Annotated in this window: 95 protein-coding genes and 1 pseudogene (2 of these 96 only partly in view); 58 read left to right on the forward strand and 38 right to left on the reverse strand. The window is 47.8% G+C overall.

The genetic code is table 11. The annotated features are described in order from the left end of the window. The 4 genes from L4174_RS07895 to L4174_RS07910 all read right to left on the reverse strand — a co-directional run. A protein-coding gene (locus L4174_RS07895; RefSeq protein ID WP_248140149.1) for a DNA-J related domain-containing protein crosses the window boundary here: on the reverse strand, nt 1-485 show its 5' portion. 133 nt of this gene lie to the left of the window's left edge; only the first 485 of its 618 coding nucleotides appear in the window; the start codon lies at nt 483-485; the stop codon falls past the left edge of the window. A 228-nt stretch (nt 486-713) separates the two neighbouring features. Then, the gene (locus tag L4174_RS07900) at nt 714-2,336 is read right to left on the reverse strand and encodes a glycoside hydrolase family 19 protein (protein ID WP_248140151.1); all 1,623 of its coding nucleotides are present in this window, start codon (nt 2,334-2,336) and stop codon (nt 714-716) included. 258 nt (nt 2,337-2,594) lie between these two features. Continuing rightward, on the reverse strand, nt 2,595-3,080 hold the full coding sequence (locus tag L4174_RS07905; RefSeq protein WP_248140153.1) for a YajQ family cyclic di-GMP-binding protein: 486 nt from the start codon (nt 3,078-3,080) through the stop codon (nt 2,595-2,597). An 81-nt stretch (nt 3,081-3,161) separates the two neighbouring features. Continuing rightward, nucleotides 3,162-4,214, reverse strand: coding sequence for a 3-deoxy-7-phosphoheptulonate synthase (locus L4174_RS07910; RefSeq protein WP_248140155.1), 1,053 nt, complete (start codon nt 4,212-4,214; stop codon nt 3,162-3,164). 247 nt (nt 4,215-4,461) lie between these two features. On the opposite strand from L4174_RS07910, the gene L4174_RS07915 reads away from it, so the two are divergent. Then, nucleotides 4,462-5,331, forward strand: coding sequence for a putative PEP-binding protein (locus L4174_RS07915; RefSeq protein WP_248140157.1), 870 nt, complete (start codon nt 4,462-4,464; stop codon nt 5,329-5,331). 59 nt (nt 5,332-5,390) lie between these two features. Here L4174_RS07915 and L4174_RS07920 read toward each other — a convergent pair whose 3' ends face one another. Continuing rightward, the gene (locus L4174_RS07920) at nt 5,391-6,860 is read right to left on the reverse strand and encodes a YdiU family protein (protein WP_248140159.1); all 1,470 of its coding nucleotides are present in this window, start codon (nt 6,858-6,860) and stop codon (nt 5,391-5,393) included. A 171-nt stretch (nt 6,861-7,031) separates the two neighbouring features. Beyond that, on the reverse strand, nt 7,032-8,375 hold the full coding sequence (locus L4174_RS07925; protein WP_248140161.1) for a hypothetical protein: 1,344 nt from the start codon (nt 8,373-8,375) through the stop codon (nt 7,032-7,034). A gap of 276 nt (nt 8,376-8,651) precedes the next feature. Between L4174_RS07925 and L4174_RS07930 the strand changes: the two genes are divergently transcribed. Both L4174_RS07930 and L4174_RS07935 read left to right on the forward strand, forming a co-directional pair. After that, nucleotides 8,652-9,491 (forward strand): S1 RNA-binding domain-containing protein, encoded by an 840-nt coding sequence (locus L4174_RS07930; protein ID WP_248140163.1) that lies wholly within the window; start codon nt 8,652-8,654, stop codon nt 9,489-9,491. Nucleotides 9,492-9,748: 257 nt separating this feature from the next. Beyond that, entirely contained in the window at nt 9,749-11,365 is a 1,617-nt protein-coding gene (locus tag L4174_RS07935; protein WP_248140165.1) for an ABC transporter substrate-binding protein, read from the forward strand. 76 nt (nt 11,366-11,441) lie between these two features. Here the strand turns inward: L4174_RS07935 and moeB are convergent, their stop codons facing one another. Together moeB and moeA are read right to left on the reverse strand one after the other, a co-directional pair. After that, a complete protein-coding gene (moeB, locus tag L4174_RS07940) occupies nt 11,442-12,197 on the reverse strand; it encodes a molybdopterin-synthase adenylyltransferase MoeB (RefSeq protein ID WP_248140168.1) in 756 nt (251 codons plus the stop codon). A gap of 24 nt (nt 12,198-12,221) precedes the next feature. Continuing rightward, nucleotides 12,222-13,457 carry a molybdopterin molybdotransferase MoeA gene (moeA, locus tag L4174_RS07945; protein ID WP_248140170.1) on the reverse strand — a complete coding sequence of 412 codons (1,236 nt, stop codon included), beginning with the start codon at nt 13,455-13,457 and terminating at the stop codon, nt 12,222-12,224. Between the two features lie 183 nt (nt 13,458-13,640). On the opposite strand from moeA, the gene folE reads away from it, so the two are divergent. The 8 genes from folE to L4174_RS07985 all read left to right on the forward strand — a co-directional run bounded on the left by folE (nt 13,641) and on the right by L4174_RS07985 (nt 25,843). Next, the gene (gene folE, locus L4174_RS07950; RefSeq protein ID WP_248140171.1) at nt 13,641-14,294 is read left to right on the forward strand and encodes a GTP cyclohydrolase I FolE; all 654 of its coding nucleotides are present in this window, start codon (nt 13,641-13,643) and stop codon (nt 14,292-14,294) included. Nucleotides 14,295-14,631: 337 nt separating this feature from the next. Then, a complete protein-coding gene (locus L4174_RS07955) occupies nt 14,632-16,407 on the forward strand; it encodes a murein L,D-transpeptidase (protein ID WP_248140173.1) in 1,776 nt (591 codons plus the stop codon). A 154-nt stretch (nt 16,408-16,561) separates the two neighbouring features. Beyond that, nucleotides 16,562-17,971 carry an FAD-dependent oxidoreductase gene (locus L4174_RS07960; protein ID WP_248140177.1) on the forward strand — a complete coding sequence of 470 codons (1,410 nt, stop codon included), beginning with the start codon at nt 16,562-16,564 and terminating at the stop codon, nt 17,969-17,971. A 408-nt stretch (nt 17,972-18,379) separates the two neighbouring features. Then, nucleotides 18,380-19,777: a peptide MFS transporter gene (locus tag L4174_RS07965; protein ID WP_248140180.1), complete on the forward strand. Its 1,398-nt coding sequence runs from the start codon at nt 18,380-18,382 to the stop codon at nt 19,775-19,777. 591 nt (nt 19,778-20,368) lie between these two features. After that, a complete protein-coding gene (locus L4174_RS07970) occupies nt 20,369-21,394 on the forward strand; it encodes a hypothetical protein (RefSeq protein ID WP_248140183.1) in 1,026 nt (341 codons plus the stop codon). Between the two features lie 104 nt (nt 21,395-21,498). Further along, nucleotides 21,499-21,948 carry a GNAT family N-acetyltransferase gene (locus tag L4174_RS07975; protein ID WP_248140186.1) on the forward strand — a complete coding sequence of 150 codons (450 nt, stop codon included), beginning with the start codon at nt 21,499-21,501 and terminating at the stop codon, nt 21,946-21,948. A gap of 810 nt (nt 21,949-22,758) precedes the next feature. Next, complete coding sequence (locus L4174_RS07980; protein WP_254589129.1) at nt 22,759-22,992, forward strand: hypothetical protein; 234 nt, start codon at nt 22,759-22,761, stop codon at nt 22,990-22,992. 94 nt (nt 22,993-23,086) lie between these two features. Then, a complete protein-coding gene (locus L4174_RS07985; RefSeq protein WP_248140193.1) occupies nt 23,087-25,843 on the forward strand; it encodes an immune inhibitor A domain-containing protein in 2,757 nt (918 codons plus the stop codon). A 63-nt stretch (nt 25,844-25,906) separates the two neighbouring features. Here the strand turns inward: L4174_RS07985 and L4174_RS07990 are convergent, their stop codons facing one another. Further along, nucleotides 25,907-27,229: an oligosaccharide flippase family protein gene (locus L4174_RS07990; protein WP_248140197.1), complete on the reverse strand. Its 1,323-nt coding sequence runs from the start codon at nt 27,227-27,229 to the stop codon at nt 25,907-25,909. Nucleotides 27,230-27,564: 335 nt separating this feature from the next. On the opposite strand from L4174_RS07990, the gene L4174_RS07995 reads away from it, so the two are divergent. Together L4174_RS07995 and L4174_RS08000 are read left to right on the forward strand one after the other, a co-directional pair. Next, complete coding sequence (locus tag L4174_RS07995) at nt 27,565-28,434, forward strand: LysR family transcriptional regulator (protein ID WP_248140198.1); 870 nt, start codon at nt 27,565-27,567, stop codon at nt 28,432-28,434. A 99-nt stretch (nt 28,435-28,533) separates the two neighbouring features. Beyond that, nucleotides 28,534-29,166 (forward strand): NAD(P)H-dependent oxidoreductase, encoded by a 633-nt coding sequence (locus L4174_RS08000; RefSeq protein WP_248140201.1) that lies wholly within the window; start codon nt 28,534-28,536, stop codon nt 29,164-29,166. Between the two features lie 86 nt (nt 29,167-29,252). On the opposite strand, the gene phnR is transcribed toward L4174_RS08000, so the two are convergent. The 4 genes from phnR to L4174_RS08020 form a co-directional block, all read right to left on the reverse strand. After that, nucleotides 29,253-29,951: a phosphonate utilization transcriptional regulator PhnR gene (gene phnR, locus L4174_RS08005; RefSeq protein WP_248140203.1), complete on the reverse strand. Its 699-nt coding sequence runs from the start codon at nt 29,949-29,951 to the stop codon at nt 29,253-29,255. Nucleotides 29,952-30,041: 90 nt separating this feature from the next. Then, nucleotides 30,042-31,727: a putative 2-aminoethylphosphonate ABC transporter permease subunit gene (locus L4174_RS08010; RefSeq protein ID WP_248141641.1), complete on the reverse strand. Its 1,686-nt coding sequence runs from the start codon at nt 31,725-31,727 to the stop codon at nt 30,042-30,044. 58 nt (nt 31,728-31,785) lie between these two features. Continuing rightward, the gene (locus L4174_RS08015; protein ID WP_256549379.1) at nt 31,786-32,862 is read right to left on the reverse strand and encodes a putative 2-aminoethylphosphonate ABC transporter ATP-binding protein; all 1,077 of its coding nucleotides are present in this window, start codon (nt 32,860-32,862) and stop codon (nt 31,786-31,788) included. 167 nt (nt 32,863-33,029) lie between these two features. Beyond that, nucleotides 33,030-34,043, reverse strand: coding sequence for a putative 2-aminoethylphosphonate ABC transporter substrate-binding protein (locus L4174_RS08020; protein ID WP_248140205.1), 1,014 nt, complete (start codon nt 34,041-34,043; stop codon nt 33,030-33,032). A gap of 263 nt (nt 34,044-34,306) precedes the next feature. Here L4174_RS08020 and phnW point away from each other — a divergent pair, with 263 nt between their 5' ends. The 4 genes from phnW to L4174_RS08040 all read left to right on the forward strand — a co-directional run bounded on the left by phnW (nt 34,307) and on the right by L4174_RS08040 (nt 38,745). Continuing rightward, the gene (gene phnW, locus L4174_RS08025) at nt 34,307-35,443 is read left to right on the forward strand and encodes a 2-aminoethylphosphonate--pyruvate transaminase (protein ID WP_248140207.1); all 1,137 of its coding nucleotides are present in this window, start codon (nt 34,307-34,309) and stop codon (nt 35,441-35,443) included. Then, nucleotides 35,440-36,828, forward strand: a complete 1,389-nt coding sequence (locus tag L4174_RS08030) for an aspartate aminotransferase family protein (protein ID WP_248140209.1) — start codon at nt 35,440-35,442, stop codon at nt 36,826-36,828. The genes phnW and L4174_RS08030 overlap by 4 nt, the downstream gene beginning before the upstream one ends. Nucleotides 36,829-36,869: 41 nt before the next feature. Continuing rightward, nucleotides 36,870-37,682 carry a phosphonoacetaldehyde hydrolase gene (phnX, locus tag L4174_RS08035; RefSeq protein WP_248140211.1) on the forward strand — a complete coding sequence of 271 codons (813 nt, stop codon included), beginning with the start codon at nt 36,870-36,872 and terminating at the stop codon, nt 37,680-37,682. A 658-nt stretch (nt 37,683-38,340) separates the two neighbouring features. Then, complete coding sequence (locus L4174_RS08040) at nt 38,341-38,745, forward strand: hypothetical protein (protein ID WP_248140213.1); 405 nt, start codon at nt 38,341-38,343, stop codon at nt 38,743-38,745. A gap of 148 nt (nt 38,746-38,893) precedes the next feature. On the opposite strand, the gene L4174_RS08045 is transcribed toward L4174_RS08040, so the two are convergent. Then, nucleotides 38,894-39,412, reverse strand: a complete 519-nt coding sequence (locus L4174_RS08045; RefSeq protein WP_254589130.1) for a cell division inhibitor SulA — start codon at nt 39,410-39,412, stop codon at nt 38,894-38,896. A gap of 297 nt (nt 39,413-39,709) precedes the next feature. On the opposite strand from L4174_RS08045, the gene L4174_RS08050 reads away from it, so the two are divergent. The 3 genes from L4174_RS08050 (at nt 39,710) to L4174_RS08060 (ending at nt 41,465) form a co-directional block, all read left to right on the forward strand. Further along, on the forward strand, nt 39,710-40,096 hold the full coding sequence (locus tag L4174_RS08050; protein WP_248140217.1) for a spore gernimation protein: 387 nt from the start codon (nt 39,710-39,712) through the stop codon (nt 40,094-40,096). Between the two features lie 243 nt (nt 40,097-40,339). Beyond that, nucleotides 40,340-40,633 (forward strand): hypothetical protein, encoded by a 294-nt coding sequence (locus L4174_RS08055; protein ID WP_248140219.1) that lies wholly within the window; start codon nt 40,340-40,342, stop codon nt 40,631-40,633. 184 nt (nt 40,634-40,817) lie between these two features. After that, complete coding sequence (locus L4174_RS08060) at nt 40,818-41,465, forward strand: thiopurine S-methyltransferase (RefSeq protein WP_248140220.1); 648 nt, start codon at nt 40,818-40,820, stop codon at nt 41,463-41,465. A gap of 53 nt (nt 41,466-41,518) precedes the next feature. Here the strand turns inward: L4174_RS08060 and L4174_RS08065 are convergent, their stop codons facing one another. After that, nucleotides 41,519-41,917: a DUF3179 domain-containing (seleno)protein gene (locus tag L4174_RS08065; RefSeq protein WP_248140222.1), complete on the reverse strand. Its 399-nt coding sequence runs from the start codon at nt 41,915-41,917 to the stop codon at nt 41,519-41,521. A gap of 124 nt (nt 41,918-42,041) precedes the next feature. On the opposite strand from L4174_RS08065, the gene acnA reads away from it, so the two are divergent. After that, complete coding sequence (gene acnA, locus L4174_RS08070) at nt 42,042-44,708, forward strand: aconitate hydratase AcnA (RefSeq protein WP_248140226.1); 2,667 nt, start codon at nt 42,042-42,044, stop codon at nt 44,706-44,708. Between the two features lie 162 nt (nt 44,709-44,870). After that, nucleotides 44,871-45,272: a hypothetical protein gene (locus L4174_RS08075; protein WP_248140228.1), complete on the forward strand. Its 402-nt coding sequence runs from the start codon at nt 44,871-44,873 to the stop codon at nt 45,270-45,272. Between the two features lie 61 nt (nt 45,273-45,333). On the opposite strand, the gene L4174_RS08080 is transcribed toward L4174_RS08075, so the two are convergent. From L4174_RS08080 to sbcB, 6 genes are all read right to left on the reverse strand, one after another. After that, nucleotides 45,334-46,242 carry a DMT family transporter gene (locus tag L4174_RS08080; protein ID WP_248140230.1) on the reverse strand — a complete coding sequence of 303 codons (909 nt, stop codon included), beginning with the start codon at nt 46,240-46,242 and terminating at the stop codon, nt 45,334-45,336. A 172-nt stretch (nt 46,243-46,414) separates the two neighbouring features. Beyond that, nucleotides 46,415-47,302 carry a cytidine deaminase gene (gene cdd / locus L4174_RS08085; protein ID WP_248140232.1) on the reverse strand — a complete coding sequence of 296 codons (888 nt, stop codon included), beginning with the start codon at nt 47,300-47,302 and terminating at the stop codon, nt 46,415-46,417. A gap of 242 nt (nt 47,303-47,544) precedes the next feature. Then, the gene (locus L4174_RS08090; RefSeq protein WP_248140234.1) at nt 47,545-48,222 is read right to left on the reverse strand and encodes a CidB/LrgB family autolysis modulator; all 678 of its coding nucleotides are present in this window, start codon (nt 48,220-48,222) and stop codon (nt 47,545-47,547) included. After that, a complete protein-coding gene (locus L4174_RS08095) occupies nt 48,222-48,599 on the reverse strand; it encodes a CidA/LrgA family protein (protein WP_330959483.1) in 378 nt (125 codons plus the stop codon). The genes L4174_RS08090 and L4174_RS08095 overlap by 1 nt, the downstream gene beginning before the upstream one ends. Nucleotides 48,600-48,662: 63 nt before the next feature. After that, nucleotides 48,663-49,205, reverse strand: coding sequence for a hypothetical protein (locus L4174_RS08100; RefSeq protein ID WP_248140238.1), 543 nt, complete (start codon nt 49,203-49,205; stop codon nt 48,663-48,665). A 305-nt stretch (nt 49,206-49,510) separates the two neighbouring features. Next, a complete protein-coding gene (gene sbcB / locus L4174_RS08105; protein WP_248140240.1) occupies nt 49,511-50,932 on the reverse strand; it encodes an exodeoxyribonuclease I in 1,422 nt (473 codons plus the stop codon). A 608-nt stretch (nt 50,933-51,540) separates the two neighbouring features. Here sbcB and L4174_RS08110 point away from each other — a divergent pair. The 5 genes and pseudogenes from L4174_RS08110 (at nt 51,541) to L4174_RS08130 (ending at nt 56,932) form a co-directional block, all read left to right on the forward strand. Further along, complete coding sequence (locus tag L4174_RS08110; RefSeq protein ID WP_248140242.1) at nt 51,541-51,828, forward strand: helix-turn-helix domain-containing protein; 288 nt, start codon at nt 51,541-51,543, stop codon at nt 51,826-51,828. A gap of 466 nt (nt 51,829-52,294) precedes the next feature. Then, a complete protein-coding gene (locus L4174_RS08115; protein WP_248140244.1) occupies nt 52,295-54,037 on the forward strand; it encodes an ATP-dependent endonuclease in 1,743 nt (580 codons plus the stop codon). A gap of 291 nt (nt 54,038-54,328) precedes the next feature. Continuing rightward, a complete protein-coding gene (locus L4174_RS08120; RefSeq protein WP_248140246.1) occupies nt 54,329-54,589 on the forward strand; it encodes a hypothetical protein in 261 nt (86 codons plus the stop codon). Between the two features lie 169 nt (nt 54,590-54,758). After that, nucleotides 54,759-55,787 carry a CHAT domain-containing protein gene (locus tag L4174_RS08125; protein ID WP_248140248.1) on the forward strand — a complete coding sequence of 343 codons (1,029 nt, stop codon included), beginning with the start codon at nt 54,759-54,761 and terminating at the stop codon, nt 55,785-55,787. A gap of 540 nt (nt 55,788-56,327) precedes the next feature. Continuing rightward, nucleotides 56,328-56,932: pseudogene (locus L4174_RS08130) on the forward strand (class I SAM-dependent methyltransferase). A 127-nt stretch (nt 56,933-57,059) separates the two neighbouring features. Here the strand turns inward: L4174_RS08130 and L4174_RS08135 are convergent. Both L4174_RS08135 and L4174_RS08140 read right to left on the reverse strand, forming a co-directional pair. Beyond that, nucleotides 57,060-57,374, reverse strand: a complete 315-nt coding sequence (locus tag L4174_RS08135; RefSeq protein WP_248140250.1) for a hypothetical protein — start codon at nt 57,372-57,374, stop codon at nt 57,060-57,062. A gap of 57 nt (nt 57,375-57,431) precedes the next feature. After that, on the reverse strand, nt 57,432-58,847 hold the full coding sequence (locus L4174_RS08140; RefSeq protein WP_248140252.1) for a tyrosinase family protein: 1,416 nt from the start codon (nt 58,845-58,847) through the stop codon (nt 57,432-57,434). An 87-nt stretch (nt 58,848-58,934) separates the two neighbouring features. Between L4174_RS08140 and L4174_RS08145 the strand changes: the two genes are divergently transcribed. Continuing rightward, nucleotides 58,935-59,096 carry a hypothetical protein gene (locus tag L4174_RS08145; RefSeq protein ID WP_248140254.1) on the forward strand — a complete coding sequence of 54 codons (162 nt, stop codon included), beginning with the start codon at nt 58,935-58,937 and terminating at the stop codon, nt 59,094-59,096. A gap of 85 nt (nt 59,097-59,181) precedes the next feature. Here the strand turns inward: L4174_RS08145 and L4174_RS08150 are convergent, their stop codons facing one another. Continuing rightward, nucleotides 59,182-59,391 (reverse strand): cold-shock protein, encoded by a 210-nt coding sequence (locus L4174_RS08150; RefSeq protein WP_036752693.1) that lies wholly within the window; start codon nt 59,389-59,391, stop codon nt 59,182-59,184. Between the two features lie 402 nt (nt 59,392-59,793). Beyond that, entirely contained in the window at nt 59,794-60,003 is a 210-nt protein-coding gene (locus L4174_RS08155; protein WP_036752690.1) for a cold-shock protein, read from the reverse strand. Between the two features lie 468 nt (nt 60,004-60,471). Between L4174_RS08155 and L4174_RS08160 the strand changes: the two genes are divergently transcribed. Then, entirely contained in the window at nt 60,472-60,786 is a 315-nt protein-coding gene (locus L4174_RS08160) for a DUF496 family protein (RefSeq protein WP_248140256.1), read from the forward strand. A 138-nt stretch (nt 60,787-60,924) separates the two neighbouring features. Here the strand turns inward: L4174_RS08160 and L4174_RS08165 are convergent, their stop codons facing one another. From L4174_RS08165 to L4174_RS08185, 5 genes are all read right to left on the reverse strand, one after another. Then, a complete protein-coding gene (locus tag L4174_RS08165) occupies nt 60,925-61,518 on the reverse strand; it encodes an FMN-dependent NADH-azoreductase (protein WP_248140258.1) in 594 nt (197 codons plus the stop codon). 369 nt (nt 61,519-61,887) lie between these two features. Next, nucleotides 61,888-63,324, reverse strand: a complete 1,437-nt coding sequence (gene rsmF, locus L4174_RS08170; RefSeq protein ID WP_248140260.1) for a 16S rRNA (cytosine(1407)-C(5))-methyltransferase RsmF — start codon at nt 63,322-63,324, stop codon at nt 61,888-61,890. A gap of 141 nt (nt 63,325-63,465) precedes the next feature. After that, nucleotides 63,466-66,129: a PqiB family protein gene (locus L4174_RS08175; protein WP_248140263.1), complete on the reverse strand. Its 2,664-nt coding sequence runs from the start codon at nt 66,127-66,129 to the stop codon at nt 63,466-63,468. Next, nucleotides 66,116-67,306, reverse strand: a complete 1,191-nt coding sequence (locus tag L4174_RS08180) for a paraquat-inducible protein A (RefSeq protein WP_248140265.1) — start codon at nt 67,304-67,306, stop codon at nt 66,116-66,118. Before L4174_RS08180 ends, L4174_RS08175 begins: the two co-directional genes overlap by 14 nt. 53 nt (nt 67,307-67,359) lie before the next feature. Next, nucleotides 67,360-69,192 (reverse strand): ABC transporter ATP-binding protein, encoded by a 1,833-nt coding sequence (locus tag L4174_RS08185; RefSeq protein ID WP_248140267.1) that lies wholly within the window; start codon nt 69,190-69,192, stop codon nt 67,360-67,362. Between the two features lie 84 nt (nt 69,193-69,276). Here L4174_RS08185 and L4174_RS08190 point away from each other — a divergent pair, with 84 nt between their 5' ends. The 4 genes from L4174_RS08190 (at nt 69,277) to L4174_RS08205 (ending at nt 73,420) form a co-directional block, all read left to right on the forward strand. After that, nucleotides 69,277-69,735, forward strand: coding sequence for a GAF domain-containing protein (locus L4174_RS08190; protein WP_248140268.1), 459 nt, complete (start codon nt 69,277-69,279; stop codon nt 69,733-69,735). 111 nt (nt 69,736-69,846) lie between these two features. Next, nucleotides 69,847-70,485, forward strand: coding sequence for an RNA chaperone ProQ (gene proQ, locus L4174_RS08195; protein ID WP_248140271.1), 639 nt, complete (start codon nt 69,847-69,849; stop codon nt 70,483-70,485). A 17-nt stretch (nt 70,486-70,502) separates the two neighbouring features. Beyond that, nucleotides 70,503-72,506, forward strand: a complete 2,004-nt coding sequence (prc, locus tag L4174_RS08200) for a carboxy terminal-processing peptidase (RefSeq protein WP_248140273.1) — start codon at nt 70,503-70,505, stop codon at nt 72,504-72,506. A 248-nt stretch (nt 72,507-72,754) separates the two neighbouring features. After that, complete coding sequence (locus tag L4174_RS08205; protein WP_248140275.1) at nt 72,755-73,420, forward strand: lipocalin family protein; 666 nt, start codon at nt 72,755-72,757, stop codon at nt 73,418-73,420. A 72-nt stretch (nt 73,421-73,492) separates the two neighbouring features. Here L4174_RS08205 and pncB read toward each other — a convergent pair whose 3' ends face one another. Continuing rightward, nucleotides 73,493-74,689, reverse strand: coding sequence for a nicotinate phosphoribosyltransferase (gene pncB / locus L4174_RS08210; RefSeq protein WP_371929385.1), 1,197 nt, complete (start codon nt 74,687-74,689; stop codon nt 73,493-73,495). Nucleotides 74,690-75,149: 460 nt separating this feature from the next. Between pncB and pepN the strand changes: the two genes are divergently transcribed. The 10 genes from pepN to rmf all read left to right on the forward strand — a co-directional run bounded on the left by pepN (nt 75,150) and on the right by rmf (nt 92,863). Next, entirely contained in the window at nt 75,150-77,774 is a 2,625-nt protein-coding gene (pepN, locus tag L4174_RS08215) for an aminopeptidase N (RefSeq protein WP_248140279.1), read from the forward strand. Between the two features lie 73 nt (nt 77,775-77,847). Beyond that, nucleotides 77,848-78,069 carry a DUF2835 domain-containing protein gene (locus L4174_RS08220; protein ID WP_248140281.1) on the forward strand — a complete coding sequence of 74 codons (222 nt, stop codon included), beginning with the start codon at nt 77,848-77,850 and terminating at the stop codon, nt 78,067-78,069. Between the two features lie 419 nt (nt 78,070-78,488). Continuing rightward, a complete protein-coding gene (locus tag L4174_RS08225) occupies nt 78,489-83,318 on the forward strand; it encodes an NAD-glutamate dehydrogenase (RefSeq protein WP_248140283.1) in 4,830 nt (1,609 codons plus the stop codon). Between the two features lie 45 nt (nt 83,319-83,363). Continuing rightward, nucleotides 83,364-84,383, forward strand: coding sequence for a quinone-dependent dihydroorotate dehydrogenase (gene pyrD / locus L4174_RS08230; RefSeq protein ID WP_248140285.1), 1,020 nt, complete (start codon nt 83,364-83,366; stop codon nt 84,381-84,383). A 235-nt stretch (nt 84,384-84,618) separates the two neighbouring features. Next, nucleotides 84,619-85,161: a cell division protein ZapC gene (locus tag L4174_RS08235; RefSeq protein WP_371929402.1), complete on the forward strand. Its 543-nt coding sequence runs from the start codon at nt 84,619-84,621 to the stop codon at nt 85,159-85,161. 996 nt (nt 85,162-86,157) lie between these two features. Further along, nucleotides 86,158-88,302, forward strand: a complete 2,145-nt coding sequence (rlmKL, locus tag L4174_RS08240) for a bifunctional 23S rRNA (guanine(2069)-N(7))-methyltransferase RlmK/23S rRNA (guanine(2445)-N(2))-methyltransferase RlmL (protein WP_248140289.1) — start codon at nt 86,158-86,160, stop codon at nt 88,300-88,302. Between the two features lie 32 nt (nt 88,303-88,334). Continuing rightward, a complete protein-coding gene (locus L4174_RS08245; RefSeq protein WP_248140291.1) occupies nt 88,335-88,583 on the forward strand; it encodes a glutaredoxin family protein in 249 nt (82 codons plus the stop codon). Continuing rightward, nucleotides 88,570-90,498: an ABC transporter ATP-binding protein gene (locus L4174_RS08250; protein WP_254589131.1), complete on the forward strand. Its 1,929-nt coding sequence runs from the start codon at nt 88,570-88,572 to the stop codon at nt 90,496-90,498. Before L4174_RS08245 ends, L4174_RS08250 begins: the two co-directional genes overlap by 14 nt. Further along, a complete protein-coding gene (locus L4174_RS08255) occupies nt 90,498-92,522 on the forward strand; it encodes a DUF3466 family protein (RefSeq protein WP_248140295.1) in 2,025 nt (674 codons plus the stop codon). Before L4174_RS08250 ends, L4174_RS08255 begins: the two co-directional genes overlap by 1 nt. Nucleotides 92,523-92,689: 167 nt before the next feature. Beyond that, nucleotides 92,690-92,863, forward strand: a complete 174-nt coding sequence (rmf, locus tag L4174_RS08260; protein ID WP_248140297.1) for a ribosome modulation factor — start codon at nt 92,690-92,692, stop codon at nt 92,861-92,863. A gap of 133 nt (nt 92,864-92,996) precedes the next feature. Here the strand turns inward: rmf and fabA are convergent, their stop codons facing one another. Beyond that, nucleotides 92,997-93,512 carry a bifunctional 3-hydroxydecanoyl-ACP dehydratase/trans-2-decenoyl-ACP isomerase gene (gene fabA / locus L4174_RS08265; RefSeq protein WP_036751972.1) on the reverse strand — a complete coding sequence of 172 codons (516 nt, stop codon included), beginning with the start codon at nt 93,510-93,512 and terminating at the stop codon, nt 92,997-92,999. Between the two features lie 69 nt (nt 93,513-93,581). After that, complete coding sequence (locus L4174_RS08270) at nt 93,582-95,291, reverse strand: Lon protease family protein (RefSeq protein WP_248140299.1); 1,710 nt, start codon at nt 95,289-95,291, stop codon at nt 93,582-93,584. 238 nt (nt 95,292-95,529) lie between these two features. On the opposite strand from L4174_RS08270, the gene matP reads away from it, so the two are divergent. Next, nucleotides 95,530-95,982, forward strand: coding sequence for a macrodomain Ter protein MatP (gene matP / locus L4174_RS08275; protein WP_248140301.1), 453 nt, complete (start codon nt 95,530-95,532; stop codon nt 95,980-95,982). Nucleotides 95,983-96,028: 46 nt separating this feature from the next. Beyond that, nucleotides 96,029-96,337, forward strand: coding sequence for a DUF3634 family protein (locus L4174_RS08280; protein WP_248140303.1), 309 nt, complete (start codon nt 96,029-96,031; stop codon nt 96,335-96,337). 106 nt (nt 96,338-96,443) lie between these two features. On the opposite strand, the gene L4174_RS08285 is transcribed toward L4174_RS08280, so the two are convergent. Further along, nucleotides 96,444-96,848 (reverse strand): response regulator, encoded by a 405-nt coding sequence (locus tag L4174_RS08285; protein WP_248140305.1) that lies wholly within the window; start codon nt 96,846-96,848, stop codon nt 96,444-96,446. A 353-nt stretch (nt 96,849-97,201) separates the two neighbouring features. Here L4174_RS08285 and L4174_RS08290 point away from each other — a divergent pair, with 353 nt between their 5' ends. Next, entirely contained in the window at nt 97,202-99,919 is a 2,718-nt protein-coding gene (locus L4174_RS08290) for a DEAD/DEAH box helicase (RefSeq protein WP_248141642.1), read from the forward strand. Between the two features lie 269 nt (nt 99,920-100,188). Here the strand turns inward: L4174_RS08290 and L4174_RS08295 are convergent, their stop codons facing one another. From L4174_RS08295 to L4174_RS08305, 3 genes are all read right to left on the reverse strand, one after another. After that, nucleotides 100,189-100,365 carry a helix-turn-helix domain-containing protein gene (locus L4174_RS08295; protein ID WP_248140306.1) on the reverse strand — a complete coding sequence of 59 codons (177 nt, stop codon included), beginning with the start codon at nt 100,363-100,365 and terminating at the stop codon, nt 100,189-100,191. A 365-nt stretch (nt 100,366-100,730) separates the two neighbouring features. Beyond that, complete coding sequence (locus tag L4174_RS08300) at nt 100,731-102,818, reverse strand: ATP-binding protein (RefSeq protein WP_248140308.1); 2,088 nt, start codon at nt 102,816-102,818, stop codon at nt 100,731-100,733. A 5-nt stretch (nt 102,819-102,823) separates the two neighbouring features. Continuing rightward, entirely contained in the window at nt 102,824-103,993 is a 1,170-nt protein-coding gene (locus L4174_RS08305) for an FIST signal transduction protein (protein WP_248140310.1), read from the reverse strand. A 154-nt stretch (nt 103,994-104,147) separates the two neighbouring features. Between L4174_RS08305 and L4174_RS08310 the strand changes: the two genes are divergently transcribed. Continuing rightward, complete coding sequence (locus L4174_RS08310) at nt 104,148-104,837, forward strand: SDR family NAD(P)-dependent oxidoreductase (RefSeq protein WP_248140312.1); 690 nt, start codon at nt 104,148-104,150, stop codon at nt 104,835-104,837. Between the two features lie 77 nt (nt 104,838-104,914). Here L4174_RS08310 and L4174_RS08315 read toward each other — a convergent pair whose 3' ends face one another. Further along, nucleotides 104,915-105,346, reverse strand: coding sequence for a hypothetical protein (locus tag L4174_RS08315; RefSeq protein ID WP_248140315.1), 432 nt, complete (start codon nt 105,344-105,346; stop codon nt 104,915-104,917). 273 nt (nt 105,347-105,619) lie between these two features. On the opposite strand from L4174_RS08315, the gene ccoN reads away from it, so the two are divergent. The 11 genes from ccoN to L4174_RS08370 form a co-directional block, all read left to right on the forward strand. Continuing rightward, nucleotides 105,620-107,047: a cytochrome-c oxidase, cbb3-type subunit I gene (gene ccoN / locus L4174_RS08320; protein WP_248140317.1), complete on the forward strand. Its 1,428-nt coding sequence runs from the start codon at nt 105,620-105,622 to the stop codon at nt 107,045-107,047. Nucleotides 107,048-107,059: 12 nt separating this feature from the next. Continuing rightward, nucleotides 107,060-107,668, forward strand: a complete 609-nt coding sequence (gene ccoO / locus L4174_RS08325; protein WP_036751999.1) for a cytochrome-c oxidase, cbb3-type subunit II — start codon at nt 107,060-107,062, stop codon at nt 107,666-107,668. Between the two features lie 9 nt (nt 107,669-107,677). Further along, on the forward strand, nt 107,678-107,854 hold the full coding sequence (locus tag L4174_RS08330) for a CcoQ/FixQ family Cbb3-type cytochrome c oxidase assembly chaperone (protein ID WP_248140319.1): 177 nt from the start codon (nt 107,678-107,680) through the stop codon (nt 107,852-107,854). A gap of 2 nt (nt 107,855-107,856) precedes the next feature. Continuing rightward, nucleotides 107,857-108,834 (forward strand): cytochrome-c oxidase, cbb3-type subunit III, encoded by a 978-nt coding sequence (gene ccoP, locus L4174_RS08335; RefSeq protein WP_248140320.1) that lies wholly within the window; start codon nt 107,857-107,859, stop codon nt 108,832-108,834. A gap of 121 nt (nt 108,835-108,955) precedes the next feature. Next, a complete protein-coding gene (locus L4174_RS08340; protein WP_248140321.1) occupies nt 108,956-109,447 on the forward strand; it encodes a FixH family protein in 492 nt (163 codons plus the stop codon). Further along, nucleotides 109,444-111,822: a heavy metal translocating P-type ATPase gene (locus L4174_RS08345; protein WP_248140322.1), complete on the forward strand. Its 2,379-nt coding sequence runs from the start codon at nt 109,444-109,446 to the stop codon at nt 111,820-111,822. Before L4174_RS08340 ends, L4174_RS08345 begins: the two co-directional genes overlap by 4 nt. Next, nucleotides 111,815-112,012 carry a cbb3-type cytochrome oxidase assembly protein CcoS gene (gene ccoS / locus L4174_RS08350; RefSeq protein WP_248140323.1) on the forward strand — a complete coding sequence of 66 codons (198 nt, stop codon included), beginning with the start codon at nt 111,815-111,817 and terminating at the stop codon, nt 112,010-112,012. Before L4174_RS08345 ends, ccoS begins: the two co-directional genes overlap by 8 nt. After that, entirely contained in the window at nt 112,009-112,686 is a 678-nt protein-coding gene (locus L4174_RS08355; protein WP_248140324.1) for a sulfite exporter TauE/SafE family protein, read from the forward strand. Before ccoS ends, L4174_RS08355 begins: the two co-directional genes overlap by 4 nt. 75 nt (nt 112,687-112,761) lie before the next feature. Further along, the gene (locus tag L4174_RS08360; RefSeq protein ID WP_248140325.1) at nt 112,762-113,511 is read left to right on the forward strand and encodes an FNR family transcription factor; all 750 of its coding nucleotides are present in this window, start codon (nt 112,762-112,764) and stop codon (nt 113,509-113,511) included. Nucleotides 113,512-113,676: 165 nt separating this feature from the next. Next, a complete protein-coding gene (uspE, locus tag L4174_RS08365) occupies nt 113,677-114,627 on the forward strand; it encodes a universal stress protein UspE (RefSeq protein ID WP_248140326.1) in 951 nt (316 codons plus the stop codon). Nucleotides 114,628-115,275: 648 nt separating this feature from the next. After that, on the forward strand, nt 115,276-115,343 hold the beginning of the coding sequence (locus L4174_RS08370; protein WP_248140327.1) for a hypothetical protein. It continues 640 nt past the right edge of the window; 68 of the gene's 708 nt are visible here — the first part of the coding sequence; its start codon is at nt 115,276-115,278; its stop codon lies beyond the right edge, outside the window.

Genomic DNA, 115,343 nt, shown 5'->3' on the forward strand with positions numbered 1-115,343 from the left:
CTGGCTTCCGCAGTCAGTTCAAGTATGGCCAGATCCTGCTGCCAGGAAGCATTGGTTGTCACACTGAGGGTTCCAATATGCTTTTGGTACTGTTTCCAGAACGAAGACAGAAGTTCGCGGATTGCATTGGCGTCTGCTTCGTAGTTTTGCCAGTCCAGATAATACTCTCTCAGCGGATCGGCTGCATCGACCTGCTGATGACCTGAATTGGCCATGAGCTTGATGTCCATGGCCTGTGCCTGCAGCCATTGCTCAGGCAGCAGCATATCCTGAAGCTGGTAGAGAGCATTCATCAACAGGAAGTTACGTTTGAATAAATCCTGCTCGGGAACGTCGTCCAGCGTGTTGATCAGGCCTTGTTGCTTCAGCGCATCTGCCATCGTGTGGACCATCCAGCCATCATGTTGCTTTTCCAGTAAACCTAAAATTGACCAGATGAGTGGGTTTTCCGGCTGATCGTCAGAAGGGCGCTCGGGCAGTGTCATTCGGTATTTCCGTCAGTGATATAAACGAGTGAGATGTGTCGAACTGTCAGCGGGACGGTCAGACTCTTGCACTCTAGCAAAGCCGGCAGCCAGACCCAAAAAAATCAGTGGCTTGGTCACAGATAGGGGAATCGGTGTCACAGCATGACGATTTTCATTGCATGGAATTGAAAAAGCCGGGCTTTTCAGCACCGGCTTGTGGAGATCAGACGGATGGAAGTGTGAGTCTTATTCGACGGTTACACCATAATATTTTTGCACACACTTGGTATAGTCACCTTTTTTCAGCGTGGTGTGTGCTGTCTGGTAACCTGATTCAATCCGGCAGGCAAAGCTGCTGCCACCCGGGTTATCCGGGTAGTAACTCCAGTCATTTTCCCAGTACAGGCCAAATGTATTGTCACCTGTTTTCTTGAACGGTTTCATACCGGCGCAGCCTAACTGCTCATCAGCAGGAACGGGAACACCCAGTGCAGCAGCATGACCCCGGTAGTACTGAATACGGTTCACGGACTGCGGCTTTTCTGTTTCCAGCGTACATTCAATGCCGCCGTTGATGATCATGGTTGTGACACCAAAGCCCGGGACACGTTTTTCGGCAATGTCTGTCGCGGTTGGCTGCCAGGTGCCGTCAATGACATGCAGCATTGATGGTTTTGGCGGTTGCGGGTAAACAAAGAAGAATACTGCGGAAGCCAGATTCAGCCAGCTGTTGGCGACACGATCCGGATCCTGAAGCAGCACGTTCACATCATTGAAGATGAAGTCAGAAAACGGACCGTAGTTATAGTGATATGACAGCTGTTTTGCGCCGCGGCCAAAGTATTTCACATAACTGCCGTCAGGATTTTTACCGCAAGGCCACTGTTCTGTCTGCCAGTTCGTCGCTGCACATTCGCTGTTGTAACCACAGGAGTTTGCATCATCAGAACAGCCGGCTTCGCGGACAAAGTACAACCCCTGGCGCCATTCTTCATAGGGTGAATGCGGGTTGTGTGCACCGGTTTCCTGAGTGAAGTGAGCAAACATGACCGCCAGTGACTTCGCACAGATTGCATCAGACTGAGCAGCACGCTCATCCGTATAAGTGGCGCAGAAACCTTTAAATTTGGCGACGGCTTTCAGGAAATTGGTGTAGGTGTAGGCTGTGTTGCGTTCCGGAAACAGTTGATCCCATTTCTGTTCATTGATCAGGGACTCAACACGTTTAACATTGTCAGGGTTGGTGGAAGCACCGGGAACGACGGCTTCAACAACGGCATTATCGCGGGTGCTGATTGATTCGAACACCTTGGCAAATTCAGGAGAGCTGGTCAGTTCGGCTTCACGGGCATCCAGATAGGTTTTGCTCATGATGTAACTGCCATCCGGGTTTTGCCCGATGATGCCGTTGGATGGTGTGGGATCTGGGGCTGGATCTGGATCCGGTCCTGGACCCGGATCCGGGTTGTTGTCAACGCTGACCCATTCCCAGACGCCGGTACCCGGTGTTGCATCCGGCGCTTCGCCCTGGGTCCACCATTTGGCTTTATAGATTTGTCCGTTGTAGGAAACATGATCGCCGCCGACATAGGTCGCGTTGTTTGAATATGCAGGGTAGGACGCGACAGTCGTACTTGTTGTCAGCAGGGTGTTCACCTGTTTCCAGGCATCTCCCAGATGAGCATCGGGTGTTTCATTCTCCGTTGTCCTGAGCGCTTCATAGGTGACGCCCTGATAAATTACCTGTTCTCCGGCCTGATACACGCCGTTTACGCTATAGTTTGCAGTTGCAAACACACTGGCAGAGAAGAGCGCACCGCTGACCAGTAAGGTCCTGAGCGCCCACTGAGGGGACAGTTTTTGTTTCATGATTGGTTCCTTTCGTGCAGTAAAAAAACCGGCAGTCAGACCGGAAAAATAGACTGCGTTCAAGGTATCGATTATCAAGATTTTGTCCTGATGGGAAATGACAATTTGCGATTGGATTCAAGGGGAAATCATGCAGCAGCGGTGCTGTTGCCGGGAAGTTGTGATATTGAGCTAAAACTTAATTGTTGTTGAGTAAAAAGTCGGATCGTTCCGGAACCAATCAGGAAGGCTGGGAACCTTCCTGAAGGCTGGCTTAGATTAATCGCGGAAATTATCAAACTGGAATGGTTTATCCAGTTCTTCCGAATTGCGAACCAGTGCCATCGCGGCTTGTAAATCATCCCTTTTCTTGCCGGTGACACGTACTTTGTCGCCCTGGATGGATGCCTGTACTTTAATTTTTGAATCTTTGATCATTTTCACCAGTTGCTTGGCGACTGGTGTATCAATGCCTTGTTTGAACATGGCTTCCTGCGAGAAGGTTCTTCCTGAATGCACAATATCCTTGGTTTCCATGGCACGGGCATCTACACCACGTTTAGCCAGGTTTGCACGAAGGATGTCGCGCATTTGCAGAACCTGGAATTCAGCTTCGGCTGAAATTTTGACAATCTCTTTATTCAGGCTGAATGAAGCTTCAACATTGCGAAAGTCAAAACGGGTATCCAGATCTCGGTTACTGTTATCCACCGCATTTTTCAGTTCAACGGTGTCGACTTCAGAAATGATATCAAAAGAAGGCATGGTTTAATTCCTGCTCATCAGTGTTAATGGGCGTTTTTATATCATAAAACGCTGACTTAAAGGTAGTTGCGCTTGGCTGAATTAGCGATTTTGCACAGCAGCAGCCAGCATTTGAATCATGTCGACAGTATCTTCCCAGCTGATACAGGGGTCAGTGACAGACTGACCATATGTCAGGCCATCTTCCAGCCCTTGCTCCAGTGACTGGTTGCCTTCAACAATAAAGCTTTCAGCCATAATTCCGGCAATATGACGGCTGCCGTTTTTCAGTTGCTGGCAGATATCTGCGGCAACGTCTAACTGTCGCTTGTGTTGTTTCTGGCAGTTGCCATGGCTGAAATCAACAATCAGCCGGGTAGGCAGATCATAGTCTGCAAGCGCATCACAGGCCGCCTGAATGTCTTCTGCATGGTAATTAGGCATTTTTCCGCCACGCAGAATGATATGACCATACGGATTACCGGCTGTCTTATAGATAGTCATTTCCCCGTTTTTGGCCGGGGAACAGAAAACATGCGGTACCCGGGTGGCGCGAATCGCATCAATCGCGATTTTTACATTGCCGTCCGTGCCGTTTTTAAAACCAACCGGACAGGATAAGGCTGATGCCATTTCACGGTGGATTTGTGATTCAGTGGTGCGGGCACCAATGGCACCCCAGCTGATCAGATCGGCAATGTACTGTCCGGTGATCATATCCAGGAATTCAGTCGCGGTAGGCATTCCCATTTGGTTGATGTCGAGCAGCAGCTTTCGGGCTTTGTACAAGCCAGCCACTAAGTCCAGACTACCATCCAGATGGGGATCAGAAACCAGACCTTTCCAGCCCACGACGGTACGCGGCTTTTCAAAGTAAGTTCGCATGACAATACAGAGTTTATCTTTGTATTGTGTTTTCAGCTCAAGCAGACGACGGGCATAATCCAGCGCAGCTTCTGTATCATGCACAGAGCACGGACCGACAATGACAAGTAAGCGATCGTCCTGACCGGTCAGGATGTCTTCAATTTCTTTTCGGGAGCGGTCGACGTGTTCGGCGATGGCATCTGAGATTGGGTGAGCAGCTTCAACTTCGTCAGGAGAAGGCATCCGCCCTAAACTGACAGTACGAAGTTCATCGGTTTTTCTTGGCATAATCCGCCTGCTTTCAGGTATAACATTGTGACGCGTAAAGATAGCTCAAATGACCGCAGGAATAAACCAAACGTTTCATTTCACTTGCTTTTATCGCGTGTGTTTGTACGAGTTTGAGTAAATGAAAATTATTCATGTTGCCGGAAAATGATGTGATGGCATGAAAAGGGATGATGTTGCTGGTTGTTGGCATCACAATGATTAAATATAGCAAGGCTGGTGGAGAAGGATGAAGGAGAGTCGGGACATGGAGATGTCAAAAGAGGTTTTAGCCGGTTTGTCGGATCAGAAGATGGTGACACGTTGTTCGCAGATGGATGCGACAAGGGAGCAGATGGCTCAGCTGGAGTTCATCGCGATGGATGCTTGTATGGCTGACATCGGTCTTCATTTGTCTGCATTCGGTCAGTCAGATGCTGTATGTGAGATGTCTGCTGTTGAGACGGAACGGTTTGAAAAACTGGTACAGGTGTTGTCGGACTTCGCCCAGAAGCGGATCGCGGCAGGGCACGCCAGACCCGTTTTCAAAATTATATTCAGTGGTGCAGAAGCGGGTGATCCTGTGGGTCACATTGATGGGCAGGAAGCAAATCCGCTGATGGGTGTCCGCGGTGTGTCGCGGTATCTCCGTCCTGAGTGGGCGAAGTTATTTACACTGCAGTGCGAGCTTATCAAGCGCCTGCGTCTGGTCACGGGTGATTTGCCGCTGGCGATCGTGATTCCGTTTGTCCGGACATATAGTGATGCTGCGTCCGTACATGACTTACTCGCGGAGCAAGGACTGTTCAGGGGAAAAGCCGGGCTGCAGGTACATTTCATGTGCGATTTACCGGCAAATGCCTTGATGGCCGATAAATTTCTGCACTACTTTGATGGCATGGTGATCAACCTGGATCATCTGGCGCAATTTTCGCTGGCGATAGATCCGGGGAATACAGCACTGGATTATGCTTCTTACAATAACGACGCGGTGATATTTCTGGCTCAGCGAGCTTTAAAGATGAGCCGGGATGCGGGCAAGCCTTGTGAATTTACTGGCCGGGCGGTCAAAAATTCTGAACCCGTTCGTCGCTGGCTGATTGAGCAGGATGTGAGTCGGGTGATCTGCGGAGACTGATTCGTTGAAACATCAAAAAGGAGCCTTGAACCGGCTCCTTTTTTGATTGGATCCAAATGTCAGGATGAGCAGCTGATTTCCAGCGTTTTTCCCCATTCTGGTGGCTTGGCTGCGAATTGTTCGAATGCCGGATGCTCATCAAAAGGTCGGGCAAGTACGGTCAGTAAATTTTCTATCATGCCGTAGTCTCCTTTTTCAGCCTGCTCGATCGCCGTTTGGGCCAGATAGTTCCGCAGGATGAATTTCGGGTTGTGCATGTGCATGAGTGCAAGGCGTTCTTCGTCGCTTTGCTGTTCCAGCGTCAGGCGTTTGGCATAGAAGCTGAGCCATGTCTGAAGCGGCGCAGTATCACGGATGATTTCAGAAAACAGATGGCTGCTATCAGCCAACTGACTGGCTGGGATCGAAGTTAGTATCCGGAAAAACAGTGTGTAGTCCACGGCCTGAGTTGCCAAAAGATCGAACATCTGGCTGAACAGTGCGCTGTCTTCGTCATGCCGCTCCATGATCCCCAGCTTGTTTCTCATTCGGATGCTGTATTCCTGTTGCAGCCGGGTTTGATAACTGTGCAGAGCGGTGTCAATGGCTTCTTTATCCAGCAGAGGCGTCAGGGCATAACCCAGTGCCGACAGATTCCAGAGCGCAATTGAAGGCTGCTGATTAAAGGCGTAGCGTCCGGTGTAATCGGAATGATTGCAGATAAAACCCGGCTGGTAGTCATCCAGAAAACCATAAGGGCCATAATCAAAGGTCAGTCCAAGCACAGACATGTTGTCTGTATTCATCACCCCGTGAGCGAAGCCAACGGCCTGCCAGTCCGCAATCAGCACAGCGGTCAGATCGACAATGCGCTGGAACATGGCCGCGTACGGGGAAGGGTGATCACGAAGATCTGAAAAGTGCTGTTTGATCAGATAATCCGCCAGTAATTTCAGATCCTCATGGCGCTGGGTGTAAAACAGATATTCAAAGTGTCCGAACCGCAGGTGGCTGTCGGCGACCCGGATCAGGGTCGCGCCTTGTTCTGCTTTTTCACGGTAAACCGGGGTGTCGCTGACCAGAACGGCCAGTGCATGGGTCGTCTGGATGCCCAGACCTTTCATCGCGGCACTGGCCAGATATTCACGGATGCTTGATCGCAGAACAGCCCGTCCGTCTCCCATGCGAGAGTAAGGGGTTTGTCCCGAACCTTTCAGATGAATGTCCCATTTCTTTCCTGCTGACGTCAGTACTTCACCCATCAACAGGCCACGGCCGTCTCCCAGGTCCGGATTGTACTGGCCGAACTGATGTCCGGTGTATTTCATGGCAATGGGTTCAAAGCCCGGTAATTCATCATTCCCTGTGAAAATGTCGGCAAAGTACGGCGTGCCTGCTTCAGCCGGATCCAGTTCAAGCAAATCGCAAATCACAGGATTGACGCTGACCAGAGAAGGATTATCCAAGGGTTGCGGGGTAATGCGTGTCCCAAAATGGCTGGGTAATTCACTGTAGGTATTGTTAAAAATCAGTTCGGTCAGTTTACGCATGCTTGGTGCCATAAAATAAGGGACGGGTGGACTGCCAGTAAGGGTAACAACTTGCCGTGAGTAAACAAGGGACAAAAAGTAGGGCTAATTGAAGCAGATGGCGGGCCTCCTCTGAATTAAGCATAGAAGAGGCCAACCGGACTGTCAGTGGTGAGACCGATTGAGCCGGGATTAGTCAATTGCTTCGATATCAACAATCTTCGAACGGTTCATGATAATTTTCCAGCGCTGAATTTTGGGTTCCTGATCTTCATCGCTTTCACAGGTAATCAGGTTGATCAGATGACGTTTTTCAACTGATTCTCTGGCAACCTGACCATCCCGCATGACATAGATTTTTTGCGAGCCCTTTTCCATCAATGTCGACAGAAATCGCAGATCAAACAGAATGGATTCTTTTGTCTGCTCATAACCTGTCAGAAACTTGGTTGTCGACATCCTTGTGGTGCTTTTGTAATGCAGGATCGTTTCTTCTTTGGCTGAAACCTTATGTTTGCGTGCTTTTCTGACATTATCTTCCAGATCGTCAAACCGCATGTACTCGAGCCACTCAAGCTGTCTGCCAATCAGTTTGTTACTGTTACTGTCGGAAAACTGTTTCCGCCATTTGGGTTTACCTTTTCGGACCCAGCGCCAGAGCGCCTGTTTGAGGTCGTCTTTAAAGACTTCACGGGCCGCATAAATCACGGAAAGGACCAGGATGAAAGAGGCAGTAATGTCCCCGAGTACACCGCGGGCCTCAATCAGCATGATGGTGACAAAGATCATCACAAAACCGGCGGCAAATCCGGTCACCACTTTTTTGGTCGTGTTGCCGAGAACGGTGGTGTTCTCTTTCATAGTCACCGGATATTCAATCAGACGGCGCAGCAGCCGCATTTTGTTCGACATCCGCGTTGGATCGGCAGCAGCACGCTCAGAATTGTAGTTGTTCGTCAGGCGATGCTCAGATTCCGCATCGCAGAAATCCAGAAACAGGCTTTTGATTTCACCATAGTTTTCTGTCCGGGGCAGGTGGGCGACCAGCGAAAGAAAGCGCTGCTCAGTAAACCAGGATAGGTAGTTATCAATGTTCTGGTAGTATTTCAGCAGTTCTTCATCGGTTGGCACATTCCTGCGCAGCCGTTTCAGAATCCCGCCGGAAATGCTGGCGACTTCTTCCAGTTCTTCTGTGGTCCGCTCTACTTTTTCATCAAGAAGTTGGTGAACAGTTTCTTCCAGGGCGACGGCATACTGGTAAGCAAATAAACTCAGACTTAAACGGTACTGGCCCGAAGACAGGTTGCCACGGCTGGCGAGGCGGCTGTGAACCAGAGGCAGATGATGAACATCACTGAAGTAAGTCCGCTTGCCGTGAATGACATTATGATAGAACTCATCTTCAGACATGATGTTGGCGTTCAGGCCAAGCTCACCGGGAATGAAAAGAAAAACATCAAGCTGACGGTTTTTGGCCTCATGAATGACATGAGACAGTTTCAGGTTATGGCCATCTTTCTTTTCAACGGTGATCACTTTACAGATTTTCCTCGCAATTGGGTCGGTTCAGGTAATTTTAGTTGATGCCGCCGTTAAATAGCACCACTTGACAATAGCTTATGGCACGACAGCATGTTTTTTGTTCAGAAAGTCTGTTTTTGGTCAGGCAGTCTGAATCAACATCACGTATAATGCGCGTTTCAAAATAGCGTGCTTTCTCCGGTGCCGCATCAGCTTTGTGTCAGAAGTTGTATGAGCAGGAGAATGAGGCGGACATTCGCCGGATTATTTTACCCTGAGAGTGACATATTTATGATTAAAATTGGTCAGTACAACACGCTGGAAGTCGTGAAAGTTGTAGATTTTGGCGTGTTTCTGGATGGTGGTGAGGATTTCGGCAATATTTTACTGCCTAAATCGTCCGTTCCTGAAGGTACAGCTCTGGGAGATAACCTGGAAGTGTTCATCTACTTTGATTCGGAAGATGACATTATTGCGACCACGAAACAGCCGCTGGCCCAGGTCGGTGATTTCGCACATCTGAAAGTTGTAGGGATTTCCGGTGTTGGTGCATTTGTTGACTGGGGGCTGGAAAAAGACTTGCTGGTTCCGTTCAGCGAACAGCGTCGCCGCCTGGAAGCCGGCCAGATGATTATGGTCCGGGTCTATACAGACAAAGCATCCGGTAGAATTGTCGGTTCGATGAAATTTAATCGTTTTCTGGATAAAACACCGCATCATTATCAGGTCGGTGATGAAGTTCAGGTGGTAATCGCTGAAGTTTCTGAGCTTGGATATAAAGCGGTAATCGAAGGCGAGCACTGGGGGCTGCTGTTCAAAACGGAATCCTTCGGCAAACTCTTTGTCGGAAAGCGTCTGAAGGCATTTATCAAAGAAATTCGCCCGGACGGCAAAATTAATTTATCCCTTCAGAAAGCGGGTAAAGCCAAGGTTGACGATATTGCAGATAAGATCCTGACGGAACTGGCGCGCCAGGGTGGTTTTATGCCGCTGAGTGATAAATCGTCTCCGGAAGAGATTTTTAAAGTTTTCCGCACCAGTAAGGCAACGTTTAAGAAAGCCATTGGGGGACTTTATAAGAAAGGTGTCCTCCTGATAGAAAATGACGGTATCCGTCTCAACGATAATTGAAAAGACTGTAACTCTGAGATAAGCCGGTGATAGACACCGGCTTTTTTGTGACTTCTGCTATTCCCTCTTTTTCATAATCAGCGTATGTTTATGTCAATTCGGTGTTGCTGACGTTTCGATTTCTTGAACGTTGAGCGACCCCTGTCGTGAACCCCGAAGAGTTCAGTGGTAAGGAACACCATTGACCGTCATATTTGTCAGGCTCCCATCCAAGGTTCTTTTCAACCTGACAACACAACATGTGACAAGGAATAAATATGCAAGGAATGAAAATGAAAGCACTGGCAGCAGGCATCGCATTGATGTTTTCTGGTGCCACTTTTGCAGCTGATGTTCCGGCTGGCGTAGCTTTAGCGAAGAAACAGGAAATTATCTGGGGCGTTGGGACTGAGGTTCCGACACTGGATCCGACGATGACCACAGATGATTCCAGCAGCAAAATTATCAGTGATCTGTTTGATGGCTTAGTTTCAGAAGATACTCAAGGTAATTTAATTCCTGCACTGGCAACCCATTGGGAAACTTCGGCAGACGGGAAAACCGTGACCTTTTATTTGCGTGACGGGGTTCAATGGTCGAATGGTGAACCACTCACGGCTTATGATGTGGAATACAGTTTCAAACGTAATGCCGATCCAGCTTCAGCTGCGCCTTATTCATGGTATCTGGCCACAGCGAATATTCTGAATGCTGCTGAAGTTACCGACGGTAAAAAAGACAAAGATACTTTAGGTGTAAAAGCACTGGATGCAAAAACGGTTCAGTTTACGCTGACTCAGCCAACGCCATACTTTGTGATTATGCTGTCTCATCCATCGACTTTCCCTGTGTATCGTAAAGCGATTGAGAAGTATGGTGACAGCTGGACACGTCCGGAACATATGGTGAGCTCGGGCGCTTATACACTGACGAACTGGGTTGTGAATGAGCGGATTGATCTGGTCCGTAACCCGAAATACTGGAATGATGCAAAGACCGTCATCAATAAAGCATCATATCTGGCGATTGAAAATGATACTGCTGAGTACAACCGTTATCGTACTGGCGAAATTGATATTACTTCGACTTTCCCGCTGGAACAGTATAAGCAAATCAAGAAAGATCGTCCGGATGAATTAGTGACAATGCCGTCTCTGGCAACTTATTACTATCTGTTCAATTTGGATCAAAAGCCATTTGATGATGTCCGTGTTCGTAAGGCGCTGGCTTATGCGATCGATCGTGATGTCGTCACGAAGATTATTCTGGGTCAGGGCCAGATTCCGGCCTTTGGTGTGACTCCGCCAGCCGTCGCCGGTTTTGATGCGCCAAATCTGCCTTGGGCGAATTTGACGCAAAAAGAACGGAACCAAAAAGCTCGTGAACTGTTGAAAGAGGCGGGTTATACCAAAGACAATCCACTGAAGTTTGAGCTGGTGTACAACACCAACGAAGCGCATAAGAAACTGGCATTGGCGATGATGTCAATGTGGAAGCAAAGCCTGCCTGTAGAAGTGGATCTGGCGAATCAGGAATGGAAAACTTTCCTGCAGAAGCTCTCTCAGAAAGACTTCAGCCTGGCTCGTTATGCGTGGGTTGGCGATTACAATGAAGCCTCAACCTTCCTGTCTTACTTTGAAAGTAAGGGGATGAACTATTCAGACTGGGCGAATAAGGCTTATGATAAGGCGATGTCGAATGCCTTAGCTGCGAAGACTGATGCAGAACGTAAAAAGTACTACCAGGAAGCTGAGCGGATTTTTTCAGAGGATATGCCTGCGATTCCCGTGTACTTCTATACGAAAACTGTCATTAAGTCGCCGAAAGTGGGCGGATATTCAACCACGAACGCTTCTGCATACCGTTATACCCGTGATCTTTATATGATGAAGTAATCATGTAAGGAGAGACGTATAAAAAGAGCCTGGCATGCCAGGCTCTTTGTGTTTCATGATCAGCATCACTCAGGAATTAAGCTGATGCACTGCATACGGGACAGGAGGGCTGCTTCATGAGCTTCATTTCCTGCCAGTGCATGGTCATGGCATCCAGCAACAGAATTTTTCCAGTTAACGGCGTTCCCATGGCTGCGATCACTTTAATGGTTTCCATGGCCTGGACCGCCCCGATGATCCCCACCAGCGGTGACATCACACCCGCTTCAACACAAGTCAGGTTTTGTTCGCCAAATAAACTGCTCAGGCAGGCGTAGCAGGGCTGATCGTCCTGATACGTAAAAACGCTGACCTGACCTTCCATGCGAATTGCGGCCCCGGACACTAAAGGGGTTTTGGTCTGATGACATAAACGGTTCAGTTGATTGCGGGTCGGCAGGTTGTCGCTGCAGTCCAGCACCAGCGTGTGCGCTTCGATCAGAGACAGCAGAGATGCATCATCCAGGCGTTCGGCAATGGTGTGAATCTGGCTGTGCGGGTTAAGCTGTTCAAGTGCCAGTTTCGCCGATTCAACTTTGAGCATGCCGACATTTGCATCATGATGCAGTACCTGACGCTGCAGGTTAGACAGTTCGACTTTGTCATCATCAATCAGCGTGACTTGTCCGGCACCGGCCGCGACCAGATACTGGCTGGCTGCACATCCGAGGCCACCAGCACCCAAAATCAGAATTTTTGCCGCTTTCAGTGCTTCCTGACCCTCAAAATCAAACTGGCGCAGTATGATCTGGCGGTTATAGCGCAGCATTTCCTGATCAGATAATTCTTCCATTCCGGACTCCTGCTCGTCGTTTACTTAATACAGCGTGGCGTTAAATGGCTCGATCGTCACGATCTCACCCGGCTGCACTTTGCCGCGTTCCTGTTCAAGAATCACGAGGCAGTTGGCCTGATGCATTGAGCTGAATGCACCGGAGCCCTGATTCCCTGTCGTGGCGACCTCAATCTGGCCTTGCTCATTCACATGATAGATGCCGCGCTGGAAGTCGGTCCGTCCCGGGCGTTTCTTAAATACTGTGCCGGCAATAGCTGGCAGTCGCTGAGGCGGCTGATACTGGCTGTGACCAGACAGCTGAGCCAGCATCGGCTGAACGATCTGATAAAACGTCAGCATCGCTGACACTGGATTTCCCGGAAGCCCGCAGAACCAGGTGCTTTTGATTTTTCCGAACGCAAAAGGTTTGCCCGGTTTCATGGCGATCTTCCAGAAACCGATTTCGCCCTGTTGGGTCAGGATGTCTTTGGTATAGTCAGCTTCTCCGACACTGACGCCCCCGGAAGTGATCAGGACATCCGTATTGCTGGTGGCTTTTGTAAACGCGGCATTTAACTGAGCCGGATCATCCGGAATAATACCTAAATCCAAGACATCGCAACCCAGTTTTTCCAGCAGGGCACGAATACCGTAACGGTTGCTGTCGTAGATCTGACCGGCAGCCAGGGGCTCACCCAACGGGCGCAGTTCATCACCGGTCGAAAAGAAAGCGACTTTCGGGCGTTCGAAAACAGGGATGTTTGCAACGCCGAGTGAGGCGATTAACGGCAGCTCGCGTGCTGTGATGCGGGTGCCTTGCGCTACCACGACCTCACCGAGTTTGATGTCATCACCAACCGGGCGAACATTGTCACCAGCTTTCGGTTGAATCAGGAAGCGGATTTGATCGCCGTTGGCTTCTGTTTCTTCCTGCATGATGACAGTATCCGTTCCTGCCGGGAGCTCTGCGCCCGTCATGATACGAATGCATTGTCCGGGCTGACAGGTGCCATCGAACGGTGTACCTGCAAAAGACTGACCACTCAGAGTGAGGGTATCTGTACTGTCTAAATCAGCACGTTTCAGGGCATATCCGTCCATTGCAGAGTTTGCAAACGGCGGCACGTTCACTGGCGATTTAAGATCGGTTGCCAATACATGTCCGAGTGTTTCTGACAGTGGCAATGTATTGGTTTTGCTGATTGGTTTCACGACAGCCAGCATTTTTTCAATTGCAGTTTCTACTGGCATCAGACCAGGTGCGTCACAAGAACCCATTTGCTAATCCTTCAAGCGTTATTCTTAATTGCTGACTATTATGACAAAAAATTCTCGGTTGAACGAATTACCTCAGCAAATACGAGGTGTAATTGTTAGCAAATACAGGTATCCTTCGGGCTCAGTGTTTACTGGCAAGGCAGAACAGGCTTGAACATCAGCCTGGGCCAGTTGGAGGAGAGAATGACAGCATTAAGCGAATCAGCATTGAAAGTCCGTCAGGCGCTTGAGTCTCGTGGACTGGAAACCCCGATGACAAACAAAGTTGTCGACAGTGCCGAGAAAAAAGAGCGCATCGAATATCATGTCCGCGAAATTCTTGAGTTGATGTCTCTGGATTTAACCGATGACAGCCTCATGGATACGCCAAAGCGTATTGCCAAGATGTATGTGGACGAAATCTTCTCTGGGCTGGATTATGCCAATTTCCCGAAAATCACAGTCATCGATAACAAAATGAACTGTGATGAGCTGGTGCGGGTGAAAGATATTACGATGACCAGTACCTGCGAACACCACCTTGTCACGATCGACGGTAAGGCGACCGTTGCTTATATTCCGCGCGGAAAGATCATCGGTTTATCCAAGATCAACCGGATCGTTCGGTTCTTTGCGCAGCGCCCGCAAGTTCAGGAGCGACTGACGCAACAAATTCTTGTGGCTCTGCAAACGTTGCTGGAAAGTGATGATGTTGCGGTCAGAATTGATGCCACACACTACTGTGTGAAGGCGCGTGGTGTGATGGATCAGACCAGTGAAACCACGACAACTGCTTTGGGTGGTATTTTTAAACGCAACCCGGCAACCCGCGCTGAATTCCTGCATGGATTGCGTTAATCATTCTCAAAATTTTTCAAGATGATACATAGGAAAGCCAATGTAAGCGATGCTTATGTTGGCTTTTTTTATGGTACCCACTTCCACATCTGCAATACAAAATTACTAAATTTACACCAAAAACAACGTGAAAATCGTCAATGATTGTTTGAGCGGGTTCATGATGATGCCTGCTGCGTGAACTTCAGTGATTATCAAAATTTGAACACTTCCCGATTGTGCATTTGCATAAACTTTAACTAAGCAAAGACAAAAAAATTTGGTCTCCAGTGGAAATTTTATCGCGTTGTCATGGATGAAATACACAGCGTAGAGCAGATGTTGAGGTTGTCTGATTATGGGTGGATTAAAAAGTTACAGGGTGACACATAAGCCGGTTTTTCAGGGCGAATGGTTGACTGAAGTGCTGAAGCTTGGTTCAGCCGGAGTCTTGACGGTCAGTCTGATGATCTCGCCAATGGTGGTTGCAGAAGAGGGGGGAAGCCAGTTGCTTCCGGCCTCCGGAGCGATGGTGTCTGCGACTCTGACGGTGCCAAAGTTAGGACGACAGGGTCTGGATTCAGTGCCGCTGACCAGTACCCGGGTGATTTGTCCTTCACAATCCGATCAGCTTTGCTTTCCCGAACAGCTGCAAAAGTTCTATGCCAGCCAGGATTTTATGCCAGCCTGGCAGGATACAGCCGTTGTGGATGAATTTATGCAGCAACTGATGGTGCTGGCAGAAACGCAGCGAGTGCCGGGGTTACCTTTACGCATCAATGAGTTGAATCAACTCCGTGATAAGCGCGATCAGCGTGGTTTCGATTTGCTGGCGACTGACACTCTGTTTGTGTATCAGGCGATGATTCATCAAATACAACGTGACCCCAGTACTCTGTACCGGCCTGCGGACCTTACGCTGTCGATGAAAGAGCTTCAGGATGCTTCAAGCGTGAGCGGACCAGTCACACTCAGTTCAATCAAACGATTACGTCCGGTTGACTCAAACTTTTCAAGTCTGGTTTCTCAGATCAATCAGCTGGAACAGTTAGCGCCTCACGGCGTTTATCTGACCGGCCGGCCAGCGGTTCAGTATGGTGCACCCATCCCGCGTGGTGAAAAGCTGATCAAAATGCTGAATGTTTTCGGTGATCTGTCTGATCAGGATTATTCAAATCTGATCTCCGCTGAAGCCGGCAGTGTAGCAATCCGGGAGGCTGCAGTCGTGAACACTGGCGTGGTGCATGCAGCCATTCGTCACTTTCAGCAGCGCCATGGTTTAAACGATGATGGGGTTATCGGGCCGGAAACAGCCCGGAATATGGCGCGGTCATATCAGCAGGTTGCTCAGCTGCTGGCGCTGAATATGCAGAGAAACCGGGTTATTCGCCGCGATAATCACGGGGAGATCCTGCAGGTGAATATTCCGGAATTTATGTTGAGAATTCTGGATGACAATGACGTTTTGTTTGAATCGAAAGTCATCGTCGGGCGCAGTGAACGACCGACTTACCTGTTTTCTTCAGCCATTAATCATATGGTTGTGAATCCAACCTGGAATGTCCCTGAAACCATAAAAGAAGAGGATGTCATTCCGAAATTGAAACAGTCGCTGAATTACCTTGCGAACCATAACATGCGGATCGTTTCGCGCAGAAATGCCAGTGAATCGATTGATCCCAGCCAGATTGACTGGAGTACAGTGTCAGCCAAGAGCTTTCCATACGAGTTTCAGCAAGGCGCCGGGCCCAACAATGCTTTAGGGCAGGTGAAGTTTATGATGCCGAACAGTTACTCGATCTACTTGCATGACACACCTTCCAAGCGATTGTTTAATAAAAGCAAACGTAATTTCAGCTCCGGATGTGTGCGGGTTGAGCGGGCGCACGATCTGGCACATTTTCTGCTGGAGCGGCAACATTCGGGTCAGAGTGCCAGCTATGAAAAACTGCTGAAAAAGCGTACGACAGCAACCATTAACCTGAGAAAAACGCTGGCTGTTGACTTTATTTACCGCACGGCATGGCTGGATGAAAAAGGCCAATTGCAAATCCGGGATGATATTTACGGCTATGATGACGATACATCAGTACCCGCTGAGCATGATTACATTGCGATGAGCCGTTTCCGCTGAGCCGGAGATACTGATTTCTTTATGTGCCCTATCTCATACAGGGCACATGTCGTTTCAATGAATTTTCTGTGTCAGGGCGGCAGATACACTTGAGCCATACATGTCAGGTTGCGTAGAGTATAGATTGTTTTGGTCTATACCAATTGGTGATGTGATGCAATCGAATCAGCACAGTTCGTTTTGGTTTCAGGAAGCTATAGCGCGTGAATCAAACGCTACCGTTCAGGCATTGGAACAGGATATCCATGCAGACGTATGTATTGTCGGTGGCGGGTTTACCGGATTGTGGACAGCAATCCAACTCAAACAGAAACAGCCATCCCTCAATATTGCTGTGATAGAGAAAGATCTGTGCGGCAGCGGTGCTTCGGGAAGAAATGGCGGCTGTATGCTGACCTGGTCGACAAAATTTCTGAGCCTGAAAAAGTTGTATGGTGAAGCAGAGGCGAAGCGTCTGGTGAAAGCATCGGAGCAGGCCATTGATGAGATTGAGGCATTCTGTCAAGAATTTCAGATTGACGCTCAGCTGAGACGGCATGGCACATTATACACCGCCTCAAACGCTGCACAGTTGGGTGGACTGGACTCTGTACTGAATGAGCTGAAACGACACAGTATCAGTTCATGGCAACCCTGGACAAAGGAAAAAGTACAGGCTGAATCCGGTTCAGCGCTGCATCAGGAAGGGCATTTTTCTGAGGCCGCTGCCAGTGTTCAGCCCGGGCTTTTGGTCAGGGGACTTAAGCGTGTCGCTGAAGAGACAGGGGTTGCCATATATGAAAGGACGCCGATGACCGGCATAGAAAAAAAACAGCAGCCTGTCTGTATCACGACGCCCAAGGGAAGGATCCGGGCCGGAAAAGTGGTGTTAGCACTGAATGCCTGGATGCCGTCGTTATTTCCGGAATTTAAAAATAGTGTCGTTCTGGTTTCGTCAGACATGATGATCACCAAGCCGATCCCTGAAAAGCTGGCGAAAACAGGACTCAAAGACGGAAAAACCGTGATCGATGGACGGACATTTGTTCACTACTATCGCACGACACCGGAAGGCAGACTGATGCTGGGCAAAGGCGGCAATTACTTTTCGTTCGCAAACCGGATGTCAAAGGTGTTTGACGAACCCAGCCGTTATCAACAGATATTAAATGCTGCTTTTCATCGTTTTTTTCCTTCGCTCCCGCTTGAGCTGATTGATTCAACCTGGACTGGGGCGTCAGATCGTTCGGCAACCGGGATGCCATTCTTTGGCCGCTTAAAAGAGAATCCGGACATTGTTTATGGCTTGGGATATTCCGGAAATGGTGTCGCGCAAAGCTGGATGGGAGGGCAGATTCTTGCTTCACTTGTTCTTGGCGAAAACAACACCTGGACACGCTCAGGTCTTGTCTCGGGTCCGTTAGCAAGCTTCCCGCCCGAACCCCTGCGCTGGTTTGGCGCTTTGATCATCAGAAATGCGATTCGCAGAAAAGAAAAGGCGGAAGATCATCATCGCCGGCCACGCTGGCTGGACTGTCAGCTGGCTAAGCTCGCAAGTTCAGCAGGAAAAGCTGATAAAGGATAATGGTGTCATCTTTTTCAAAAGCAGGTATATCAACCTGCTTTTTTTATTCGTCACCTTGCAACTTGATGCTCAATCCGGTTGCTACTGAGTTGATTGTTTTCCATTCACCCGGCCCGTTCAAAGTGTAACAATCATTAATAATCAAAAAAATAAGCATTAAAACCCAAAAATAGTTAATAGTGTGGGTTTTAATTCTGTGATATTGATTATTTTGTGGAATTAAACACCAATTCATTAGTTAAAAGTAAAATTTCAAATTTGGGTGTAAAAAACACTTCCTTATAAATCAATAACTTATGTTGTTCGTATTTTGTTCTGTTTCTGTTAAAATTTGCAGTGATTTAGTTTGTAATTTATAAAATGGGCCGGATATATGGATACATAACTACCTCAACGAAGAGAATAATTATGAGCAACAAAGGAAATGGGACCCTGATGGGGCACCCTAAAGGTTTGTTCCTGCTGTTTGGTACTGAGCTTTGGGAGCGTTTTTCGTATTACGCGATGCGCGCCATTCTTGTACTTTATCTGACAGATAAAACAGTCAGTGGTGGCCTGGGATGGTCTACTGAGGATGCCCTCAGTCTCTATGGTATTTACACCGGTCTGGTGTATATCGCACCGTTGATCGGTGGTTGGGTAGCGGATAATTTCTTAGGTCAGCGCCGATCGATCATTATTGGTGGTGTGTTGATGGCGTTAGGCCAGTTTACGCTAGCTCTCCCGCATTCTATGGTTGGCCAAAGTGCCACAATGGCTTTTTATCTGGGGCTGGCGCTGCTGATCGTTGGTAATGGTTTTTTCAAACCAAACATCTCAACTATGGTTGGCGATCTGTATCAAGAGGGCGATCATCGCCGCGATGGTGCTTTTACGATTTTCTATATGGGGATTAACCTGGGTGCACTACTGGCTGGTATCATCGCCGGAGCGGCAACATCAGCTTACGGCTGGAAAGCCGGCTTCGTCGCTGCTGGTATCGGTATGGTTCTCAGCCTGATCATTCAGATGGTATTTGCAGAAAAACTGCTGGGCGATATTGGTAAGGTTCCTGCAGCAAAACGTGCTGCTGCGATGTCTTCATCAGGTAAAAAACAACCTCTGACGCGTAAAGAAATTGACCGTCTGAAAGTCATTATGATCATGGGTCTGTTCGTTGTCGTCTTCTGGGCCGGCTTTGAGCAAGCGGGTGGTCTGATGAACATTTACACGCAGGAATATGCAGACCGTATGATTGGCAGTTTTGAAGTGCCAACAGCCTGGTTCCAGTCTCTGAACCCATTCTTTATCATTACCATGGCGCCGCTTCTGGCTTCCCTGTGGGTGAAAATGGGTCCTAAAGAGCCGAGTTCGCCGATTAAATTTGCGATTGCTCTTTTCCTGCTGGCCATTGGTTTTGTATGTATGGTTGGTGCTGTATTGCAGCAGGGCGGTGACTTGTCTGCGAAGACGTCCATGCTGTGGATTGTTGCAGCCTACTTCTTCCACACGATGGGTGAGCTGTGCCTTTCTCCGATTGGCCTGTCAATGATTACAAAGCTGGCTCCGCTGCGTCTGGCCTCTCTGATGATGGGCGTCTGGTTTGGCTTTAACGCTGTGGCCAACTATGTTGCCGGTATGATTGGTGCGCATGTTGGTGAGTCCGGCCCTCTGGCAATCTTCGGCGGTATCGCAGTAACTGCTGCAGCTTCTGGTCTGATTCTGGTGGTGTGCTCAAATCAGCTGATTCGCTGGATGCATGGCGCAGAAGGGAAAGCCGCGAAAACGGTTGACGTTTCTCCGAATGCGAAACCTGCAGAAGCTTAATCATTCTTCATGATGTATTTGAAACGGGAGCCTGTTGCTCCCGTTTTTTTATGGTTTGAATCTTCTGAAATCCTCTCTGATTTGCGACTTACTTCTCATTTGTATTCGATTTCATTCACGTTGGTGATATGCGCAGATGGACATAGAATCGAATCGTCTGAAAAATAACCTTTATTCATCAATGTTCGCTCACTTTGGCGAAGTTCAGCGTTTGGGGAAAGGTCTATGAAGAAGTCGTTTTTATCGTTACTGGTATCGGCTGTCATATTGTCGGGATGTGGCGGTTCAGGTGGTTCCGATTCAGATGAAACGATAACCGTGAAAGTGGTTGACGGATACTTGTCGAATGCGGAAGTCTGCGTCGACAGAAACATGAACTTTATCTGCGATGCAGGTGAGGTTTTATCGAAAAGAACGGACGCGAATGGTGAAGTCAAAATTCAGACAAGTGATCAGAAGTATCCACTGATTGCCCGGATTATCGCGGGAGAAACTTCAGACAGCGATCATTCCGGTTATGTCTGGCAGAATGCTGAATTACTGGCTGGCGCCGGCGAAGTTTTGCTGACACCGTTTTCGACGCTGGCCCAGATGAATCAGCAGACTCTTGACGAATTCGCCGCCAGCCTGAATCTGGATCCGGCGCTGTTGAAAAATGACTATGTTGCGTTAAAAGCCTCGAACCCTGAAGCTAAAAAAATTCATTTGTACGCCCGGGCGATGACCAAAATGCTGGGTGAAACGCTGGCATGGAATCAGCCGGAAACTCAGAAAATACAAATCCAGGCCTTAAAATCTCATATCCAGACGCTGGAAAACAATAATGTGGATTTTGATACGGTCACTCTGGTCGTTAATAAAAAAGGAGAGGTGACGCAAACGGAGCGGGTGAAAGGTTTGAAACCTTTTCTTGAAAGGGGTGAGCCAGTTTTCCTTGAGTTTCCAAATATAGGTGTCAGGATTCCTCATCAATTAATGTTTGAAGCGGGAAAAATCACGAGCAGCAGCATTGGCTTTATCGCAGATGATACTTCTTATCGTGTGTCAGGCATGACGATGACTGTGGATTCAAAACCGGCAGTGACCGCAAAGTTCCTTTATCTTTCCAACGACTTTGCTGTGGGGAATTTGTTCTACGATGCTTCAAAAAAACTCCTGGCGGTTTGGCAAACAAAGGCAACTTTCCAGGAAGCCGGCACGCAATTGACAGCAGATGATTTCATTGGCAAGCGGTGGTATCACTTAAGAGATCTTGCTGAGTTTCAAAATGATGTTCCGCCGATACCAGCGCTGACCCAACTGACCTTCATCACAGGCACGACGGTCATGGTGAAACCATTTGGCGAAGCAGAATTTCAGGCGAGCTGGAGTTTTGAATCAAAGATGACGACGCCTGCGCCTGATAAGCCGGCACTGCCGTACCAGACTATTAATATTCAGTTTGGCGATGCGCCGCAAAATCCGAAACTGGGGAATGAAACTCAGATGGTGATGTCGAGCTATTTGGCGAGAGATGAAGTCATTTTGCTCGATCAGGAGCATGAGAAAGCCCCTTTGACCGTCATCCTGACCTCAAATGAAGCCCTGGCGGAAGCGATGTATAAAAACTGGAAGTAATCATTTCATTGAATTGACTATGACGAACGGGTGAGAACTGCGGTAGGGTATTGGAGATTTGATACTTTACCTACCGGGTTCTCACTTTTTTCAGACAGGACAGCATGATGATTGAACCTCAGCTTAATATTCGCCCGGCACAACCTTCTGATGGACAAGGATTGAGCCGGCTCTTGGTGCAGCTTGGCTACGCGGTTGAGCCGAAGCGGATTGAACGGATGATTTATGTTGCCGATTCAGATCTTGAAACGATTGTGATAGCAGAAATTGAAGGTCAGCCGGTGGGGCTGATTTCAGTGATTTATTTTGATTATTTTCCCACAGCAGAGCGCTATGCGCGTGTGACTGCACTGGTTGTGGATGATGATTCCAGAAATCAGGGTATTGGCTCAGAATTATTGGCATACGCCAGGCAGAGTGCCGCAGAGCAGGGATGTGCTTGCCTGGAAGTGACCAGTGCTGAATCTCGTGAAGTCGCTTGTCAGTTTTATGAAGATGCCGGTTTCCAGCGTACCGGCTTTAAATTTATCATGCCTGTCATGAAAACAGACTGATGGTGCTGCTTCTGTAATCGCCATCATTAATATTGTTGAGACGCTCTATTTTCAGCTACCTTTGAATGACACCTGTGAATTGACTTTGTTTCATTGCACAGGCTGCTTCGAAATCACGACCTTTCATTTATCTTTTCCTCAGAGCGGCCGCTTCATATTTATGTCGGTGTGCTTCCTCGTTTAGCCAGTAAAGGCAGCCGGATAATGACGAATAATACGGTTTCATTTGCGCAGAGCGGTATTTTTTGTGAATTAACCATGAAATAATTATGGTAATTCATGGCTTCTCTTATTCTGAACCATCATTTTATTCTCTATTGATAGTCGAGTTAATTATTTTTATTGGGTGTTTCACGAATATTCATCTGTTTCAGCTTCATAAATACTGATAGAAGCATTTTTTCGACTCACTTCAAAAAAATCCTCAAAAATAAATAAACACAATCTCGGAATTTTTATTCACTCTTGTGTGGCTATGTTTGGCTTTTCCGCTTATATCAATATAAAGATGAGACAGAAGTGAACCTTATCAAAAGGCAGAGTGCGCTGTTTTGGTCTTTAATCAAAAGAGGTAGGGCTGAGTATTTATTCTTATTTTCTGATTAAATAGCTGATAAAGATATGATTTCTGTTTTATAGATAGTTAACTTTTTATGTTGAAAGTGTGATTTTCAGCCCTTCATGCTGTTTTGACAGCTTGCTGAACAAAATCGTTGCATATATTTTGTTACACATTGTTTACAAAGAGGAGGGTGAGTAGTGAAACGTGCATGTTTATTCATCGCTTTGTGGTTATTTCCTGGTGTGGCTATGGCTCAGGTTCAGGCTGATGACGAAAGGTTAATCCGTTCACTGGAAGAACAAGGGATCATTTGTGAAGGTCTGACTTATGCCGAAAAGCAAGAGGCACTCAGGATTTATCTGAATAGAAAAGCCATTTTGAAAGATAAAAAACAGAAAGATAAAAAGCAGACAGAAAAAGACACAACAAATTCTTCAGATTCATCAGATATGGCACAAAGGAAATGTATTTCTCCTGAGTAATCTCTGATTTAACTGCGTTGTTAACAGCCGGGTACTTTTTGCTCGGCTGGGGTTTTGACAACTTCACGATGGAAAATATAAATAAGGACAGTAAATGAAACACATGAAGAAAACATTGTTGGCTTCAGCAATGTTCACTTTGTTCAGTGGCAGTGGATATGCGCAAACACCTGTGGACATGGGTGTTGTGAACGAAGATAAATTAATTGAAATGCTGGTCAGAAATGGGGTTGTTGATGCTGGGGCATCTGAAGAACAAAAACGCCATGCTCTGGATCAGTACCTTGAAAATAAGATTCGCTCAGGATTTAAAGGCGACGCTCAGTTTGGCAAACAGGCACTGGAAAAACGTGCAAAAGTACTGAAAACGATCCAGAAAAATAAAGGCATGCAACGTGCAAATATTTTTGCATTGGATGTCAGCCAAAAACGTACGGATAAAGTACTTGCGCTGTTGATCGACTTCCCGGATCTGCCGTGGAATGACAATAAGCTGACGAAAGAACATACAGAAATGCTGTATGACAGCTATGAAGCTGCTCACTATCAGGATCTGCTGTTCTCGGGCACAGGTTATACCGGTCCGAACGGCGAGAACTTCATCTCAATGCGCCAGTACTATGAGCAGGAATCTGGCGATACCTACTCTGTGATGGGTCAGGCAGCCGGTTGGTATCATGCATCGAAAAATGCTGCATTTTACGGTGGTAACTCACCGACGACTGACAATGATATGAACGCTCAGGAGCTGGTCCGTGAAGCACTGAACCAGCTGGCACAGGATCCAAATATCAATCTGGCGGATTACGACGTCGAAGACCGCTATGACTATGATGGTGATGGTAACTATCGCGAGCCTGATGGCGTGATCGATCACCTGATGGTCTTCCATTCATCTGTCGGTGAAGAAGCCGGTGGTGGTGTCCTGGGTAAAGATGCAATCTGGTCTCACCGTTTTAACCTGGGTCAGCCTCATATTCTGGCAGGGACGAAGAGTAATGTCCCTGAGCGTTTTAACGGTCAGTACGCAGCTTTCGACTACACCATTCAGCCAATCGATGCAGCCGCGGGTGTGTGTGCGCACGAGTATGGTCACGATCTTGGCCTGCCTGATGAGTACGACACGCAATATACCGGTAAAGGTGAGCCTGTTTCCTACTGGTCAATCATGTCTTCGGGCAGCTGGGCCGGTAAAATTGGCGGCACGCAGCCAACAGCATTCAGTTCTTGGTCGAAGCAGTTCCTGCAACAGTCGATCGGTGGTCACTGGGTAAATGATCAGCAGGTTTCTCTGAGCGATCTGGAGAATTCACCACGTGAATTCACACTGTTCCAGACAACAGATACCAAACTGCCGAACATGGTGAAGGTGACACTGCCGAACAAACGCATTGAAACCCTGAAACCATTTGAAGGCCAGTACTCTTTCCATTCCGGCAAAGGCGATGATCTGAAGAACAGCATGAGTCGTAAACTGGTTATTCCTGCGGGTACCAAAGTTACGCTGAAGTTCAAAACCTGGTATCAGATTGAGAAAGACTATGACTTCGCGCGCGTGTTGATCAATGGTCAACAAATCAGCGGTAACATTACCTCAATGGACGACCCGTATAAGACTGGTTTAGTGCCTGCGATTGGTGGTGATTCCAATGGCTGGATTGACGCTGAGTTTGACCTGAGCCAGTGGGCTGGTCAGGAAGTTACCCTGGGCTTCGACTATGTCACTGACGGTGGTCTGGCCATGGAAGGTATGTACCTGGACAACCTGGTTCTGGATGTTGATGGTGCAGTGACAGCCATTGATGATGGTGAGTCGGGTTCTACCTTTGCCTTCAACGGTTACAAACTGTCTGATGGTTACCACGATGCTGCGCACTATTACCTGCTGCAATGGCGTAGCCACACTGGTGTCGACGAAGGTCTGGCAAACATCAAACGTATGGGTCAGATCATGACATTCGAACCAGGTCTGGTCGTTTGGTATGTGGATGAGTCTCTGACTGATAACTGGGTTGGTAAACACCCGGGTGAAGGTTGGTTGGGTGTTGTCGATGCAGACCAGAATGCACTGGTTTGGGCGAACTCTGGCCAGGCTGCACAAACCCGATTCCAGGTTCGTGATGCGGCATTCTCGCTGAATGATCAAACACCGCTGCGTCTGGTCGACAGCACAGGCGATGTACTGGAAGATACCAGCCTGATTGGTAATGCAAACTTCTCTGATGCAGAAGATTACACTTCACCAACAGTACCGGATGCAGGTCGTAAGCTGACTGAGTTTGGTCTGATGATCGATGTGGTACAGCAAGGTCAGAACAATGAGTTTGGTGTTGTGCGTCTGTCTAAAGTCGGTTCTCAGAACGAAGCGCCAACAGCGAGTTTTGAGCTGAAAGTAGATGGTCTGTCTGTTTCTGCGAAGAACCTGAGTGTTGATACAGACGGTGAAATCATCAGCCACCAGTGGGATTTCGGTAACGGTAAATACAGCAACGAAGCTGCGCCAAGCTGGCAGTATCAGCAGGCGGGAACTTATACCGTAAGCCTGACCGTGACTGACGATAAAGGTGCGACGGATACTTACAGCTATTCTGTCACTGTTGAAGTGCCCAATGCACTGCCGGAAGCCAGCGCAAGTTACTTCCATGTTGGTCGCTGGGTAACCATGTGGTCAACCAGTACTGACAGCGATGGCCGCATTGTTGACACAGAGTGGACGCTGCCAAACGGTAAGATCAAACGTGGTCGCTTCTTCACCACTATCTTCCCAAGCTACGGCGATCATGAAGTGACGCTGAAAGTGATGGATAACGATGGCGGTGTAACGAAGAAAGTGATTCAGGTTCACCTGTAATTCATGATTCACTGAATTCCTGTAATGTTGAGCGCAGCCGAAAGGTTGCGCTCTTTTTTTATGTCAGTGCTGTGTACTTGTTTCTTTCTCAATCGGTTGCTGACGCAGAGAAAAAGCAAAGGTGTACCAGGTTGTTGCTGCAGCCAGACTCATCGCCAGGCACGTTGCGATTGCCGCACCCTGCATCCCCATTGCCGGAATCAGCCAAAAGTTCGCAGAAATATCCGCAATCAGGGTCAGGATCCCAATGATAACAATGTTGCGGCCATAGTGACTGTACTGTAACCAGGTTGATGCAAATCCGCTGAATCCCCAGATCGCGTAGGCTGCAATCAGCCAGTACAGTGTCTGCTCCGCTTGCTGAAAATCATTCCCGAAGAAAGATAATAACCAGCCTCCAAAATAAAGCTCACCGGACGCCAGTACGAGAACCGACAGCGTGATGATTTTCTGGGCCCGCCAAAACAAGGCTTTGGCCTGTTCCGGGTCGTTATCCATTGTTCGTCCGATCAGCGGCAGAAAAATACCGGCAATGGTCACCTGAGCGACGGGTAATAAATGCGCTGTGGTGGTCGCCGCAGCAAAGTGGCCCACTGAATTTTCATCCGCAAGGATTTCCAGCATGAAAAGGTCTATCTGGTTTAAAGCCATGGTGATGAGCATGGTCAGCATCATTGGGACGGACCAGCTCAGCAGCTGCCGTTTTTCTGCGAGAGGTGGAATCGCCTGGGTTGAGTCGATCAATCCCAGCGTCTGGATTTTACGCCATTGCCAGAAGGTAATGCCGGCCACTGCAATCCCTCCGGATAAAATCACCTGCCATAATTCCACCTGGCTGATGGAGATCATCAGGAAGGCAACAGTACCTGCTTTGATCAGGGGTAAGCCGATCCGCCACGGGAGGTTTGATAACGCCAGCATTTTGGCTGACTGCAATACCCGGCTGAATAATGCGCCGCATGCTATCAGCGGGATGACGAAAGAAATCAGCATCAGCGGATGATGCTCCGAGAGATCAGTTTTGCCCAAATGCAATACTCCGGCCAGATAGGTTGCGGCAATGAGCAACACAGAGAGTAATAAAGCGATGCCTGTGTAAAAGCGAAGGAAAGACAGCACGTAGCCCCGGTTTTGATTCTCAATGGCTGCTGCGAGAATGCGGGGGGCAATTCTGTCACCCCCCAACAAAATGATGACACTCGATAACACCGCAAAAGCATAAGCCACTTTGTAGTCACCGTATTGGTGAGCCGGTAATGCATGGCTGAGTGTCAGATTAAACAGATAATCAGCGATAAAACCCAAGACCAGGCTCGACAGCATGATCACAAAACCTGATCGCAGATAGCCGGAGAGGGCACCCGTTTTTTCAGAAAGTGAGTCCATTCAAATGTTTCCGGAGAAGTGATTGAAAATTATAAAATGAAGTTTAAACCCAGATCGCCCGGAGATGCAGGAATCAAAGTGCTTTGATTGACGCCAGTTCAAGGAAAACTGCTTTGTGCTCTGCATTTTGAGGGCACGAGAGGCGTCTTCGGCTGGAGGAATCAAAAGAGACCGCGAAAGAGTTGCCGAGAACTGACAAAGGATGACCCGGCTGACCAGACACCTGCCAGCGGATATGAATTCAGGCATTTAAAATGTCATCCAATACAAACTGTTAAGTCCGCCTGAATATGTCAATATAAGGCGAGTTTGCAGACAACCGGCAGGAGAAACGCGTGAGTAAAGTAACGATTGAGCAATGGAAGATGTTTGTGGCCGTCGTTGAGGAAGGTGGTTTTGCGCAAGCCGGTGAAAAGTTATTTAAAACACAACCGACGGTCAGCCATGCCATCCGTAAGATGGAACAGAGCCTTGAAAAGTCGTTGTTTGAAGTCAAAGGCCGCAAGGCGATGCTCACGCCTTTTGGCAACAGTTTACTGCCACAGGCGAAACAGCTGGTTCAGCAGTCCCTGATGCTGGAAAGACTGGCGGGCAGTTATCAGGACAAAATTATTCGTGAAGTGTCCGTGGCGATAGATACGCTATATCCCAGTGAGGCCTGGCAGAAAGCCGTTCTGGCTTGTCACGCCCATTTTCCTGAGGTCAATCTCAGGCTGTACGAAACCTGTTTGTCCCGTGCATCAGAACTGCTGGAGGACGGGACGGTGCAGCTTGCCATGACGAGTAAACTGCCGTCGAATACGCTGTCGCAAAAGGTCATGGTCATCCGAAAAGCTGCCGTGGTCAGTTGCCATCATCCGTTAGCCCACGCCAGTGCCTTATCGGTAGATGATCTGATCGGTCATTGCCAGATCGTGGTGATGGACGGCGGGATAAGAAACAATACCAGTACCGGCTGGTTGGGCAGTCAGCAACGCGTGACGGTTTCCCACTTCCATGCAGCAAAATCGGCAGTTGAAGCCGGGCTGGGGTATGCATGGTTGCCGGAATGGATGCTGGCCGGAACAGATGCAGAAGGTTGGGTCAGACTACCGCTGAGCAGCGGGGCGGAGCGTGAAATTCAGTTGCAGCTGGGGTATTTCCCTCAGTTTGAAAATGATGCTGTGATTCAGTTTCTGTGTAAGCAACTGTGTCAAATCAGTTGATAACATCTATAGATAAACCAGAAATCATTCATTATTTTTTATCGCTGTCTTTGCGTACCTTTGTCATCACAAAGTCGATATCAATCACACGCAGAGGGAATGATGAATCTTATCCAAGACCTGAACTGGCGATATGCCGTCCGCCGTTTTTCTGATCAGAAAGTCCAGCCTGAGTTGATCGGGCAACTGTTAGAAGCTGCAAGACTGAGTGCATCTTCGTACGGACTGCAGCCTTATCGTCTGCTGGTCATAGAATCTGAAGCAATCAGAGAAGCTTTATTACCCCATTCCATGGGGCAGGATAAAGTGCTGCACAGCTCTCATCTGATTGTATTTGCTGCACAAACGGCTCCGGCGAATGAGCTGGTTGACCGTTATGCTCTGCGAGTATCGGATGCCCGACAGGTGCCGTTGTCCGATCTGGCTCCCATGGTGAATGCGTTTAAAGGTGCACTGGCTTCACAGACGGAACAAGAGCGCCTGGCGTGGGCGCACCAGCAGGCCAATATTGCCCTGGGCCAGTTTCTGGCTGCCGCCGCGGTACTGAAGGTTGATGCCTGCCCGATGGGTGGTTTTGACGCCAAAGGATACGATGAAGTCTTAGGGCTGACCGGAAAAGGGCTGACAACCTCTGTGATTTGCCCGATCGGCTACCGGCATCCGGATGACGCGACTGCCCATCAGCCCAAAGTCAGAGTTCCTGCTGAAATATTCGCGCATTGGGTGAGATAAATGTTCAGGTTACTGAGTATTGAGCCCGCGAAATGCGGGCTTTTTATTTTCCGTGAGGTTCTGAGGTGAATCGCCGGAGGGCGAAGTTAAATGGTCGCCGTCGATTCAATTAAGATGGCATCATGGCGCCAGTATTCGAGATCGCAGTCAATCAGGTTGCCATGCTGGTCGTAGTTGATTCGCTCAACGAACATGGCCGGGGTCCCGGACGTTGCACGCAGATGATGGGCGGTATCTGCCATCAGAGATGTCGATCGGACCCTGAATCGGGTTTTCGAATAAAGCACCCCGTACTGCTCGCGATACGTTGTGGTGAGCGAGTCGGTAATATTGTGCTTAAACAGATCCGGAAAATGGGTCGGCGAAATAAAGTTTGTCACTACAACGACAGGCCGTTCATCCAGAAAGCGCAGCCGGTCGATCCGGTAAACTTCGGTTAATGGCTCGACATTTAATAATGAGGCCGCCCTTCGACTGGCCGGCACTCTTTTCGCCGATAACAGCTCAGAGCGAGGTTTCCGCCCTTGTGCTTTTGCCATCGCCGGGAAGTCGGTGGTGTAGGTTGGGTCGTAGCGTAAAGGGTCGGGTGAGACAAACCAGCCGCGGCGATCTTCACGGTAAAGTTTGCCTTCGGCTTCCAGTAAAGCCAGTGATTCACGCAGCGTGACACGCGTAGTACTGAAAGACTCCGCCAGCTTACGCTCAGCGGGCAGCTTGTGTCCGCTGCTGAGCAGTCCGGCATCAATCTGTTCGTTGATGGCTTCCATGATTTTTAAATATTGCACTGTTTCTGTCCTGTTACCGGCTGCAAAGAGGCTCAGCCGGTTCGCTATGATATAAGGCTAATCACGTGTCGTCATTAGCATAAAGAACGTTCAGCGTTTCCGCCATGCCTGGGTGTACTGATCACTGAGGCGATTTGCCGCGACATGAAGGAGTTTCACGCCCGCCGCGGTGATCAGAATCATGACAGCCATCGCTGCTGCGGGTCCGGTTTGTCCGGCATCATCCATATTCAGTACCGAGACGGATGCGGGCATCGTGTCGGTTGCATACAGAAACACAATGGCAGACGTTGTGGTCATGGCATTCATAAAGAGATAAGCGGCAATCTCCAGAATTGCGGGCATACAGACCGGCACCGTGACCTTCAGAAAGGTTTTGAACTGAGGGACATTCAACGAGGCTGAAATGGCTTCTATCTCAGCCGGTAATTGTTTCAGGGCCGTGATTGCTGTCATATGGCCCACAGTGTAGTAGTGAGTTACGGTATTCACGATCAAGATGGTGAGGGTGCCGTATAGCCAGGAAAGCGGATTATCACTCTGATTAAAAAAGAAAATATAACCCAAGCCCAAGACCATGCCCGGTACGGCCATGGGCAGAATCGCCAGCATTTGCATCAGGTTCCGTAACGGAGCGAAGCTGCGGCCTTTTTCAATACAGTAAGCTGAAGTGAAAATCACCAGCGTCCCCGTTACCGCGACACCAGCTGCCAGTTTGAGTGAGTTGAAATATGGGGCCCACCCATAAGTACTGAACTCGGCAAAGTTGTAGTTGTTGAGACTCAGCGTGGTGTTCCAGGGCCAGAATGTGACCAGGGAGCCATAGACCGCCATGCCGATGACAGTCAGCACAGCAATGGCAATCAGGGAACAAAACAACAGGCAAAGGTTGTCGCGAATCGGGTTAGGTTCGGGCTGGTACGCCACTGAGCGGGCATCAAACAGGTTTTGCTGTTTTTTCTGTACCCAGCGATCACCCAGAAATGCCAGCAGTGCGGGCAAGAGCAAGACGACAGAAGTTACTGCACCCATGGCAAAGTTTTGCTGACCAACCACCTGTTTGAAGATGTCTGTTGCCAGCACGTTGTACTGCCCGCCGATCACTTTGGGGACGCCAAAGTCACAGACCACCAGAGTAAACACAACGATCAGGGCACTGATCAGTCCGTATTTTGCGCCTGGCAGGGTGACCAGAAAGAACGTGCGAACCGGAGACGTGTTCAGTGCTTTGGCTGCTTCATAGAGTCTTGCATCTGAGGTTTTAAGTGACGTTGTCACAACCATCAGTGCATGCGGAAAGGTCCAGAAAATCAGGCCGATGGCAATCCCAATCGGGCCGTAAATGCTTTGTCCCATCAGCAGTTCCTTGGCGATGCCCTGATTGCCAAAGAGATAAATCAGACTGATTGCAGGTAACAGAGACGGCGCCAGAATCGGTGCAGAACCAATCACAGTAAAGATGCCTTTGAATGGCATACAACTGCGGGTCAGGGCATAAGCGTAACCAAAGGCCAGCACACCGACAAATCCTGTCACGACCACGCCAATCAGAATCGTGTTTTGCAAGGACAGCCATAAGGAAGGCGAAGCAAAATATGCTGCAAAGTTTGTCAGACCGACAAATTCACCATCGGCATTCTGGACACTTTTTTGCAGCATGGCCAGTAAAGGGGCGACGATAAAAATGCCCATCAGGCCAGCAAAGAGCACCAGCAGGGCACCCAGCGTCAGATTATCGCGGCCGAGACTGTGCCGGAAACGGGAAACTGATTGCATCAGACCGGATGAATTCACATCCTGCTGTCGGGTCAGTTGAGTCATGGGAATATCCTGTTTATCGGTTCTGACGGTAAATCTGGGTGTGTTTTTCAGCAATGTGCAGATGCAGATAGTGGCCCCGGCTCAGGCCCAGATTCCGGATTTCACGGATCGGCACATCGACTTTAATCATCGGAAGCTGATGGGCGCCCTGAAGCTGGCAGTCGGCCCGCATGAAGGTGCCCTGAAATTCGAGATCTTCAACCCGAACCAGCAGGCTGCTTTCACTTTGCTCGCCGGGCGGCAGAAAATGTAAATCTTCCGGACGCAGTCCCAGTTCGACCTGCTCTCCGCGTCTGAAATCAGCCACTGGCAGCGGCAACAGAGACTCACCAATCCGCATCTGATGTTCGCTGACTACGGAGGCTGGCAGGAAATTCATCTGTCCGACGAACTCCGCTACAAAACGGGATGCCGGGTGCTGATAAATTTCCTGCGGCGTGCCGACCTGTTCAATGCAGCCGTGGTTCATGACCACAATACGATCGGCCATGGCCAGTGCCTCTTCCTGATCATGCGTCACCATAATGGTGGTGATCCCCAGCTGGCGCTGCAGGCGACGGATTTCTTCACGCAGATGCGCGCGCACCTTGGCATCCAGAGCCGAGAGGGGTTCATCAAGCAGTAATAATCCCGGTGATAATGATAAGGCACGAGCCAGCGCAACCCGCTGTTGTTGTCCGCCGGAAAGCTGGTTGGGGTATTTGAGTCCGGCATCGGGCAGCGCAATGGTTTCCAGCCAGCGGGAGACAATGGCGTCGACTTCAGACAATGATTTTCCCTGATTCCGTAATCCAAGGCTCAGGTTCTCGCTCACGGTCAGGTTCGGGAATAATGCATAGGACTGGAAAACAATGCCGAAATCGCGTTTTTCCGGCGGCAGAAAAGTAATGTCATGTCCTGCCTGTTCTATGGTGCCTGAACTTGCCAGATCCAGCCCGGCAATGGCACGAAGCAGTGTGGTTTTACCGCAGCCGGATGGCCCCAGAAAACAAATGAATTCGCCTTGATTGATGGTTAACGAGATGTTTTTCAGGGCGGTAAACTGACCAAACTGTTTACCGACTTGTGAGATTTTCAGGTAAGTTTCCATAGCTAAACTAATTCTCTATTTGGTATATACCAAACTTAGTCCGGGTGGATGACACTTCAATGACAGAAGCTTGACGATCAGAAGACAGCGGTTGACGGTTTTTCGGGATTTGAGAAAGCAAAAGGCAACCCGGACAGGTTGCCTTGGAGGATGTCTGATCTCAGAGATTACGAGCGAGGTTCAGACTTCGCGTCGAATTTATCAGACCAGGTCTTCAGCACGTCTTCACGGCTGACTGCCATTTTGGAGAAGTCCATTTTCACCATGGCCTGCTGAACATTCGGGTAGTTTTTCACGGGTTTGTTCACGTCTTTGCGACCCACAACCGGGTAGAACTCGTTGTACAGCGTGTTGGCTTCTTTCGACAGAGACCAGTCGACCAGACGCTTCGCCGCATCAGACTGTGTATTGACCAGACCCACCGCTTCAGCTTCCCAGCCCACACCACCTTTTGGCAGGATGATATCAATTGGCGCACCCTGTGATTTCAGCTTGGCGCCGCGAATGGCCATTGAAATACCGATAGCCACTTCACCCATGCCTGCCTGAACGCAAGGTTTTGAACCTGAATGCGTGTAGTGTGCAATGTTTTGATCCAGTCTGGTCATGTAATCCCAGCCTTTCTGGTCACCCATAGATTGCAACCAGGCAGAAACCTGCATGTAACCTGTACCGGAAGATGCCGGGTTAGGCATTGCAATATGACCTTTGTATTCCGGCTTCAGCAGATCTTCCCAGGAAGATGGTTTGCTCAGGCCAAGCTGCTTGGCCACTTTCTCGTTGAAGCAAACCGCATTGAAAAATGCGTCGTTACCAAACCAGGCTGGGTTTGCTTGCGGGTCGATCAGGTTGGCATGAATTTTATTCAGACCTTTTGGCTGATAAGGTTTCAGCACGCCTTCTTCTTTCAGCAGTGCCATGGAAGAACCGGCCAGTCCCCACACAACATCTGCACGCGGGTTACCTTTTTCTGCCAGCAGCTTGGCGGTCATGATGCCGGTTGAATCGCGAACCCATTTGATTTTGATATCCGGGTTGGCTTTTTCAAAACCGTTTTTGAATTTCGCCAGCATGTCCGTTTCAAAGGCTGTGTAAACCGTCAGTTCCTGAGCGGCAAATGCCTGAGAAGCGCTCAAAGCCATCAGGGCAGTCAGTGGGGCAACAAGCCATGTCTTTTTCATAAATCCATCCTAAACGTTGATTTGGTATGTACCAGATTTGCTCGACACGAAAGATGCTAGGTGGCCTTTGTGACAGTTCAATGATTGAACGATGTCAGTTTGATGAGCGCGATGTGATCGTGATCCAGCGCAAATTCAGAGAGAAAATCGTCGAACATCCTCAAGATGAAACTTTTGTGAAGAGTCCGGACCACGCGTTTACAGCATCAACGATGCGCCGCTATAGTGACTTCAAATCTGGTCTAGTCCAAAGAGATAAAGCAATGGCAAATTCCGAGAATCAATATCTTCTTCTTACACCGGGGCCGCTAACCACGACCCGGACTGTCCGTGAAGCAATGCTCCAGGATTGGTGCACCTGGGATGATGACTATAACGTGGGTGTCGTGCAGCATATTCGCCAGCAGCTGGTTGATCTTGCAACTTCACGCAGCGGATATACCAGCGTTCTCATGCAGGGCAGCGGGACGGCTTCGGTAGAGGCGACACTGGGCTCGGTGATCCCGGCAGATGGCAAACTGCTGGTCATTAATAATGGTGCTTATGGTGCCCGTATTGCGCAGATTGCAGAGTATCTGAAAATTGAGCATATCAACTGGTCGCTTGGGGAAGTGAACCCGCCTGATCTTGCTGAGTTGGAGCGTCTGTTACGGGAAGACACCGGGATCACTCATGTCGCCATGGTGCATTGTGAAACCACGACCGGGATGCTGAATCCCCTTGAAGCAGTTGCCCAGCGTGTGAAAGCTGCGGGGAAAGTGATGATCCTGGATGCGATGTCCAGCTTTGGCGGGATTCCGATGGATATCGGTGAACTGGGCATTGATTTTCTGATCAGCTCTGCCAACAAGTGTATTCAGGGGGTACCGGGCTTTGGTTTCGTGATTGCCCGTCGTGCGCTGCTGGCGGAATGTCAGGGGCGGGCGCGTTCATTGTCGCTGGATCTGTATGATCAGTGGCAGTGCATGGAAGTTAACCACGGTAAATGGCGATTCACGTCACCGACGCATACCGTCAGGGCGTTTGCGCAGGCGTTAACGGAGCTGGAACAAGAAGGCGGAGTTGCGGCCCGGTATCAGCGTTATTACACCAATCAGACTCTGCTGGTCGCCGGAATGCAGAAGCTCGGTTTTTCCTGCTTGCTGGATCAAGCTTTGCACTCGCCGATCATCACTTCATTTTATTCTCCGGTCTCGCCGGCTTATGGATTCAGACGCTTCTACGACAGCCTGAAATCCAAAGGATTCGTGATCTATCCGGGTAAGGTATCGGATGCCGACTGTTTCCGGATCGGTAACATTGGCGATGTCCATCCTGCTGATATTGAGCGCCTGCTGAAAGCGATAGCGACTTCGATGTACTGGACGACAGAATCCGTTGAGCCGGGAGTTCAGGCATGAAGACTCAGGCACCGTCACTGAGCCAGCGTGCGCTGGCCTGTGAAGGGGATACGAATCGTTCACCTTCTCGTGAGCGATGGACAGCCCGTCTTTCTGATGCAGTAACTCAGTCGCTGCTTGAGGAAGACAGCCGTTACTTCCTGCATCAGGCCATGTCGACGCCGTGTCTGGATGCACTGGAAAGTGCTGATGGTCTTTACCTGACGGATGTTGCCGGAAAACGGTATATGGATTTCCATGGCAATAATGTTCATCAGCTGGGGCACGGACATCCTGAAGTCCTGGCTGCCATCCAGAAACAGCTGGCGACTTTACCTTTTGCACCCCGCCGTTTTACACATCAGACCGCAGTGGATTGTGCAAAGGCACTGACCGAAATTGCGGGCGGTGAACTGAACCGGGTGCTGTTTGCGCCTGGCGGAACATCCGTGATTGGTATGGCCCTCAAACTGGCGCGTTATATCACCGGCAATTATAAAGTGGTGTCGCTGTGGGATTCCTTTCATGGTGCCTCGATGGATGCAATTTCTGTTGGCGGGGAAGCCTGTTTTCGTGAAGGTATGGGGCCGTTGATGGCTGGTGTGGAGCGGATACCGCCGCCGGTGAGCTATCGTGGCGCTTTGCCGTCTCAGGATGGCTCAGATCTCCATTATGCAGACTATCTGGAATATGTAATTGAGAAAGAAGGCGGTGTGGGTGCTTTCATCGCAGAAGCTGTGCGCAATACCGATGTACAGGTTCCGAGCCGAGCCTACTGGCAGCGGGTGCGGGAAATCTGCGACCGGCATCATGTCATGCTGATTATCGACGATATTCCAAACGGCATGGGCCGGACCGGACACTGGTTTACGCATCAGGCGTTTGGGATCGAGCCGGATATTCTTTGTATCGGGAAAGGACTGGGCGGTGGTGTGGTGCCGATGGCAGCCATGCTGACCCGGAACCGATATAACCAGGCCGCCCAGATTTCTCTGGGGCATTACACCCATGAAAAAAGCCCGATAGGCTGCGCTGCTGCGCTGGCCACCATTGGCGTGATTGCACAGCAAGAGTTACTGAAGAAAGTACAGGCAGATGCAGCTTATCTGTATGAAAGGCTGCATGCGATGAAAGCACGTCTGCCAATCATTGGCGATGTACGGGGTATCGGATTGCTGTGGGGGGTTGAACTGGTGGAAGACCGAACCACGAAGGCGCGTGCTTTTGCTGCTGCAGAGCAGGTGATGTATCGCTGCCTTGAGCTGGGGCTGAGCTTCAAGGTGTCACAGGGTAACGTTTTGCAGCTCAGTCCACCGCTGACCATCTTGCGGGAAGATCTGGCTCAGGCTCTGGACTGGGTCGAACAGGCAATTTCGGAAGCTTGCCAACAACATTATCCAATTTAACCGGCTGACATGAATCAGCTGATCATCAGACGAGAAAGATCATGACAAAACAAATTCAAGCCGTCATTTTTGACTGGGCAGGCACAGTGGTTGATTTTGGATCCTTTGCGCCGACCACTATTTTTGTTGAAGCTTTTCAGCGCGAGTACGATTTTGAGATCTCGCTGGCTGAAGCCCGTGTGCCTATGGGCTTAGGAAAATGGGATCACATCAAGGCCGTCGGCGAATTACCTGAAGTCGCCGCGCGCTGGCAAGATCGGTTCGGGCGGGCGATGAATACAGAGGATATCGATAAAATCTATCATACCTTTATGCCGCTTCAGGTGGCGAAAGTAGCAGAGCATGCAGATTTGATTCCGGGGACGCTGGACGTAGTCGCTGCGCTGAAAGCACAGAAGATTCAGATTGGTTCCTGCTCCGGGTATCCGCGAGTCGTGATGAATGAGCTGTTACCGGCGGCTGCGGCCAGAGGTTTTGAACCCGACTGTGTGGTTGCTACCGATGATCTGACAGCAGGCGGGCGGCCGGGACCATTTATGGCACTCCAGAATGTCATTTCTCTGGGAATTGGCGATGTCGCATGCTGCGTCAAAGTGGATGACTCTGTACCGGGCATTGAAGAAGGCCATCATGCGGGCATGTGGACAGTGGCACTGCTGCTGTCTGGAAATGAAGCGGGTTTAACTGAAGCGGAATTCATGCGTGCATCAGATTCAGAATTAGATTTTGCCAGAGAAAAAGCGAGAAAAGCTTTTCAATGTAGTAATGCACATTATCAAATAGACACCATTGCTGATTTACCAGCGGTTATTATGGATATAAATCAGCGTCTGGCTGCAGGCGAGCGACCTTAATTCTTTTTTCGCTACTTACTTCTGAAATATTGCCAAACTTTTCTCTGTTTATTTTCGGTATCGATGGCAGGAAAGTTTGGCTTTATTCGTCTGGTTGCACTTATTTTGTTTCTTGAATTTTCAGGTGTGCTCGCTCGTTTTGAGTGCAAGTGCCCGATATCTTTACACATATCCTTATTACAAGCTTTTCACGCTGAATCATTTCGTATAACCAATATGAATTCAATTTATTGAAATTTATGATATTTTTTGTTTCTCGTTGATGGTTCCGGCTTGTGTCGAATCATTTGGCGCAGAATTTGCTAACATCTCCGTTCAGCAAACACAGCAATCTAAATGGAGATGAATGGATGTATCGGTTATCAAAGAGTATGCTTTTTGTTGCTTTTCCGTAAATGTTCACGGCAAATCATAGGAAATATAAAAATTACAATCCGTAGCGAATTGTTTATTTTGCGTACAGGGTATGTTAATCAAGTGTTTTTCCAGTATTTTTTATTTGATGCAAAGCAAGAAAAAACACGATCGCGCGCAAAAAAATGAAGCGCTAAAAAAGTAAGCCCCGGATGAAGGCATTATAGTGTCCGCTTAATATAGCATTCGTCCAATTTACTTTAGCTTGCACAAAAATGCTGTTGAATTCTTGTGAAGGATAGTTATGAAATCATCAGTTGAAGCTCACCAAGCGAAAGAGATTGTATTTGATTACACCTCCTTCCTGTCTGTGTTGTGTCATCACAGGCCAACGCTGTGGGATGCATTTAAAGTGATGTTGCCTGCATTGGAGTTTTCCTGGGGGAGAACGACAGGTTCACAAGTCAGTAAAACCGAGCGACTGACCAATCAGGCGCTGAAGGTGCTGTCGACAAACACCAGTGATGTGAACAACCTGATCAGGTTACTGAGACTGGCGCGTCTGGAGCAGATTTTCGAGCTGGATGTTTGCCTGCCTTATTCGTTAGATAAAGAGCAATTGGCATTGATTCAGGAAAAAGCCGAGTGTGATATCCGCGAAGTCGGAAACAACGGCGAGCAACTGCATATCCGCTTAGCGCAACCCTGAGTATCGGTAATGCGCCGGCTCACGCTTTCTCGGTGGCATGCTGTTCCTAAGGAAAGGAAACGGTGCTCACATATGACCAAACTAAAACGCCAGTGCTGCAAAGTACTGGCGTTTTAACATGGTGGCTTTCCATCTGTTATCGTTGCGTTCAATGCAGCAACTGACCAGGCTGGTGGTTTCGGTTGATAATAAAAGCCATTGCATCGCCATGAATTGCTGCGTCATGAATGGTTTGGTTGCAATATTCCAGAATGTTGCCGCTTGCAATGACAGCACTGCAATTTCCCATATGCAGGGCTTTTGCCATGAGCGCTTGAGTTGACTGCCCGATTTTCTTTTTTAACAGCAAGACTTTATTCACATCTATCCCTGCGCTTTTCATCAGATTACGATCCAATAACGCATCTTCACCAATAAACATGATCCAGCGATTTTGTTCACTGGCTTGCTTGAGTAAACGCAGCAGGTAGGCCAGTTGCGCCATTTCCTGATCGCAAAAACTGACTTCAATCGGATACTGGACACGGTTGGAACTCAGGGTAGAAGAGTGAGACACAAAAGTGGATTTATACACCTGAGAAGCAGTCACTGATTGGAAGCTGTCTAAATGAGCAGTCATGAGAGTTCCATCCTTTGTTAAATGCGCTGATAGTGTGTATTTATACATGCTGTATGTCTATACAGTAGTTTTGAACAGTACCGGATGCAAGCTTTTTTTTCGATGTTGCTTCACAATTTCTGACGGTCTGGCCTGGGTGCTGATTGAGGTGTTTCGGTTTAACTTGTTGTTATTTATTGTTTTTATTATCAGTGGGGAATGGGGGTGGAATTGCTCGAATACCTTGTGACGGAAATCAAAGATGACCGGGAAAAAGTCGGCTTTCAGCGTTTATACAGTATCTTATACAGTACTTTGTACAGTAGACTGAGCGCCGGTCAATGTTGTGAAAGAGAAGAGAACAAGATGAAAATGAAGCGAGGGACAGCACTGTGGCTGCCTGCCATGCTACTTGTGTCTGCAAATCTGTTCATTCAGGGCTGCAGTGAACCACTGAATATCACAGCAACTCCGGTCAGAGATGTGGAACGCATCGAGGTGAAAGAAAAAGCACTGGATGTCTATTGCCCGCGGGGGATCTGCAAATTTGAGCTGAAGGCCAATCAGAAAGCAGAACTGACGATCAATATGTTTTATGACACCGAACAGCCTTTTACCAAAATTGAAGGGGTGAGTGTGACCGGTGAATCAGGCAACAGTATGACAATGGATGGTCAGCATCAGTTTAAAATGGCTGTGAAACCGCAAAAAGAGCCAATTACAGTGCAGGTTGTTGATTATTATCGGTCGTGAAGCCGGGGATGTCTGGTGAAGGTGATCGCTGTGGCACTCCACAGAGATGTCATTAATTTCATACAAAAGTGAACAAAGGGTTATGGAATCTTTGGGACTTGATGTGCTTTTTGATTGATTCATTACGAATATGCTCAATGATGTCTGATTTGTGTTAGCAATAGCCAAAATCATGCTCGGATGTCTTGATTTCAGGCCTATTGAACAGTAGTATCCGCACCTCTTTTTTGTGAGGTGGTGAAGATGAGCAGATTTGAGTGCCTTGAGAGAATTGTCGAAGAATACCGCAAGAAGGTTCGTGACTCAGAATTTAATAAGCAGAACGACAGTGAAGTTGCGAAAGTCCTGGTTTTACTTGTAGGAAATTCAATGTTCAGCCTGGCAGATGAATTTGCAGAGTGGGTTAACCGTGGTGGCGATCGCAGCTATGGCGGTAAGTTTTTTGTGTCAAAGCAACTGATGACTTTGCTTGAGCCGGTGACTTTCCGTGGTGTGACTGTCCGTCGTGACTCCATTAAGTTGTTCCGCGTCGGTTGATACCAGACTCGCACACAGACAATCAGTCATCACGATTTGGTGATTGTGAAAAAGGATGCTCAGGCGTCCTTTTTTTGTACCCTCGTTTTGTACCCTCGGCTGAATCGAATCTGGCTGGATCTCCTGTCAGAAATATGGTCTGATACCGCCCAGTTGTAACAATCAGTACTGAGAGAAGTCGCCAATGGATGCAGAATTCTGGCATAACCGCTGGGCCGAGAACCGGATTGGTTTTCACCTGAACGAGACCAACCCTGTTTTACCACTGTATTGGCCGCGCCTGGAACTGAACCGGGAAGATGCCGTGTTTGTACCGATGTGCGGGAAATCTCTGGATCTGAGCTGGCTGGCTGAACAGCACAATCAGGTGATTGGGGTTGAGCTGAGTGAAATTGCGGTTCGTGCATATTTTTCAGAGCATCTGTATTTGCCAACGGTAACGATGCTTGGGAATGGGCACACGCTGTACGAGTTTGATGAAGTCAGTATTTATTGTGGTGACTATTTTACGGCGCCTGTCACGCCGGTGGATGCTGCGTACGACCGTGCTGCGCTCATTGCGATGCCAGAAGAAATGCGCCAGATGTATGTTCAGCGATTGCTTTCTGTGGTTAAACCTGGTGGAAAAATTATGCTGGTCACCCTGGATTATGTTCAGGAGGAGATGGCAGGGCCGCCATTCAGCGTATCTGCTGATGCTGTGAAATCACTGTTTCATGGTTGTGAGATTGTTCACCTTGGCCGTCAGGATGCAGACGAATCGCACCCGCGTATTCAGCAGGGACTCAGCCGCTTTGCGGAAGAGGTCTGGTTCATTCAGACACCTGCCTGATCCGAACACAGAAAAGCAGCGCCCGGCGCTGCTTTTTCATATCAAACATGATGTTATAAACGGTTGACGTCTGTCTGAGGAAAGAAATCAGACCAAATAATCCAGTAGGCACCGGCTTTGACGGTTTCGACACGGGCAAGCTTGCCGGATTCGGTTTCACCGAAGAAGTTGATGTCCTGAATGTCTTTCCCCGTGCGGTTGTAGAAAACTCCCAGGCTTTCATCGGTTTCATCAAAGTGCAGGACAATGTCCTGTGCACCAATCACCACATTGTTCGGAGCTTGATGCTGACGGACAAAGCGCTCCGTGTAAGCGACATAATCCTCACCGACACTCAGTCCCCATATTTTTTCTTTACTGGGTAATCGCGTGTCTTTGTATTCAACCGTCGGGAATGTTGGTTCGTCATAATAGGCCTGATAGGAAATGGCGAGTTTGAAAATGAACGCCATGATGGGGTCATGTTTGATGAGATCAAGATGATTGCGCGGAGGATGCAAGCTGTATTACTAACCAGACATCGTTGTCATTCTTCCTATCCCGTCTATAGTCACTGTAAAAAGACGGAGGTGAGTAATGAAAGCAGCAAACCGGGTCGACAGTTTTCATAGTAAGCAGACACTGGAAGTTGATGGAAAGCGCTATCAGTATTTCAGTCTGGCGGCGCTGAGTCCTCTCGGAGATGTGGATCGTTTGCCGTATTCGCTCAAAGTGCTGCTTGAGAACCTACTGCGATTTGAAGACGGTGACACGGTCACGAAAGATGATATTGAAGCCGTTATTGCATGGCTGGAAAACAAAGCTTCTGACCGGGAAATTCAGTATCGTCCGGCCCGTGTTCTCATGCAGGATTTTACCGGTGTCCCTGCGGTCGTGGATCTGGCTGCAATGCGGGATGCCATGGCCAAAGCCGGTAAAGATCCGGAACAGATTAATCCCCAGTCTGCCGTTGATTTAGTCATCGACCATTCGGTTATGGTTGATGCCTATGCTTCTGAGCAAGCTTTTTCTCAGAATGTTGCACTGGAAATGCAGCGAAATCATGAGCGTTATCAGTTCCTTCGCTGGGGGCAGCAGGCGTTTTCTGATTTTCGTGTTGTGCCTCCCGGCACCGGAATCTGCCACCAGGTCAATCTGGAATATCTGGGGCAGACCGTCTGGCAGGAAGACGATTCTCTGTTTCCGGATACGCTGGTCGGAACGGACTCGCACACCACGATGATTAACGGTCTGGGCGTGCTGGGCTGGGGTGTCGGCGGGATTGAAGCGGAGGCTGCAATGCTGGGGCAGCCCATTTCCATGCTGATCCCTGAAGTGATTGGCTTTCGGCTCAGCGGCCAGCTCAATCCGGGGGTGACGGCGACGGATCTGGTGCTGACTGTCACCGACATGCTGCGTAAAAAAGGTGTTGTGGGTAAGTTTGTTGAATTTTACGGACCTGGCCTCGATGGCTTGCCGCTGGCCGATCGCGCGACAATTGCGAACATGGCACCCGAATATGGTGCAACCTGTGGTTTCTTCCCGGTTGATCAGGAAACGCTGAACTATCTGCGTTTATCTGGCCGCGACGAGCACCTGATCAGTAAAGTCGAGGCATATACTAAAGCCAATGGTTTGTGGCGTGATTCTGGTCATCCCGAGCCGGATTATACGGATACCCTGACGCTGGACTTAGCGGATGTGGTTTCCAGCCTGGCCGGTCCGAAACGTCCGCAGGATCGTGTTGCACTTCCTGACATGGATTCCGCCATGACGGATCTGCTGTCACTGAACGGGTTACAGCCTGAGCTGACGGTTCCGGTAAATACGGAGCGTGAGGCTTTTTCGCTGAAACATGGCGATGTTGTGATTGCTGCAATTACCTCCTGCACCAATACTTCCAATCCCAGCGTGATGATGGCGGCCGGTCTGCTGGCCAAAAAAGCGGTTCAAAAAGGTCTGAAACGCAAACCCTGGGTAAAGAGCTCGCTGGCGCCCGGTTCGAAAGTCGTGACCCGGTATCTCGCTGCGTCTGGTTTGCAGCCTTATCTGGACGAACTGGGATTTCAGCTGGTGGGATATGGCTGCACAACCTGTATCGGTAACTCAGGCCCATTGCTGGCACCGATTGAAACCGCGATACAGGATAATCACCTGACGGTTTCCTCAGTCCTGTCCGGAAACCGAAACTTTGAGGGGCGGGTGCATCCGCTGGTGAAAGCCAACTGGCTGGCTTCTCCGCCACTGGTCGTGGCCTTTGCGCTGGCAGGGACGACCCGCATCGATATGACGGACATGCCGCTGGGCGAGGATTTGAATGGCGACCCGGTGTTTCTGCAAGATGTGTGGCCATCGCAGGAAGAGCTAGCCACAGTCATGAAATCGGTCACGAATCACCTGTTCAGGCAGGAATATGCCGACATCTTCTCCGGAGATGAACACTGGCAGCAGATTCAGGTGGATTCGGGGAAAACGTATCCGTGGCAATCAGATTCAACCTATGTCCGGCTGCCGCCATTCTTTGAAACGATTACTCAGCCGGTTCAGCCGCTGGAAGATATTCACAACGCGGCGATTCTGGCGGTATTTGGTGACTCGATCACCACTGACCACATATCTCCGGCCGGAAGTATTCAACCCGACAGTCCCGCGGGTCAGTATCTGCAGGCGCAGGGCATTCGTCCTGCAGATTTTAATTCTTATGGTTCCCGGCGCGGGAATCATGAGGTGATGATGCGGGGAACCTTTGCCAACATCCGTATCAAAAACCGGATGCTGGGGGGACAGGAAGGCGGGAACACGCTTTTTCAGCCTACTGGTGAAACCATGCCGATTTACGATGCCGCCATGCAATATCAGGCGAAGGATGTACCGTTGGTCATTTTCGCCGGGAAAGAATATGGGACGGGCTCCAGCCGTGACTGGGCCGCAAAAGGAACGCGCTTGCTGGGTGTCAAAGCCGTCCTGGCCGAAAGTTTTGAAAGGATTCATCGCTCGAATCTGGTGGGCATGGGGGTGATTCCGGTTGAATTACCTGTCGGCTTGCTCGACACACTGAACCTGACCGGCACGGAGCAGGTGAGTCTCAAAGGGATTGATGCACTGTCTCCGGGAGCAGCGCTTTCCCTTGAAGTGGTGAACACGCAGGGAGAGGTTCAGTGTTATCCGGTTCGCGCCCGGGTGGATACACAGACAGAAATGGCGTATCTGAAAGCCGGCGGTATCCTGCATTACGTATTGAGAAACCTGATCGATGCAGATTGATTGACGAAGTAAGCTGATGAGTAATTGACAGATTCTATGTCAATTATTTGTCATAAGTATGGTGACAGGTTCGTATTGTTGAGAAATTACAGATAAAGTAGAACAACAGTATTCAAAATAGCTCTGTAAATCAGAGTGCTTTCAAAATAAACGGACAGTAACATGAAGAAGTCTTTGATTGGTTTGTTATTGTGCGGACTGTCTGCGTCCGCTGTTGCATCACAATCTGCGGGTATTTTTCTGGGGTCACCGATGAGTGGCGTGCAGTATAAGCAGAATGATCTGCGTTTCTCTTTGGGTTTAGACGATTTTGGCGTGGCCGTCGATAAAACCTTTAACCTGGGAGCGCTGACCCAAAACCCGCAGCTCAACATGGGTTATACCTTTGTCGGGGCGCAGTTCGTTGATGATCACCACGATAAGTTTGGTATCCGTTCTGGTGTTGGTCTGGAAATCCCGGTTAACCAGTTTGAATTGTATGGTGAAGTCGGTCCGACGCTCTACATGGTTGAAGATGTCGATGTGGAGCTTGAAGCCGCAATGGGCGTCCGGGTACGTTTCTGATTGACGGTTGAACCGATTCAAAAGAAAAAAGCTGGCTTATATGCCAGCTTTTTTGATCCGGTCAGGATGCATTCCTGATGGTTGCGGATTGCAGCATCGGTTTGCGTCTTTCCCACTGAGTGACGAAGGCAACTGAGGCAATAATAATGGTTGCCCCTAACCACAGACGTCCCGGCGGTACCCAGCCAAATACCATAAATCCGGCCAGGACATTCAGAGGCAGTTTGGCGTGATCAAACGGCTGGACGAATGAAGCGTCAGCAACAGCGTAAGCTTTGGCAATGGCCCAGTTGGCCAGCGCAGTGAAAACACCGGCTCCCAGCAGAAGTAACCAGGTTTCCCGGCCTTCAGGCATGGTGAAATCCGGCACGGCCAGAAACAGGTTAAAGGGGGTAATCAGCAGCAACAGGTAAACGACCATGGTGCTCGGGGAGTCATGGTGAGACATCTTCTTCACCATTAATGAATAGCTTGCCCAGAAAAATGCCGCACCCACCGGCAATAATGATGCCCAGTTAAAATTGTCGGACCAGGGCTCCAGAATGATCATTGCGCCACAAAACCCAGCCAGCGTCGCAACCCAGCGGACAAAGCCGACTTTTTCTTTCAGCAGTAAACCTGAACCGACGGTGGCAAAAAGGGGAGACGTCATCAGTAATGCAATGCCCTGCCAGATGGGCACCGGATATGCGAGTGCCCAGAGCCACAGCTGAATACCAATCACAGACAGGAAAACCCGGAAACAGTGCATGCCAAAATGTTGGGTTTTCAGCGACTGACGCAGCCCGATACTGTACAGCCAGGGCAGCATGACAATCAGCGCGATAAAGTACTGGATCAGACCGACAGTTGTTGAAGGCAAGTGAAAAACTACACTCAGGTACTGCGCCATGCTGTTGACCACAGCAAAGGCTGATCCTGCGGTTAACATCCAGCAGGCACCCTGAATTGGATTGTGTCGATGCGTCATAAGTATTGTTCAAGTCAAAAATAATCTGAAATCATACTCTGATGACTGCATAGCACCAAATATTTATTCATAAAAAAAGCCGACAAAACAAGCGGCTTTGACGGCTACAAGGAAAGTTGTAAGGGAATGAATTGCTGAATCCGTTTCAGTCAGTTTCCCTGTTTTTATCGGGTCAGATTGCTGCGTATGACAGCTGGATATCCGGGTGAAAGCTTTCCAGCGTGTTTTGTGTATCAGCCAGCAGACTGACTAAAGAGCTCTTCTGCTCAACCAATGCGGCTTCAGCAATGTCTGACAGCGAATAATTCGCCATATTCATATCGATCATCGCCACCTGTAAGGGCGGAAGACTTGGGTTGAATGCTGCGTTTTCGGCATACATGCCTGTGAAGACCCGGCCATCTTTGGCTTTCAGCGCGACACCGGCAAAGTTTTTACTGTAAGGCGCGTGAGACTTATCTGCAGCCTGACAAGCGGCCTGAAGGAGTGCATCGTCTGAATCCAGGCTCAGACCTTTTGAATGGTCTGACAACAGCAAATCGGTGATGCCCAAATCAGCAGGCCCGAAGGATTCCGGTAAGTACGTCTGCAATGCTTTTGGTGTGCGCTCAGGTAACTGAACCATGAGGCTTTGTGCCGTACTGAGTTCATTCATAAACTGGCGGCAGTGGCCGCAAGGCGAGTAATTTACGGTGATATCAGTGATACCCGTTTCGCCTTTCAGCCACGCGTGACTGATGGCCGATTGTTCCGCATGGACCGTCTGAGACATCGACGTCCCTTCAAACTCCATATTTGCACCAAAGTAAAGTCTGCCGGAGTTGCCGCGTGCAATCGCGCCGACATAGAAATTCGACAGGCTGGCAATGGAATAGGCAGCAGCAACTTTCAGCAGCTGAATACGCAGGTCTGCATCTGACAGCTGAGTCACAGTCATCAGGTGTTCAAATTCTTCTTTGCTCAGAGTGGCGTCAAAGCCTGGAGCAGTCATGACAGGCTTCAGCGCCTGTGACAGTTCGAGCGGGAGTTGGCCTAAAGCGTCCATAACTTCAGCGCGCATAGTGATTCTCCTATGTGAATTCACTAAAGCATTCTAGAGCAGTCAAGAATAATTATTGTGATCATAGTCACTATTGATCCTGAGTTATTTCATTCTTATTGCATTTTAGTGAGTGTTATCACAGGTTTTGTGAGAAATGTGTCTGAATTTCAATGCAGTAAAGATCGCATAAGTGTGCATCTTTCCTGTGGGAGCAGATGCACACAGCGTTTGTGATACTTCTTCCGGGAATGTGTAAAGAATTATTGAAAAACAGATAACAGCAACGGATAGATGACCGGGGCGAGCACTGCCGTAATCACACCACACAAGACCAGAGCCAGAGAGCTGAATGCGCCGTCTTTGTAGTTTTCCTCGGCAGCTTTGGCCGTTCCTAACGCATGCGCCACAGTCCCCATGCTTAAGCCTTTTGCCATCGGATGGGTGATGCGGGCAAGTTTGAACAGCGGGTAACCTAAAACGGCGCCAAAGACACCTGCGATCAGTACCATGACCGCGGCCAGTGAAGGAACTCCGCCAATCTGCTGAGCCACGGCCATGGCGATGGGGGTTGTGACCGATTTTGGCAAAATACTGGCGGTCAGCTGTAAATCGGCGCCCAGTGCCAGCGCGATTGCTGTGCCGGCCAGCATGGACAGAACGCTGCCGCACACACATGCCGTCACAATCACTTTCCAGCGGCTGCGGATTTGAGGCAACTGTTCATATAGCGGGAATGCCAGTGCAACCACTGCAGGTTCCAGCAGATAATGAATCCAGCGGTTGTCTGCAAAGTAGGTTTCATAAGGCACGTTGAGGACCAGCAGCAGCGGAATAATGACCACCAGACAGATCAGCAGCGGGTTGAGCACCGGATGCTGAAAACGCTTCGACAACAGACGGGCCAGCCAGAATACAATCAGAGTGACGAACAACCACATCAGTCCGACTCCTTACGCTGTACATACCAGCCCACAAACAATAGGACAATCAGACTGCTGCCGAGGGTGCTGAGCAGCACGGGCAGGGCGTTGGTCTGAAGCAGATCCAGATAATTCATGAGTCCGACTCCGACAGGGACGAACAGAATTGCCATATGGCGGATAAACAGATGACATCCGGGCTTGGCCCAGTTCGGTGGAAGCAGTCCGGCAGAAAGTGCCGCAAAAAGAAACAACATGCCAAGAATGCTGCCCGGAATGGGGATCTGTGTGAGAGATTGGAATCCTTTCCCGGCCATCAGAAAAATGGCAATGATTGCAAATGAACGCAAGTAGCTCATATACACGAGGATGAAGATGAATGGTGTCGCAATCATACAAAAAAGGTGGGATCTAAACCACAATTCTTTGAGGCCTGCACTTGATCCAACACAAACGGCTTACATATTCGACACGATCACCATAGCCACACCTGCCGCTGCCAGCAAAATGACAGACAACTTATGCATCAGGCTGTGCCTGACAATATGTTCAGTCGCCGAGACTTTCGGGCGACTTGTTTTCACGGCATTTTGGGGAGGATGCCGTGGCGGTTTGGGAGGTAAAGCCGTTGGTTGGTGAAAGCGGTGGATATGACGGCAGGTTTCTTTAGGTAAGGGGACCCGGAAACCATAATGAGGCAGCACTTCAACCGGGATTGCCATCATGCCATTCACCGTGAGCTTACGCCTGACGGAATTAAAGACAGAGGCCAGATCAATCTGCTGGACTTGTGAGAGTGAATCCTGAGGCAGAAAGGTTTTATCAGACAGGACTTTATGGCTGATGACTTCCCCCGCAAAATAACACAAGGTTTCCAGAAGACGTGATTCGTGCAGGGTCAGGGCTGTCTCTGACTTATCCGGCCAGACAAGCAGCCGCAGATCCGGTTCGAAATCGACCCGGTTAAACCGGTAACAGCGGGTGAGGGATTCAGTTGCCATAACAATCTCTTCTGCCAAACTATTGCCCGAACAGACTCCTTAACCAGTCTGGCAATATACACCATGGGAGAACCAGCGGGGCTGAGCCGTCATCGCATTCCTGTGTTCCGTGACAGACAACACCAGCTGCAGGTCGTCGCGACCTTTTTTAAGTGTTAATGCCCTTCACATGAAGTTCAAACTTCAGGGGATGAAAAGTGTCTGAAAAAAGAAACCCCGGGCGAAGAGACGTCCGGGGTCTTGAAAATAGCGGAGAAGATCAGACGCTTACCTTAATGAGCTGCGTCTGCTACCGTGCAGAGTCTTTACACCAGACTGCCCACGTATTCGTACACAGATTTCAGAATTTTCATCTTCCGCTCGTCACTCTGGTGCTCCATCGCGATTGCTTCCAGGTTTTGCATGTAGGCTGGCAGCTTCGATTCGAAGTAATCCTGACAATGGTACTTCCATTGCTGCTGTTCCTGATGATCCAGGGTCAGCGGGAAGTTTCGCGCCCGGTAACGGAACAGCAGCGGCTTCATCCGCTTGTCATCGACTTGCAACGCCAGCTTGCCTAACTCTTCCGGGGCGGTTTCACGAATAATGTCCATCGCTGATTTGTCTGCCGCCGAGAAGAACCCGCTGTACAACTGGGTATCAACATTGTCGCTCGGTGCAAACTCTCTGTCCTGACTGAACACTGTGAGCAGTTTTTCACGGATCTGCGGTTGTGCCTTCAGCGCTTTCAGGTTGACCAGACATTGCTCCCGGTCGATTCCCAGGCGGTCTGCATCGTCAGCCGTCAGTGTTTTTGCAGGCGCCAGCACAGGGCACTTATTGATATGTACCAGTTTCAGCGGCACCGGCAGCTCATCCGGGCCTAAATCAGCACGTTTGGTGTACAGACGCTCGCGCAGGCTGTCGGCATCCAGCTCAAACAACGGCGCCGGGTCCATCGCCAGATTTACACAGATGACGGCATTCTTGTTATCCGGATGCCACGCCATGGGCACAATCCAGCTGGTGTTGCCGCATTCAGAGCCGAACATGCCTGAAATATGAACCAGCGGTGTCATCTCCGCGATATCAATGAGTTCCTGTAACTTGCGTTTATGGCGCAAGTTGAACAGATAACTGAACAACTTTGGCTGGCTGGTTTTCACTTTCTTCGCCAGTTCAATCGTCGCGTAAACGTCCGCCATGGCATCGTGCGCATTGCTGTGTTCAATGCCGTTCGCGACAGACAGATCTTCCAGCTTAAAACTCGGGAAGCCGTCTTCATTGGTCGGCCAGTTCAGACCGTCCGGACGCAGCGCATAGCAGGTACGCATGATATCCAGCATATCCCAGCGCGAGTTGCCGCTCTGCCAGCTCCAGGCATAAGGATCGTAGAAGTTGCGGTACAGGGTATAGCGCGTGACTTCATCATCAAACCGCACATTGTTATAGCCAATCACACAGGTATTCGGCTTAGATAACTCTGCATGGATGCGGGCAATGAACTCGTGTTCCGGCAGACCTTTTTCCATGGCTTCCTGCGGTGTGATACCGGTAATCAGACAGGCTTCCGGAGAAGGCAGGTAATCGCTGGGCGGCTGGCAGTAAATCACCAGCGGCTCACCAATCACATTCAAATCCATGTCGGTTCTCACCCCGGCAAACTGGCAGGGCCTGTCTGTCGCCGGGCTGGCACCGAACGTTTCGTAGTCCAACCAAAACAATGTTGGCATATTTGTATCATTCATCGTTGTTTCCTGAAGCCGCTGAATTCATCGTAACTGTTTGTTCTCTCAGAGGCTTTTCTGTGCTGTGCAGTTTCTCTGCACAGTCGTTCATTCCAGAGCAATCTCGGATTGGGTTTGCATTTGTGTCTAAACTGCGTCCAAAAGTTTGCTCTGTGTGTCCAAATCGAACGCTTTCATGATTGTTCAATGCGGGCATGTTCAAGGATGACACCTGACGATTTCAGACTGCCGAATCAACGGAAACAGCCTGTAAATCAAGATAGGTAAGTATCCCGCAACTCCCCTGAAGGAGGCAAGGCTGATACATCAAATCATGACGGAATTGCGGGAATCGGGGAGCAATTCTGCAATGACGAGGGGCGGTGGGAGGGAATTCGTGGTTCTGGAGGATGATTCTGTCTGTATTTTCCAGCAATGGATCTGTCTGAATGATTGGAAAAGCAAGTTCAATCAACAAATGACAGATAGGGAACATTCCAGACTGTTTAAATTCCTGCGGGCAAGACTGGCTATGACCTATTTCGATTTCGTCACGCATAGCCGCTTAGGCTTCTCTTCATTTGGATCAATTGAAGATCCTCCGATAAACCTTATAGGATGATTCAAAAATGGAAAAAAATGCTCAAATCGGGCAGATCGACGCTCGTCTGATGCAAGCTGCACGCCTGGTACCGCAACAGGTTGGACAGGTGAAGCTGAGTAAAACACAGCTGCGAGTGCTGCATTCAATGAAAAAAGGTGAGCAGGTCACACCGTCACAAATAGCGGATCGTTGTGACCTGTCGAACTCATGGGCGAGTACGTTACTGCGTCGGCTCTCTGAAAAAGCCTATGTCACCCGCCAGGCATACGCGTGTCCGGCGGGTGGGGTGGAATACGTGTACGTTATCGCCTGACAGGTGTATTAAAAAACGTAGGTTCTTCTGGAGGCGAAAATACTGCAAACGAGGCCAACTCTCGCGAAAGAAAAAATTTTCGGCTGCTATGGTCATCACCAACAGGTGTCCAAAGCGGCCGTTTTTGTTGATGATCCTCAGCAAGCGTTATGTGTAACGTGACTTGATTAACGTTTAATTGATTGAAAGTGGAATTGGTTAATAGGAGTTCTATATTTCGATTTATTGGATGTGTAGGTGTTTAGCAAGGTTTTACCCCAAAGGATGAATAGTTAGCGGCGAAGAGTTTGAAAACTTTGACGATTTACTTTCTCAATACTTGAGCTAATGAAGGTCAAGCCAGAGCCCGCTGGTCGTGCTCTTAATATATTGAAGTTAATTATCCCTTTTGTAATGGTATGCCACTTGATGCACTATTGGGGGATAGTAAGCTTGCACATGAATGTTTGCACTAAAAGAGATTGTTATGGATAACCCTAGACCAAGACTAAGAAAGCTATCGATAAAGAACTTTAGATGCATTGGCAGCACATCTGTTGAAATCGAACTTGATGAAATTGTTGTTCTAGTTGGACCAAACAACGTTGGTAAAAGCTCGATTCTTAGAGCGTATGAAGTAGCCATGGAAGAAGCCTCTAAATCAGGCTTATTAACAATACATGACTTCCCCAATGAATCTATCGACCCAGAAAACCTCCCTGAGATTATCATTGAGACCGTCATTTTTGATGAAGGTCAGCCGGGCAAACAATGGGTTATGACTGATGAAGAAACCGAAGAAAAGTACGTAAAAGAGAAATGGACTTGGGAAGCACCCGGCAAACCATTACGAGTAGGTTGGGATGCCAAAGCTAACGACTGGCACAAGTCTAAGCGACCTTGGGGAGCTCCTAATGTAGCTCAATCATACAGATCTGAACCTCATAGGGTAGATGCATTCTCCGACCCTGAAACCCAGTCTAAAGAAATCGTCAAACTGCTACAGAGTGTTTTGACAGAAAGGGTTAAAGCACTATCTGAGGAAGAACTTGCTGATGAAGAGCTAACACCATATCAGAAGCTTCTGCATAACGTCATGGAGCTACAAAAGCTTGTTGTCAAAGATACTGAGCAAGAAATTGAAGCTGTTCAAGCTGAAATGAAAAAGATGGTCAGTGAAGTATTTCCGGGCTATGAGGTCAAATTTGATGCAAGACCAGAAGATGAAGTTGAAAAATGTATCAACCTATTTAAAAACGATCCTGAGCTTCGTATGGGGCATGCCGATGGTCATCAAACTTCTATCGATAAACAAGGGAGTGGTGCTCGAAGAACGTTATTGTGGTCTGCTTTAAGAATAATCTCTGAACAAAGGCGTGCGAAAGCAGGAAAAGGAGCAGAGAGACCTCACCTTCTTTTACTTGATGAGCCTGAACTTTGCTTACACCCAAACGCTATTCGTGAGGCTTGTAAAGTTCTTTATGACTTGCCCAAAAGTGGAAACTGGCAAGTCATGGTGACGACTCATGCCCCTGCGTTTATTGACCTATCTAGAGATAATACCTCAATAGTCAGAGTAGAAAGAGCTGGTGATGGAAACATTAAAGGCACTACGATTTTCAGACCGCAGAGAGCCAAACTTGATCCAGATGATAAAGCAAGACTGAAGCTTCTAAATACCTTTGATCCTCACGTAGCTGAGTTCTTCTTTGGTGGTAAGACCGTACTTGTAGAGGGAGACACAGAGTACACAGCGTTTAAACACGTTATAGCGAAGCACTCTGATACCTTTAAAGATACACATATCGTTCGTGCAAGAGGAAAAGCAACACTAGCTTCTCTGGCTAAGATATTAAACCAATTTGGCGCCCCATATGCTTTGCTTCATGATTCAGATAGACCTTTCTGCAAAGCTAAAGAAGGAAAAGAACCAAAAGCAAACCCAGCATGGGGAACTAACAAGAATTTGTTAGAAGTGGTTGAGCAAGCACCGGACACTGCAAAAATTCGACTTGTAGCTTCAGTACCGAATTTGGAAGAGGCTTATTTTGGCCAAGAAGTTACATCAGAAAAACCATACTCAGCACTACAGATAATCAGTGATGAAAATGGTCAAGAATTCGCCAACCTCAAACAGCTACTGGAAGCTCTAACGGACTTCACCAAGCCACTTCCAGAGAACGCTGTCGAGTGGAGTGAGATTGCAGATCTAGAAAACGCTCTCAAGTAACTGAGTAGCTACTAGCTGAAAGCCGTTACTGTCCGGAACTGTTGCAATGGGCATTTTGTAATTCAGAAATGCCCCTTTATGTTTTAGAGTAGAAGCTAATACAAATGCTGCTAATGAGTATTTTCTCACGAAAAGTTATCCGACAGAATCATGAGTCGGATAATAGTGTTATTGTTTAATGATTGATAATATGCAATTTAGTTTCATAAGTGAGGATCCATATAAATAGTATGTGATCTGTAAAAAGTCACTATGCATCGAATATTAACTTAACTATTTAGGTGGTTGCTAATGAAGTTCCAAGGTGCGGTAATTAAAGAGCAAGGTATTACTTTTGCGATTGTTGTTGTGAAAAAATACGTTGTTGATTCGGCACATGAAAGTGAGAAAACAATCAATGCTTTCATGCATCATTTTCCAGGGATGCCAGTAACATTAATGGCGCAAGATTCTAGAGGTCGTGCTACTTATCGTGGTCGTAACGACATTGTGAAATTCTTAGCAAACTTACATCCTTCGCAAATACCATGGCGTGAGTACACTGTAAGCTAATGTTTGGATTCTATTAATCCTTAGGCATACAAAGCATTTAAGAGTGATTCCCAACTCTTGGTCTTTTCAGTTCAAGGTTGGTTAAGGTGCAATGGATTTGGTTTGTGTGTCGGAATTGCTCACTACCTAACGCGGTGTTAGCCCACTAGACAAAAAAAGAAGGCGCAATATGGCAATGATCGATACATATAGAAGAAATGTTGCACGAAAACAGGATGAAATCGCCCGATTGATTGAACAGAAATCAAAAGAATATTCAAAGATAACAGGCTTTAATAGCAAAATACAAACTGCTACTCGTCAGATGAACTCATCTAAGTCAGCCGCAACGATTAATAGTCGATTAAAAGAAATTCATCGAAATCAGGAAAATATAGCCAAAGTTGAAAAAAAGGTTTCAGAATTCGAGGCGAAAATTGTCAAGAAAAATAAGGATCTTCAAGCGGAACAGCGAAAGTTGACTAATGAAGAACTAAAAGAAGCGAAAAAGTTGCAGCAACAACAAACTAAGTTCCAACACGAGCAAGCTATGGCATTCAATAATGTAAACAGAACTCTTTCAGAGCACACTGACGCAATTAATTCACTCAATGCGCTACCCGAGGAGATTACTGTACTTTTTCTTGCCTCGAATCCTAGAGATCAAGGACAGTTAGGCTTAGATGAAGAAGTCAGGACAATTAAAGAAATGATTACAAAATCGCGTCACCGCGATGTAGTTAAATTAGAGTCTTGTTGGGCAGTAAGACCTGGAGATATTCTTCAGTACATAAATGAGTACCAACCAACAATTGTTCATTTTAGTGGACATGGCAGTACTAATGATGAATTGGTGCTTATGGACAATAACTCAAAAACAAAGCTTGTGTCTATGGAATCTATAGTACAAGCAATGAGTGTTGCTAACGACGATTTGAGGCTGGTTTTTTTCAATACATGCCACTCCAAAAATCAAGCTAGCAATGTAACTGAGTACATTGAGTGTGCCATTGGTATGCATACTTCTATTACGGATAACGCCGCTCAAGTATTCTCAGCTCAATTTTATTCATCTCTAGGATTTGGTTTGTCAGTTGAAAAGTCCTTTAAACAAGCTAAAGCTGCATTAATGCTTGAGGGGATCTTAGAAGAGAATCCCCCTGCTTTGTTCGTTAAAGAAGGTTATGATGCTTCAGATATTTGTATTGTTGCTGAATAAAGTGGGTTAACAGCTAACAAGCAGCCAAGGTTTCGAGCTATTGCACTAACTCATTTTTGTCCAGAACCTTGTTAGAAGTTTATCCTTTGGTGAGATAAGACTTACAAAGGGAAGATAGGAAAATCTAATGAAATCTGGCTCCGGCTTTGTCGCCTGTTTGAACTGAAACTATGGGGACAAAAAAGGGGCAAATAAAAACGGGTGCGAACAATCAAGGAAGGTAAGAAAAATCATTTGATATGAGTGGCTTATGTTAAAACTGTTGATTCACGCGGCTTCAGCAAAAATTATTAAGGCATTCAGCCCAATATTTGGGGTACTGTCTATATTATCTTGATATACGGTAGTTCTTATTTTTACTCTCATCATTTCTGTCATGTGTCTTTAGGTTTTCAATATTGGAAGCATTAAATTTAGCTTTGGCAGTTGAAGATAAATCAAGTAATGTCAGCATCGATTGAGTGACAAATTTACGGTATTGGCTCTTCGCAGATAAATGGCCTGTGATGTTCCCAAATCGTTAAGGAGAAAACCGTGCCTATCAAGGATGAACAAGTTAAACAAAACAACTGGCGTCAATTTTACGAGAAAGCCATCGCAAGGAAGCATGCTTTCGCAACTGAACTTGCGGTGAAGCAGAATGAATCGGGTTTGAACGTTGCGGTTGATTGTGGCTGCGGCACAGGAAGTGATATGGCCTTTCTTGTGCAGCAGGGGTATCAGGTGCATGGTTTCGATATCAATGATGAATCAGTTGCAATCTGCCATGAGCGCTTCGAACACACGCCAAAAGTGAATGTTTCACAATCGACCTTTGAGCAATTTATTTACCCGCAGGCTGGGTTGATCATTGCGCATGCCAGTTTGTTTTTTGCCGACCCCATACGATTGAAAGACACCTGGCAAGCCATGACATCGAGCATCGTAGCTGGTGGTGTTTTCTCGGGTGATTTTATGGGAACGGATGACAGCTGGGCATCCGGATTTCACAGTGCGACAGCGCCACTGAGTCAACAAGAAATACTTCATTTGTTCAAGGGATTTGAAATCGTTCAATTTCAGGAACGAAATGAAGCGGGGACAACGTTGATCGGGAGGAGAAGCACTGGCATACGTTTTCTGTCGTTGCAATCAAACGACAGTAATGCTGCTGCCATGACGATGTCTGAATCTATATCGCGCAGCGATGCCCCGAAGGTTCAGGTTCACCAGGCTGTTTGAGTTTGATTAGGCTTGCTCAAAAATCTCCTTTGGTTATGTTGAGCCGCAGCGCTACTCAATGTGACTCACATCAAAGTCAATCTCCTGAAATTCGTCTTTATCTGTGTGGTGTACTTTCAGCGTTAAAACTTCGCCAGCCTGGAAAGGCGGTTCATTTTTGTTGGGCCGGAAAAGCAACATTACACGTTCAGAAGCGCTTGACCCTTCACCACGACCATAGAGAACGGCCTGACTGACAGGATGGTTATCATCCTGACTATGGCCTGAGCGGAAGGCATAGACGATCTGGCTTCTGACAGGGATACGGCGCAGCCAGATACGAAGCGCGCCATCCCGGGCGGCATGAGGGGGCACAGTAATTTTCATAAGATCCTGAGTATAGCTCCCCGTGGTTGTGAAACGCTTCAACCACGGGGAAGAATTTTATTGCTTCGCAAATGTCCGTAAGGAGCAGCCGTCATATTTGATGCTGTCCGGGGCAACCACCTTGCCTTTGCCATCAAGTACGATGAGATAAATTTTCAGATCTTCCACCGACTTCTTCCTGCCGATATATCGTCGTAGTCCACGGGTGAGGTCGATCGTGTAGCGGGTATGCTCATACCGTAAGGGATGTTTGGGGCGGATGTCGTATTCATCTCTCAGCGCTTGTGCCGGGTTGCAGTGACCGGGAGCGCCGTGGCATTTACCGTGACCAAAAAGCACCAGGCGTCCTGAATAACTGTCATCGTCATAACCTGTTCCAGCGTTGCAGGCCGGATTGTCGATATAAGCACGAATTTCATAGCTGTCTTTCGGCGGATGAAGCCGCAGAAAATCAAGCTGTGCCCGAACAAAACCGCCTTCAACCAGACCAAATGACAGTTCTTTCGCATGGCTGGCAGCTGCGGAGAGGGATCGGGCAGGCAGCGTATTGGTGGTTCCCGTCGCTGCAACGGCAGATTCGACGGAGTTCTCGGAGTAGATGTATTTCAGGGAAGTTTCAGCATCGATCAGATCCTTGCCGACTCTGCCGTCGTACACAACTTTTTGCAGCACATGGGGAGGAATATTGGCATCCGGGTGCAATGTCTGCCAGTCGAACCAGACTTTGTCGACCATGCTGTGATGCAGCCAGAATAATGGGTCATAGGCGGCGGAGATGACGGCCCACATGTCGCCATTGTTGTCGGGCAAAGGCGAATCGTCGATACCCCCGACGAGTACGTGAATCGCACCATGGGCGCCAAAGTTAAAGTCATCCTGAAAACTCACAAAGTTGGGGTTATCCATATAGCGGTCAACATCATCCTTTAATTGGTTGATGTTCTGTTTAAACGCTGCAGGGAATCGCTGGGTGTATTGTTCTTCACCGGCTAAACCTTGCGAGAGGGTACGGTACAAACTTTTGGCACGGTTCAGCGGGTTTTCGACAGTATCGCCGTTCTGATGTTTGTAGCTTGCGTCATTGAGTAATTTCGGCAGTCCATTGGCAGCATGAGTGGATTTGTTGAACTGTGTCCAGTCCCAGTAGGGAAGCGTCAGCTCCAGCTCCTTGTCTTTGCGTTTCCACTGTAATGCGGTGTTCAGGGCTTTCTCAAATGAATAGAGGTAGGAACGATGCCAGGTCAGAAATGTCCGGCTGTCATCGTGACAAAGGTCCTGATCGTATCCATGGCCTCTGGCTAAAGCGTAGTAACCCCGTCGGTCACCAATGGCGAGGTCTGATATTTCATACATGGCTGCGTAAGCATCGCGTAGGTCCTGAACATCCTCCGGATTCAGGCGCAGCAAATTGAAGCGGATAAGCGGAAGTCCTGCCAGCTTTCTCCGGTAGTTGAGTTTCGCGACAGTCGTCATGGTTCACTCCTGCAAGATGGAATGGGTTGAAATGCAAAATGACTGGTTTGCACAAAAAATAATGCTCGTGTGTAGTTAATATAAGACATGAAAAAGAGGTCTGTTGCCGAAGGTGGAAAATTAGAGGGCAAGAGCAAACATGAAACGGATATTTCAAAGGCGGATCAGCTTGATGGATTCAGACGGAAAAATGAAAGTGATGAAGTTTCAACTTCAATTCCGGGAAAGAAAAATTGCGAGGCAGAGTGAAACGGGCAGGTGCGTGTTTATTGGCATGGAAAACAAAAAGAGCGCCACAAGGGCGCTCTCAATCATGTTCTTTTACGAAGAGGGCTTATACGCGCTCAACGTTAGCAGCTTGAGGACCTTTTTGGCCTTGCTCGATATCGAACTTCACTTTCTGACCTTCAGCCAGAGATTTGAAGCCTTCACCAGTGATAGCACGGAAGTGAACGAATACGTCAGCACCGCCGTTGTCTTGAGTGATGAAACCAAAACCTTTCTCGTCGTTAAACCACTTAACAGTACCAGTTGCTTTAGACATAGGATGTCTCCTGAAAATATTAGGAACAATAACGCCCAGGGGCGTGCTTCATGCCAACATAATGGATTGCTTATGGACAAGGATGTAGCTCTTCAGGACAACGGCGCTTAAGGTGAAGCGGGTGTAACGAAGTATACTTTTCACTTTGTTGCATAAATAGCGTTGCATTATAGGCAGGCCCATTAGGCCATATTGCAAGGTCGACGGCAAGGAAATAGTGAGTTTCACCTAAAAAAATCTGAGTAATTGTGATGTTAGCTTCACTTATGGTGGATTTTGAAAAGGGATTCAAGCAGTTAGCAGTGATATGAATAACGTAAATTGGTCGGATGACTGACCGGATAACGTGCAGGTACAAAAAAAGGGCCAGTCAGCCCTTTTGGTCGCTAACGTTCTGTTAACTTATATTTTTTCGACATTCGCCGCTTGCAGACCTTTCTGGCCTTGCTCAACGTCATAGGTCACTTTTTGGCCTTCGGCCAGTGTCTTGAATCCATCACCAATAATCGCGCGGAAGTGTACAAATACGTCAGCGCCACCGTTATCCTGAGTGATAAAACCAAATCCTTTTTCTTCGTTAAACCACTTAACGGTACCTGTTGCTTTAGACATGTTGTCTCCTGAATCTCTAACTCTTACGTAGCTAACCAATAATTTTTTAACGTGAATGCCAACGTACTGCTAGCTTCAGGACAACAGCCTTCAGAAAAAACCTTGACGAGAAGTGTTGCACGCGTATTGCATCTTGCCAAATCACTACTGGTATCTGGAAAGAGTAGGCTCTGATATACCAAAAGCAAATAATTAAGCGGAAGTTTGTGAGTCACCTAACAAGAAACTATGCGCATATTTGTTTTTTAACTCCTTGTCTCATAAATGAAAAACAACTGTCATCACACTGGCAAGCTATGATGACATCATTGTCTGGTTAAATATGCGATTCAAACAATGAAGTCCTGAGTGAGATCAATGAAATGAAGGGGGAATTGATTTCATTGAGATCTTACTTGAGAAGCAAGAGGGGTTTCTGATATAACCCAGATTAATTAAGGCTTTCAAGTTTCATAGTAAGGACAAAACATGAACAATATCCTGGAATTGGTTCGGCTTGCCAGACGCAGAAATAAGCTAAAACGAGAAATTCTGGATAATGACCGTAAAATCAGAGACAACCGCAAGCGTGTCGAACTGCTTGAAAACCTGATTGACTATATTCAGCCTGAAATGTCACATGATGAAATTGTCAGCATTATTGAGACAATGAAAGGCGATTATGAAGATCGTGTGGATGACCACATTATTATCAGTGCCGAGTTGTCTAAAGAGCGCCGTGAAGCCAGTAAACTGCTCAAAGAACAAAAACGAACTGAACTGGCGAGTCGCCCAACCAAGTAAATGGGTGAATAACGCGGTTCAAATGAATCATGAAGGAAGCTGCGCTCAGGCGCAGCTTTTTTTATGGCACTTGATTAAAAAGAAAAGCCGCAAAGGCGGCTTTTTTTGAAAAGGCAAGTACGCGTACAAGGACGGTGCTTAAACAGCTAAGGTTTCAATTTGAGCTTTGGCTTGATTCAGGCCTTTGCTTGCCATTTCATCACCCATGTTCAGCGCTTCGGCGTAAACGAACTCAACATCGGTCATGCCAACAAAGCCCAGAATCGTTTTCAAGTAAGGGACCATTGTATCCGTTGCATTCCCTTGGTGCATGCCACCGCGAGAGGTGACAACAATGACTTTTTTGTCGGTCAGCAGGCCAACCGGGCCATTTTCGGTGTAAGAGAAAGTCACACCAGCACGGGCAATTAAGTCAAACCAGTTTTTTAACTGCGTCGGGATACTGAAGTTGTACATTGGCGCACCAATGATCAGCGTATCACTGGCTTCAATTTCTTCAATCAGCTGGTTTGACAGGGCAATGGTCTCTTGCTGACGCTGAGTCAGATTATCACTGCCGCGTAAACCGCCAGCCAGTTCGCCATCCAGAACAGGCAGTGGATTAGCAACCAGGTCGCGTTCAATAATGGTTGAGATGTCGTCTGCCTTCGTATTGACCAGATGGTCGATCAGTGCATTCGATTGAGAGTAACCACCAAGGATGCTGGATTTCAGAACAAGAATTTTAGACATAACACGCTTCCTTCAATAAAAATGCTGGGGAGTTGCTGAACTTGGAACTCACTATAAAACTTGAAGTACGCAGCTAAAAGCTGAAAAAGTTGTGTAACTTGTTCAACAATTTTGAAGGAAAGGAATATCTGTACAAAGAAGACGAATAATCTGAAAGGCAAGTCTCTGAAAATCAGATAAAAAATAGCCCGAAACGACTCCTGTTTCGGGCTTAGGGGAATGGCTCGTGAGAGCCTTGCGCTAACTGGTTTGTAAATGGAGATCAATTACAATATCAATCTTAGTTCACACAGTATTTTTTGCCAGTTTTAGCCCTGAGACAGCCAAGGCTACTGAGATAGAACCATTAATTAATCATCTGCTCCGAATTTAACAGCGATTCCCAGATAAACCCGTATCTCGGACCAGTTCTCTGGGCATGCCATTTTTAATGCGGTTGCCGACCCATTTCCCCAAACCGAACGGGAAATCCTGATAGGTAACAATGACTTCACCTTTGCCTGTCATCGCTTCCGGTCGGATATCGCGGCCCATGATCCACTCATTGGCTTGCGCCTCAGTCAGAGCAATACATTGCGGTTCTTTGCCTGTTGCCAGTGTCATGATGGCTTCATGTTGCCAGCGGTAACCTTTTTTATGTTGTTCAGCCAGTTTAATGCCAATACGCTGAAAACGAATATTGTCCAGTAGCGGGCGAAGCCGGGCAGGGAAGAGCCAGATTTCCTGATCACGAAGCCAGAGTTCCCGGTCTGCCGGAACCCGGAGTGAAAGATCCTGATTTAACTGGTTCAGAATCTGCTCACTTTCTTTGTGTGAAGCCGGGGAGAAAGGGAATTTGGCTTTCCGTTTTTGGGGCTGCTCGGTTTCAACGGGGGCGAGTTTGCGGATGCGTGCCACGAAAAAGCCTTCACTGTCGTAGACTTGCGGGAAAACATGCAAAAAGCCTTCTTCAGTACAGGTTTTTTCTGCGCCCTCGAAGAGTTCACTCAGCGGTTCAAACGCAACGGCCTCACCAAAGGTCTCTTTCAGATAATGGCAGACACCCTGGTTTTCTGTCCGGTTCAGGGTACAGGTGGAGTACACCATGACCCCTCCAGGTTTCAACGCCTGAAAAGCACTGACAATTAAATCTCGCTGGATTGCTGCGATTTCCTCTATATGTGTCAGGCTCCAGTTCGCCATTGCATCTTCATCTTTCCGAATCGCGCCTTCGCCTGAGCATGGTGCATCCAGCAGGATGCTGTCGAAAGCTTCTGGCGTCCAGTTGCCAAACACTTTGCCGTCGAAATGAGTCAGTGCCGTGTTGGAAACGCCACAGCGTTGCAGGTTTGCATGAAGGACCTTAATGCGGCTGGCTGACAGTTCATTGGCAACCAGCACTCCCTCATGCTGCATTGCTGCCGCGATCTGGGTGGTTTTTGAACCGGGCGCTGCAGCCATGTCGAGCACGCAGCCAATCTGGCCGTTATCCGTCAGCAATGCGGTAACGGGCAACATGGAACTGGCTTCCTGAATATAGAAAAGCCCGGCCAGATGTTCGGGGGTATTGCCGAGTGACTCGGTTCTGGTTTCATCGTAGTCAATCCAGAAGCCTTCCTGACACCATGGGATTGGCGTGAGCTGCCAGTCTTTGTCCCGGATACGCTCCAGAAAATCGGACACAGATATTTTCAGGGTGTTAACCCGGATACTGCGTCGAAGCGGGGTGCGGCAGCAGGCGAGAAAGCTGTCCATATCCAGACCATCTGGCAAAATCTGGCGAATGTGGTGAATGAAGTCGTCTGGAATATAAATGGACTGATGCACTTGCTTTATCTCAGTTAGAATGCAGAGGCGGCAAGTCTATAACAAACCGGCGGTTGGATATAGCCCGGTCTGGCTGAGATCCGGCAGATACGAAACAGGCAAGCACACCGGCTTGCCTGTGAGGGATGGGTTGTTGACTCCTTACTCAGCTGGAATGGCAGTGCGCCATTTTTTCCACTCAGGATTGGCTTTCTCGTGCAGCAGGAAATGGGTGCCTGTCTGAGCCGGAGCAGAGAGCGGCTGTCCCTCTGGTGTTGCCAGGGCAATCCCGCCCCGTATCAGCGTATCCACTGTTCCTGCCTGAATACTGGCGCCGGTCAGTCCCAGGCTGACATCTAATCCGGAAGTATTCCAGAACACAGTATCGGCCCGGACCAAATGGCGGAAATCAGGTTCGATTTGCGCTTCAATCAAAACCCGGTCTGCCAGCTCACCCAAGGCCACATTACTGACCTGGCCCACCTGAATGTCTCTGAATAACAAGGGCGTGCCGGGACGCACGGATGCGCGGGCAACGCTTTCCAATATGACGGTCAGGCCATTAAAGGTTTCGCTGGCTTGTTCGGAAAGTGTAAACGTCTGGCGATAGTTTCCTTCTCCGGGTTCTACTTCGATATAACTGCGAAGGATACTGTCGAGATTCTTCACTCCGGTGAGGTCAATCTTCGGTGCCACCAGCCAGAAGTGCGTTTCGGTTCGGGTCAGTGAATCTGCAAATTGCGGGAAGAGTCGGGCATTGATGGTCACCAGTCCGGTTTTAAAATCAGGTGTCAGCGTCAGGACTTTACCGACCACAACCCCCTGAAACTGAATATTGGTACCGGCCGAGATGCCTTTTGCATAGCTGGCGGTCAGGCTGATCTGAGTGCCGAATTCCTTGGCATCTTTCAGGCTGGCAAAGAGTTTGAACTGCTTGCCGACCCGGTTTGGAATGCCGCTCATGCTGTCAAAAGCAATGCCGCCTTTAATCAGGGAAGCCAAAGGGCTGGCTTTGATGTTGACGCCGCTCAGGCCAGCCTCAACTTCCACACCAGACTGATTCCAGAATACACTGCTGGCTGTAATTAAATGGCGATACTGGTTTTGAATTGCTAGTTTTATTGTGACACCGTCACGGGTCAGAGCGTATTGGCTGACTTTCCCAACCGGCAGGTTGCGATAGAGAACCGGGCTGCCTTCACTGACTGAAGGCAGGGCATCCGCAAAAAGCTGAATGGTTGTACTGCCTTGTTGCTGATTGCCTGCAAGTCGGGCCAGCGACTGATTTTTGAATAATTGATAATGTCGGCGCATTGGGCTTTGGCCTGTGCTGGTGAAAGCAATGCTGTTGCTGATCAGTTGCTCTGCCGGCGGGACTGACACATTAATCCCTTCCGGGCTGATATCAGCCTGGATGCCACCATCAATATAGAATCGGCTTTGACTGCGGACCAGTGCGGTATATTCAGGCTTGATAATGATGTCAAAACGCACCTTGTCTTTATCCAGAATGACCTGTTTTACGCTGCCGACTGTCATGCCTTTGTGCGTGACTTTGGTGCCTCTGCTGATGCCATAGCTTTGGTCTGCACTCAACTGGATACTGGCTGCACCGGGACGTTTTTCTTCCAGCTGTTCCTGAGTGAAAGCCTGAAACTGACGCGACGGTTCGCCTTCCCCCGGGAGCAGGGTGAGGAAGTTCCCTTTAATCAGATTCCCGAGGTTTTTGACGCCACTCAGGGACAGATCGGCTTCTTCCAGCAGCATGCTGGTGCCCGTTGTGAGCAGGTCGCTCATGCTGGGTTCGATGGCTGCACTGGCAATAATGCGTTTTCGTTGGCGATCAAGACGCAGGTCGGAAATCTGACCAATCTGCAATCCCCGGTACACAATGGGTGCACCACTAGCACTGATATTGTTGTTATCCGGTAATTCGATGGTAATGGCGATCCCTCGTCCGGCGGTATTCAGATCCGGGTAGAGGCGGAAAAGATGATTTGGCTGAATCGGTAAACCTTCGTCAGGGGAGTCAAAAGCGATGGCGCCTGCAATCAGCGCAGACAAGCTTTCAAACTGAACATCCACGCCATTTAAGCCAATATTGGCGCTGACACCACTGACGTTCCAGAAGCGGCTTTTGTTCGTCACCAGATTGGCATACTGAGGCTGAATCAGCACATCAATCAGAACACGTTTCTTATTATTACTCAGGGTGTAGTTATAGACTTCACCCACCGGGATTTTTTTATAGTAAACCTGCGCGCCCACTGACACTGAGCCTAAATCGGGCGCCTGAAGCTGAATCGTCAGGCCGTCCCCAGCCGGTGTTTCTGCGGGCTGGCTGTCCAGAGCCGTGAATTCATTGGTTGGTTCCCCTCGTCCGGGCAGCAACGCAATGTAGTTGCCGGAGACCAATGCATCCAGTCCGCTGATACCAGTAATGGAGGCTTTCGGTTTCACCAGCCAGAAACGGGTGCCTTTTCGCAGGATCTGCACCGCTTCCGGGTAGATGTCGGCCGTGACATAGATACTGTGCAGATCTTCAGACAGTTTGACATCCCGGACAATCCCGACTTCCAGACCCTGATAACGAATTGTTGTCCGGCCTGCAATCAGACCGGCGGCATCTTCAAAGTGAATTGTAATCCGCTGTCCGGCTTCACTGACTGCCTGAAAAACAAGCCAGGCGGCCAGTCCCAGCGCCAGAAGCGGGAGAATCCACAGCGGAGAGATTTGCCTGTCTCTTTTGACATTGACCGGCTGTGGTTGCTGCGGGCCGACAGGCGGACCAAACGGAGACTGTGGAGGGTAGTTATTTTTTGTCATAGTTATCCCAAATCAGACGAGGATCCAGACTTTCTGCGGCTAACATGGTCAGTACCACAACCGTAGCAAAGGCAATCGCGCCAGGGCCTGGCGTGAAATCAAGAATTTGGCCACGGTCAATCAGTGCGACCATGATGGAAATGACGAACAGGTCCATCATGGACCATTTACCAATCCATTGAATAATACGGTACATCCTCATTCGGTAAATATGATTGATATTTCTTTTGAAATGAATACACAGAAGGATGAATGCCAGTCCGAGTATTTTCGCGATCGGAACAACGATACTGGCAAAGAATATCAGCGCGGCAATGCCTTCCATGCCGGTATTAATCAGGGTGGCAACTCCGGACAGAATCGTATCTTCGAGACGTTTGCCATTATTGAGGAAAATCGAAATCGGGTAGACGTTGGCCGGGATGATAAAAATTGCACCCGTGATGAGAAATGCCCAGGTCTTCTGAATGGAATGAGGGGCGCGATAGTGAATCGGGCTGTGACAGCGCTGACAATATTCACCTTCGGCCTGACTCATGTGGCAAGTGTGACAATGTAACTTTAGTCTGGTTCCCCGGTGTTCGGTTTCCGGCTGCCAGAGTTCCCAGTACCGTTTCACGTGGATGCGGGTCAGCATGATGACCATGAGCAGCTGCATGCTCACCAGACAAAACAGTCCGGGGCCAGCATAAATGTCGGCGTAATCTTTGACTTTGAAACAGGCAATCCCGAGGCTGACGAGATAAACATCAAACATGGCCCAGTGTTTCAGTTTTTCGATACACCACAATGAACGTTTAAAGAGTGTGAGCTGCCTTTTCGCCAGACCCAGCTGGACGCCGAGTACAGCGAGAAAGACCAAAAAAGGCGCGATTGTACTGCAAAACAGGATCAGAGCTGCCACAGCAGGAAAGTCAGCCGCAAGCGTGAAAGTGCCTGAAGGAATGGTTGCCGGAATCATCACACCGAACAGGCGTATTGTAATCAAGGGATACAGATGGGCTGGCAGAAACAATATCAGCCCAGTGACGGCAATTGCCAGGTCGCCACGCAGGGAGGGCATGCCTCCCCGGTACAGGCGTGATTCGCAGCGAGGACAGAATGCACTTTGGCCCCGGGGGGTCACCATCGGGGTTAAAGGCAAATCACAGCAAGGGCAGAGTCTTACTGTCGACATGGATGGTTCCGTCCTCTTTATTCCGGTTAACTGCTTGAACTGGCGACACTATATTATTTTGTATTGATCCTGGCTACTGTCAGGCCCGCGTTATTCAACGGTTGTTCAGCCTCGCTGGATTGGGCTGAGCCGTACAGGGTCTGATATAGACCGGCTGTATTGACCAGTTCGGAATGCGTACCGGTCTGACTGACCTGTCCGTCTTCCAGAACATAAATGATATCAGCCTGCTTTACTGCCGACAGACGGTGCGCCACGATCAATGTGGTTTTGTCATACAAGAAATCGTTCAGGGCTGTATGCAGGGCAGCTTCTGTGGCCGTATCCAGTGCAGACGTTGCTTCATCCAGAATCACGAAATCCGGGTTGGTCAGGATCATCCGCGCGATTGCCAGACGCTGACGTTGTCCGCCGGATAAGCGAATTCCCTGACGTCCGATCTGAGTTTCCAGTCCTTCACTCAGACGTTGTGTCACATCCGTTAACTGCGCGATTTCAAGCGCCTGCCACAATTGTTCATCTTTGTAATCAGCGCCCAGAGACAGGTTGTTCCGCAGTGTGTCATTGAACAAAACCGGTTGTTGTAACACAACAGCCATTTTTTCCCGCAGCGCTTCATAGCTGACGTCTTCTACCGGATGGCCGTTAATCAGAATATCGCCACTGTCTTTCTGATAGATGCCAAGCAGCAACTGAATCAGCGTCGATTTACCACCACCGGATGCGCCCACCAAAGCAACTCGTTTCCCAGCCGGCAAAGACAAGTTCAGACCATTCAAAACCTTCTTATCTTCATCATAGGAGAAATCAAGGTTATTGATCTCTATGGCAATGTGTTCACCTGCGCTGAACGGGTCTACTTTCGCAACCGGACGTACTTCTTCTTCGAGAGCAATCAGATGATTCAGCCGTTGCATCGCCGCAGAAGCACCGTACCAGGCAAATTGGATCCCCAATAATTCCTGCACCGGACTCAGCATAAACCAGAGGTAGCCAAAGACGGCGAACATCTGGCCGACGGTTAAATCACTGAACAGGACCATCAGCATCGCAGCGGCCCGAAACAGTTCGAAACCAATCAGAAACAGCAGGAAAGAGACGCGTCCGGCGGCTTCAGACTGCCAGGCATACTTGTCAGCATTGTGGCGGATACTGTTGGCATGTTCTTTCAGATTGGCCAGAAAGTCCCGTTCACGGTTTGCTGCCCGCAGCTGATAAATCCCATCGAGGGTCTCGACCAGTCGTTGCTGAAATTTTTCAAACGCCTGGTTTTCTTTGCGTTTCAGGTGTTTGACCCGGTTCCCCATTTTCCGTGATGTATATATGACCACCGGATTGACCAGAAGGATGAACAGCCCGAGTTCCCAGTTCAGCCAGAGCAGCACAACGGCTGTACCGATGACGGTCAGGATACCAATCAGGAATCGGCTGAGTGTGTCGCCGACAAACTTATCAATTGTTTCGACATCGGTGACCAGATGAGACGTGATCCCGCCGCTTCCTCGTTCTTCATACTGGCGCATACTGATCCGGCCCAGCTTATCAATCAGATGGCGTCGCATCTGATAAGTGATATTTTTCGCGACCAGGGTGAATTGCCGGCTCTGCAAAATGTTCAGTGCCTGGCTTGCGGAACGCATCAGCACGACCATCAGCAGGACCAGTACAATGTAGGCCGCTGATGTTTGCCAGGCTTCAGGAAGAAAGTTGTTGAGGAGAGCGACACCTTTGCCGGGTTGTTGCAGGAGAACTTCATCCACCATCAGCGGCATGAGCAGTGGAATCGGGACGCTGATCAGCGTGGCAACAACTGCGATGATATTGGCAGCGATTAACCTGTTTTTATGATGTTTTGCTTGCTTTATCAGCCATGACCAGTTAATCATTTGATTCGTTGAGTCTTTCACTGTGATAATGATTCCTATTTCTATGAAAGGGTGCCATTTTAGCGGCTATATAAGGAGTAAGCCATGGAAAATAAATCTGCATTCTACCGGCGTTTAACCCAACAGGCAGTGGCACTGGTTGATGGGGAAACCGATATCATTGCTAATATTTCTAATATTAGTGCCTTACTCAACATGGAGTTAGAGGATATTAACTGGGTAGGTTTCTATTTACTGAAAGATAATGAATTGGTGCTGGGCCCATTCCAGGGCAATCCTGCTTGTGTACGTATACCTGTGGGGCGGGGTGTTTGTGGTACCGCAATCGCTGAGAATAAAGTGCTGCGAGTGAGTGATGTTCATCAATTTGAAGGTCACATTGCATGCGATGCGGCCAGTAATTCTGAGATCGTGATTCCATTCTCTGTGAAGGGCCAGTTGTACGGCGTGTTGGATATTGATAGCCCAAGTCTGTCAAGATTTGACCAGGAAGATGAAGACGGACTAGTTTCATTCATTGAGGAACTACAAATTAAGCTCTAATTGTATGCTTTCGGTGGTTTTTCAGTATTAGGTAATTATAATAGCCCGCACTTATTGGTTTTAATTAAAAAGCACTAACAGCGAGATACTCTCGCTTTGTCAGGAAATTCCATGGAAAACTCTGAAAAGTTAACGAACAGTAAAGAAGTGATTGCCTATATTGCTGAGCAATTTCCAAAGTGTTTTACTGTTGAAGGTGAAGCTAAACCATTAAAAATTGGTATCTTCCAAGACCTCGCTGAACGACTGAGTGACGATCCTAAAGTCAGCAAAACTCAGCTGCGAGCAGCGCTTCGTCAGTACACTTCTTCCTGGCGTTATCTTCATGGTGTCAAAGCCGGTGCTAGCCGTATTGACCTTGATGGCAATGAGTGTGGTGTGTTAGAACAGGAACATGTCGAGCACGCACAGAAAGCGCTTGAAGAAAGCAAAGCTAAAGTTCGTGCCCGTCGTAAAGAACAGGCAGCAGCGAAAGCCGCCTCAGAAGGTGACGCTAAGCCAAAGAAAGTTCGAGCAAAATCGCCTAAAGCTAGAAACGTGAAGCCAAAAACGTCTAAGCTAGATAAGAAGCCGGTAGAAACAACTCGCGCTTTGTCTTCTGATGAAGTGAAAGTTGGTAAGGATGTCAGTGTCAATATGGGCAATGGCAACATGCCGGCAACAATTGTGGAAATTAATAAGGACGATGTGCGTGTCCGTCTGACTAATGGCCTGACCATGGTTGTGAAAGCGGAGCACCTTCGTTCGTAAAGGAGAATGCTCGACGTATGAAATGTCGATTCCGTTTCTCACTGATCGCTGCCGGCATCGTGCTGGCAGCATCAGCCCAGGCCCTGGAAGCCACACATACTCAAAGTGAATTGCCTGTTTTAACACCTGAAAAACAGCATGCGACCGCCAGTAAGCGAGTAGCCTCACGGTTTACTCGATCTCACTATCGCCAATTCTCACTTGATGACCAATTCTCAGCCCACATTTTCGATCGTTATCTGGAAATGCTGGACTACAACAAAAGCTTTCTGACAAAGTCTGATATTCAGCAGTTTGACCAATGGAAGTTTCAGCTGGATGATCAACTGAAGCGGGGGGAAACCACCGCAGCCTACGATATCTTCAACACTGTCCTCAAACGCCGTTTTGATCGTTATCAATATGCATTAAGTCTGTTGGATAAACCCATGTCTTTTAGTGTGAACGAAGATATGGTGATTGATCGTTCTGAACTGGCATGGCCAAAGGACCGGGCTGAGCTGAATGAGATTTGGCGCGAGCGGGTTAAATCGGATGAACTGAATCTCAAACTGGCGGGCAAAGACTGGAAAGACATCCAGGAGACATTGAGTAAGCGTTATAACAACGCACTGAAGCGTCTGACTCAAAGCCACAGTGAAGACGTATTCCAGCTTTACATGAACGCTTTCGCGCGTGAAGTTGATCCGCATACCAGTTATCTTTCACCTCGCAGCGCTGAACAATTCCAGTCTGAAATGAACTTGTCTCTTGAAGGGATTGGTGCGGTTCTGCAAGTCGATGACGAATATACAGTGATTCGTTCACTGGTTGCTGGTGGCCCGGCGTCCAACTCGAAAAAACTTGCTGCCGGAGACCGGATTATCGGTGTGGGTCAGGAAGGGAAAGAGATGATCGACGTTGTAGGCTGGCGCCTGGATGACGTTGTGCAGCTGATCAAGGGTCCGAAAGGCAGTAAAGTTCGTCTGGAGATATTGCCTGAGGGTAGTAACGCCAAGAGTTACAGTGTCACAATTGTTCGCGATAAAATTCGCCTTGAAGACAGAGCAGCGAAATCTTCAGTCGAAGTTTATCAGGGACGCAAGATCGGCATTCTTGAAATCCCAAGTTTCTACGTGGGACTTTCCGAAGATACCAAGAAAGAACTGGCCAAGCTGAACAAGCAGCAAGTTGACGGGATCGTGATTGATCTGCGAAATAATGGTGGTGGTGCACTGACTGAAGCCACAGCATTAACCGGACTGTTTATTGACAGTGGTCCTGTGGTGCAGGTTCGCGATAGTTACGGCCGGGTCAAAGTGAATGGCGATTCTGACGATCGCGTGTATTTCGATAGTCCGCTGACGGTTCTGATTAACCGTTACAGTGCTTCTGCATCTGAGATTTTTGCAGCAGCAATGCAGGATTATGGCCGTGCCGTCATTATTGGTGAGCAGTCCTTTGGTAAAGGAACCGTTCAGCAACACCGTTCTCTGAATCATATCTACGATCTGTTTGATAAGCCGCTGGGTCATGTTCAGTACACGATTCAAAAGTTCTATCGCATTAATGGCGGTAGTACTCAGAATCTTGGTGTTGTCCCGGATATCAGCTTCCCGACTGCAGTTGATCCTGCGGATACAGGTGAAAGCGTAGAAGACAATGCTTTACCTTGGGATAGCATTAAGCCTGCGGGCTATCAGAAGATGTATGACTTCTCGCCATTACTGCCTTCTTTGCGTGCGAAGCACATGCAACGCATTAAAAGCGACAGAGAGTTTGGCTTTATCTTTGACGATATTGCGAAGTATAAAGCTGAAAAAGACAACAATACTTTATCGTTGAATGAGAGCAAACGGCGAGCAGAGCAGGATAAAGAAGAAAGAGAACGTCTGGATCGTTTGAATGTCCGTCAAAAAGCACTGGGCAAAAAACCATTCCTGGCACTCAAAGATGTACCGAAGGATTATGAAGCACCTGATGCTTACCTGGACGAAGCAGTTGCCATTACTGCTGACTTAGTCAAGGCTGAGCAGAGTTAATGCTTCTCTGATCCGACGCAACATCCTATCAACGGCACACATCAGTTGTGCCGTTTTTTTTGTCTTCTGAAAAGACGAGACATCCATCAACACTTTCTTTCCTGTCAAGGCCTTGTCATCCGCATGCTGTCGTCTCAGATTTGAAACAGGGTGAGGAATACTTGTGACGCTTGTCATATTCTTGCGCGAGAAGCAAAAACGAGGGCTAGTTTGAATAGTAGGGGCTGGTATTTGTCAGGGGTACTATCATGCTGCGTTCCATCTTTTTGTCATTCATATTGAGTCTGTTTACATGGAGTTACACTGTCGCTGCGGATGATCTGACAGAGTTTGACTATCCGCTGTTATTGGGAGACTGGTACTGGTTCAGTACCACAGATGAAGGCGTCGAAAGTGAGGGGATTCATTATCGTGCAATGAATATCAAGTTCAATTCTGCATACCATTTTAAGGTGCGGCTGCTCCGTACAGACGGACGTATTGATGAGTGGGAAGGGAAGTACGATATTGACGAAACAACACTGACAATGAACTCAGCCGGCCAGCCTGCACAGCAGCATGAATATGTACTCAGTTATAACCAGTTCCTGCTGGATGGGGCCCGTTTTACAAAATTAGCCCCCGAAAATCTGCCGGGCCGTTGGCGCTCGTCCATGATTAAAGGCCAGGATGTCGATAAACGGGTATCGGAACTGAAGTTATCGTTACGTCCTGACTTTCTGTTTTCGGCTCAGGTGATTGGTAAAGACGGGAAGCAAATCGAGCACAAAGGTATCTATTATCTTGAGGACGATCGGATCGTCCTGATTTATGAAGATGGTCAGCACGACAGTCATTTCAAGTTAGGGGGAGATAATACGCTCACCCTGACGAATAAACAGTTTGGTATGGAAGCAGTCATGCAACGTCAGTAAGTCAACTTCATTTATCAGAAAGCAAAGAGAGGCTGAAATAGCCTCTCTTTTTTGGGAACGATTTAAGTGCAGTTAATCGTTGGCAATTTTAAATGCTTGTCTCAGCTGATCAAGATAGGCTTCATCATGACAAATGCTTTTACCCGGCTCATCTGAAATTTTGGCCACCGGCCGTCCTTCACATTCAGTCAGCTTCAATACAATGTTCAAGGTTTTCACACCCGGTAAATCACACGTCATGCTGGTGCCAATCCCAAAGCTGACGTTGATACGCTCATAGAAATGCTGGTAAATGGTCAGTGCGCGTTCCAGTGTCAGGCTGTCTGAGAACACCAGCGTTTTGCTCTTCGGATCCAGCCCCAGTGCTTCATAGTGGGCTATGGCTTTTTCACCCCAGGCGATCGGATCGCCACTGTCGTGACGAAGTCCGGTAAATCGCTGGGATAAACGCAGGTCAAAATCGCGCAGGAAAGCATCCATGTTGATGCAGTCGGTGAGGGCAATGCCCAGACTATCCGGGTATTCCTGTAACCAGCGGTTGAGGGCCAGCTGTTGTGAATCTGCAAGTTCACCCGCCAGTTGCTGATGTGCCTGGAACCATTCATGGGCCTGTGTACCAATGGGTGTCAGGTTGAGTGTCCGGGCAAGATGGTAGTTTGACGTGCCGCTCAGGTGAGGAAAATGCTGTTTCAGGTAATTCACGACTGCGTAGTGCACATCTTTTGAAAAACGGCGCCGGGTACCAAAGTCAACCAGTGAAAAATGACTGGTATCTGTATCACGGCCAAGCTCATCAAAATGGGCCAGTTTATGTTTCAACTGCTCAATGGCATCAGTAACTGACAATTGAGGATAATGGTGATGACAGCGGAGCTCGCAGATGATGGCAAGTAAAGGAACTTCCCACAAAATCAGATCCAGCCATTTACCCTGAATGCGTACCGTGAGTTGTTCATCGTCTTCCCCAACTTCAACCTGCGAAGGATTCAGACGAAAGTCTTTCAGGTAATCCAGATAGTCCTGTTTGAAGAAAGGCAGTGAAGCAAGGTATTCAATTTCTTCCTGGGTAAATTTCAGCTCACCCATATGTTCGATTTGTCTTTTGATTTCAGCCTTGAATGGCCGGAGGTCCTCGCCACTGCGACAACGAAACTCGGCGGCGGCGTCTACATCGGGATAAAGGTGGAAGATTGCCTGCTGCATATGGAGTTTGTAGGCATCGGTATCAAGCAGTGAATCAATGATCCAAGGTTGCATAATGTGGTTCATATTGCAGAGTAATTCCTGTTAAAACGGCTAAAATCAATCTATTTGGGCAGTGTGTATAGGTTGGAATTTTTCAGACTTGCCATTGTTACGCGACATGAGATGGGTAACAAGTAAAAAGATAAGATTTTCAGCTCAAGTGCTATCTGCTAACATTTTGTCTTAATTCAGAGAAAAGACCAAATGTGATCATGCTTAGCTATTACTATTAAGTATAGTTGACGCATTTTTAAGCAAACTTGTCTGCCTTTTTTGTATCACAGGCAGTAAGGATGCAATGAGACTTGTCTTTATCCGCTGAATGACCAGCTATCATCATCATGAGCTGGTTTTTGTAATGTTTCAGTTTCGCTGCTGGTGTTTCAATGACTGAAACGCATCAGGGCTGATGGCCTTGCATGATTTTGGAAGGCTTCCCCCTGACGGCGAGACTGCCAATATGGATGACTAAGGAAGAATAGAAATGGCTGATCAACCAACTGCCGCACAACCGACTGCAAAATATCGTGCAGATTATCAGGCGCCGGATTTCACAATCACGGATATCGACCTGACATTTGACCTGCACGACACTGCCACCCGCGTGATTGCTGTCAGTCAAGTGAAGCAACAAACAGAAGGGGTGACTTCGCTGGAGCTGGACGGTGATGAGCTCGTGTTGCATCGGCTGGAAATTAACGGCGAAAGCTGGCAGCACTTTGAGCAGACCGAAAGTGGTCTGATTCTTCGCGAACTGCCCGCCGCATTTGAACTGACCATTGAGACCGAGATAAATCCGGAAGCGAATACCTCATTGGAAGGCTTGTACAAATCGGGTGGCGGCTTCTGTACTCAGTGTGAAGCTGAGGGTTTCCGCAGAATTACGTATTACCAGGATCGTCCGGATGTACTGGCCCGTTTTACAACCAAAGTCATCGCCGATAAAGCCAGTTTCCCTTATCTGCTGAGCAACGGAAACAAAGTTGGTCATGGTGATCTGGACAATGGCCGCCACTGGGTTCAGTGGCAGGATCCGTTCCTGAAGCCTTGCTACCTGTTTGCGTTGGTTGCAGGTGATTTCGACGTGCTTCGGGACAGCTATCAAACGGTTAGTGGCCGGGACGTCGCGCTGGAAATTTTTGTCGATAAAGGCAATCTGGATCGCGCAGAGCATGCCATGCAGTCGTTGATCAATTCCATGAAATGGGATGAAGAGCGATTTGGTCTGGAGTATGACCTGGATATCTACATGATTGTTGCCGTTGATTTCTTCAACATGGGCGCCATGGAAAACAAGGGGCTGAATATCTTCAACTCCAAATTCGTTCTGGCGAACCCGGCAACAGCGACAGATACCGATTACCTGGGTATTGAGGCCGTGATTGGTCACGAATACTTCCATAACTGGACCGGGAACCGTGTGACCTGCCGCGACTGGTTCCAGCTGAGCCTGAAAGAAGGTCTGACGGTCTTCCGTGATCAGGAGTTCTCTTCAGATCTGGGTTCTCGTCCGGTGAACCGAATCAACAATGTTCGTATCATGCGTGGTCCCCAGTTTGCTGAAGACCGTGGCCCGATGTCTCATCCAATCCGTCCTGAAAAAGTGATTGAGATGAATAACTTCTATACCCTGACTGTTTATGAGAAGGGAAGTGAAGTGATTCGGATGATGCATACGTTGCTGGGCGAAGACGGCTTCCAGGCGGGAATGAAATTATACTTCGAGCGTCACGACGGCACGGCTGCAACCTGTGATGATTTCGTTCAGGCAATGGAAGATGCTTCCGGAGTTGATCTTGGCCAGTTCCGACTGTGGTACAGCCAGTCAGGCACACCGGTGTTGAGCGTCAGCACAGAGTATGACGCCAATGGAAACCGTTACCTTGTCACGGTGAAGCAGCAGACTGCGCCGACACCGGGTCAGAAAGAGAAGCTGCCGCTACACATTCCGTTTGATATTGAGCTTTACGATAGCAAAGGTGATGTGATTGAGTTACAGCGTAACGGTGAGAAGGTGCACCATGTCCTGAACGTTACTCAGGCTGAGCAAACCTTCGAGTTCGAGCAGGTCAGCGAAAAGCCAGTCATTTCAATGCTGCGTGAGTTCTCTGCGCCGGTTGTGCTGGAATATGATTACAGCGATGAAGAGCTGGTCTTCCTGATGACACATGCCCGCAACGAATTTGCCCGCTGGGATGCTGGTCAGATGCTGCTTGCGAAGTATATCCGCAGCAATGTCCTGGCCGTTCAGGCAGGTAATGCCATAGTCTTCCCGGAAAATGTGGTTGATGCATTCCGTGGTGCACTGCTGGATGAAAAACTGGATCCGGCTTTCATTGCTGAAATGCTGACACTGCCGAGTGAAAATGAAGTCGCCGGCTGGTATGAGCGGGTAGATGTCGATGCGATCCACACAGTGCTGGCTCAGATCGAAAAGATCCTTGCCTCAGCGCTGGAAGATGAGTTGTCTGCTATCTATCACTCTCTGTCACAAAGCGGGTACAGCATTACTCATGATGCGATAGCAAAACGTTCGCTGCGCAATCGCTGCCTGGCTTATCTGGCTTATACCGAGCAGGGTGAAAAACTGGTGTCAGCTCAGTACGCTCAAGCCGACAATATGACGGACACAATTGCTGCGATGAGTGCTGCGAATGAAGCGCAACTGGCTTGCCGTGAAGCTCAGATGGCCGATTTCAGCAGCAAATGGAGTCATGATGGTCTGGTCATGGATAAGTGGTTTATTCTGCAGGGTAAAAATCCAGCGGCTGATTCACTGGCCAATGTTCGTGAAACGATGAAGCACCCGGCATTTAGCCTGAAGAACCCGAACCGGACGCGTAGTCTGGTTGCAAGCTTCTGTGCGAATAACCCGGTTCGTTTCCATGCGAAAGACGGCAGCGGTTATCGTTTCCTGACTGAGATTCTGACGGCACTGAACAGTTCGAATCCTCAGGTGGCTTCCCGACTGATTGAACCTTTCCTGAAGTATCGTCTGTACGACGAGGCTCGTCAGGCGCTGATGCGTGCCGAGCTGGAACAACTGGCGAAACTGGAAAATCTGGCGAGAGATTTGTTCGAGAAAGTGGAAAAAGCTCTTGAACAATAAGCCTGATTTGCTTTAATCAGAAAGCTCCCCCAAAAAGGGAGCTTTCTTTTTATCTGTCTGATGGCCTGTTTACATGAAGAGATACACCTTTTCAGTCAACATTCCTTACCAAACCTTCCTTCAGCATTACTCTGGTGCTGCCAGTGCTGTGCTGGTGTATACGGATGAAGGCCTTCGTCTTCAGCTTCCAGCCAGCAGACTGCGACCGTTTCTGAGTCAGCTTGGGGTTCGGGGGCGTTTCAGAGTGAGTGTCAGCCTGGAAAATCGCTTGGAAAAATTGGAGAAAATCGCTTAGAACCTTGCTTTAGTCAGAAATTAACAAAAACACTACATAATTATGCGAATGTAGATTATTTATCTGTTTTGAATAAAGCATATTCTGACGGGAATTCAGTTTTGCTATTTAGTTTTTTTGCTGTGAAAAACCATTGATTTCTAGATGGTTAGACCAGATTAAAGGGTTAACAGCAACAGAGTGCGTCATATTATCCCTTGGCCGTGTCCCCCCGAGCTAAAACATCTACCTTAGTCACATATTCGATTTTTTCTTCTGATTACAGAGTAATTATCGTAACCATTTGGCAACAAAACGCCCTACAATAGCTTCCGAATCAACTATACCTCGCCAGAGAGAAGTTTTTAGTGCTGAACTCGGGGCGTCGTTATCAAACCCTATACTAGATTGATAAAAGTAATAACGATGGAGCATCTGCTATGACCGCACCTGACCCAATAGTGCCGGTACTACTTGAAAAAGTGTATGGCTTAATCCAGGACAAGATAGAAACCCCTCAGCAGTCATTAGTCGAAGTGTTTGCTCAACGATTGTTAGGACAACTGGCAGAAGACGATCTGCTTCAACGGAATGAATCTGATTTGTATGGTGCTGTTCTGAGCCTCTGGCACCATCTCGTGCAAAACCAACCGGACCAGACTTCTGTTCGTGTTTATAACCCGACATTAAGCCGCTATGGCTGGCAGTCAACCCACACGGTTGTGGAAATTGTGACGCCAGACCATCCGTTCCTGGTCGACTCAGTACGTATGACACTCAATCGTCAGGGGATTAACAGTCACCTGATGTTTAATGGTCCTTATTATTTCAAGCGCGATGAACAAGGCACGATCATCGAAGCCTGTGGCGAAGATGGCGACTTACAGACGCTGTTCCACATTGAAGTGGATCGTTTGTCCAGCAAAGAAGAAATGGAAGCGCTGAAAGTTGAACTTGAGCAAGTCTTGCAGGACATTGAGCTGGTTGTGAATGACTGGCAGGCAATGCAGAGCAAGATGATTGCAATTGCTGAAGAATTAAAAACGGCCAGCCTGCCGGTAGAACAGAGTCATTGTGATGAAGCGATTGAATTCCTGGAGTGGGTCACTCGTCACAACTTCACCTTCATGGGTTACCATCAGTATGATCTGATTCCTGTGGAAGGGGACTTTGAACTGCGTCCTTGTGATGAACAAGGTCTGGGTCTGCTGAGTAAGCCGGGTAAAGCCCGCACATTAATGTTGTCCGAATTACCTGAATCAGCTCGGGTTGAAGCAAGAAAACCAAATCTGCTGATTCTGACGAAGAGTAATGCGAGATCAAAAATCCACCGTCCGGCTTATACCGATTACATTGGTATTAAACGCTTTGATAAAGACGGTAATGTCATCGGCGAGCATCGTTTTACCGGTTTGTATGCTGCAACCGCTTATCATCAGACGGCGATGAACATCCCATTGATCCGCAATAAAGTCGTTCGTATTCTCAAGAGCAGCGGTTATTCCGAAGGCTCTCATTCTTGGAAAGCGATGAACAACATCCTGGAAACTTATCCGCGGGATGAGCTGATCCAGGCCAGCGAAAAAGAAATGCAGGAAGTGGCCAGCGGCGTTGTACGTATGCAGGATCGAGATCTGCTGCGTTTGTTTGTCCGCCGGGATCCTTTTGGCCGATTCTTCTCTTGCATGGTGTATGTAACCCGCGAGCGTTACAACACCGAACTGCGTATTAAAACGCAGCAAATTTTCAAGGAGTACTTTGGCTCCGACCAGAACGTGGATTTCACCACTTCTTTCTCTGAAGGCCCACTAGCGAGAACTCATTATATTGTGCGTGTAGATAACAATAACTTTGATGTAGATGTAAAAGCGATCGAACGTAATCTGGTTGAAGCAGCTGTTTCCTGGGAAGATCGTCTGAGTGATTCATTGATCTCCAACTTTGGTGAGAATAAGGGAACGCCACTGGCGAAGAATTATGCTCGTGCATTCCCGCGTTCATACAAAGAGCAAATGCTGCCAGGTTCTGCAGTTGCAGACATCGAATTGCTGGAAGGCCTGAGTGAAGATAACAAGCTGGGCATGCTGTTCTATCGTCCGCAGGAAGTTGCGACCGATTCACGTTTTGTGAAGCTGAAACTTTATCATCGTGATGAGCCCATCCATCTGTCTGATGTGATGCCAATGCTGGAAAACCTGGGTCTGCGCGTGATTGGTGAATCACCGTATGAGGTTGTTACAGCGAACGGTACGGTTTACTGGATCCTGGACTTCGCTATGCTGGTTACCGGCACTCGCGAGATTGATCTGAGTGATGCACGTGATCGTTTCCAGGACGCATTTGCTGCAATCTGGCACGGTGGACTGGAAAGTGACGGATTTAACCGTCTGCTGCTGTGTGCAGGACTGACCGGCCGTGAAATCACGATTGTCCGGAGTTATGCACGCTACATGCGTCAGGTTGGTTTCCCGTTCAGTCAGCAATACATTGAAGATACGCTGGCAAATCATACGGATCTGGCCCGTGATCTGGTTGAGCTGTTCGCACTGCGCTTTGATCCTGCACGTAATTTCAGCAATAAAGCAGAAGAAGCGCTGATTGCAGACATGCATGCCAAGCTTGAAGAAGTTGAAAGCCTGGATGACGACCGTATCATCCGCCGTTACATGGAAATGATTCAGGCGACACAACGCACGAACTTCTATCAGCTCGATGATAGTGGTCTGCCAAAACCATGGCTGTCTCTGAAACTGCGTCCGTCTGAGATCCCAGAAATTCCTGCACCAGTGCCATTCTTCGAAATTTTCGTGTACGCACCGGATATCGAAGGTGTTCACCTGCGTGGTGGTAAGGTCGCCCGTGGTGGTCTGCGTTGGTCTGATCGCCAGGAAGATTTCCGGACTGAGATCCTGGGTCTGGTGAAAGCGCAACAGGTGAAGAACACCGTGATCGTCCCTGTGGGTGCGAAAGGTGGTTTTGTCTGTAAGCGTCAGCCACAAATGACCACTCGTGAGGAAATTCTGGCTGAAGGTCAGCGTTGCTACAAACGCTTCATCCGTGCGCTGCTGGATGTGACAGATAACATTCATGAAGGTGAGATTATTCCGCCTGCCAGCGTGGTTCGTCATGATGAAGATGACCCGTATCTGGTTGTTGCTGCCGATAAAGGAACGGCAACGTTCTCTGATCTGGCAAACTCAGTATCAGCAGATTACAACTTCTGGCTGGGGGATGCATTTGCTTCTGGCGGTTCGAACGGTTATGACCACAAAGCCATGGGTATCACCGCGAAAGGCGGCTGGGAATCAGTGAAACGTCACTTCCGTGAGCTGGGTATTGACTGTCAGACCACAGATTTCACGTGTGCCGGTGTGGGTGACATGGCTGGTGACGTATTCGGTAATGGTATGTTGCTGTCGAAGCACACCCGACTGGTTGCAGCATTTAACCACATGCACATCTTCCTGGATCCGACGCCGGATGCGGCATCGAGCTGGGAAGAGCGTAACCGCCTGTTTAATCTGCCTCGTTCAAGCTGGGAAGATTACGACAGCAGTCTGATTTCTGAGGGTGGCGGTATTTTCTCCCGTCGCAGTAAGTCAATCAAACTGAGTCCTCAGATCCAGAAACTGCTGGGCACCCGCAAACAGACGCTGACTCCGAATGAAGTGATCAAACTGATCCTGACCATGGACGTGGATCTTCTGTGGAACGGTGGTATCGGAACATATGTGAAGTCCGGAACTGAAACTCACACGGATGTTGGTGACCGTGCGAACGATGCACTGCGTGTGAACGGTAGTGAACTTCGCGCCAAGATTGTTGGTGAAGGCGGTAACCTGGGTATGACTCAGCTGGGCCGTGTTGAGTATGCGAAGAACGGCGGACGCGTAAACACCGACTTCATTGATAACGTGGGTGGTGTTGACTGTTCAGATAACGAAGTAAACATCAAGATCCTGCTGAATGGCTTGGTTGCTGCCGGCGATCTGACCTACAAGCAACGTAATGAACTGCTGGAGCAGATGGAAGATGAAGTGGGTGAGATCGTCCTTGATGATGCGTACACCCAGAGTGAATCTATCTCTGTGACTCAGCACCAGAATGTACAGTTGCTGAAAGAGCAGATCCGCTTTATCCATCACCTGGAGAAAGAAGGCAAACTTGATCGTGCGCTGGAATATCTGCCGGATGATGAAACACTTGCTGAGCGTGAAAAAGACGGTATTGGCCTGACGCGTCCTGAACTGGCGGTACTGGTTGCGTACGGTAAGATGGTTCTGAAAGAAGAGCTGGTGACTGAAGAGATCACTGAAGATCCTTATCATAACCGCTTGCTGCCAGCATATTTCCCGAAAGCACTGCAAGAGAAGTATCGTGCACAGATGGAAAATCACCCGCTGAAAGGTGAGCTGATTGCAACTTCTCTGGCAAACCAGATGTCGAACGAAATGGGCTGCAACTTCGTGACCCGTCTGATGGAAGAAACCGGCTCTACTGTAGCGGAAATCTCTTCTGCATACTCTGTTGGCCGTGCTGTGTTTGGTTTTGAGCAATTCTTCGAGCAGATTCGTGAACTGGATAATCAGGTTCCGGCTCATATCCAGTACGAAATGATGTACCGCTGCCGTCGTATGCTGCGCCGTATCACTCGTTGGTTCCTGCGCAACCGCGACCGTAAGATGGGCATTGAAGAGCAAATTGCTTTCTATCAGCCTACGCTGAACATCCTGCGTGACAACCTGGAGAAATACCTGGTTGCAGAGGAAGTGAAGGAACATGATGATCAGGCGAACAGCATGATCAAAGAGGGTGTTCCGGCTCAACTGGCACACAACATCGCACGCCTGAGCAGCCTGTATTCAGCAATGGATATTGCTCAGATTGCGAAAGAGCTGAACAAAGAGGTTGGTTTCATTGCCCGCGTTTACTTTGTTCTGGGTGCTCAGCTGTCTCTGCACTGGTTCCTGCAGCAGGTACATAACCAGCCTGTAGAAAACCATTGGCAGGCACTGGCTCGTGCTTCTTTCCGTGAAGATCTGGACTGGCAGCAACGTCAGCTGACTTCAGCGGTGATTGGTGCAGGTCAGGGCAGTGAAGCGCCGGAAGCATTGATTGACCTGTGGGTTGATCACCATCATCCTGCGATTCAGCGCTGGGAAAGCGTTCTGACCGAATTCAAAGTGGGGACGACCCATGAATTCGCGAAATTCTCAGTCGCAATGCGTGAATTAGTGCTATTAAATTTGAATTGCAAACCAAATCAGTGAATAATGTGGCCCCGTTTATACGGGGCTTTTTTTTAAGGAGGTATAATGTTTTACCGCCTCGCGCGTTCGGCCATGTTTCAGCTCGATCCTGAAAAAGCGCATGATTTGGCTATTAAGAACTTCTCTCGCATCACCGGTACTCCTCTCGATATTTTTTACCGTCAACACCTCCCGGAACGTCCTGTTGAAGTCATGGGACTTCGCTTTAAAAACCCTGTAGGTCTGGCCGCCGGCCTTGATAAAAACGGCGAATGTATCGATGCTTTTGGTGCAATGGGCTTTGGCTTCGTTGAAGTCGGGACCGTGACTCCAAAACCTCAGCCAGGTAACGATAAGCCGCGTTTATTTCGGGTAAAGCCGGCTGAAGGCATCATCAACCGCTTTGGCTTTAATAATAAAGGGGTTGATCAACTGGTTGAAAACGTCAAGAAAGCCAAGTTCGATGGCATTATTGGTATCAACATTGGTAAGAACAAAGACACGCCACTGGAAAAAGGGGTAGACGATTATCTGATTTGTATGGATAAGGTCTATGAGCATGCGGGTTATGTTGTTGTCAATATCTCTTCTCCCAACACACCAGGGCTGCGTAACCTGCAGTATGGTGAAGCACTGGATGATCTTCTGACTCAGTTGAAACACAAGCAGAAAGCTCTGGCGGAGAAATTTGGCAAATATGTACCGTTGACACTCAAGATCGCGCCGGATCTTGAGGATCACGAATTGATCCAGATTGCCGACTCTTTGATCCGAAATGAGATCGATGGTGTGATAGGTACCAATACAACCCTGGATCGCACTTTGGTTCAAGGGATGCCGCATTGTGATGAAGCTGGTGGCTTGAGCGGCCGGCCACTGCAGCATCGCAGTACAGAGGTGATTCGAATGCTGAACCACGAGCTGAAAGGGCAGATTCCGATCATTGGTGTCGGTGGTATTGATTCAGCGATTGCAGCGCGTGAGAAGCTGCTGGCTGGTGCGAGTCTTGTACAGATATACTCAGGCTTCATTTACCATGGTCCGCAACTGGTGAAAGACATCGTGATGAACTGCGATCTGCGCTAGTGGGTGACACTGTCACTTATCAGTAAACGGCTTCCAATCTGAACGCTCACATTTTATGTGAGCGTTTTTTCATAGATAAGCGTGATAAAAGCAGGAATGTTGTCAAAATTACATTCCTTAAGCGCATGATCTTCTGAGTCTTTTCCCCTTTTAATTTATCACTTGATTAGTACAATTCATTGTGCGTACTCAATTTCTTGCTTTGATGACTGTCCATAGAAGGACATTGGAGCTTATCGTGTTAAAACCAAATAATTCATGGACGTGGTATTACGACCAGAAGAATGACTCTTTGATGCTCGATTTGGGCGAAGAGATGGTTTTCCGCGTTTCCATTCCATGTAAACACCTCATCACCTGTGCGTTCAACCGCAGTGAATTCACTGTGGATGATGCAAGTACCTATCAAACATTCCTGGAAAACATCGCGACGCTGGAGCTGTCAGCCCCACGCAAAGTCGAGTTGGCACTGAATGCGGTCGCTGCAAGCCGGTTTCATAAGCCAATGATGCCGAAAAGTTGGTTCTTCACTCAACAAGATGGGGGATATGAGCCACGAAACGGTGAAATTATTGCTCTGGACACTGAACTGGCCACTGGGAAATACCTGGTGATTGAAAATAGCGGCTGCGCAAGTCTGTGTATGCTGGCCGATGTTGAGCCACACCAGCTGGCAATCGGTAAGGATATCGACTTTTGTGGTGTTATTAAGGTCATGAATGACAGAATGCAGTCTGTCCATATTGATGATGAATTAGGCTTTGCCCTGGTCGGTTAAACCGGGGTTGAACCTTCCTTTACTTCCTTCGTAATCCTCGCTCCAGATTCTCTATTTTTCGAAGCTATCACTGCTCGCGTTTTCGACTGAACAGCAGCAGTTTGATGTCTGTTTCTGATTCACACTGACGCATAGGATTGTGAAAGCAATTCGTGTTATCAGGCCTGAACAATCGTTGAGCAGGGGTAGTGTTCTGCTGCGCCCAACGGGACAGTTTACTTCCGCAAAATGTTAAAGATGCTGAACCTCGCCACTGCAATGACCGATTTTTCGACGTATGGCTCATTTTCAGGGCATATCGGCGAATCTAAAAATCGGTACCAAGGTCAAAAGACCGTAAAAATTTGCATTTTTTCGTGCCTCTTTTTGTCTTTTTACAGCAAAAAAATACAAGCTTCATCACAATAAATATCGTTCACTCTCATCAATATTTCCCCATTTTCCTCCATTATGAAAGTCCGTAACAGTGATGAAAATTACTCTGCGGCAAGTGTTTCCTGTTGGGAAATAATGATGGTTTCCTTTCCGGAAAGAATGAATCCTATGTTGAATGAGCCTTGCGGAGAGAGCGAGTATTCACCTGCAAATAATGACTAAGTTGTAGCAAAAGAGAGTGCCTGTAGTTGATTTAAATTAATTAAGCTTCTGATTTATTTGCATTTATTATGGTTGTTTCCATGGGGAAACAAGCGGTATGTGTGAATGTTAGCGCTTCAATACAGTCAAAATCCATCGAGGTTTCAGATGGATATGCATTTTTGTTTCCCCTGGGAAACGGTCTTTTGGTCTGAACATTAGAGGAGCATTGAATATGCAATGCGGTCAGCTCACTTTTGAGCTGGTGAATGAAGGCAACTGAGCAGCAACTGAACATGAACGATTGTGGTCGCCTGACAGGGAAAATGTGTAAAAAAAGGGCGTCTGATACCCGGGATACAGGTGTTTAGCGATGATTTCAGGTATAATCGCCCGCAACATTTGTATGAAAAGAACCTCATGAATCAATATCTCGCTATTACTTCCCGTGGCCTGGAAAATCTCCTAGCCGATGAACTGTCACAATTGGGTGCCTCACAAGTGAAAGTGGTGCATGCTGGCGTGCGTTTTTCAGCTGATCAGCACACTGCTTATCGTTGTTGCCTCTGGACTCGAGTAGCATCGCGCATCATTCAGATTCTGAGTGAATTCAACGTCAGAAATGATTTGGATCTTTATCTGGGTGCAACGGCTATCAACTGGGACCAGTATTTCAGTTCCAGTACACGCATTGTTGTGGATTTCAACGGTACGAACCGAGAAATACGAAATAGCCAGTACGGTGCCATGAAGGTCAAAGACGCCATTGTTGATCGTTTCGTCAAAGGTAATCAGCCTCGTCCTACCATTGACCGTGAACGCCCTGATTTGCGTATTCATGTTCGTCTGTCCAATGACAGAGCCATTGTGGGTCTGGATATGGCGGGAAGCGGCCTGCATCAGCGTGGCTACCGGACTGAAGCCGGTCAAGCACCATTACGTGAAACACATGCTGCGGCTCTGGTGATGAAAAGTGGCTGGACGCCTGAACAACCATTGCTCGATCCCATGTGTGGTTCAGGTACGTTATTGATTGAAGCCGCCATGATTGCTGCGGAGATTGCTCCCGGCCTGAAGCGTAAGCACTGGGGCTTTGAAGCACTGAAAGATTTCGATGAGCCGGCCTGGCAGGAAATCCATGCTGAAGCATCCGTGAAGGCTCGTCGTGGCGTGAGTAAAGTTACGGCTAAGTTTTATGGCCGTGAAATGGACAGACGTGTCCTGAGTATTGCCAGAGATAATGCCGGCCGCGCAGGTGTAGTTGAGCTGATGGATTTTGAATACGGTGATGCAGCGCAACTGGTTCGCCCGAAAGATTTCGAAACCGGGGTGATTTTGTGTAATCCACCGTATGGTGAACGTCTGGGAACGACATCGGAGCTGATTGAACTTTATACCGAGCTGGGTAATCGCCTGAAATTAGCATTTGCCGGTTCCACTGCCTCGATTTATTCATCTTCAAACGAATTGTTAAGCTGTATGCGAATGCGCGCAGATAAACAGTTTAAACTGCGCAATGGTGCGCTGGACTGTGTCCTGAAGACCTACAAGATCACCGCTGGTGGTGTGAAGCAGGTGGAAGGTGCTCAGGAAGGTGAGTTGGTAGAGCAGCAGGTTGCCCCGGATTTTGCGAACCGTTTAAAGAAAAACCTCTCGAAGCTGGATAAATGGGCGAAGAAGGAAAAGCTGGATTGCTATCGCGTCTATGATGCTGATTTGCCGGAATACAACGCTGCGGTCGATAAATACAAAGACTATATCGTGATTCAGGAATATGCGGCGCCGAAATCCGTTCCTGAAGAAAAGGCCCGTCGCCGTCTAATGGATATCATGCGTGCAACGATTCAGGTGACTGGTGTAGACAGCGATAAAGTCGTGCTGAAAGTACGTGAGCGTCAGAAAGGCAAAAGTCAGTACCAGAAGCTGTCCAGTGCTGCCCGTTACATGACCGTCGATGAATACGGTGTGAAACTTCAGATCAATCTTTTTGATTACCTTGATACCGGTCTGTTCCTGGATCATAAAATCACCCGCCGCCGTTTAGGTCAGATGGCCAAGGGCAAAGATTTCCTTAATCTGTTTGCGTATACCGGTTCAGCGACCGTCCATGCGGCTTGTGGGGGGGCTAAATCGACCACGACAGTGGATATGTCGAATACCTATCTGCGCTGGGCTCAGGAAAACATGGCGCTGAACGGACAGGTGGGTCAGCAGCATGAGTACATTCAGGCAGACTGCCTGCAGTGGCTGCAGGAAGTGGATGACACTTTTGATCTGATCTTCATTGATCCGCCTACGTTCTCTAACTCAAAGCGCATGAAGCAAAGTTTTGATGTTCAGCGTGATCACATCATGCTGATGGAGAACCTGAAGCGTATGTTGCGTCCGGGCGGCCAGATTGTTTTCTCCAACAACAAGCGCCATTTCAAAATGGATGAAGCAGGGCTGCTGGCGTTAGGCCTGCAAGCGAAGAATATTTCGTCTGAGACATTACCTCAGGATTTTGCACGGAATAAACACATTCATAACTGCTGGATTATCACGCATAAGGAAGGCGGCCTCTGAGCCGCCCATAACATTGAACTAAGGATTGTTACTTGCCTATCATCCTCTACAGTACGGAAGGGTGCCACCTCTGCGCACAGGCTTATGCGCTGCTTGCAGAGGCGGGTGTTGCCGGACAGGTTGACGTTGTTGATATTGCTTTTGATGACGGCCTGTTTTCTCGTTACGGTGTCACTATTCCTGTGGTGTCCATTGAAGCGAATGGATCTGTTTCTGAGCTTGGCTGGCCGTTCGATGCCAGCCAACTGACTAATTGGTTAAAGAGTCATGGCGTTAATTAAAATTAGTAATGCGCAGCTGGCCTATGGCGATCATCCTCTGCTGGATAACGCTGAGTTTTTGCTGCAACCGAATGAGCGGGTGTGTCTGGTTGGCCGGAACGGTGCCGGCAAATCTACTCTGATGAAAGTCATCGCCGGTGATGTGCTGCTGGATGACGGAAGCATTCAGCGGATGAGCGAGCTGAAAGTATCGCGTCTCGAACAGGATCCGCCACGCGATGCAGACGGCACTGTGTTTGATTATGTTGCGGAAGGGCTGTCGGATGTCGGTGGTCTGCTCCGTGAATATCATCATCTGCTGGACAGTATTACCACGGACCCAAGTGAGTCGAACTTCGCAAGACTGGCCAAGGTGCAGGAGAAGCTGGATCACGCAGATGCATGGCAGTTCGATAATAAGATCACGTCGGTGCTTGAACATCTGGAGCTGAAACCGGAAATTTTGCTGACCGATTTGTCGGGTGGTTGGCAACGGAAAGCAGCACTGGCGAGAGCTCTGGTGAGTGATCCTGATATCCTGCAGCTTGATGAGCCGACGAACCACCTGGACGTCTCCACGATTGAATGGCTGGAAGGGTTTCTGAAAGACTTCCGCGGTTCCATTATCTTTATTTCGCATGACCGTGCCTTTATCCGTTCCATGTCGACCCGGATTGTGGATTTGGATCGGGGGCAGCTGAATTCTTTCCCTGGGGATTACGATAAGTACTTGGACGCGAAAGAAGAACTGCTGCGTGTTGAGAGCGAACAAAATGCTGAGTTTGATAAAAAGCTGGCTCAGGAAGAAGCCTGGATACGTCAGGGGATTAAAGCCCGTCGTACCCGTAATGAGGGGCGTGTTCGCGCGCTGAAGCAGCTTCGTGTTGAGCGAAGCGAGCGTCGCGAAGTGACGGGTAAGGCTGATATGCAGCTCCAGGAAGCACGCCGTTCTGGAAAAGTGGTCTTCGAAGCTGAAAACATCAGTTATCGCTATGATGAAAACCCAATTATCCAGGATTTCAGTTTCAATGTGATGCGTGGTGACAGAATTGCACTGATTGGTCCGAATGGTTGCGGTAAGAGTACATTACTCAAGTTATTGTTGGGTGAACTCCAGCCGACAGAGGGACATTTCCACTGCGGTACGAAACTCGAAGTTGCTTATTTTGATCAGTATCGTGAAATTCTGGATCCGGAAAAGACGGTTCTGGATAACCTGGCTGAGGGTAAGCAGGAAGTCGTGGTCAACGGTCGTAGCCGGCATGCGCTGGGCTATTTGCAGGATTTCCTGTTTCATCCCAAGCGTGCCCGCACACCGGTGAAGGCACTTTCCGGAGGTGAGAAAAACAGGCTGCTGCTGGCTAAATTGTTCCTCAAACCAAATAATTTGCTGGTGCTTGATGAACCAACAAACGATTTGGACATCGAAACTCTGGAACTTTTAGAAGATATTCTTGCCAATTATCAGGGCACTTTGCTCTTAGTCAGCCACGATCGACAGTTTGTTGATAATACTGTGACCACAAGCTGGATTTTTGAAGGTCAGGGTGTCATTAATGAGTACGTTGGTGGTTACCATGATGCTCAGGCCCAGAGAGAAAATTCTGCATCTCAAAGAGCAAAAGCGCAGGCTGAAGCCATTGAGGCAGAAAAGAAAAAAGCTGAAAACAAACAGCGGCAGCAGGCAAACCGTGAGAAACCGGGTAAAAAACTGTCTTATAAGCTCCAGAAGGAACTTGAAGAGCTGCCTGCTCGTTTAGAAAATTTGGAAAATGAGATTGCCGGTCTGCAGGAGAAAATTAATGATCCTGCCTTCTTCCAGAGTGCACCCGATGATACTCAAGTGACGCTGTCACGCCTTGCTGAGGCTGAACAGGCACTTGAAGAAGCATTTGAGCGCTGGGAAGAGCTAGAAGCAATGCAAAAGGAATCCTAATGCGACATAAGACGTTCACGTTTTCTGCACTGGCGGTGTTCATCGCCAGTGCTACACAGGCTCAAGCGGCGGTTTATGATGTCATCGAAATTACGGGTGACGCGAGCGGTGTAGAGACACTGCAGTACTATGATAAAAACACGAGTACGCTGGCTGAGAAGGTACAGTTTTACGGTCAGGGGATTGAACCGTCGGCAAGCGGTGTGAACTGTTTTGAAACCAGTTGTGCTTCTACGGATCACAAACTCTACGGTGAAAGCCGTTTTGGCAGTGATGGTGTCGATATTCGTGATGAAGTCCCATTCCAGTTGGATAACTTTCAGCAGATTAACGATCAGTGGTCTCTGGAAAGGTATTGTAATTCAGCATTAGGTTTCAACACATGTGATACCTGGGCGAAGATCCGTTACTTCGGCAAGGATTACAATTCAGATAATCCGGAAAACGGAGAAAGCTTTGGCGGTTTACGTCGTGAGCAGTTTGCATGGCAGAACAACTATTACGCGAATACCTTACCATTGCTTGATAATGGGTCAGATAACCTTGAACGGGTAACGACCTTTGCCAATACGGCTGCTGGATATGACTCTAGCGTGACACCGTCACTGGGTTCGCTGGTGGACAGCAGTGATCATGTCACGACGAACGCTGCCGTGAATGCGTTAGGAAGCTCGACACTGGGTGATTTTACCCTTGGTGTCACGAGCTCTGCCTATTTCGCCAACAATAATCACTACGCACGCCAGTTTAACAAGCGTGGCTTCGTGAATGTTAATGGCAATCAGGTGTCTTTGTTGCCTGTCACCGGAAACGATCTGGTGAAGAATATGGGCCAGACGTTAGCCTGGGATGCCGTGGAATATCCTGAAAACAGCGGTAATCTGCTGGTGGTTGGCAGCGCAGCATTTTCGCCTTCTGAACTGAATAACAACATGAAGGTGCCAGATGATGTGTCTGTGAGTCGAAGCGATCTGACGAATTGTAAAACGAATGGTGCCGACCCGAGTCAGATCTTCAACTCTTGGGCATGTCAGTTTGTTGTGTTTGCGAATGATGCCGTGTTCTGGAACGTTGACGGCAGCGCAACGAATCCAGAGGCACAGCTGTTGTCTGAAAGGGCTTCGAACCGTCCTGCACTTGATCCGGATGATAAGAACCGTTCTTTCCAGGCTTCAGCTCGGGCTGTTGCTTTAGTGAACCAAAAGCCTGTGATGGTGGGTTATACAACCGACTCTGTCGGCAATGACTATTATGCAATGCGCGCCGCTGTCTACAAGCTGAAAGACGGCGTCACAGGAACACCAACAGCTAAAGACTGGGCAGTATCCTATATCCCGAATCTGAATATTGAATCAGGGGATGAGCGTGTCTATCGCTATACGCTCGCGACGGACATTAATGAAAACGGCAAGGTTATTGGTGTTGCGAAGTCAGCACGCTCAGAAGAGCGTTCATTTGCTGAAAAATTGTATGTATACGACGTCAACACACAAAAGTTCTCCTGGCTGGATTCTTCCGTAAGCAGCTTATTTTTTAAAGGTGCGAATGGTTTTGCCAGTGAGATTAATAACAATGACCAAATCGTTGGGTGGGTTGATACGGAAACCGTGAACCAGGTGAATGGTCGTCAACGTCGTCAACGCGCATTCACTTATCTGGCTGGTAATGACATTGTCACTGATGCATTGCCAGCGAAGTCCGCATGGTTGCTTGATGATCTGACGAACGATGATGTCCTTAGCGGTAATGCCAATAAATTCCGTATTGCGCAGGCGACTGGGATCAATGATGCCGGAGTGATTTCTGCAACGGCACTTAAATGCGAGAACGGTTTTCAAAGCCTCAGCAAAGATGCCAAGTGTGAAGGCGAAGAGCGTTTGGTCGCGGTACAGCTTGTTCCAAAAACGGATGCAAAAGTACAAGCACGTTTGGATGAAAAAGAGAAGGTCACCCGGAAAGGTGGATCTCTTGGCCTGGTGACGTTGTCACTTCTGGCTTTTTTTGGGTTACGCCGGAAACAGTAATCTTGCAAACTTTGTTTAAATTTTAATCAGGCTCACAAGTTGTGAGCCTGATTTTTTATGAAGGTTGATATCTTTCTCTAAATATCCAATCCTTAGAAGTGGAGTCACAAAAGCTCCATCATTATGTAATGGTAATGATGAATATGAATAAGGATGAGGATCGAACTATGAAGAGACAAAAGCGGGATCGTATGGAACGCGCACAATCTCGAGGCTATCAGGCTGGTTTAAATGGTCGTTCCAGTGATTCATGTCCATATCAAACAATGGACGCCCGTATGAATTGGCTAGGTGGCTGGCGTGATGCAAGAGAAGAGGTGCAATCTGGCCGCGCGAAATAAATAATAGTCTTTCACCCTCATATCCACAACCATGCAGAGCCCCTTTGGAGTAGGGGCTTTTCCTTTTCTGGATGCTGAAACGTAAAAAAGCCGCATGAATGCGGCTTTAGAAAGATAAATAACTGAATCAGACTCAGAAATTAGAAGTGTCCTGGAACAGACCAACTTTCAGGTCTTTGGCGACATAAATTTCTTTACCGTCAACCAATACACGGCCATCTGCAACACCCATGATCAATTTACGGTTGATGACACGCTTCATCTGAATTTCGTAAGTGACTTTTTTAGCCGTCGGCAGGATCTGTCCGGTAAATTTCACTTCACCCACACCCAGTGCGCGGCCTTTACCTTCGCCGCCAATCCAGCCCAGGAAGAAACCTACCAGCTGCCACATTGCATCTAAGCCCAGGCAGCCAGGCATGACTGGGTCACCAGGGAAGTGGCAGTCAAAAAACCAAAGATCCGGATTGATATCCAGTTCAGCAGTAATCAGACCTTTACCAAACTCACCACCTTGATCGGTGATTTCGGTAATCCGATCCATCATCAGCATGTTTGGTGCTGGTAATTGAGGACGGCCAGGACCAAACAGTTTGCCCTGGCTAGATTCGAGGAGATCGTCACGGTTATAAGAATTGCACTTCTTCATTGGATGCTTATTTCTCTTTGAAATTATTGGGGCAATTTAGCTTACACCTGTACGCTATAACAACTCGGATCAGTGGTGGCCCAACCAGTTCCTGAAAAATGGCAGCCAGCCGCGGTCATCACTGTGTCCGCTATGTACATGCTCAATACGATCTGCAATGACGTCCAGCAACGTGTCTTCCTGACCGTCTTCTTTGCTTGCATCACGACTGAAAGCTTTACCCGTCAGCAGAGGCAGGGCGTCGTTCACGCTCTCTACAGCCCAGATATGGAAACGACCTTGCTGAATCGATTCCAGTACCTCATCGGAAAGACACAGATTACTGAGGTTTGTTTTCGGTAATATGACACCTTGCTGACCAGTTAACCCGCGGTACGCACAAACCTTGTAAAAACCTTCGATTTTTTCATTAATGCCACCCACGGCCTGGACACGTCCGAACTGATCGACGGCGCCGGTAACTGCAATTTGCTGATTGATCGGTTGCTGAGACAGTGCTGAAACCAATGCGCAAAGCTCCGCCAGAGAAGCGCTGTCACCATCTACTTCACTATAGGATTGTTCAAAAACAATCGAGGCAGCATAAGGCAGCGGTTGGTCCAAATTCAAAGCAGCACTTAAAAATGCCTGCATGATCATCATCCCTTTGGCATGGATATTACCGGCGAGCTCTGCTTTACGTTCGACATCGGAAATATCGCCGTCACCGAAATGCACGACACAAGAGATACGGGCGGGTTCACCGTAGGCTGTTGGATGGCCTGGCATCTCAACGACGGTTAAACCGTTCACCTGGCCGACTTCCTGGCCCTGGCAGTCAATGATCACCTGGCCATGATGAATATCTTCAATAGCCCGTTCAGGCAAATAAGCGCTGCGATATTCTTTGGCTTTGAGCGAACGTTGAATGTGCTCAGCATGAATTGACTGGCCTTCGGACTCGATGGCTGCTTCGCAAAGCAAACTTAAATACCAGATTGGGCAAAGGGGCAGGCGATTCTGATCTTCTTCATGGCGAGCACCTGTTCTCATCAGCAGTTTCAGTGCTTCGGTGTCTGCAATATCGGGAAGCTTTGCTTTTTGAATCATCGATTTCAGATAACCCAGATAATCCGGCAGGTTATCCTGCGCCAGGCGCATATCCTGTTCGAATTCCCCGTACATACTGAATCCGGAAGCAATATCAGGCTCAGCATTTTCAAGCTCAGCCATCAGGTATCTGTCACCAATCAATACGAGTTTTACATTCAGCGATTCTGGCGCAGGAAGTGGGTATAATTTCTTCTGAGTTACTGGTTGCCACTCAAGCTGACCATTCATCAATACGGCTTTTAATCTTGGCCACAGGCTTGGATTCGCCAGGATACTCGCCACAGAGAGGACCAGATAACCGTTGTTGGCTTGATGAAGTAACCCGTGTTTGACCTGAGGTTTGGTCAGTTTTCCGTCTTCAAGCGGCGGGTAAACTGCACCAAATAAGTTGATTTCAGTGACGTTGTCACCTGCAATGATGACGGAGGATTCTTCAGCTGACGTTTGAGGTGCGCTGTGGAAGTGATGAATTAAATCAATCACATAATCACGGTAAATTTTGTTGTCCGGAGCTGTAACCCGAAGAACTCTGGGTTGAATAGTAACTGCTGTGAATCGGCGTACAGCATCGCACAGGCGATCTTGTAAAATGCCTGTCGGTGCAGGGGGGAGTTGTGCATATTGCGCCAGAACTGATTCATACTGCGAATAGTCTGGAAGCATGGTACGCCAGGATTCTTCTTGCATATCTCGATGTAAATTCCGTTACTGTGAAAAAGACAGCAGTATAAAGGAATCGCTGTCCGCATAATAGAAGACGTTTGGATTTTGCTGGTCAGGTGAAAACGGTCAGCCAGGATTTGTGTTAGCTGGGCCTAAAAAACAAAAGGTTACTCATTGCATCATTGTGCTTCATGGGCAACTTGGTTACACTGTCACTCTATACTAATTGTAGTCTTTCACAAACTCAGATAAGCAGCGGATTATGAAATATCAGCAATTGGAAAACCTGGAAGCTGGCTGGAAGTGGGGTTATCTCGCAAAGAAATATAAGGAAGGAGAAGCTATCACTCGATACATTGACACGAGTGAAGCAGAAGCGGCTGTGCAGTCTTTCCTTGCGCTGGAACACGAGCCAACAAAAGTGCTGGAATGGATTCAAAACCATATGTCTCCGGCATTGGATAACAAAATTAAGCAGGCGATTCGTGCAAAACGAAAACGTCACTTCAATGCTGAACAGGTCCACACCCGGAAGAAATCGATTGATCTGGATTATCGGGTTTGGGAAAAGCTGTCTGATAAATCCAGAGAGCTAGACTGTACGCTATCCGATACGATTGAGTATCTGCTGAGTGAGAGTAGTAAGTCGCTGGAAGCCAATAAAAAAGTTCAGGACATCAAACAAGACTTAAGTAAATTGCTTCAGCTTGATTGATTCGCTATACCTAATATCAGGCGCTGTTTGTTAGAGGATGGAAACAATGGAATATGTGTTTTTACTTGCAATCGCAGTACTTATCCTGGTTTTTAAAGATCGTCCGGTGATGGTGTTAACCTTTGAGCAAGGGGAGTTGGTCAAAACGAAAGGGAATATCCCAGCTGGCTTTTTAAATAGCTGCAAAGACATTGCTCATAGAGAGCCTTTTAATGGAAAAGTCAAGGTGTATAAAAACCGTTTTACGACGAAGTTGATTTTTTCCAGAGATGTACCGGCCAAAGTAAAACAGAAAATCCGTAACGTGTTCCCGTTTACAAACAGTAATAAAAAGATGGGGCATAAACGCGCATGAAATGAATCTAAGGTCTGAATACCCAACAGACCTTTTTTTGTTTTATCTTAGCGCACTATAACTTTGTTTTCTATTTAACAATATAAATGACATTCACACTGAACCGCTAGCCTTGAGCACTCATTTGGCGACTTTGATGTACTTTCTCTAGGCATTGGTTCAGTTTCTTCATTGAAAGTGGTTTTACAATATAGCCGTCAGGCTTATGGGATATCACTTTTTTCACGGTCTCTATTTCACTTTCTCCTGTAACAATGATCACCGGTAAATGAGGGAAGTCCTGTTTAATTTGTGTCAGCAGGGAAATGCCGTCGAGGGGAACGTTAAGATTCAGGTCAAGAAATACACAGTCGAGTGAATGACCAACCAGTTTGGATTTAGCAAAGATGGCTTCGGCCTGGCTAGTTGAACCTGCATAAAGAAGCGTTTTGGGTTGGGCGCTGTTTCTCAGAAGTTGTGCTAAAATCTGCGCCATCACTTTGTTATCTTCAATAATCAGCACATTCTTCATCCACAGCCATCCTTTTCTTTTTATGGGTTTTTATTTACTTAGATACTAGAAAAGATTTCATCGACAATCTAGGAAATTTAGGCATTACTTATTGCATCTAATGCACCATAACTTATTTTTTAGCAAAAATATAAACAATTTCACATTACAAAATGATACAAACATTAATTACATCATTATCTAGCTTAAACAGGGAACATCTCTGCTGAACTGAATGATTGCTGAAAGTTTAGATATTCCTCACGATATCTATCAACCCAAGAGAGGGGCATCCCAGTAAAATGGTATGTTTGTCATAAACATGGTTTCAAACTCAGCCATCATCACTCAATGTATCAGGTGTGACCTTGTCAATGCAGGCTTCTCCACTCGCTTATTTGAAATATTATCGGCGCTGTTATCGTGAAGACAGTCATGATCTCTCTTTGTCGAATGTCTTAAAAATTCGGCAGGATCGAAGGCTATGGATTCGAGAAGAAGAAAACCTGCTCAGCGGTAAATTACCCAGGCAACCTGTCGTCGATAAAGTTGCGGAAGAGATGGCGAAGCAGGTCGATTTGTATCGAAGAGAAAAGCGTTTGATCTACGGTAGTCTGATGATCAAAGGGCAGATAAATATTACGAATGGTATTGCTGCACAACGACAGCTGTTTTCGCCATTACTTTATTTGCCGGCTGAACTGGTTCTTGATGATGCCGAACACAGATGTGTTCAGGTTGATGTGACTGACATTCGATTAAACAACGCGCTCCTGAGGCAAATACTTAACCCTGAGATTGATCCGCAGGTGATTGATACATTTCCAGAACCAGTGTTTCCGCTGACCGACATTTATATTGCCCAAGTCGGACACTGGTTGGGGACACATTGTCAGGTACAACGCCTTGAAAGTTTAGCCAGATGGCCGGTTTTAGAATGCGCATCAGAGACAATGAAAATTTCCGGCACGGATAACATTGAGCTGGTGTGTGCCAGCGGACTCTTTCTTGCAGACAGAAGCCGAGGGAGTCGGGGCGTTTTACATGAATTGAATCTGATGCAACAACGGCAATCGCTTTCTCAGCCATTAATGCAATTGTTTCATTTAGAAAGCCATCGTGAGAAGCAACAAAGAAAAACAACATCTCACGCATGCCATTTACCATATCAGTTGAGTTTGCCTCAGCAACAGGCCTTGAAAAATGCTGCGCACCAACCTTTAAGCATCCTGGCCGGACCTCCAGGCACTGGGAAAAGTTTTACCATTGCTGCGATGGCTATCGACCGTATGATGCATGGTGAATCTGTTTTAATCGTAGCTAAAACAGATCAGGCCATTGATGTGATTGCGGAAAAACTCCGGGATGGTTTTGGTCTTGAAGGTGGCTTTGTTCATGCTAACAGCACATCCTTTAATAAAACGATGCGCCAGTATCTGGAGAGTATTCTGCTGTCCGGTCTAAGAGTGACGGTGTCACATGATGATAACTCTGCACAGCAGCTGAAACAGACAGGTGCTGAACTCGCAAAGGCTGAAAAAGAGTTTTCACGAGCTTTATGGATTGCTCGTTACGCAAGCGGACATAACTCCGGAACCTGGTTACAAAAACTCAAAGCAAATTTTCTGAGTCGTTTTATTAGAGAAAGTGCGTTATGGGAAACACAAGAGACACTGCAACGTGCCACACAAGTTTACAACAGCCTGACGATGTCAGAAATTAACCGGATCAGGAATGAACAACTGGCTGATGTGCTTCAGACACAGCGCAGGACAATGCATCAGTTCTGGGATGCATTGAAAGCAAGGAACTCGAAGACTCAGGAAGAACGTTTCAGGGATACCGATTTTACAACGATAACGACAGCATTACCGATTTGGCTGGTTACAGTAGATGAATTGAGCCAGTCTTTACCGTTGCACGAATCCTTATTTGATGTGGTCATTTTTGACGAAGCGACCCAATGCGATATCGCAAGCGCGCTGCCGGCACTTTATCGTGCCAAGCGGGCGGTTGTTGCAGGTGATGTGAAGCAACTCCGTCATGTTTCTTTTCTTTCTCGCGGCCAACAGAACAAATTCTGGCATGAAGAAGGCTTACCAGAACATTTGTTAGAGAACTTCGCTTATCGTGATAAGTCACTGCTGGATTGTGTGTCTGCCAGTTTATCCAATCAAAGTGCTGTGACGTTTCTGGATGAGCACTACCGGAGCCAAGCCGATCTGATCAGATTCAGCAATCAATACTTCTATGGTAATCGTCTGAAAATCATGCAGGCACGCCCGGGGGGCTCACAGCAACCTGCATTAGAATTTATTTATTTGCCAGAAGGCCAACGTACTAAAACAGGGCGTAACTCAGCAGAAAAAGAAGCTGTGATTACTTTAATTCAATCTTATCTTGATGCTTTTCGTAACGCGGCGTACCCACCAAAAATCGGAGTCATCTCTCCGTTCAGAGAACAGGCTGCTTTTATTGAGAAAGCGGTAGAGAAAGAGTTTTCGTATGAAGTAATACAACGGTATGCGCTGCGGGTCTCAACGCCTTATGGATTTCAAGGTGAAGAGCGTGACATCATGATTCTGTCGATGGCTGTAGATGAAAACAGTGCTCGGGCTGCAGCATACTTAAATCGGGAGGATATGTTTAATGTCATGGTGACTCGCGCAAGGAAGTCACAGGTTATCTTTCATTCGTTCATTCCCGAAGTGTTGAGTCATCAGAATTTGCTCCGCCAGTATCTTGGCTTTTCTCATAACGATAAAGCTACGACGACGCAGCAAAACGCGGAATCATTTATTTGTGATTTCACTGACCAGATCAAACAAGCGCTGGAACGGGCAGGGGTTCAGTATTGGGTCGGCGCTTTTGTTGCAGGAGAAAATATTGACGTGATTTGTCAGCATGGAGAAAGCACGCTAGGCCTCGATTTAATCGGTTACAGTGGCGATTTTGAAGGATACTTTGACCTCAATACTCACAGAACCTTCCAGCGCGCCGGACTGCAAGTACTCCCGGTACCATTCCAGCTATGGCAATCTGACCCTGAACGTGTCCTTCGTGAAATTAAAAATCGCTTAAGTATAAGCTAGCTAGGTTACCGCGTAACTTTTTGTGTAAGGTTCCGTCCAGTATTGGCTGATGCTGATAATATTGGAAATGATCGCGTTATTTCCTGAGAAATCATTTATCAATGAGTTTGATTCTTTGCTTGGACAGACATCAGATTATTGCCTCTGGTCAGAAATAATGGTCATCATCTAAGTGAGCCAACCCGATAAATCCATGAAGCTCTGAAACTGTCAGTCATTCGTATCTAACACATTTACCTGGTCATACATTTGGATTCCTTGGAGCATAATTAGGATATACGCTGGTAAGCAGCACCTAATTCAATGAAGCGTTTGACCAAACGATAAACTTGGCGCGGACTCAGTTTAAGTAAACCGGCAGCCTCAACACCGGTGAGCCGTTTGTCACAGATGTCTTGGATAAGCTCGATTCTCAATAATTCATTATCAGTCATGGTTAATAGCATCCACGGGCTCCAAACACGGTTAAAGAAAGCGTGTTTTGAAGCTAGAACAACATGACATTTCAATCTGGCTCAAACCTGACACTTCTAACTAGATCTTACACGCTCAGTGCGCATAACATAGATTATGTTAAATGATGTGTCCGGAGGAAGTTATACTTTTTATATCCTGCCTACTCCTATTCTCAGATGGTCTTGGTTCTGACATGTTTGAGCAGCAATTTAACCATAATTGGATTTACCATAAAATAGGTAATTCACACTATGATTTAAGCTCTGCTGCAAATGTTAGTTTGCCTGGTCCTTCAATCTTAAGTGGAATAACCTGACAGACAAACGCCTAGCGTTTGTCTGTGGAAAGATGAGAATTATTCTGTCACCGAGACAATTTCAGCATACTCACTTAACATTTTATCAAGTTCCGGAACGCGGATTGGTTTTGCTAAAAATCCATCCATTCCAGCTTCCCGGTACTCGACCTGATCAGAATGCATGGCGTTTGCCGTCAAAGCGATAATCGGAAGCTCGCACTGTTTTTCTCTGAGCTTTCGGGTTGCTTCCATACCATCCATAACAGGCATGGAAATATCCATCAGAATCAAATCGAATTGCGTTGGCGATGCCATAACCATATCCAAAGCCATCTGGCCATGATCGGCAACCTGTACTTTGTGTCCTCGCTTCTCGAGCATTAGTTTTGCAACCATCTGGTTTGTCTTGCTGTCTTCGGCTAACAAAATAGAAAGCGATCGACTCTGAGTGGTTTTGGGCTTCAGTGTCTGTTCTTCTTGCTGTGTTTCAACCACAGTGATCGGCAAGAAAACAGTAAAGCAGCTTCCTTGCCCGAGCTGACTTTGAAGTGAAATTCTTCCCTGCATTTTCTCAATGAGATGCCGGCTAATTGCCAAACCAAGACCCGTGCCGCCATAACGCCGAGTGATGCTGCCATCTGCTTGCACAAATGGATTGAACAGATTCTTCTGTGCTTCTGCAGAAATACCAATGCCCGTATCAATCACTTTTACCGTGACTTCATTATTCTCTGTTGCGACAGCAACTTTGACTGAACCCTGATCCGTAAATTTAATGGCGTTCCCGATCAAATTGAACATGACTTGGGTGACACGGTTTTTATCACCAAGCATCCTTGCCGGCACAGCTGGATCAACACTGACACTCAGAGTGATATCTTTCTTCATGGCCTGATCTTCAAGCTGCTCAACCACAAGACTGACGCAATCCGTAACAGACATCGGCTCCAGATATAAATCGAATTTACCAGATTCAATACGGGACAAATCCAGAATGTCATTAATAATAGTCAGAAGAAGCTGGGCAGACTGCTCCATCTGATTGATCCATTTCAATTGATTGGCATCGAGGCCTGAATCAGCCAGTGTATCCATCAAACCAAGAACCGCATTCAACGGAGTACGTATCTCATGGCTCATCATCGCCAGAAATTGTGACTTGGCTGCGTTCGCTGATTCCGCTTGTTGCCGGGCCTGTTGTAACTCAACCAGCCGTTGCTTCTTGTTGGTAATGTCTTTCGCCGTACCCCGGTAGCCTCTTAACTCACCATGCTTATTGAAATATGGACTGGCACTGAAACTAATCCATGCCCCACCCTCAATGCCTGGTAACTGCCATTCAAGATCTTCAAAATCTTCATTTTTAAGCAGCTTGTGCCGCAGCTTAGTCTGAAAATCTTTGTCGTCATCAAATAAATCCAAAAGGCTTTTTTTATCAATCACGTGGTTGGACAGATCAGGAGCCGAAATGTAGGTAAAACGAAATTCTGTGTCGATCTCCCAAAACCAGTCACCAACTGTATTCGCAAAGTCTTTGAATCGTTGCTGGCTGTGTAGCAGTTCTTGTGTTCTGACCGTGACCAGAGTTTGCAGTCTTTCCCGGTAATCGATATCAATGATGGCACGCTCAAGTAACGGTCTGAAACGCGCGAGAACCCGTTTACAGGCGGAACCAAATTGTCCTGGTTCAGAATGAATAAACAGGAGTAACGCGTCTCCGGAGCTGACTTTGACGCCGGTCATCAAAACGGAACGACATAAGGCAAGTTTATCTTTAGATAACCTCTTGAATTCAGAAACCTGTGCAGGATCAAACAGCGCGATACTTTCACCATTAATCGCCCGGATAAAGGTTTGATTGACTTCCCAGTTGCAGCCTTCGAAATGAACACAGGTCGTAACAAGCTCTTCAAGTTGAGAGGATTCATCTTCCCGAGTCAGTACCAGGGCGTGTTCAAAACCAATATACTTACGCAAAACGGCCAGCAGACTGTTAAATACCTGACGCTTATTATTTGCGCCAGCCATTGCAGACATGCCAGCCAGAATTGCCGAGTATTCGTCTCTGAGTTGTTTTTCCCGTTCCTGGCTTCTCAGCAATGCAAGCAGGGTTTCCTGTAAAGTCTCTGTTTCTTTCCCTGTCATGCTTTTCATTCCCGGTAAAATAAAACTTTAGATATCATCAAATTGCCGTGCTCATTCTCACCACCGACAAACTGCCCCTGCTCGCCGAAGGTAAATGGACAAATGTATGGCGCGTCACACATAGCCTGCCGCATTTTTTCAGCAACCTGCGCCATTCTTGGCTTCACCTGAAGCATACAGCCTGCACAATAAATACTGATGCCACCAATCGCCTCAATTTGGTGATGACTTTCTACCAGTCCGCCAACATCACGACCAGCACGATTTACCAAATTGTCTTCTGTGCCCGTCATCAGATAAAAACGTTCTCCTTCCTTTATAGAAGCAAATAACGTAATTCCGCCACGTTCAGTAACTGAATTGGGATGAGCCAGTTTAAAATAAGGTAAATCATGTAAGATTCCGGCAACCCGCCCCAACGGGTACAAGGCTGAAAGAGACATGATCGATTCGTTGTAGTTTAACGAATGCTCTATCCATTCCTCATAGACTTCTTTAGCGGGCCGGTGATCAAGTTCGATCAGTTCCCTGCCGTCAACCTTAGTCGCAACCGCAGACAGCCCTGTTTTCGCATACCCGGAATGAAATGAAAAACTGACTTCGCAAGTTGGATAGAAGACACTGACTGCGACCCCTTCAGAAGAGGTATGGTCCTGAGTAAAAAGCTGCCATTGACCTGCAACATTTGCATCGGCTGCACTGCCGCCGATAATGGGAACCGGCGTACCGAACTCCTGAGAGATTGCTTCGATCGCTTCTTCTTCTGCGCCAGGGCTGGCGTGCAATAAAATCATTGAAGGCAGCTCGCCTAAACGGCCCGTGTTTTGGATTGCTTTTAATACGGCTTGCCGGGCCATTTGCCCTGGCCTTTGGTGTGTGGAAACCAATGCCGAGCCATAAGCGCCGTTAAAATCAAAAACGGCCCAAAGACCAATCACGGTATCAGGAAAATATCCTAATTCTGTCAAAATGCCCTGGCAGGATGAACACCCTAAGATCTGAGTATCAGGGAAGTCGGCAACGAGCTGCTGCCTGATGAGATTGGCATCTTCATGTCCGGAAAAGTAAACCAGCAGAAGGCTGGGACGAACCAGCCTGGCTTTGAGTTTTTCAACGGCTTCGCCAATTGCTGACTCTGTATCACCCAAGGTGGAGTAACTGGTAAGGATTTCCATGCTTCATTCGCGGCTGTTAGTGTATCTTCCTCATGATAGACAGTTTCAATTTGAGGATCAGCAGACGATTGAATTTTTATTAAAAAATCTCTTAAGTCTGCGGACAAGCTACCGTTATTACTAGGTAGCAATTCTTCACAGAGCAGATACGGACATGACAAAGCAACCAGTAATCATCGTAACAGAAGGAACAACAGCGTTAGGCAAACGTATCTGTAAAGAGATCGCTGCGACGCAGTCGATTGTCATCGCGTTAAGTAATGATGAAAATGCAGGTTATGACCTCGTGGCAGAGGATCCGAGAGTGCGGTTCCGAAAGGCTGATTGCTACAAAGAGTCTGACATTCAATCTGTGGTGCAAGAAATTCAGTCGCAGTTTGGTCGACTGGATGCATTAGTAAATAACCCGCCACTGACTCCGCCTGGTCATGATATCTCGTTCACAGAGCTGGATCTGCTCGACTGGAATCAGGCCTTACATCAACAGATAACTGCCCCCCTATTTACAGCCAGACTGTGTTTCCCCTTACTCAAAACAACCCAGGGTGTAATTGTCCATGTCGTTCCTACCCCGCAGGACACAGCAGTGAACAATGAAGTACTCTCCGTCTGCAGTCATGGTTTGATCGGCCTGACTGAGTCGATGGCGAACAGTTTGTCGCCAGATGTCAGGGTACATGCTGCATGTTACTCTCTGAACAGTAAAAACGATGATAAAACTGATGCAAATCAATTTAGTGATGTCGCGGCTATGGTACGTTTTTTAGTTAGCAAAGAAACTGCTCACATGAATGGTCAGGTCTTTAAAGTATCAAATCGAGTTTTTGATAAAAAAGCCATTTAAACTCATCATCAGAAATCAAATCATGAAAAGTTGATTAAAATAATCATATCTACATGTTTAATATGAATTATTTTGATCTAAAAAATCAATATATAAACACCTTCGTCAGACTCAATTCTGACTTTCCATCCTGAGGTCATCGCAGAGCTTTCAGGCAGAGAAAAGTTACCTTGTATGAAATACTTAGTAACATTTAAAACAATAGTCTCTGCCTGAGTGACATTTGCGGGGGAAATCAGCACCGCATGAGACACAACAAAGTCCAAAGGCAACTGCAACTGGTATTGATTCCCCCCTTTTTCAGGAAGCTGAATTAAGCGAATTTCCATCTTCCTTTTTGATATATCTTCAACACATTCTCCCGACTCCTTTTGGCACAAAACAGAGACTTCCTCTGCAGGCCTCACCTCTTTATATGTAATTGTTCTCCATACAAATGCTGTGATCAGCACAGCAAGTAAGACCAGAATTTGAATCAGTCGGGCTTTTGTTAATTTTTGAGCTGCCATGATTGTATACATTTCCCATGTTACAGAGTTCAAACTTTTCACATAAAAATAGTGAGCGATAACAAGTGCGTTGCCATCGCACTGTCATTCATTTCTCATCTCAAGTATTATGCGTGCTGAAAATGCCACTTTTACAACAAAATAGCAATTTCTGTGTCGAATTGGTTATAAAAACAACACAGCATATAGCTAAGCTTTGGGTGGCATTGCGAAATGAAGTTGTTCGCAAAGAAACAAGAGTGTAGTTGAAAATTTTTAGTGGAAGCATGCAACATGAGCCAAGTAAAGCAGCTTGATCAAAACTACAACTATACGGTCGTTCGTCAATTCACTATAGCCACCATACTGTGGGGAATTGTCGGAATGAGCGTTGGTGTATTTATTGCCGCTCAGTTGGTATGGCCGGCACTTAACTTTGACACCCCTTGGTTGACATACAGCCGTCTGCGTCCGCTGCATACCAATGCAGTGATTTTCGCATTCGGTACCAGTGCGCTGTTCGCGACATCCTATTATGTCGTTCAACGTACATGTCAAACCACGTTGTTTGGTGGCAAGTTAGCGTCGTTTACCTTCTGGGGCTGGCAAGCCGTCATCCTGTCAGCAGCGATTTCGCTGCCAATGGGATTCACAACCAGTAAAGAATATGCTGAGCTGGAGTGGCCAATCGATGTGCTGATTGCTGTCGTATGGGTTGCTTACGCTGTCGTATTCTTCGGGACCATGATTAAACGAAAGACCTCCCACATTTATGTGGCAAACTGGTTCTTCGGTGCCTTCATCCTGACAGTGGCTGTGCTGCACATTGTAAATAGTATGGCAATTCCGGTCTCTATGACGAAGTCATACTCGGTTTACTCTGGTGCTGTCGATGCCATGGTTCAGTGGTGGTACGGTCACAACGCAGTAGGTTTCCTCCTTACTGCCGGCTTCCTGGGAATGATGTACTACTTCGTTCCTAAGCAAGCTGGTCGTCCTGTTTATTCCTACCGCTTGTCTATCGTGCACTTCTGGGCACTGATTTCTCTGTACATCTGGGCAGGCCCTCACCACCTGCACTACACCGCTTTGCCAGACTGGACTCAGTCTCTGGGTATGGTGATGTCTCTGGTACTGTTTGCACCATCCTGGGGTGGTATGATCAACGGTATCATGACGCTGTCAGGCGCATGGCATAAACTGCGTTATGACCCAATCCTGCGCTTCCTGGTTGTTTCTCTGTCGTTCTACGGCATGTCAACCTTCGAAGGCCCAATGATGGCAATTAAGACAGTCAACGCCCTGTCCCACTATACCGACTGGACAATCGGCCATGTACACTCCGGTGCATTAGGCTGGGTTGCAATGGTTTCCATTGGTTCGGTTTATCACCTGATTCCAAAACTCTTTGGCCAAGAACGTATGTACTCAATCAAACTGATTAACGTGCATTTCTGGCTGGCAACTATTGGTACAGTTCTGTACATCGTTGCAATGTGGATCTCTGGTGTGATGCAAGGTCTGATGTGGCGTGCGGTGAATACTGACGGTACGTTGACTTATAGCTTTGTTGAAGCCCTACAAGCATCTTATCCGTTCTACTTCGTGCGTTTCTGCGGTGGTTTGGTCTTTGTAACAGGCATGCTCTTAATGGCTTACAACGCATATAAGACGATTGTCGCACCCAAAGACAGCCTGAAAGCCGTAGAGCAACCAGCTTAAGGAGTACAACAGATGAGCTTTCGTCACGAACTTGTAGAAAAAAATGCTGGTTTGCTGGCCATTCTGATTGTCATTGCAATCAGCTTTGGTGCCCTGGTTGAAATCACACCGCTGATTTATCAGGAGCAAACCACTGAGCCTGTTGAAAACCTGCGCCCATATACCGCCCTGGAAATGGAAGGCCGTGATATTTACATCCGTGAAGGTTGTACCGTATGTCACAGCCAGATGGTTCGTCCGTTCCGTTCAGAAACAGAACGTTACGGCCATTATTCCGTTGCCGGTGAAAGTGTTTGGGAACACCCATTCCTGTGGGGTTCAAAACGTACAGGTCCTGACCTGGCGCGTGTTGGTGGTCGTTATTCAGATGAATGGCATCGAGTCCACCTTCGTAACCCACGCGATGTCGTTCCTGAATCTAACATGCCTGGTTTCCCTTGGCTGGAAACGAACACGTTAGATGGAAAAATCACCTCTAAAAAGCTGGCATTATTCCGTGATAAGTTCGGTGTTCCCTACACTGATGAGCAAATCGCAAAAGCTGGTGATGATGTGAAAGGCAAGACTGAAATGGACGCACTTATTGCTTACCTTCAGTCGTTAGGTCACGCGATGAAATAAGGAGGCACCATGGATATTGGAACCATTCATAGCATTTGGACAGTCATCCTGTTCGCTAGCTTTATTGGTATTGTCCTTTGGGCCTACAGTAAACGCCGTAAATCTCAATTCGACGAAGCTGCAAACCTTGTGTTTGCCGACGAAGAACTGGATATGGCCACGCGTGAAAAAGACAGGAGCAAATAAGAATGTCTACGTTTTGGAGTATATGGGTCTCAGTCATCACGCTTGGCACCTTAGCCGCGATGGCAGGTCTTCTGATCTGGTGTAGCCGCGACAAAATGGGTGTAGAAGAAGGTGAAGACATGGGACACGAATACGATGGTATTCGTGAAATTAACAACCCACTGCCTAAGTGGTGGTCTTACATGTTTTGGGGGACCATCATTTTCTCACTGGTTTATCTGGCGCTTTATCCGGGCTTAGGTAATTTCAAAGGTTTGTTTGGTTGGCAGAGTTCAGATCAAACAGTTCGTACTGTCGCTGAGTCAAAAGCTTCTATTGCAAACGCCCAGCAACAACAAGAACTGAACCAGTATGCCAAAGAGCTGGGTGATGCTGAGCAATCCTACGGTGAGCTGTTTAAGACACTGGCTTATGATGAGTCTGGTAATCATCTTCGTCCAATCGAAGCGATTGCAGCAGATTCAGAAGCCCGTCGTGTTGGCCAGCGTCTGTTCCTGCAGAACTGTGCTCAGTGCCATGGCTCTGATGCTCGTGGTCAGCAAGGATTCCCGAATCTGACAGACAACGACTGGCTGTACGGTGGTGAACCTGAGACGATCAAGACAACCATCATGCATGGCCGTCAAGGTGCAATGCCTGCGTGGATTGACACTTTAGGTGAAGACGGTGTACAAGAAGTAGCCAGCTATGTTCTGAGCCTGTCTGGACGTAAAGTAAATGCCAAAGAAGCTGCTGCAGGTAAACAACGCTTTGTTGTCTGTGCTGCCTGCCATGGTACTGACGGTAAAGGTAACCCGGCTTTCGGTGCACCTGACCTGACAGATAACACCTGGCTGTTTGGCGGTTCACGTCGTGCGGTTGTTGAGACGATCACTCACGGTCGTCAAGGTGTTATGCCAGCATGGGAGCATATTCTGGGTGAAGAAAAAATCCAGCTTATCTCTGCATATGTCTGGGGTCTGAGCAACAGCGAACAGTAATTCATATTTCTGTTACGAATCAGTTGATTGTTGACGTTTGCTGACAATTTCACTGAAGATATGCCACTGAGCCCCTGCTAAAATCAGGGGCTCTTTTTATAGATTCGATAAAGGATTCACAATGCAAAAACCATGGTATAAGCAGTTTTGGCCTTGGTTCATAATTGCGATCCCAACCATCTCTGTCGTCTACAGTATGACGGCACTGTATGTCTTCTCGCAGAACAAGGTCGATTTAGTTGCTGAGGATTATTACAAGAAAGGAAAAGGAATCAATCAGGACTTTTCCCGACTTCGTGTTTCTGACGCTCTGAAAATCCAGGCGAATATCAGCGTGAGCGACACCGATATCGTTCTCCGTCTGAACAAGGGTGAATTGAAGTCCTTCCCGACTTTACGTGTGATGTTTACGCACCGAACGCTGGCTGAAAAAGACTTCACTCAAATGATCAGCCCGGATATGCAAGGGAATTATCGTTTCTCCGCTCCGGAGTCAATTGACGGTCCCTGGTTTGTTGAAGTTGAGCCTTTCAAAGGCGACTGGATGCTGAATGGTCGTTTGAATCTCCCCTCATCTGACCCGATTCCACTTTATGGACAGAAGCAAAGATGAGTGAATCTTGCTACCACTGTGGTGATCCGGTTCCACAAGATACTCATTTGAATGTCGAGATCCTGGGAGAGGCACGAAGTATGTGCTGCCCGGGATGCGAAGCTGTTGCACAGACTATCGTCGATAGTGGTTTAACATCTTATTACGAGTATCGTACAGTCACAGCAGATAAAGCCGATTTGGTGCCTCAACAACTACAATCTTTGTCTCTCTACGATAACGAAGATATTCAGCAGGATTTTGTCCGATCCAGTGAGAATGCAAACGAAGTGACATTGTCACTCGAAGGTGTCTCTTGCGCGGCCTGTGCATGGTTGATTGAAAAGCAGCTCAAACGTGAACATGGGGTGCTCAATATTCGGGTAAACACAACGACGCATCGTGCCTTGCTCAGTTGGGATCCTGCTCAAGCAAAACTCAGCCAACTCTTATCTGCGATACATCGTCTCGGGTACAAAGCGGCTCCTTTTGAAGCTGATAATCAGGAACAGCATTACCATCAGACAATGAAGAACTACCTGTACCGGCTGGGCATTGCTGGTCTGGCAACGATGCAAGTCATGATGCTGGCGGTAGCGCTGTACTTTGAAGTTTTCGGTGATCTTGATGAAAGCTTCAGAAATTATTTCCGCTGGGTAAGCCTTTTATTTGCAACCCCTGTCCTGCTCTATTCCGCATTACCCTTTTATCTCAATGCCTGGCGGAATCTGAGAGCCAGAGCACTGGGTATGGACGTTCCCGTCTCTATCGCTCTGATTTTTGCTTACGTAGCCAGTTTTTATGCAACAGTCACAGAGAAAGGTGAAGTCTTCTTTGAATCTATTTCGATGTTCACTTTCTTCTTATTGATTGGGCGTTACCTGGAAATGCGAGCAAGGCGTAAAGCTGCTGCTGCCAGTGCGAATCTGCTCAAACTTATCCCGGCCATGGCCAATCTCGCCGATGGCAGTCAGATTGCAGCAAAAAGTCTGAAAGTAGGTGACGTTGTCACCATTCTGCCCGGAGAGAGCCTACCTGCAGACGGCGTGATTGTTTCAGGAAGCAGCGTGATTGATGAATCCATGCTGACAGGCGAGCCATTACCTGTTCGCAGAATCAGTGGTGAAGATGTCTACGCAGGTACGATAAATGGTGATGGCAACCTGAATATTCAAGTGACCCAGGATCGCCAGCATTCTCTGATCTCGTATATCATTCGCCTCCAGGACGAAGCTCAGGCATCAAAACCCAAGATTGCTGAATTAGCCGATGTTGTCGCGCGATATTTTGTCGCCACAATTCTGATGATTGCAGCCGGCACCTGGCTATACTGGCATCAGACCAGGCCCGACGATGCCCTTTGGATTACACTGGCTGTTTTGGTCGCCACCTGCCCTTGTGCCTTATCGCTGGCAACACCGACAGCGCTGACGTGTGCAACGTCCCGTATTGGACGTCTCGGTATTTTGTTAAGACGCGGCCATGTTCTGGAAACCTTATGTAATATCAATCAGCTTGTGATTGATAAAACCGGGACCCTCACAGAAGGCAATGTCCGAATTGTAACAACGGCGTGTTTCTCTCACCAGAGTGAAGCTGAAGTTCTTTCAATCTCAGCCGAACTTGAACGCTTTGCGAATCACCCGATTGCCAGAGCATTTTCATCTCACCGAAACTCCGATTTTTCGTTTGATGAGGTGATCAATGAAGTCGGTTTTGGGCTGAAAGGATATCGCAATGGCCAGGAGTGGCGAATTGGTAAAGCATCATTTGCGCTTTTTAATCAAGCCCAGATGCCAAACGAAGAGGATTTTCAGGTCTGGCTGACTTGTGATGGACAGGCAATCGCCGCTTTCAAACTGGATGATCCGATTCGCCCTGACAGTAAAGCATTAATCAGTGCCTTTCAGTCGGAAGGAATTCAGGTCACCATGCTGACAGGTGATCATTCAGACAACGCTACACGCGTCGCTGAACAACTCGCTGTCGATAAGCTGGTAAGCGGGGCGACACCACAAGGCAAACTGAATTATCTGCAGGAACTGGATAAGCATCAGATTACTCTGATGATTGGTGATGGTGTCAATGATGCGCCTGTGTTGGCTGGAGCGCATTTGTCACTGGCGATGGGCAGCGGTACTGACATTGCAAAATCGTCTGCAGACATGGTGCTCTTAGGAGACCACCTCAGCCGGATACTGGAAGCACGCAAACTTGCGATGAAAACACGCAAGATCATACGCGAGAATCTGTCATGGGCGTTAGGCTATAACCTTGTTATTCTACCCCTGGCGGTTGCAGGTCTGGTTGCCCCTTACATTGCGGTTTTGGGCATGTCGGCCAGTTCCATCATTGTTGTGTCCAATTCACTGAGGTTATTAAAAGAAGATGGCTAGCCTTTATCTGCTGATTCCAATTGCAATCATTTTCGTCTGTATTGCGGTTGCTGTGTTTATCTGGGCAGTGAAATCAGAACAGTTTGAAGACCTCGAAAGACAGGGGTATGACATTCTGTTTGATGAAAATGATGACAATTCAAAGCCTGATCATCTTTCCAAAGCGTCTGAAGCAGAGAAAAAACAGTGACAACAGATTTCTTTGCCGCTTTTGCGATTGGCCTGCTGGGTGCAGGCCATTGTCTTGGCATGTGCGGCGGTATTGCTGCTGCCATCACGCTTGGTATGCCAGGTCAGCAACAAGGCCAGCGCTTTCCTTTCCTGTTGTTGTATAACGCTGGTCGTCTGGCTTCTTATGCGACCGCAGGTGCGCTCATTGGCGGCGCCGTCGCTGGCATGGCATCGTTCAGTGGTATCAGCTCCGCCCTTCTCTATCTGCGTCTGTGCGCGGCTCTGATGATGATCCTGCTGGCGCTTTATATTGGCCAATGGTGGCAAGGCATAACTAAAATCGAATTTTTAGGGCAATCGCTGTGGCGTCGCATTTCACCTTTTGCGAAATCGATGTTGCCGCTGAAATCCCCCATTGCTGCTTTTCCATTTGGTCTCATTTGGGGCTGGCTCCCCTGTGGTTTGGTTTATTCGACCCTCAGTTGGGCAGCTGTCGCCGGGAATGCCGTTTCGGGTGCGATGGTTATGCTGGCATTCGGACTGGGAACCCTGCCCGCAATGCTACTGGTTGGCGCCATGGCGGAAAGGCTCAACCATTGGCTGTCGAATCATATATTTAAAAAAACCAGTGCGTTTATATTAATGAGCTATGGAATTCACACAGGTTATGTAGCAATCACACAGTTTTCGTGATGTTTTATACTCGTCATCGTGAATAAGAGTATGTTAAAGTGAGTCCAGTATCCGAACTTGGTTAGGCCACAGTTTATGAATTCAGATAAAATCCCTACAAAACGTGTGCAGTCTGGTGGATGTGCAATCCATTGCCAGGATTGTAGTATCAGCCAATTATGTATTCCCTTCACACTCAATGACACTGAGCTTGATCAACTCGACAGCATCATTGAGCGTAAGAAGCCAATTCAGAAGGGACAGGAACTGTTCAAAGCCGGGGATGAACTTAAATCGCTGTATGCGATCCGTTCAGGCACAATCAAAACTTACACAATCACAGAACAAGGTGATGAACAGATTACTGCTTTCCATCTTGCAGGTGATCTCGTGGGCTTTGATGCAATTAACAACAATAAGCATCAGAGTTTTGCGCAATCGCTTGAAACATCCATGGTCTGTGAAATTCCTTTTGAAATCCTGGATGATCTCGCCGGCCAGATGCCTAAGCTCAGACAACAAATCATGCGTCTGATGAGCAGTGAGATTAAAAGTGACCAAAACATGATTCTGCTTCTTTCTAAGAAAAATGCAGAAGAACGTCTTGCAGCTTTCCTCTACGATCTGTCTTGCCGCTTCTCTGAGCGAGGCTTCTCCGCCCGCGAGTTCCGTTTAACCATGACGCGGGGTGATATCGGTAATTACCTGGGCCTGACGGTTGAGACAATCAGCCGCCTGCTGGGACGATTCCAGAAAGCCGATATTATTGGTGTTAAAGGTAAGTACATTACGATACTTGACCGCGAGCAGTTAGCCGAACTCGCCGGTGCCAATTTGTGTAAATGATTTTTCTATAAATTGATGGGCTTGATGCCCATCAATTTTTTCTCCAATTCCCTTCCAAACCGCTCCACTAATTCGCAGCAATCCATTACAGTGAATATACTAATCTGAATAAAAACAGTTTTTCAGGTCAGGTCGATTGCTATTCTGTTGAAGAAGGGGGCAGTTATGAACGTATACAAGAATATCCTTGTGGTGGCGGATCCACTTCAGGATCATCAACCAGCCTTATCACGTGCCATACATCTTGCTGAGAAAGCCGACAACGCCCGCATCACCGTTTTTCTCGCTATCTACGATTTTTCATACGAAATGACATCGATGCTCTCTTCGGAAGAGCGACAGGCAATGCGTCGAGGCGTTGTTCAACAAAGAGAAGAGTGGCTAAAAGACATCGTTCGCCCTCATACCAGTACAGGTTTGGACATTGATATTATTGTTGTCTGGCATAACAGACCCTACGAGGCAATTATCGCGGAAGTCTACAGTCAGCATCATGATTTGCTGATTAAAGCGACGCATCAGCACGATAAAATTGGTTCCGTAATATTTACACCGACTGACTGGCACTTATTACGCAAATGCCCCTGCCCTGTGCTTCTTGTGAAAGAACACAGCTGGCCTGAGAACGGGAAAATCCTGGCCTGTGTGAATCTGGCAGCGGAAAACGACACCCATGATGCCCTGAACGAAAAGATCATACATGAAGCGAAATCTTTGGCTGAACTGCTTTGTGCAGAGGTCAATCTGGTCAATGCATACCCTGCGACGCCTGTGAACATTACCATTGAGCTCCCCGAGTTTGATCCGGCAACCTATACTGATGCGGTCCGAGGTCACCACCTCACCACAATGAAAGCCCTCAGACAACAGCATGGAATTGAAGAAGATAAAACCCATGTCGTCGAAGGCTTACCTGAAGACGTCATTCCAAAAGTCGCAGAAGAGTTAGATGCAGAACTCGTGATTTTGGGAACAACCGGTCGAACCGGTCTTTCTGCTGTGTTCATTGGCAATACAGCTGAGCACACGATTGACAGCCTCAATTGCGACTTACTGGCACTCAAACCCGACGGCTATATCAGTCCATTAGACCCGAATCAGTCAAGCGGGCGCTAGCATTTCAATAGCTGCAATGATGATCAGACGCCCGGACTAAATGCCGGGCTGTCAGTTCGATGAATATGTATCGTATCATCATCTTACTCCTATCCAGCGACATTCATGGTTTATTCCTGCGTAGATACCAATAGAAACTAAATAAGAGAAAACAACAACCTCTGTAATTCAACGAGATTCATTATTGATATTAATCCTTCCCATAAAACCAGCACAGTCATGATACTTACACCCTCATCAAAGCAATTTAAATTCATCAAAAAAAGATCTATAGCAAAATATATGAAAAATCATAGATTCAAACACATGCTCATAAAAACAACAGGTTAAAATGAAATATCACAAGCCACCTCTAAAAATTACATATAAATCAACCATCTGTATTGGTTTTGAATAATCATCTTAATTTCATTGAAAACGTGATGTAAACCTTTATTTATAAAAACAGATTATTCAATAAGAAAAACCAGAAAATCATTCATCAACCGAAAACAGAATCTGTAATTCACACGGATATTAACCACCTTAAAACATTAATTTGCCATGGTGTTTAAGTTGAACTAAAGTACCAGAACCTGATGTATTGAACTGATAAAGTTCAAATGGTGCTCGTTAATAATTTGAATCTATTTAATTGAGGAAATAACAATGAGTACTATAGTTTGGAATGACGGTCGTAGCATTGCCTTAACAAAAGGCGACACAGCAACATGTGA

The organism is Photobacterium sp. CCB-ST2H9 (genome assembly GCF_023151555.2).
In the GTDB taxonomy this organism is placed as follows: domain Bacteria; phylum Pseudomonadota; class Gammaproteobacteria; order Enterobacterales; family Vibrionaceae; genus Photobacterium.

Coding starts and splice junctions, on each gene's coding strand:
- L4174_RS07900 (WP_248140151.1), bottom strand. CDS start 2,336: ATGAAACAAAAACTGTCCCCTCAGTGGGCGCTCAGGACCTTACTGGTC.
- L4174_RS07905 (WP_248140153.1), bottom strand. CDS start 3,080: ATGCCTTCTTTTGATATCATTTCTGAAGTCGACACCGTTGAACTGAAA.
- L4174_RS07910 (WP_248140155.1), bottom strand. CDS start 4,214: ATGCCAAGAAAAACCGATGAACTTCGTACTGTCAGTTTAGGGCGGATG.
- L4174_RS07915 (WP_248140157.1), top strand. CDS start 4,462: ATGGAGATGTCAAAAGAGGTTTTAGCCGGTTTGTCGGATCAGAAGATG.
- L4174_RS07920 (WP_248140159.1), bottom strand. CDS start 6,860: ATGCGTAAACTGACCGAACTGATTTTTAACAATACCTACAGTGAATTA.
- L4174_RS07930 (WP_248140163.1), top strand. CDS start 8,652: ATGATTAAAATTGGTCAGTACAACACGCTGGAAGTCGTGAAAGTTGTA.
- L4174_RS07935 (WP_248140165.1), top strand. CDS start 9,749: ATGCAAGGAATGAAAATGAAAGCACTGGCAGCAGGCATCGCATTGATG.
- moeB (WP_248140168.1), bottom strand. CDS start 12,197: ATGGAAGAATTATCTGATCAGGAAATGCTGCGCTATAACCGCCAGATC.
- moeA (WP_248140170.1), bottom strand. CDS start 13,457: ATGGGTTCTTGTGACGCACCTGGTCTGATGCCAGTAGAAACTGCAATT.
- folE (WP_248140171.1), top strand. CDS start 13,641: ATGACAGCATTAAGCGAATCAGCATTGAAAGTCCGTCAGGCGCTTGAG.
- L4174_RS07955 (WP_248140173.1), top strand. CDS start 14,632: ATGGGTGGATTAAAAAGTTACAGGGTGACACATAAGCCGGTTTTTCAG.
- L4174_RS07960 (WP_248140177.1), top strand. CDS start 16,562: ATGCAATCGAATCAGCACAGTTCGTTTTGGTTTCAGGAAGCTATAGCG.
- L4174_RS07965 (WP_248140180.1), top strand. CDS start 18,380: ATGAGCAACAAAGGAAATGGGACCCTGATGGGGCACCCTAAAGGTTTG.
- L4174_RS07970 (WP_248140183.1), top strand. CDS start 20,369: ATGAATCAGCAGACTCTTGACGAATTCGCCGCCAGCCTGAATCTGGAT.
- L4174_RS07975 (WP_248140186.1), top strand. CDS start 21,499: ATGATGATTGAACCTCAGCTTAATATTCGCCCGGCACAACCTTCTGAT.
- L4174_RS07980 (WP_254589129.1), top strand. CDS start 22,759: ATGGCTCAGGTTCAGGCTGATGACGAAAGGTTAATCCGTTCACTGGAA.
- L4174_RS07985 (WP_248140193.1), top strand. CDS start 23,087: ATGAAACACATGAAGAAAACATTGTTGGCTTCAGCAATGTTCACTTTG.
- L4174_RS07990 (WP_248140197.1), bottom strand. CDS start 27,229: ATGGACTCACTTTCTGAAAAAACGGGTGCCCTCTCCGGCTATCTGCGA.
- L4174_RS08000 (WP_248140201.1), top strand. CDS start 28,534: ATGATGAATCTTATCCAAGACCTGAACTGGCGATATGCCGTCCGCCGT.
- L4174_RS08010 (WP_248141641.1), bottom strand. CDS start 31,727: ATGCAATCAGTTTCCCGTTTCCGGCACAGTCTCGGCCGCGATAATCTG.
- L4174_RS08015 (WP_256549379.1), bottom strand. CDS start 32,862: ATGGAAACTTACCTGAAAATCTCACAAGTCGGTAAACAGTTTGGTCAG.
- L4174_RS08020 (WP_248140205.1), bottom strand. CDS start 34,043: ATGAAAAAGACATGGCTTGTTGCCCCACTGACTGCCCTGATGGCTTTG.
- phnW (WP_248140207.1), top strand. CDS start 34,307: ATGGCAAATTCCGAGAATCAATATCTTCTTCTTACACCGGGGCCGCTA.
- L4174_RS08030 (WP_248140209.1), top strand. CDS start 35,440: ATGAAGACTCAGGCACCGTCACTGAGCCAGCGTGCGCTGGCCTGTGAA.
- phnX (WP_248140211.1), top strand. CDS start 36,870: ATGACAAAACAAATTCAAGCCGTCATTTTTGACTGGGCAGGCACAGTG.
- L4174_RS08040 (WP_248140213.1), top strand. CDS start 38,341: ATGAAATCATCAGTTGAAGCTCACCAAGCGAAAGAGATTGTATTTGAT.
- L4174_RS08045 (WP_254589130.1), bottom strand. CDS start 39,412: ATGTATAAATACACACTATCAGCGCATTTAACAAAGGATGGAACTCTC.
- L4174_RS08050 (WP_248140217.1), top strand. CDS start 39,710: ATGAAAATGAAGCGAGGGACAGCACTGTGGCTGCCTGCCATGCTACTT.
- L4174_RS08055 (WP_248140219.1), top strand. CDS start 40,340: ATGAGCAGATTTGAGTGCCTTGAGAGAATTGTCGAAGAATACCGCAAG.
- L4174_RS08060 (WP_248140220.1), top strand. CDS start 40,818: ATGGATGCAGAATTCTGGCATAACCGCTGGGCCGAGAACCGGATTGGT.
- L4174_RS08065 (WP_248140222.1), bottom strand. CDS start 41,917: ATGGCGTTCATTTTCAAACTCGCCATTTCCTATCAGGCCTATTATGAC.
- acnA (WP_248140226.1), top strand. CDS start 42,042: ATGAAAGCAGCAAACCGGGTCGACAGTTTTCATAGTAAGCAGACACTG.
- L4174_RS08075 (WP_248140228.1), top strand. CDS start 44,871: ATGAAGAAGTCTTTGATTGGTTTGTTATTGTGCGGACTGTCTGCGTCC.
- L4174_RS08080 (WP_248140230.1), bottom strand. CDS start 46,242: ATGACGCATCGACACAATCCAATTCAGGGTGCCTGCTGGATGTTAACC.
- cdd (WP_248140232.1), bottom strand. CDS start 47,302: ATGCGCGCTGAAGTTATGGACGCTTTAGGCCAACTCCCGCTCGAACTG.
- L4174_RS08090 (WP_248140234.1), bottom strand. CDS start 48,222: ATGTGGTTGTTCGTCACTCTGATTGTATTCTGGCTGGCCCGTCTGTTG.
- L4174_RS08095 (WP_330959483.1), bottom strand. CDS start 48,599: ATGATTGCGACACCATTCATCTTCATCCTCGTGTATATGAGCTACTTG.
- L4174_RS08100 (WP_248140238.1), bottom strand. CDS start 49,205: ATGGCAACTGAATCCCTCACCCGCTGTTACCGGTTTAACCGGGTCGAT.
- sbcB (WP_248140240.1), bottom strand. CDS start 50,932: ATGAATGATACAAATATGCCAACATTGTTTTGGTTGGACTACGAAACG.
- L4174_RS08110 (WP_248140242.1), top strand. CDS start 51,541: ATGGAAAAAAATGCTCAAATCGGGCAGATCGACGCTCGTCTGATGCAA.
- L4174_RS08115 (WP_248140244.1), top strand. CDS start 52,295: ATGGATAACCCTAGACCAAGACTAAGAAAGCTATCGATAAAGAACTTT.
- L4174_RS08120 (WP_248140246.1), top strand. CDS start 54,329: ATGAAGTTCCAAGGTGCGGTAATTAAAGAGCAAGGTATTACTTTTGCG.
- L4174_RS08125 (WP_248140248.1), top strand. CDS start 54,759: ATGGCAATGATCGATACATATAGAAGAAATGTTGCACGAAAACAGGAT.
- L4174_RS08135 (WP_248140250.1), bottom strand. CDS start 57,374: ATGAAAATTACTGTGCCCCCTCATGCCGCCCGGGATGGCGCGCTTCGT.
- L4174_RS08140 (WP_248140252.1), bottom strand. CDS start 58,847: ATGACGACTGTCGCGAAACTCAACTACCGGAGAAAGCTGGCAGGACTT.
- L4174_RS08145 (WP_248140254.1), top strand. CDS start 58,935: ATGAAAAAGAGGTCTGTTGCCGAAGGTGGAAAATTAGAGGGCAAGAGC.
- L4174_RS08150 (WP_036752693.1), bottom strand. CDS start 59,391: ATGTCTAAAGCAACTGGTACTGTTAAGTGGTTTAACGACGAGAAAGGT.
- L4174_RS08155 (WP_036752690.1), bottom strand. CDS start 60,003: ATGTCTAAAGCAACAGGTACCGTTAAGTGGTTTAACGAAGAAAAAGGA.
- L4174_RS08160 (WP_248140256.1), top strand. CDS start 60,472: ATGAACAATATCCTGGAATTGGTTCGGCTTGCCAGACGCAGAAATAAG.
- L4174_RS08165 (WP_248140258.1), bottom strand. CDS start 61,518: ATGTCTAAAATTCTTGTTCTGAAATCCAGCATCCTTGGTGGTTACTCT.
- L4174_RS08175 (WP_248140263.1), bottom strand. CDS start 66,129: ATGACAAAAAATAACTACCCTCCACAGTCTCCGTTTGGTCCGCCTGTC.
- L4174_RS08180 (WP_248140265.1), bottom strand. CDS start 67,306: ATGTCGACAGTAAGACTCTGCCCTTGCTGTGATTTGCCTTTAACCCCG.
- L4174_RS08185 (WP_248140267.1), bottom strand. CDS start 69,192: ATGATTAACTGGTCATGGCTGATAAAGCAAGCAAAACATCATAAAAAC.
- L4174_RS08190 (WP_248140268.1), top strand. CDS start 69,277: ATGGAAAATAAATCTGCATTCTACCGGCGTTTAACCCAACAGGCAGTG.
- proQ (WP_248140271.1), top strand. CDS start 69,847: ATGGAAAACTCTGAAAAGTTAACGAACAGTAAAGAAGTGATTGCCTAT.
- prc (WP_248140273.1), top strand. CDS start 70,503: ATGAAATGTCGATTCCGTTTCTCACTGATCGCTGCCGGCATCGTGCTG.
- L4174_RS08205 (WP_248140275.1), top strand. CDS start 72,755: ATGCTGCGTTCCATCTTTTTGTCATTCATATTGAGTCTGTTTACATGG.
- pncB (WP_371929385.1), bottom strand. CDS start 74,689: ATGAACCACATTATGCAACCTTGGATCATTGATTCACTGCTTGATACC.
- pepN (WP_248140279.1), top strand. CDS start 75,150: ATGGCTGATCAACCAACTGCCGCACAACCGACTGCAAAATATCGTGCA.
- L4174_RS08220 (WP_248140281.1), top strand. CDS start 77,848: ATGAAGAGATACACCTTTTCAGTCAACATTCCTTACCAAACCTTCCTT.
- L4174_RS08225 (WP_248140283.1), top strand. CDS start 78,489: ATGACCGCACCTGACCCAATAGTGCCGGTACTACTTGAAAAAGTGTAT.
- pyrD (WP_248140285.1), top strand. CDS start 83,364: ATGTTTTACCGCCTCGCGCGTTCGGCCATGTTTCAGCTCGATCCTGAA.
- rlmKL (WP_248140289.1), top strand. CDS start 86,158: ATGAATCAATATCTCGCTATTACTTCCCGTGGCCTGGAAAATCTCCTA.
- L4174_RS08250 (WP_254589131.1), top strand. CDS start 88,570: ATGGCGTTAATTAAAATTAGTAATGCGCAGCTGGCCTATGGCGATCAT.
- L4174_RS08255 (WP_248140295.1), top strand. CDS start 90,498: ATGCGACATAAGACGTTCACGTTTTCTGCACTGGCGGTGTTCATCGCC.
- rmf (WP_248140297.1), top strand. CDS start 92,690: ATGAAGAGACAAAAGCGGGATCGTATGGAACGCGCACAATCTCGAGGC.
- fabA (WP_036751972.1), bottom strand. CDS start 93,512: ATGAAGAAGTGCAATTCTTATAACCGTGACGATCTCCTCGAATCTAGC.
- L4174_RS08270 (WP_248140299.1), bottom strand. CDS start 95,291: ATGCAAGAAGAATCCTGGCGTACCATGCTTCCAGACTATTCGCAGTAT.
- matP (WP_248140301.1), top strand. CDS start 95,530: ATGAAATATCAGCAATTGGAAAACCTGGAAGCTGGCTGGAAGTGGGGT.
- L4174_RS08280 (WP_248140303.1), top strand. CDS start 96,029: ATGGAATATGTGTTTTTACTTGCAATCGCAGTACTTATCCTGGTTTTT.
- L4174_RS08285 (WP_248140305.1), bottom strand. CDS start 96,848: ATGAAGAATGTGCTGATTATTGAAGATAACAAAGTGATGGCGCAGATT.
- L4174_RS08290 (WP_248141642.1), top strand. CDS start 97,202: ATGCAGGCTTCTCCACTCGCTTATTTGAAATATTATCGGCGCTGTTAT.
- L4174_RS08295 (WP_248140306.1), bottom strand. CDS start 100,365: ATGCTATTAACCATGACTGATAATGAATTATTGAGAATCGAGCTTATC.
- L4174_RS08300 (WP_248140308.1), bottom strand. CDS start 102,818: ATGACAGGGAAAGAAACAGAGACTTTACAGGAAACCCTGCTTGCATTG.
- L4174_RS08305 (WP_248140310.1), bottom strand. CDS start 103,993: ATGGAAATCCTTACCAGTTACTCCACCTTGGGTGATACAGAGTCAGCA.
- L4174_RS08310 (WP_248140312.1), top strand. CDS start 104,148: ATGACAAAGCAACCAGTAATCATCGTAACAGAAGGAACAACAGCGTTA.
- L4174_RS08315 (WP_248140315.1), bottom strand. CDS start 105,346: ATGGCAGCTCAAAAATTAACAAAAGCCCGACTGATTCAAATTCTGGTC.
- ccoN (WP_248140317.1), top strand. CDS start 105,620: ATGAGCCAAGTAAAGCAGCTTGATCAAAACTACAACTATACGGTCGTT.
- ccoO (WP_036751999.1), top strand. CDS start 107,060: ATGAGCTTTCGTCACGAACTTGTAGAAAAAAATGCTGGTTTGCTGGCC.
- L4174_RS08330 (WP_248140319.1), top strand. CDS start 107,678: ATGGATATTGGAACCATTCATAGCATTTGGACAGTCATCCTGTTCGCT.
- ccoP (WP_248140320.1), top strand. CDS start 107,857: ATGTCTACGTTTTGGAGTATATGGGTCTCAGTCATCACGCTTGGCACC.
- L4174_RS08340 (WP_248140321.1), top strand. CDS start 108,956: ATGCAAAAACCATGGTATAAGCAGTTTTGGCCTTGGTTCATAATTGCG.
- L4174_RS08345 (WP_248140322.1), top strand. CDS start 109,444: ATGAGTGAATCTTGCTACCACTGTGGTGATCCGGTTCCACAAGATACT.
- ccoS (WP_248140323.1), top strand. CDS start 111,815: ATGGCTAGCCTTTATCTGCTGATTCCAATTGCAATCATTTTCGTCTGT.
- L4174_RS08360 (WP_248140325.1), top strand. CDS start 112,762: ATGAATTCAGATAAAATCCCTACAAAACGTGTGCAGTCTGGTGGATGT.
- uspE (WP_248140326.1), top strand. CDS start 113,677: ATGAACGTATACAAGAATATCCTTGTGGTGGCGGATCCACTTCAGGAT.